Genomic DNA, 104,515 nt, shown 5'->3' on the forward strand with positions numbered 1-104,515 from the left:
CCCGACGGGAACCCTCCCGGCCGGAACGGTCCCGACGGGAACCCTCCCGGCCGGAACGGTCCCGACGGAAACCGTCCCGGCCGGGGCGATCTTGACGGGAACCGTCCCGGCCGGAACCGCCTCCGCCGGGACCGCCCCGGAGCAGGGCACCCGGCCCACGCCTCCCGCGCCGTCCCCCGAGCCCACCGCCGCACCGGCGACGGGATACGCGCTGGAGGCACGTGATCTGACCGTGCGCGACGGCGACGGGGTGGCGCGCCTGTCCGGGGTGTCCTTCGGCGTCCGGCCGGGTGAGATCGTGGGCGTCGCCGGAGTGGCGGGCAGCGGCCAGCGCGAGATGGTGGACGCGGTGACGGGCCTGCGGGTGGCGGACTCGGGCGCCGTCCACCTGCTCGGCACCGGCCTCGCCGGCGCCACGGTACGGCGACGCCGCGACCTCGGCATCGCCTACGTACCCGAGGACCGGCACGGGCGCGCGACCGCGGCGAGCATGTCCGTCGCCGAGAACCTCATCATGGGCGACCAGCGGCACGCGGACCTGCGCGGCAGGCTCGGACGTCTCGCCCCGGCGGTGGTCGAGGAGCGTGCCCGCGCGCTGACCGAACGGTTCTCCGTACGGACCGCCTCCGTGCGGACCCCCATCTCCGCGCTTTCCGGGGGCAACGCGCAGAAGACCGTGCTGGCCCGCGAGCTGTCCCGGCGCACCCCGGTGATCGTCGTCGAGGAGCCCACCCAGGGGGTCGACGTGGGCGCGCAGGAGTACATCCACTCCCTGCTCATCGAGGCCCGTGACCGGGGACAGGCGGTGCTGCTGGTGTCCAGCGAGCTGAGCGAGCTCCGCGCCCTGGCGGACCGCGTCCTGGTGGTCTACGCCGGGCGCGTGGTCGCCGAGTTCCCTCGTGAGCGCGCCACCGAGGAGGCCCTCGGCGCCGCCATGACCGGCTCCCCGCCCACCGTGACCGATCCTCCGCCCACCATGACGGGCTCTACGGCCGCCATGACCGGCTCTCCCCCCGCCGCGCCCGCGCCGGAGGGCGGCACGGCGTCCGGCGGGGCGACGGACGAGCGGGACGACCGGGCGGACGGAGATGCCCCATGACGCACGACCGCCGGCCGCAGGCCGTGGCCCGCTCCGTGCTGGTGCCCGCCATAACGTCCCCCGCCACGCTCGCCGTCGCCGGGGCACTGGTCCTGACCACGCTGGTCATGGCCGTCGTCGGCGTCGACCCTGCGCAGGCCTACCCCGCGCTGCTCAGAGGCGCCCTCGCCGACGGCAACCTGGAGTACACCATCGGGACCTTCGTCCCGACGCTGGGCATGGCGCTGGCGTTCGCGATCCCCTTCCGCACCGGCGAGTTCAACCTCGGCGGCGACGGCCAGATGGCGCTGGGCGCGGTGGCGGCCGCGGCGCTCGCCCTGGCCGTCCCCCTGCCGCCGGGCGTCGCCATCGTGGCGCCGCTGGCGCTGGCCGCACTGACCGGCGCCCTGGTGGCCGGGGTGTCCGCCCCCCTGCACACCCGGCTCGGCATCCCCGCCATCGTGACCACGCTCCTGCTCAGCACCCCGGCGGTGGCGCTCGCGTCGTACCTGGTGCGGTTCCCGCTCGCCGAGCCGAACACCGGGATAGCTCAGACGCCCATCCTGCCCGGCGCGGCCCACCTCCCCGCGATCGGCGACAGCGGGTACGTCACGATCGCCCTGCCGCTCATCCTGGCGCTGACCGTGGCCTGGCTGTACATCGACGGCGGCACGGTTCTCGGGTACGAGGGGCGGGCGACCGGGGCCAACCGCGAGTTCGCCCGGTACGGCGGGGTCCACGTCGACCGGCTGGCGATCGGGACCCTCGCCGGTGGCGGCGCGTTCGCCGGGCTGGTCGGCGGCCTCATCGTGCTGAGCCCGCCGTTCCGGTTCGTCGACGGCGCTCTCACCTCCCCCGGCTACACCTTCACCGGCGTGGCGGCGGTGCTGCTGGCGGCCGGACGCCCCGCGGGGGTGCCGTTAACGGTCGCGCTCATGACGATCCTGCAGGTGGGAGGCCAGGGCATGGAACGTGACGCCGGAGTGCCGAGCCAGCTCACCCAGGTCATCCAAGGGCTGATCATCGTGATCGTGGCGGTGATGGCGACGCTGCGTCACCGGCCCGGCGGCCGGTGGCGCCTGCCCGGCGGCCGCGCGCTCGCGGGCCGGAAGACGGCGGACCCGCACGCTGTTGCGGGAACCGAGACCGGGACCGAGGTGAAGGCGTGAACATCTTCGAGGTGACCTTCGTCGCGGCCGTGCTCACCGCCACGACGCCCGTCGTCCTCGCCGCCCTCGGCGGGATGCTGTGCTCGGTCTCCGGCGTGTTCAACATGGCCCTGGAGGGCCAGATGCTCTGGGGAGCCTTCACCGCCGTGGTCTTCAGCCACCTGACGGGCGACGTGTGGCTCGGGGTGCTCGGCGCGGTGACCTGCACCGTGCTGTACGCGGCGATCCTGTCGTTCTCGGCGGTGAGCGCGCGGGCCGATCCGGTGGTGATCGCCGTCGGCACGAACCTGCTCGCGCTGGGGCTCACCGCGTTCCTGATGCGGCTGGTCTTCGGCTCCGGCGGGACCTACTCCTCACCCGACCTGCGCGGCCTTCCCACCCTCGCCGGCCTCGGCCTCGGCGAGGTCCCCCTCGCCGGGCCGATTCTCGGGCCGCAGTCGCCGCTGGTGCCGCTCACGCTGGTCCTGGTCGTGGCGGTGGCGTGGTGGCTCAGCCGGACGCGGTCCGGGCTGCGCCTGAACGGCATCGGGCAGCACCAGGAGGCGGCCGAGTCGCTCGGGCTCAAGGTCGGCGCCTACCGGCACGCGGCCGTGCTGGGCGCCGGGGCGCTCTGCGGGCTGGCCGGGGCCCAGTTGGCCCTCGGCAACGTGACCCTGTTCAGTGAGGGGATGAGCGCCGGGCGCGGATGGGTCGCCGTCGTCGCCGTGATGCTCGGGCGGAACCGGGTGTACGGGGTCGTCGCCGCGTGCCTGCTGTTCGGCGTCGCCGAGGCCTACGGCTTCCGGCTGCAGGGCGCCGGGCTGCCGCAGCAGGCCGCCGACGCCGCTCCGTACGTCATCACGCTGATCGCGCTGGTCCTCGTCCAGCTACGGCGGCGCCGCCGGCGGGCCAGGCCCGGCGGCCTGGAATCCGACACAGTCCACGCGGAAGGAGCGGCCCGATGAGCGGCGACAGGAACGTGCCGGCACTGGCGGACTCGGTGCGGACGACCGCGGACGGGGTGGAGATCCTCGACCGCCGCGTCTATCCGTTCGAGCGCCGGTGGGTGCACTGCGCCACGATGGAGGACGTCGCGGTCGCCATCGAGCGGATGGTCACGCAGAGTTCCGGGCCGCTGTTCGCCACGACCGCCGGCATGATCCTCGCCTCCCGCGAGGCGAGAGGCGCCGGGCCGGGAGCCGCCGCCGACCGCCTGCGGGCCGCCGGCCACAGGCTGATCGCCACCCGGCCGACCAACAACCACATCCGCGACGCCGTGCACGCGATCCTTGCGGCCACCGTCGACGGCCCGCTCGCCGGCGCCTCCGGGGACGACCTGGTGGCGGCCGTGGAGAAGGCGGCCGCCGAGCACGACGAGGGCTACCGGGCGGGAAGCCGGGCCCTCGGCCGGTACGCCGCGGAGCTGCTGCCGGACGACGCGCGCGTGCTCACCCACTGCTGGGGCGACGCCTACCTCATCGGGGCCGTCCAGGCCGCCGAGGAGATGGGCAAGCGGCTCGAATTCGTGTGCACCGAGACCCGGCCCTACCTGCAGGGGGCCAGGCTCACCGCCGCGACGCTGGTGGAGATGGGTTACCGGCCCACCGTGATCACCGACGGCATGGTGCCGGCCGCGCTGGCGGACGGGCTGGCGGACGTGGCGATGGTCGCCTCCGACCGCGTCACCATGGACGGCCATGTGGTCAACAAGGTGGGCACGCTCGCGGTCGCGCTGGCCGCGCGAGCGTTCGGCGTGCCGTTCTACGTGCTCTCCCACGCCCCCGACCCGCTCTCGCCCGGTATCGAGGACGTCGAGATCGAGCACCGCGACGGCGAGGAGGTCCTGCATGTGCTCGGCACGCGCACCGCGGCCGAGGGCACGCGAGGCTACTACCCGGCGTTCGACGCCACCCCGCCCCATCTGGTGACCCGCATCGTGACCCGGCACGGCGCCTTCGAGCCCGCCCGCGTGGCCGATCACTTCACCTCCACCGCCACGACCGGCACCGGCTTCCACCACGAGGAGAACCCCGCACGATGAGCACCACCCGCCGCGTCGTCGTCGACACCGACACCGGGATCGACGACGCCCACACACTCCTCTACCTGGCCGGACGCCCGGACGCGGAGATCGTCGCCATCACCTCGGTGTTCGGGAACTGCGTGGAGGAGGACGCGGTCCGCAACATCGGGTACGTCAACCGGCTGCTCGGGCTCTCGGTGCCCGTGGCGCGCGGTGCGGCCGAGCCGCTGTCCGGCACCGCGCACATCGCCCGCCACGTGCACGGCAAGGACGGCCTGGGTGATCGCGGGTACGACCGTCCCATGCCCGCCGTGGTCGGCGAGACGGCCGCCGAACTGCTCGTGCGGCTGGCGAACGAGCAACCGGGCGAGCTCGATCTGCTGGCGCTGGGGCCGCTGACCAACCTGGGTCTGGCGCTGCGGCTCGATCCGGCGCTCTTTACAAAGTATCGTTCGGTCGTGCTGATGGGCGGCTCCGGGCCCTACGCCCATCCCGGCAGGCTGCTCATGATCGACGCCAACGTGAACAACGACCCGGTTGCGGCCCGGGCGGTGTTCTCCGCGCCGCGCAACGAGCTGGTCATGGTGGGGGTGAACGTCACCGCCGTGACGATCCTGTCGGAACCCGCCATCGCGGCCCTGCGCGCGACCGGCACCCCGATCGCACGGTTCGCCACCGAGATCCTCGATTCCTACCTGGACTTCTACCAGAAGGAATGGGGCCGCAGGATCATCCCGCTGCACGACCCGCTGGCCGCGGGCATCCTGCTCGACCCGGGCTTCGCCACCGGCGCCGCGCTCGGGCCGGTCAACGTCGTCGGCGACGGCTTCCTGTGGCGGGCCCGGCTGATGCGGACCGTCGAAGGGCTGCCGCCGTCCTTCCCGTACGAGCCGGCGCCGGACACGCGAGTGATCACCGAGGTCGACTCGGCCCGCTTCGTCAACGACTTCGTCGCGACCCTGACCCGGTCATGAGCCGCGACCTCTCCGGCGGGCCCGGCGCGCCTTCCGGGCCGGAAGGGCCGCAGGGCCGGTCGGGCGGCTACCCGGCCTATCCGCTGCTGTCACCCGAGGACGTTCCCGCGTACCTGGAGTCGCGCGGGCTGCTGCACCTGCTCGGCGGCCCCGCCGGGGCGCCGCTGTCGGTACGCGAGGTCAGCGACGGCAACCTGAACCGGATCTTCCTGGTCCGCCGCGATCCCGGCGTGCCCGGCCTCGCGGTCAAGCAGGCGCTGCCCTGGGTCCGGGTCCACGGGGAGTCCTGGCCGCTGACGCCGTACCGCGCGGCGGCCGAGGCCCGCGCCTACGAGCATCTGGCCAGGGTCGCGCCCGAGTTCGTCCCCGCCTACCACGGGTACGACCCGGCGGCCTTCACCCTGGTGATGGAGGATCTCGGCCGGCTCGACGTCCTGCGCACCGCCTCCATCGAGGGCCGCTCCCCCGGTGACACCGGCCGGCACATCGGCGTCTTCGTCGCCCGCCTGGCCTTCGCGACCTCCGACTTCGGCATGGGCTCCGCCGGCCGCAAGAAGCTGATCGCCGACTCGGTCAACCCGGAGCTGTGCGAGCTGACCGAGGACGTCGTCCTCAGCGAGCCCTACCTCGAGCACGAGCACAACCACCACGACCCCGGCATCGACGCCCTGGCCCGCGAGGTGCGCGCCGATCCCGAGGTGCGCCGCGAGGCGGCCCGGCTCAAGCACCTGTTCATGACCAAGGCCGAGGCGCTGCTGCACGGGGATCTGCATTCGGGCAGCGTCATGGTCGGGGACGGGCGGGTGGCGGTCATCGACCCGGAGTTCTCCTTCGTCGGGCCGGTGGGCTTCGACCTCGGGCTGTTCTGGGCGAACGCGCTGATCGCGGCCGTACGCGCCGACGTCCTCGGCTCGGCCGCCCTGGCGGAGGAGCACCTGGCACAGGTGGCGGAGAGCTGGGAGGGGTTCACCGGCGAGTTCCGGCGGCTGTGGCCCTCGCGGGTGGACGCCTTCTTCGACGACGCCTACCTCGGGGAGTTCCTCCTGGGCGTGTGGCAGGACGGCCTCGGCTTCGCCGGGAGCGAGGCCATGCGCCGCGCCATCGGCTACGCGCACGCCGCCGACCTCGAGACCCTGCCCGAGCCCAGGCGCGCGGCCGCCGCCGCACGTGTCGTGCGGCTCGCACGAGAGTTGATCACGCGGCGTGCCGGGTACGACGGACCGGACGCCCTGAGCAAGCTGATCGGAGAGAGGTGACGGACATGGCCGAGACGAAGCCCGCATGGATCGTTCTGGACATCGAGGGGACCACGAGCTCGACGAGCTCGGTGCACGTGGGGCTGTACGACTACGCGCGGCCCCGGCTCGCGGTGTGGATCGACACCCATCCCGACGATCCCGAAGTGCAGGACGCGGTCGCCCAGACGCGCGCGGAGGCCGGGCTGCCGGAGAGCGCCTCCACCGACGAGGTGGTCCAGGTGCTGCACGACTGGATGGACGGTGACGTCAAGGCCACGCCGCTGAAGTCCCTCCAGGGGCAGATCTGGGCCGCCGGGTTCGCCGAGGGCGATCTGATCGCCCACTTCTTCCCCGACGTCCCGCCCGCGCTGCGCTCCTGGCACTCCGGCGGGGTGCGGCTCGCGGTGTTCTCCTCCGGGTCGGTCAAGAGCCAGCAACCCTGGTTCCGCCACAGCGACGCCGGTGACCTCGCCATCCTCATCGAGCAGTACTTCGACACGGTCAACGCCGGTCCCAAGCGCGAGGCCGTCTCCTACCACCGGATCGCCGGGGCGCTGGGCTGCGCCGGCGACCGGCTGCTGTTCCTGTCCGACGTCCCGGCCGAGCTCGACGCCGCCTCCCAGGCGGGCTGGGGCACGACCGGCGTGCGACGGCCGGGCGAGCCCAGCCAGAACGCCGACTTCGGCGCCCATCCCACCGTCGCGTCCTTCGACGAACTGACCTTCAAGGAGTCCTGATGACCCAGCTCACCCCGGCCCGAGTGCTGGAGGCCGGTGGCAGGCTGGCCACGGAGTCGGCCCGGTTCGCCTCCTACGGCTGGATGCGCGGCACCTCCGGCAACCTCTCCGAAGTCGTGACCCGCGACCCGCTGCGCCTCGCCGTGACCGCGAGCGGGCTGGACAAGGGTGAGCTCACCCCCGCCGACGTCGCCGTGGTGGACCCCAAGGGCGAGCCGGTCACCGTCGAGGGCGTGGCACCGCTCCGGCCCTCCGCCGAGGCGGGGCTGCACGCCCGCGTGGCCGCGGTGACCGGAGCCGACGCCGTCGTGCACGTCCACGCGCTGAACTCGGTCCTGGCGGGTCACCGCTGGCCGGGGGGCGTCCACCTGCGCGACATCGAGACCCTCAAGGGCATCGGGCGCCTGGCCCACGACGACGAGGTCGTCTTCCCGGTGATCTCCAACAGCCAGGACATGGGCGAGCTGGGCGACCGGTTCGAGGCCGCCTACGACCCCCGGACCCCGGCGGTCATCGTCGCCAACCATGGCCTCTACACCTGGGGCACCGACCTGGTACACGCCCGCCACGTCACCGAGTGCGTGGAATGGCTACTCGCCTACGCTCTGGCCACGGCCTGATCAGGCCGAAGGCGCGTCCCTAGCCGGCCGTGGCGGTGAGGCGGCCGAACAGGTCGAGTGCGGCGCCGCGGACGTCGGCCGGGGTGACGCCGTCGAGGACCGCCCGGGCCTCGGGAAGGTCACGGGTGGTGGCGCAGGTGATGGCGACCGACGTGGCGGCGGCGTGGCTGAGAGATCCGGCCGGCGAGCCGTCCGCGATCTCCCGTGCGGTGGCGGCGAGATCGAGGTTGTCCAATTTCGGTGTGGTGCTCAAGGGCTTCTCCTCGCGGTAGCGGATCGGGCGTCTCGTGGTACTCCGGCCCTGGTAGGCACCGAGAGTGGCAAATCGTGCATCAGTCTGGCAACAGCTCAACACGTATGGAAGCCATCCTGCTCCTTGCGGCCCGCTCGTGCCACTCGCCGTCGCCTGGCGGCGCATTTTTGCGATAAGTCCGGGCCGGTGACCTCCCCTACCCGGCCGCCGGCCCCGGCGCGGGACGCCCGATGTCACCGGCCCGTCGCGCCCGCGAGCACGCCGCCCACGCGGTCGAACAGGGCGGCGACCCCGGAGGGCCGCGCCACCGCGGACGGGCCCTCCAGCAGCAGCAGCCGCGCGGCCGTCAGGACCCCGCGGGCGGCGCCGGCGCGCAGGTCCTCGGGCAGGGTCTCCATGTCGGAGACCTTGGCGAAGCCGATGATCCGGCGGGCCGCCTTGGCGCCGGCCGCCGCCACCGCGTCCCCGCGCACCTTGGCCAGGAACCGCTCGAGCACCGCGTCGCCGGACACCCGCGGATCGGCGCGCCCGGGCCACAGCTCCCTGAACTGCGTGTCGAACGCCCGCCAGGTCGCGTCCGCCTGCGCGAGCACCCAGGTGGCGTGCGTCTCGTCGCCCAGCGCCAGCGCCCGGGCCGCCGCCAGGGCGTAGTTGGCCCACAGCGCGCCCACGTCGAACCCGACCGGCCCGTAGAAGGCGAATTCGCTGTCGAACGCCCTGGTCGAGCGTGGCGTGCCCGGTTCCTCGGCCCGCACCAGCACCGAGCCGGTGTGCAGGTCGCCGTGGATGAGCGCCTCGGCGTGGGTCATGAACGTCAGCTTGGCGGCGCCGACCGCGGCGAGCACGTCCGGATCGCCGGCGTAGGCGGCCACGTCGGGCTCGTTCGCCGCCGGCACCCGGTTGTGCTCGTGCCGGATGTAGGGCTCGGTGAAGACCAGGTCCTCGGTGATCCGGCAGAGCTGGGCGTTCACCGAGGACGCGAGCGCGGCCTTCTGCTCCAGCGCGTCGAGCCCGAACACCGAGGTCCCGAAGGCCGCCCGCGCCACGTACCGGCCGAGGTCGGCCGCCGCGCCCTCGTGCCGCGCTCCCTCGTTGAGCGCGCCGCGCCACACCCGGTGGTCCGACAGGTCCTCGATGGCGATGACGTGCCGCCCGGGGTCCTCGTCGTAGATCGCGGGAACGTACGCCCCGGCCACGGCGCCGTGGGCGCGGAGTGCCCGCGCCTCGAACCCGTTGCGGTCGGGCGTCATGGGCCAGCTCGGGTCCGTCCTGACGTACGGGAGTGACTGCTTGAGCACCAGGCCCGGCACGCCCGCGGCCTCGACGACGAAGACCAGGTTCAGGTTGCCGTCCCCCACCTCCCGCACCCCGGTGACGAGCGCCGGGTCGAGCCGGCTCGCCAGGGCGGGCCGTCCGGCGAGGTAGGCGGGCACGGTCGCGGCCGTCAGCAGCTCGTACGGCCGCCCGGCGCCGGTCGCGGTGGTCATCGTCGTCTCCCTGGGGTCAGCGTGTAGCTCATGACGAGCGAGCCCACCAGCAGCGCGCCCTGCACGAAGGTCTGCGTGTAGTAGGGGGCGTTCAGCATGGTCAGGCCGCTGATCATGACGCCGACGAACACCGCGCCGACCAGGGTGCCGAGCGCGTTGGGCCGGTTGGCGCCCAGCACGGCGAACCCGATGAGGGCCGCCGCGACCGATTGCAGCAGGTAGGGGTCGCCCGCGCCCACGTCGCCCCGGCCGAGCCTGGCCGACAGCAGGATGCCGCCGACCGCGGCGCACAGACCGGACACCGCGTAGGCCAGGGCGCGGTAGCGGTCGACGCGGATGCCCGCCAGGCGCGAGGCCCGGGGGTTGCCGCCGATGGCGTACAGCGCGCGGCCCCAGCGGGTGTGGCCGAGGAACACGTACGCCGCGGCGGCCAGCACGAGCATCACGATGACGGGCACGGGAACCGACGCGATGGTGCCGGCGCCGAGCCACACGAACCCGCTGGTGAACCTGCCCGGGGCGGTCACGCCGTCGGCCGTCATGCCCGCGGACACCGACTGGCCGGAGGTGATGATGAGCGCCAGCCCCTGGAACAGGAACATGGTGCCGAGCGTGGCGACCAGGTCGGGGACCTTGGCCACCACGATGAGCAGCACGTTCACCCCGGCCACCAGGAGCCCGGCCAGCAGCCCGGCCACGATGGCGGTGGCGCCGGTGAGGTTGAAGCGGACCATCGCCGAGGCGGTGACCATGACGACGAAGCCGACGTTGGCCCCTGCCGACAGGTCGAACCCCCCGGCCGCCATGGAGACGGTCACGCCGAGCGCGACCACCGCGACGATCGCGACGGACTGCAGGACGATCAGGGCGTTGCCGAACGTGCCGAACGCGGGCCGGGCGAGGGAGAAGACGACGACCATCACGGCGAGGACGGCCAGCAGCCCGTACCGGTAGCCGATGGAGGCCGCCCGGTCGAGCGCCGCCACCGGCGCCGCCTCCCCGGCCGGGGACTTGGCCGTGGCGGTCATCGGCCCTCACCGGCCATGAGCGCGGCGAGCCGTTCGGCCGTGACCTCGCCGGTCCGCAGCTCTCCGGTCACGGTTCCCTCGTACAGGACCAGGACGCGGTCGGCCACCTGCAGCACCTCCTGGGGATCGGACGACGCGACCACCACGCCCGTCGTAGCGGAGATCTCGCGGAGCACGCGGGAGATGTCGGCCCGCGCGCCCACGTCCACGCCGCGGAACGGCTCGTCGAGCAGCATCAGGCGGAACTCCTCCTCCATCCAGCGGCCGACGACGACCTTCTGCTGGTTGCCCCCGGACAGGGCCTCGATACCGGCGTCGGGGCCGGGCCCGCGCACGCCGAAGCGTTCGATGACGCGCCGGGCCGAGGCGGTCTCGGCCGTTCGCGACAGCAGCCCCGACCGGCTGTGCGCGCGCAGCCGGGGAAGCGTGACGTGCGCCCGCACCGACCAGCCCGGCAGCGTGGCCTGTGCCGCGCGCTCCTCGGCGACGAACCCGACACCCGCCTTGATCGCCGCGCGCGGATCACGGGGACGGTAGGGCGAGCCGGCCAGCCTCAGCGCGCCGGACACCAGGGGCCGCTCACCGTAGATCTGTTCCAGAAGCTCGGTCTTGCCCGATCCGATCAGCCCGGTGACCCCGAGGACCTCGCCGGGCGACACCCGCAGGTCGAACGGCTCGGCACCGGGCCGCGTCCGTATCCCCTCGGCGGTCAGGATCGGGCCGGCGCCGTCCACCGGTCTCGCCCGGTGCGCCATCGCGGCGATCTCGTCGCCGAGCATGGCCCTCACCAGGCTCCGGCCGTCCACCGGCGTGGTGAAGACCTGCTGGATCGTGCCGTCGCGCAACACGGCGACCCGGTCGCACAGGTCCTGGATCTCGCTGAGCCGGTGGGAGACGAAGAGCACGGCGACCCCGCCCACCGCCATCCGCCGTACGGCCGCGAGCAGGGCGCCGGATTCGGTGGCGGACAGCGTGGAGGTGGGCTCGTCGAGGATGAGCAGGCGCGGGCTCCTGGACAGCGCCCGGGCGATGACGATCTGCTGGCGGGCGCTGGCCGGGAGCGTCTCGACGGGGGCGTCGAGCGGGACGCTGAGCCGCGCCGCCTCGGCGACGCCCCGGGCCGCCTCCCGTGTACGCGCCCGCGTGGTGAACCAGCCGGCGCCCCGGCGGGCCAGGGAGTCCAGCGTGAGGTTCTCGGCGACGGTGGTGCCGAACACCACGCCGTCGTCGATGTTCTGGTGCACCGTCTGCACGCCCGCGTCCTGGGCGTCCAGGGGCCCCGACAGCTCCACGGCGCGCCCGCGCATGCGGATCCCCCCCGACGTCGGCCGGGTCACGCCGGACAGCACGTTGATCAGCGTGGACTTCCCCGCGCCGTTGGTGCCGATGAGGCCGAAGATCTCGCCCGCCCGCAGCTCCAGCGAGACGTCGCGCAGCGCCCGCGTGGCGCCGTACCGCTTGGACACGCCGGAGACCGACACCACCGGTTCGGTGGCCTGGATCACGACGGCCCCGTCAGCCGGCGGACGGCGCGGCCCACGGCACCCGCGCCACGTCGGGTGTGGACAGGTCCGGGTTCGCCTGGACGAGCTGCTGGACGTTGGTGATGCCGCCCTGGCGCAACCGCTCCTGCGTGACCAGCGCCGGCGGCACCTTCAGCGCGTGGTCGACCTGCTCGCCCGCGACCAGCAGCGCGGCGGCCCGAACGGCGATGCGGCCCACGTTGGAGGGGTCGGTGGCCGCGGTGGCGACCCACGGGCTGCCCGCCTCGGTCATCACGCCGATGTCGGCGGTCGAGATGTCCGCCCCGTAGATCTTGATCTTGCTCTGCAGACCCAGCTCCTTGACCGCCAGGGCGGCGCCCTTGGCGAACTCGTCGTAGGGCGCGAAGATCGCCGTGATGTCGGGGTTGGCCTGGAGGGCGGCCTTGGCCTGGTCGGCGACCGCGGCGGCGGTCGAGCTGTTGACCACGCCGATCTGCGCGGCCTGCGTGATGCCGGGGTTGTCCTTCTTGAACTGGGTCCAGGTCTCGTTGCGCCGGTCGAGCGGGGCGAAGCCCGCGACGTACACGTAGAGGACCTTGGCCGTGCTGCCGGTGTCCTTCTTCAGCGCGCTCAGCGCCTGCTCGGCGATCTGGTGGTCGTCCTGGTCGATGGTGACGGCCTCGGTTGTGCCGGGGTCGACGTCGAAGGCGACCACGGGGATGTCGGCGTCGACGGCCTTCTTGATCGCCGGCTGGATCGTCTGGGCGAAGCCGTGGTCGACGATGACGGCGGAGGCCTTCTGGTTGATCGCCTGCTGCAGGTTGAGCGCCTGCTTGTCGTTGTTGCCCTCCCCGCTGGACACCTCCAGGGTGACGCCGACCGCCTTGGCCTCGGCCTGCGCCCCGGCCAGCCACTGCTCGAAGTAGTCACCGGAGGACAGCTGTCTTACCAGGGAGATGCGCACCTCGCCCTTGGCGAACGCGGAAGGCGTGGGCGCGGCGGCCGGAGCGGTGGCGGCCGGGGTCGCCGGCGCCGCGCTCGACGCGGCAGGGGCCGGGGATCCTTGCGAGCAGCCCGCGAGGAGCACGGTCGCGAAGGTCACGAGGCCCAGGATGGAGGGTGTGGAACGCAAGATGATCACGTCATTCGTATGAGAGCCGGAGGCGCGCGCGCTCGACGGCGGAAAGGTCGAGAGGGATGAGCTGTCGATCAGTCGGCGGCCGGTCGCGAGGGCGCGCCGGCCGTGCAGATGAGGCGGGTCACGCCGTCAACAGGATGCGCTGATCGCCCGCATGAGATCGACATGGCGGCGCGATACGAGGGGGCATCCGGAACTCACACCCGGATGCTATGCCGGACGATCAGGCATTGTCCACTTTTCATGTATAGAAAGCGTGATTTGCCGTTTCACGTCGAAGAGGCGGACAATCGGCTCATGACACAGCTTACGGTGTACACCGACGCGGAGAACCCGGAGACGCTGCTCGAGACCGAGGACGCCGAGGACATCACCGCGACGTTGAAGGAGATCGACGTCCGCCTGCGCCAGTGGGAGGTCATCGAGGCCCTGACCTCGGGCGGCTCGCAGGAGGAGATCCTCGCCGCCTACCGCGAGGAGGTGGCGCGCGTCGTCGCCGAGGAGGGGTACACCTTCGTCGACGTCGCCCAGCTCCACCCCGACGGCACCCCCGAGTGGGCCGAGAAGGCCCGCGGCGCCCGGGAGAAGTTCCTGAACGAGCACACGCACGACGACGACGAGGTCCGCTTCTTCGTCGGCGGATCGGGCATCTTCTACCTTCACGTCTCGGGCAAGGTGTACGCCGTGCTCTGCGAGCCCGGTGACCTGCTCAGCGTGCCCAAGAACACCACGCACTGGTTCGACATGGGCACCCGGCCGGACTTCACCGCGATCCGCTTCTTCCACGACGACGACGGCTGGGTCGGCGACTTCACCGGCGACCCCGTGTCCTCGCGCATCCCCGACTACGACAGCACCGTCGCCCGCCGCGCCGCGAGGCACCAGGGCTAGATCCAATGCCGGTGGGGGGTGTGGGGGCGGAGCCCCTGCCTTGGGGTTTGGGGCGGGAGCCCCAATGAGGCCGTCCGAGCGGAGCGAGGGCCGTTTCCGGCGGAGCCGCACGCATCACTTCGGGCCGCACCTCAGATCGGGTGCAGCCCGTAGTTCGATGGATCAGGCCTCGCCGATCGGGCAGGAGACGCCGGTGCCGCCGATGCCACAGTAGCCCCCGAAGCTCTCGGCACGTAATAGTGGGCTTCCGAGTGTCGCTGGGAACCCCAGTCAGGCAGCGGGAGCCCGGGGCGTCAGCCGGACCTCGACATCCGCGTTCAAGGCATGCGCCAGGCGCTCCAGAACCGGCAACATAAGAACGGTTACGCCCGCTTCGAACCGCGCCACTGACCGGCAGCGGAAGAGGTCGAGGGTGTTAAGCGTGACCTTGTCCTCGGCCTCGATCGCTGCCGCGTAGCGACACCGGAAGTCGTGGTGTAGCCGTCCAGCCAGCGCCTGCAGCGCTCATGGGATCGCCACGATTTTGATCACCCGGCGTCAGCGGTCTCGTTCCGGCAGCCGCAACCACAGGTCTGGCGGGCCAACGACGGCCCGAGCGTCAGGCAGTCGCAGCCCCGCCATGGCGCACAGATATGCCACGGCCTGGCCTTGGTAAAGGTATTCCGCGAGGATCTCGTCGGCCGTTAGGTGTCCGCCGGCGTCGCCGCCGCCGGGATTCGTATCGGAGTCCTCGATCACTCCGTCGCGGCTCACAAGCCCTTGGTCGCCGCTCTGGGGGTTGGCGAACAGGCTGTAGCAGACGGTTCCCTTGGACAGCGGCAAGGTCACTTCGGGGGTGGACGGGACGTATCCCCAGGGTTGGGTGACGACGCATCCGCCGGGGACGTCGGTGATTCCGACGATTCCCAGATGGGCGTCGGAGTCGGTCCAGGGGTCGGCCAGGACTGCCTTCATGGCGGTGTCGTCCACCGGCCGGGCTTGCAGGCGCCGCGCGGCCTCAGCCGCGGTGAGATCCGCCACGCACGCCACCCCCATGTAGTCGTCGATGTTCTCCAGCGCGGCGATCAGCCGTCGTGCCTCCGCGGCCGTCGCGGCCTCGTCGGGGGTCAGGCCGGGGTGCCCGGCGGGGATCGGGAACAGGTCGGGCGTCGGACCGGCGAGGGCGAGCCGCCCAGGGGACCATCCGGCCATCATGGGGCGCCATGGATCCGCTCCGGCGGCGACCAGGGCACGGGCGTTGTCCGGGCGGTGGGCGAACACGGCCGTCCACAGGGCGGTTCGGTCGTCGAATTCGGCATCGACGTCGGCGACGCGACGGGCCAGTTCGGTTATCGTCTCAGGCGTTCCCCATTCGGCCGCGAAGTGCAGTGGCCTTCCCTCGTAACCGCCGAAGGCATAGACGCCCGAGTCGGGATCGGCACCCGCTTCCAGCCTGGCGCGGATTGCCGCTAGATCAGCCCATCCAGGCCCGTCGACACCAGCCCACCCTGCCAGCTGAGGATCGGTCACGACGCTCCCTGGGATCGGCATTTCACGGACGGGACGATCATCCCATATCAGACCTGGCCGCCGATCCGCCTCGGCCCTCCGCCGAATGGGCGGAGGGCCGAGTTCAGGTTCAGCTCCTGGTTCTCACGTAGAACGGGTCCGCGTCGGCGAGCCTAGTCCTCGAGTAAAAGGTTCTGAGCCAGGTCCATCCGTGGTTCCTGTTCTGCACGCCATTGATGGGCTTGACCGAATAATCGTTTCCCGCTTTTCCTTGGTACGTGCTGGCGAAGGGGAACTCATCACATTGCAGGCCGGCCTGGGTGTAGTGTTGAACCCCTTTCAGCGCAGGGTTCAGCGCCCAGTAGTACAGGTCGCATTCGCCCTTCGTCAGATGGCCGTCCACCCGCCTTTCCCAGTTGAACTTCTTCCGATTCTCATCAGCGTTCGCCTTGCCCAGGAGCCGGGTCAGCGGATTCGACCCTGGGACGTCGGCGTTGCCCGGGATGTTCTTGACCTGGCGGACGTTGTTCACCAGCTTGTAGGGCCAAGTGTTCTTGTTGTCCGGTGTCTTCAGGGCTTCGGCGATATGGTCGATGACCGCATCCATCGGTTTTCCGGCCGCCGTCGCCGCGCTTTTCGACATCGTGAAGACGGGGGTGATGGTGAATATGCAGGCACCGGTGTGCACGCCATAGGTACTGTCCGCCGCCGCCCTCAGAGTGGTCGGGGGGTCCTCATCCTCTCGGCCGAGTGTGCGTTCGTCACAGCGGACGGTCGGGGCGTAGGCGTGGCTGGGGCCACTGCAGACGCGCGTGGTTCCGATGATCTTGCCTGCGTCCAGGCCCATATCGTCGAAACAGCCGGTGTTCCACAGCGGGATCGCCTGCTTGTCCCAGGTTTCGTCGACCTCGCCGTCATCGTCCCACTCGTCCAAGGTGTTGTACAGCCGGGGACGGAGCGTACAGGTGCTGAGCAAATCGCTGTCGGTATTGGAGAAGAAGCGGAAGACGGTGTCACCGCTGGCCTTGAACTTTGCGATGCTGTCACGGTACGTGTAGACGCCGTCCGCGTACTCCTGCCAGCCCTTGGCCTTCATCTCGCTGAGGACGGCGGGGGTGAGGTTGCAACTGGAGCCGCTTTCGCCCTTCGAGCTGATCACCAGGCCGATCCGGTACTCGTCGAGCTTGTCGGCCGGGATCTCTTTGCTGTCGAGGTAGGCCACGATGTTGCCCAGGCGGGTCCACAGCGAGATCGTCTGCGGCGTCACGCCGGTCCCGCCGACCACGCCCCTGCCGTCGGCATTCCCCAAGTAAGTGTGGTAGACGGTCGTGGCCTCCACCAAATACCCGTCCTCCACCACAGGCCGGACGTACTCTCCCTTCTTGATGTAGTCGCCGACGCCGATGAGCTTGCTCCAGCAGGCGTTGTATCGGCTGGACTTCTGCCAGCCGAAGCTGGCGTTCGGCTGCGGCGAACTCCGGCGCCCGGCCGAGCACGTTTCGAGGGACATGTGCTCATAGTTGAAGTCGGCGTTCTGGACGGCGGTGGCTTTCGCCTTCCCCGAGCTGCCCGCCTGGCCATCGTCGCCTAGATCGATCCTGACCGTCTGCCAGTCCGTCCACGGCGACACCGCGGCGGCCGAGGTGGCACGGGCACGCCAGCGCACCTGCCATCCGTCCTTCAGCTTCCCGTCGGGCACGTTAGTGATTCCCACGGACCCAGCGGAAACCTTTGCGGTTCCGGACCAGATTTCGCCCTCGCCCTGCGAGGGTGCGCCCGGATCGTGCTCGACTTCGACTTCGATGGTGGAGTGCCGCGTCAACCGGCCGGACACCTTGGCCATGAGCTCAGGAGTCGTGGTCGGTACGACGGTGGCGCCGTCCTCTGCCTTCAGGGAGCGGGTCCACAGCTTGTCGATGGACAACTGGGTCTTGGCCGGCGCACGCAGTTGCTGCTGCCGCGCTTCCGCCGAGCCGGCCAGGAACGTCCACCAGTAGGGCTCTTTGATCGCGTTGCCCGCGGCGTCCACGGCCTCGGTGATCTCAGCCCAGTAGTAGAAGTCCAACGGCGCGTCCGGCGTGAACGTCAGTACTGTGCCGCCGGCGCTCATCGTAACGCTGCCGGGAACCTCCTCGGCGAAGATGTCGGTCAGGACGAAGTTCACGTTGGTCACCGGCTCGCTGAAGGTGATCTTCACCTTGGCGTCGGCGGGCACGTTCTCGGCTCCGTCGGCAGGTTCCACGCTGAGGATCGTCGGCGGTGTCGTGTCCGGAGCGGGTGGAGTCGTCGTGGGGGTCGGGCCGGAAGTGCCGTCGTCGGTGTACGTCACCTTCAACGTCGGCGGATGACCCTCCGTCTCCTCGGTTTCCGATGCGTGGAAGCCACGGTCGTACTGGGGGGCGTTGGCGGATTCGTTCACGCCTCGCAGCATCAAGCCATGGTTCTGGCTCGATGCCCAGCCTCGCACGATGTCGGTGACTGGCCAGGTCCACGTGGCATCGCTCGGCGGCGAGCCGCTGGTGCATCCGCCTGGGTCCTTGGCGACGACCTCGCCGGTGCTGGTGGTCGACGGCTGATTGCCCCAACGCAGGGTCTGGGCGTTCCAGGCCGTGGTGACCTGCTGCGCCTTGATACCTGAGTTGACACCGCCACAACCGTAGGAGGCCGCGTTCCACAGCTCAAGTTTGGCGTCGGTGATAGTTTTGCCCGCCAGCGTCGAGGTGTCGAATCTCAGGTAGGTCCGCTCGATGATCCTCGGAGCGCTGCTGCCGTATGCACCCGCCCACACGGTGGGGTCATCAAGACCGATCGTCCCCTGGTCATCGAGCCAGAGGTCGGTCCGGGCCGGCAGCGAGATCGTCTTCGGAACCGATGGTGCCCGTCTCGTCGTGAAGGACCAGACGTGCGGTGCGGCCATGACGTTGCCCGCGGCGTCCTTGGCTTTGCCGGCTTCGGCGGTGTACGTCGCGCTGTGCGCCAGCGCCTGCTGCGGAGTGAAGGTCAGCACCCTGTTGGCGCTGTCCATCGTCGCGGCACCGGCGATCGCGACACCCTGGGCGTCCTTAAGAGTGATCTCCGCTTCGGACACCGCCTCGTTGAAGGTCACCCGCACAGGCGTGTCCACCGGCACATCGGCGGCGTCCTTGGCCGGATCGGTCTCGCTCACCGTCGGCGGGGTCGTGTCGGGTCCCGTTGTGGTGAAGGACCAGGAATGCGGGGACATGACGTTGTCCCACAGGTCGCTCGCGCCGCTGACGGTCGCGGTGTAAACAGTGCTGGACCTCAGCGGCTGACCGGGTGTGAAGGTGCGGGTGGCGCTGCCGTACTCCCCTGCTTCGCCGGGAGTAGCGGTCACGACGCCGCCATCGGGGTCCTTCAGGACGAGGCTCGCACCGGTTACGTCCTCGCTGAAGGTGACGGTGACGCTGGTGTCGGTCGGTACGTCGCCCGCGCCGTCAGCCGGCGTCGTCCCGATGACGGACGGCGGGGTGGAGTCACCGACGTCCGGGTTGCCAGGGGGCTCGTCACTCTCCCCCTCCAAGGGCAGCAGGTTGGGGATGGTGGTGTCGGATTCCGCGTAACGCTGGCTTTCGATCGCTCTCAGTTGTTCGGTGCTGAGGACACTGTTGTCGGGGGTGGCGAGCAGAACCTCCTCCATCGCCGTCGCCTCGTCGTAGGTGGGGAAGGACGTGAGATCTCCGCCGGTGTTGAACACCACCCTGACGCGATCCGCGGGCGTGTAGTCGATGAACAGCACCGGGCCGCGTCCGTCCGCGCCGGCGTACTGGTCGGAGCGGTATTGGCGCCAGTTGGCGCCGGCCGCACCCTCGGTGGCGGCCCGGATCATCAGCCCGTGGTCCGCCGTCCCGTCAGCCCACTGCTGCACGATGTCCTGGATCGAGTAGTACAGCTCACCGCTGCCCGAGCAGCCCGCCAGCGTGGCGCTGTAGCCGCCGGTGTTGACCACCGCGTTGGTGCCGGTGCTGGAGGGCTGATTGGCCCATGTCAAGGTGGAGTAGTCATAGGCTGAGGTGAGCCGGCGCGCGACGATTCCCACACCCACGGTGGCGCCGCACCCGTTGGCGTGGTAGTTCCACAACCGCAGGTCGGCGTCGTGGATGGTGGCGTAGTCCAGGTGGGTGCCGTTGATCACGTATCGCAGGTAGGTGCGCCACAGCTCTCCGTCGGCCGACTTTCCTGCCCGCAGCCATGTGAACAGGGTCCCCGAGTTGGGGTACTGCACGCTGGAGACGAAGGTGTCGGAGGAGTCCCCCGCGCCGATCCATTCACCGCTCATCGGCACGATCACCGGGTAGGTCACCGACGGATCCGCCAAGAAGGCCGCGTCAGGGGCCAGCACCAGCGAGGTGTTGCCGGAGGCGTCGGTGGTCACCGAGGTGTCCACCTTGCCGATCCTGCCCTGGTCGGGCGACTCGATGGCCCTGGCGTCGACGGCCTGCGCCGTCAGCGGCTTGGTCTCCGCCGCGCCCTGGGTTGACATCAGCTGTGGCTTGCCGTCGCGAGCCCTGCCGTACGCTTTGCCCTTGGGCAGGGTGACGGGCAGGCTGATCTTGATCGGGCTCTGCGGACGGGTACGCAGCACCACGTCTTGGGCGAACCCGTTCGGAAGGGCGGTGAGCACCAGGTCGGCGCCCTTGGCCACCGTATCCCGGTAAGTGATCTTGTTGTCTTCCACGGTCGGCTCGGGGAGCTTGCGGCCCCAGCCGATGGCGACGGTTCCGTCCTTGTCCTTGGCGGTGACCAGGGTTGTGTCACCCTCGCCGCCGAAGGTCAGTGGGGTCTTCACGAGCTTGGCCGTCAGCGTGCCATCAGCCTTGGCCACGATCGACGTGTCGACCGGCTGCCAAGACTTCTTGCCGTCCTCGCCGGACACTTTGAGTTGCACCGGTTCGGTGTTCAGCTCGGCGTGCAGCGTCTTGCCGTCGGTGTTGGCCCACACCTTCATGGTTTCGGTGTAATGCGAGGGTATGGCCACCCGTTCGCCGGTCTTGGCGGCTTTCGCCTTGGCCGCCACCACCTTCTCGTCCACCACAGGTTCGCCACCCTGCGGCTTCGAAGGCGCCGGACTCAGTGCAGGCGTAGGTGCCGGTTCGGTTGCCTGTTCAGCCCAGGACGGACCTGCGGCCAAACTCACGACCATCGTCGCAGTCAGGGCAGCGGCAGCGGCCCTCACCAACCGCCTCCTCCGATGCCTGGGACCGGGTAAGAGCGGTGCAGGTTCCCCACTTCGCACCCTCGGCGTCATGTACCACTCCTCTGCGTACAGCAGAGTGGCCACGCCAGGGCGTGGCCACTCGAACGGATGTTCCAAAGCAGATTATCAACGAGATCAACACAAAATAAGATCTTGAATAAAGGCCCTTTTTGTGGTCTGTTGGCTGTCCAGGGGGCAGGGCCGAGGGGTTCTCCGAGGCTTTGAGACTGCATGAGCGTGCGGGTGCCGAATGTTGTGTGTCCTCATTCGACCTGGGCGGCAGGAGGCCGCAGGAGCCGGCCTCAGCGGGAGACATTGAGTGCGGCGTGAACTGCGGAATGCATGACGCAGCTTGCACTAGTTGCAACATCACCCCGCGCATGTCCCGCACTGCCAGATTCGAAAACGAAGCGGCGGGCATGACCGCCTGCTTGCAACGGGCGCCGGTCGAAAGGTGGAACGGTCTTCCCCCTGGTCAAGCCGCAGATTCGGGCCGGTGGCGTGTGCTCATTTGCTGTCTTCCGCTGCTGTACAGCAGTGGGCGGCGCGCACCGCATGCGCTGGCAGGTCAACTCCGAAAGCCTCTCTACATCGACCCGTGGCTCGACATCCGGGTCACGGATGTCGAGCTGTCCGCGGCAGGCATCTGGACCACCGGCCGATCCGCACCGCGCCCAGAGCCGGAGCTGTGGTCATCGACGAACGGCGCCGGGTCTAGTGATCTAGCGGCACCGCTTCATCACCGACTCCTGGGATGGGAGATCCCCATCGGAAAGATCGAAGACGGAGAGGAACCGGCGGGCGCCGCAGCGTGCGAAGTCGAGGAGGAGACCGGCTGGCGGCCCGGCCCGATGCGCCCACTGGTGAAAGTCCAGCCGACCAACGGCATCTTCGACTCCGTCCACCACATCTTCCACGCCGACAGCGCCACCTACATCGGCCCACCCACCGAAGGCTGGGAGGCCGAACGCCTCGAATGGGCACCGCTAAGCGACGTCCCCCGGCTGATCGGCAAGGGCGAACTCGTGAGCGGCACCAGCATGGCCGCCCTCCTCTACGCCCTCACGAGATATAGCGACCGACCGAAGTCTGAACAGAGCCGACAAGACCGGCGATCAGCGGATCATGGCCAGGCAGCAGGACGGCTCACGCCCAGGAGTCGAGCGCGAGCCGTACAGCGGGATCTATGGAGCTACTCCTCTGTTGGGACCAGGCCCGTCTGGCAGGCGGCCCACTCGGATGGGTCACCTAGCTTGACGTTGGTGCCGCCGAGGCCGCAGTAGCCGTTCGAACAGATACTGCTGGTGGTAGCTCTTTGCCTTGGGACTCTTCGCGCTTGAGCCGATCCGGCGAGAAGCCGAGTGTCAACGACGGCTGAGTCCAGTTTTCACGCGCCGTCGACACCGAGAACCAAACCGTTCCCATCGGCATCTAACTCTTCATGATCAACGTGACACTCTCCTTGCTGCTGGCGCTGTCCCCGGCGACCGCGATCGAGATCCCGAAGAACTTCCTGATTTACGAGCACGACGCGCGCAGGCACCTGAGCTCCCATGAAGCAGAAGAACAGGGCTATCAGATCAGCGACAAGCTCACAGAGCCGTTGGAGCTGAACCCGTGCTGGCACCGGCGTGCCGTCGATCGCGATCGGGCGGCGGTCCGTACGATTACGCATTGGACCAGCGCACCTAGTGGCTCCTCCGAACAGCTCGTCATCTACAAGAGCCCCCGTGCCGCCCATACCTCGTTCACCCGTCTTCGCGCCGAGGTCAAGCGGTGCGCGCGCAAGGGTAACCCGTCGGAACCCAAACTCAAGATCCGTTGGCGGACGACTAAGGCCAAGGCGGGAGACGAGTCCATAGGCATGGGTTTCCAGACCTGGCAGGACGGCAGCCTGAACGCGACGATCAGCGGCATCATCGCGCGCAGGGGCAGCGCACTGATGATCTACACGACCACCGAGGGAATCTACGACCCCGGCCAGTTGACCAGAAACGTCAGGAAGATGGCCACCAAGGTGTGTAAGTTGTCCGGCGTCTGCTAGCTCCAACGCCGTGTAGTTAGGCTTTGGGACCGGTTGTCAGGGGTGTGGTGTGTCGGTGGCGGCGTAGCACGGGCAGGGCGCGGCGGTTCTTGACCCGGACCAGGAGCTGCGCGCCGGTGGCGAGGATCTGGGCCACCAGACCGCGTCCAGGACCGCGCGGGTGCCACAGGACACCAGCACCAGCAGCCGGATCGCCGGATACGCTGAGCCGCCGTTGTTGCAGCGATGCTTGGTGAACTCGGCCAGATTCGCCGGGCTGTCGGGCACCGCCATGGTGGTGCCGTCGATCGCGCAGACCAGCCCCGCCACCACACCCCTGGGACGCCGATCCCCGCGTCCGGGCCACGCAGCAGATCGAACAGCCACCGCAACGGCTCCACCCCCACCCGCCTGCGAGCCTGCGACAACCCACCACCTGTCGGATCGGCGACCGTCAAACCCGCCAAGCCGGCCGTCAACCGCTGCCACACCTGCCGCCGGCCCAACTCCGGGAACAAACACCCAGCCAGTTGCAGATACACCACCACACGCGAGGGCAGATCCCGGACCCGGGCCTGCACCCTGCCGGTCAAGGCCAGCGCCTCGACCATCTCAAACGGCACCAGCCGGGTCAGTTCCCCCAGATGACCCGGCGCGAACGCCCCTTGAGCAACGACAACCTCACGAGAAATGACAACTGGGCATCCAACGGAGCTCCCGCCGAACAGTGATCTTGGTCGACACGGTTCTAGCAGGAGGTCCGTTGTCACTTCAGGCGATTGACACACTCGCCCCACGCCTAACTACACGGCGTTGGGGCTAGATCCGCGTGGCACCGGCGGGTCTCCGGTCCCACAGGCCCCGGGAGGGCAGCGCCCTACCCGGGAAAGCGGATGCAGGACGGTGGGACGTGGTCCACCAGCCATACCCCGTTGGCGCTGACGCGGAACTCGTGCCCGGCCGCGCGCGTCGCCGCGGCGTCCACGGCCAGCACCACCGGCACCCCGCGCCTGGCCCCCACCCGCGCGGCCGTCTCCCGGTCGGGCGACAGGTGGACGTGGTGGCGGCTCATGGGGCGCAGCCCCTCGGATCGGATCGCCGCCAGGCTCCCGCGCACCGTGCCGTGGTAGAGGAACGCGGGCGGTTCCGCCACCGGGAGGTCCAGGTCGACGGCCACCGTGTGACCCTGGCTCGCCCGGATGCGGTTCCCCTCGATGGCGTACCGCCGCTTGTCGTTGGAGGCGACCACATGTTCGAGCTCCTCGCGGCCGATCGGGAACCCGTGCGCGGCCGCGGCCTGGAGCAGGACCTCGATCTCGATCCAGCCACGCGGGTCCAGCTCGATGCCGATGCGGTGCGGCTCGTGCCGGAGATGCCTGGCGAGATATTTGGAGATCCGTACCATCCGGCGGTCGTCCATCGTCCCTCCTTCTCCGTCCCCGCAGGGGATGCCGGCCGCGAGACGGCCCCATGGTGGGGCTAGCACTACCGTGCACCGGCGTGGTGCCTGGATACCGCGGGAGGCGGCGAACCCGACAGGCTTGGACCAGCCACCGCCAACCCACGTCAACGCCATTTCCGGCGACTTCCTCCGGTTGGCGGGGCATCGTTCACCAGGTGAGGAGACCCGTGAGCTCATCCACGATCGACGCCGCGGACCAGGAGACGCGCGGAAGCGACTTCGCCCGGCTGTCCCGCAGGATAACCGAGGCAGGGCTGCTCGACAGGCGCCCGGTGTACTACGCGTTGAGGCTCGGCCTGGTCGCCGTCCTGTACGCCGCCGGCTGGGCCGCGTTCGTCGTGGTGGGTGACTCCTGGTACCAGCTGCTGATCGGCGCGTTCCTCGCGGTGATCTTCGCCCAGGTCGCGCTCGTCGCCCACGACCTGGCCCACCGGCAGGTCTTCCGCTCCCGGCGGACCAGCGAGATCGCGGGGTGGCTGGCAGGCAACCTGGGCGTCGGCATGAGCTATGGGTGGTGGATGGACAAGCACACCCGGCACCACGCCAACCCCAACCACGAGGACCACGACCCCGACGTCTCCCCCAACGTCCTGGTCTGGTCGACCAAGCAGGCCGCCGCCAGCCGCGGCGTCGCGCGCTACATCGGCCGGTGGCAGGCGTTCCTGTTCTTCCCGCTGCTGACCCTGGAGGGGCTGAACCTCCACGTGTCCAGCTTCCGGGCGCTGGGCAAGCCCTCGCTCAAGCACCGGGGCCTGGAGGCCACGCTGCTGGTCGCGCACTTCGTGTTGTACTTCGCGGCGGTGTTCGCGGTGCTGCCGCTGGGCAAGGGCCTGCTGTTCGTCGCCCTGCACCAGGCGATCTTCGGGGTGTACCTGGGCTGCACGTTCGCGCCCAACCACAAGGGCATGCCGATGCTGACGGGCGACCAGCGCCCCGACTTCCTGCGCCGCCAGGTGCTCACCTCCCGCGACGTGAAGGGCGGCCTGGTGGTGGACATCGCCCTGGGCGGTCTCAACTACCAGATCGAGCACCACCTGTTCCCGAGCATGCCGACCCCGAACCTGCGCCGGGCCCAGCCGATCGTCAGGGCCTACTGTGCCGAGCTGGAGATCCCCTACCACGAGACCGGCCTGTACGACTCCTACGCGCAGGCCCTGCGTCACATGCACGCCGCCGGCGCGCCGCTCCGCGTGCGGGGGGCGTCCGTCACCCCCGCCCAGTAGGTGGCGAATACTGGTCGGAGGGACCAGCGACGGGGGCAACGCATGATCACCACAGAGACGATCGGCCGGATCATCCGGTACAACGGGGGCGATCTGCCCGTGGTCTCCTTGTACGCCGGCGTGGGGCAGGACGGCCCCACCGCCCTGCGCACCCAGATCAACAGCCTGCTCCACGAGATCCGCCCGCTCGGGGAGGACGACTCGCTCGGACGCAGGGCGCGTCTGTCGATACGCGGCGACATCGAGCGCATCGAGAACCTGGAGGGTCTCGAACGGGTGGAGACCGGCGCGGTGGCCGTCATCTCCTGCAGCGAGGACGACTTCTTCGAGCAGGTCATCCTGCCGCGCACCGTCAGAGACCGGGTCATGGTCGGCACGACGCCGTGGGTACGCCCGATGCTGGCGGTGCTCGACGAGTTCCACCGCTGCTGCGTCCTGGTGGTCGACCGGCGGTCGGCGCGGGCCTTCGAGCTGTACCAGGACGAGATGCGGGAGATCGACGAGGTTCAGGACTCCGCCTTGCGCAAGCCGAACTACGCCGGCTGGTACGGGCTGGCCGAGCCCCAGGTGCGCAACCGCGCCGACGACCTCGCCAAGCGTCACTTCCGCAACGTCGTCCGGGTGCTCGACGAGCTGTTCCGCACCGGCCGCTACGAGCTGCTGATCGTCGGCGGTCACCCCGAGGAGGTGCCGAACTTCCTGGAGTTCCTCCCCCACGATCTGCGGCCCAAGGTCGCCGGGACCTTCACGATCGATCCCCGGACGGCCACAACGGCCGACATCCGGCGCGACGCCGGGCGCGTCGCCGAGCGGTACGAGCGCGACGAGGAGCGCCGGTGGGTCGCCGAGGTCATGGAGCGGGCGGCGACGCGTAGACCGGCCGCGCTCGGCCTGGACGACTGTCTGTGGGCCGCGTCCGTCGCCGCGGTGGGGAGGCTTCTGGTCCAGGAGGGCGCGACGGCCCCGGGCGTGGTGTGCGACGAGTCGGGCTGGCTGGCGACCGCGGGAGACACCTGCCCGCTGTGCGGCCGGGCCACCCGGAGATCCCCCGACGTCATCGACGAGCTGGCCCAGGCCGTGATCACTGAGAGCGGGTCGGTCGAGCACGTGCTCGCCGACACCGAGCTCAAGGACCACGTCGTGGCCGCCTCGCTGCGCTTTCCGCTCCCCCCGCGACCGCCGCTGGACGGGCCCGCCTGAAGGTCCCGCCCTCCGGTCTCCTCCGGATCGTCAAGCGGCGGTGGCGATGGAGACGTTCAGCCGAGGCCGGGCTTGAGCGTGACCTTGGTCCATCCGGGCTCACGCTTGTCGAAGTGCGCGTAGGCGTCCGGCGCCTCCCGCAGCGGCAGTTCGTGCGACAGGATGTACGACGGTTCGGCCTTGCCGGTGTGGATCAGGTTGCGCAGGTAGCGGTCGTAGCGCTTGACGGGGCACTGGCCGCTGCCGATCGTCTGGCCCTTGAACCAATGCAGGCCGTACTCCAGCGGCACCCGCCCTTGCTTCGCGAGATCGTCGGGCCCTCCCGGGTCCTCCGGTATGAAGACTCCCACGACGCCGATGCCGCCGGTGAAGCGCACCGACTCGACCAGCTTGTTGAGGGTGTCGTCGGGATGCTCGTGCCCCTGGGGGTCGTGTGCCTGGTACCCCACGCACTCGCAGCCCCGGTCGGCCCCCTCTCCGCCGGTGAGCTCCAGCACCCGCTCGACCGGCGAGACCTTCGAGTCGTCGATCGGGATCGCGCCGATCTGCTCGGCGAGGGCGAGCCGATCCGGATGGCGGTCGACCACCATGATCTTGCTGGCGTTCTTCACCACCGCGGAGAGCGCGGCCATGAGCCCGACCGGGCCGGCGCCCATGATGACGACCGACTCGCCGGGGCGCAGCCCGGCCATCTCGGTGGCGTGGTAGCCGGTGGGGAAGATGTCCGCGCACATGACGTAGTCGTTCTGCTTCTCGCGGCCGTCCTCGGGCATCTTGCAGCAGTTGAAGTCGGCCCAGGGCACCCGGAGGAACTCCGCCTGACCGCCCTCCCACGGCCCCATGTCGGCGAAGCCGTACGCCCCGCCGGCGAGCCTCGGATAGTCGTTGGCCCTGATGCAGTAGTTGGTGAGTCCCGCGTTGCAGTTCTTGCAGGTACCGCAGGCGACGTTGAACGGCACGGAGACGATGTCCCCGACCTGGATGCGCTCCACGGCGTCGCCGGTCTCGATGACCTCGCCGAAGTTCTCGTGCCCGAGGATCCTGCCCGGCTCCATGTCCGTGCGGCCCTCGTACATATGGAGGTCCGACCCGCAGATGTTCGTCGTGATGATCTTGACTATGGCGTCGCGCGGGGTCTCGATCCTCGGATCGGGTACCTCGTCCACGCTGACGTCGCGAGGGCCGTGGTAAACCAGTGCTTTCATTGTCCGTCCTCCTGAAGTCCGGCGCGGGGAAGACCATGCCTCTGCGCCACCTGGGGGTGGCCGGCCGGATCACGACCTGGGCCACCCGGCCGCCGGGTCTCCCCGCCTCCCTACAAGCGCCGGTGCCGGTGGCCGCAAGGTGGTCGGAACTCCGCGGCCTCGAGTCTCCGTTCGACCATGTCCCGGGCTGACGGCAGGCCACATCCCCCATCCGGGTAGCGGCCTCCGGGCAGGGCGGGCGAGGGTCAGGCCGGCGGCAGGGTGAGCACCATCAGCGGCTGGTCGGACGGCTGGGCGGATCCGCCCGCGGGCTCGATCGTGACCCCCACCTTGGTGGCGTCGCCGGGTGCCCCGAGGACCACCGGAGGCGTGCGCCCCGAGGAGTCGGGCCGGGTCAGCCTGTCGGGGATCGCCCCGGCGGGGCCGATCCGCCAGAGCTGGTAGGTCTCGTTCTCGGGCAGGGCGGCGAGCCCGGTCGAGAAGAACACCATCTTGCCCTGCGACCGCGACATCACGACCCTGCCGGTGACGCCCCCGCCGGCCCGGCCCGTGACGGTGCGGGCGTCGGGGGCGGCCAGCACCGCGGCGATCTGCTGGTTGCCCTGCCGCTCGCGGGCGAGCAGGTCCTGCGTGTGATAGGCCACGACACCCAGCCCTGCGGTGGTGGCCAGGCACGCGGCGACCAGGCCGGTCGCCAACCGGGGCCACCACGACCGCCGGGAGCGCCGGGACCGCCGGGACCCCGCCCGCGGCTCGGGGGCGGCGACCGGAGCAGGGATCGGGGGAAGCTGCCTGACCAGGCCGATCTCGGCCATGACGCGCCCGCGAAGCGCGGGAGGGGGCTCCTGGGCCACGGCGGCGCCGAGACGGGCGGTGGTCTCGCGCAGTCCCCGCATCTCCTCCTCGCAATCGGCGCACCGGCTCAGATGGTCTTCGAAACTCATGCGGTCTCGGGCGTCGTCGAGGGCGTAGAGCGCGTACGCTCCGGCCAGCGTGTGCGGATCGCGGCTCATCGCTCCACCCCCAGGCAGTCGCGCATGCGGATGAGGCCGTCGCGCATCCGGGTCTTCACCGTGCCGAGCGGCACCTTCAGCAACTCGGCGACCTCTCGGTAGGTATATCCACCGTAATAAGCGTATGTAACCGATTCGCGCTGCAGCTGGGTCAGCCCGTACAGGCAGCGGCGCAGCCGTTCCCATTCGAGCGACGTCTCGACCGACTCGACGACCTCGTCATAGGGACGGCGCACCTCCAGGCGTGCGACCCGGTCCTCGCGGTCGGTCGCCGCCTGCGCGGCGCGGACCCGGTCGACGGCGCGATGATGGGCGATCGTCATCACCCACGACATGCCCGAGCCGCGCGCGGCCTCGAAGCGCGCGGCGCTGCGCCACACCTCGACCAGCACCTCCTGGGTGACCTCCTCGGCCTGCGCCGGGTCGCGGAGCACCCGCAGCACCACGCCGTACGCGGCGGGCGCCACCATATCGTACACTTGTTCGAACGATAGCCGGTCGCCGCGAGCGACCCGTTCCAGCAGCTGATCCAGCCCGGGCCGGTCATGCTGGCCGTCATCCAGGGGCACGGCCCGTCTAGGCCTCATGCACTCCCCCAACCATCGGCGTAGAAGTGGACACACCTACTTCGGCCCGCGACGGCCCCTGGATTGGCGCACGGCCGGTTTTCTGGGATCCGGTCCCGTTTCCGCCACAGGAAACCGGTCCAGGGCCGCCCGAGTTGGAAGACGGGCCCATGGTGGCGGCATCATGGCATCCAGCACCGACGACCGAGGAGAGGCACGTGACCAAGCGTCCCCTGGTACTGCTGGACGTGGACGGGGTGCTCAACCCCGTCCGGCGGCATTCGCTGTGGCTCCGTCACCACGAGTGCGTCCTCGACGGTCAGACGTACCGGATCCTGCTGAACGCCCGTCACGGCAGGAAGCTGGCCGCGCTGGCCCGTCACACCGGGGCCGAGCTCGCCTGGGCGACCACCTGGGAGCAGCACGCCAACGTCGAGATCGGCCCGCGCATCGGCCTGCCGCAGCTTCCCGTCATCAAGGTGAACAGCGACCCCGGCAGCCGGGCGGGCGAGCACTTCAAGACCCGGCACGTGGCCGAGTACGTCGCCCGCCGCCCGTTCGTATGGTTCGACGACAACCTCGCCGCCCCCGACTGGCAGTACCTCCAGGACCATCCCGGGGTCGACGAGTTCCTGCTGGTCGACGTGGATCCCCGGACCGGCCTCACGGACGCCCATCTCGCCCAGGCGCGCGCGTGGCTCGCCGACCGGGCCCGTCCCGGTCTCGACGGCGCCGGCGCGCCGTCGGGGTGACCGCACCCCGGCGGGGTGCCGGCATGTGCGACATGACACTCCGGGGCATATGAGTCGTTGATCGTTAACTGCTTCGCCACCCCGGGTACAGCTCGTGAGACTAGCGTGCCCCGCGAGACCAGAGAGTGGGGTGCCTGAATGCTGAAGAAGACACTGACCGGAGCGCTGGCCGTCCTCGCCGGAGGAGTACTGATCACCGCCCTCCAGCCCGCGAGCGCGACCACCGCAGGCCACGGGAACGACGATCGAGGGCCGATCGTCATCGGACACCGCGGCGCGAGCGCCATCCGTCCCGAGCACACGCTTCTGGCCTACGAGGCCGCGGCCAAGCTCGGGGCCGACTACATCGAGCCCGACCTCGTGTCGACCAAGGACCACGTGCTGGTCGCCCGGCACGAGAACGAGATCTCCGCGACGACCGACGTCGAGAACCACCCCGAGTTCGCCGCCCGCAGGACGACCAAGACCATCGACGGGGCGCAGGTGACCGGGTGGTTCACCGAGGACTTCACGCTGGCCGAACTGCGCACGCTGCGGGCCGAGGAGCGGATCCCCGACCTGCGGCCCGACAACACGGCCTTCAACGGCCTGGCCACGATTCCGACCTTCGACGAGGTCATCGAGCTGGCCCAGAAGTACGGTGTGGGCGTCTACCCCGAGACCAAGCACCCGACGTATTTCGACTCCATCGGGCTGTCGCTGGAGGAGCCGATCCTCGAGACGCTCAAGCGGCACGGCTGGGACGACGTGCGGTCCCCGGTCTTCATCCAGTCCTTCGAGACCACGAACCTCAAGGAACTGCGCTCGGCCACGCGCCTGCGGCTCATCCAGCTCATCAACGCCACCGGCGCCCCCTATGACCTGGTGGCGGCCGGCGACCCGCGCACCTACAGCGACCTGGTCACCCCCGAGGGCCTGCGGGCGATCTCCCGGTACGCCGACGGCGTCGGCGTGGCGACCTCACGCATCGTGCCGGTCGGCGCTGATGGCAGGCTGCAGCCGCCCACGACCCTCGTGAGGGACGCGCACCGCGTGCGCCTGCAGGTGCACACCTGGACGGTACGCCCGGAGAACTCCCAGCTTCCCGTGGACTACCGGCTCGGCAACCCTGCCGCCCCGGCCTACCCGCGTGCCACCGGCGACGTGATGGGCTGGCTGGAGCGGCTGTTCACGCTCAAGGTGGACGGCGTGTTCTCCGATGACCCGGGCATCGCCCGCGCCACGCGCGACCGCTGGCTGGACCAGGGCTGAGGTCGCCGCGCGATACGCGGGCGAGGCCGACTTCCCGTTTTGGGTAGATCGCGTCGTATGAGTCGATCGTCCCCTTTGGGCTTCATGTGGCTTAGTGACGGGTACGAGATGCTTAGCACAACCCGCCGCGGTGATCGGGAACTCGGAGGTCCGCCGCTCAGCCCATCTCACCCGTCGTCCATCCCACCTGGCCGTACGAGCCGGCCGCCACGCTCGGCCGCCACGCGCCCACCGGGTCCTCAGCCGATGGCGTGACCGCAATGTGGTCATTCGCCCGATCGCCCGCCCGGCGGCGGGGCGATCCACGGCTCATCCAAAACCGCCGTCCCGCCATGCCCCTGTGCCCTGTGAACGGGAGGTCTCCACAGCTCTGCCGACCGTAAGCACCTCAGCGTAGGAGGGTCCATGATCGGTACGGAGAACGGCGACGCGACGGTCCGCGGGCTGGCGGACGTGGAGGGATTCGCACAGCGGTGCTTCCGCGGCACCCCGGGCGACGCGGTCGGCATCGAGCTGGAGTTCCTGGTCTTCGACCGTGCCGATCCGTCCCGGCAGGTCCCGGTCGACCAGATCTCCGAGGCCCTTCCCCTGCTGCCCGGCGGCAGCGCGGTGACCTTCGAACCCGGTGGCCAGCTCGAGCTCTCCGGCCCGCCGGAAGACCTTCCTGCGGCCATCTCCCATCTCCTCGCCGACGTCGAGACCGCGCGGCGGGCCCTGCACGACGAGGACCTGGTGCTCGGCGGGATGGGGCTGGATCCCCTGCGCCCGCCCCTGCGCCAGCTACGGCAACCGCGATACGACGCGATGGCGGAGCTGCTTGGCGTGCCGTACGGGCCGATGATGATGTGCCTGACCGCCTCCATCCAGGTGAACGTGGACTTCGGCACGCGACCGGTCATCCGCTGGGAGCGCGCGAACCGGCTCGGCCCCGTCCTCAGCGCCGCGTTCGCCAACTCCCCGATCGTCGGCTCCCGCCCGTGCGGGTGGATGTCGGGCCGCCAGGCCGTATGGCTGCACCTCGACCCCACACGCACCCACCCGGTCGTGTGGGACGGTGATCCGGCCGCCGCCTGGGCCAGGTACCTGATGGACGCCCGCCTGATGCTGATCGGAGGCAGGACCCCGCGCCGCCACACCCCGCCGAGCCGCGCCACCCTCGGCGACTGGATGAGGACGCCGGACCTGGCCGGTCACGCCCCCACGACCGGCGACCTGGCCTACCACGCGACCACGGTCTTCCCTCCGGTACGGCCACGGGGGTGGCTGGAGATCCGCTACCTCGACGCGCTGCACCCGAGGTCATGGCCGGTGTGCGTGGCGGTGACCTCGGCCCTCATGCTCGACGACCACGCCGCCGACACCGCGCTCGCCTCCGCCGAGCCCTTCGCCGACCGCTGGTGGCAGGCGGCGCACGTGGGCCTAGAGGACGAACGCGTGCGGCGGGCCGCCGAGGACTGCTTCCGCGCCGCCCTCGACGCGCTTCCCCGGCTGGGCGCCGGCCCCGGCCTGATCGCGGACGTGGACGCCTTCGCCGACCGCCACGTGAGCACCGGCCGCTCCCCCGCCGCCGACCTGCTCGCGCGCGCACGAGACACCGGCCCGCCCCTGCCCGCCTGGCTCGGTGAGGAGGTCCCGGCATGACGGGCCTCAAGGAACGGATCGCCACCGAACTGGAGGAGGGACGGAGCCGGTCCCTCGCCTACACCGACGCCGACGACGAGGTGCTGGTGCGCCAGCACTCCACGCTCATGTCGCCTCTGGTGTGGGACCTGGCCCACGTCGGCAACTACGAGGAGCTGTGGGTACTGCGGGAGGTCGGCGGCCTCATTCCGCTGCGCCCGGAGATCGACAAGCTTTACGACGCGTTCGCGCATCCGCGCAGGGACCGCCCGAGCCTGCCCCTGCTCGGCCCGGCCGAGGCCCGCCGTTACATCGCCGGCGTGCGCGGCCGAGTCCTGGACGTGCTGGACACCGTGGACCTGCGCGACCCCGACCCGCTGCGATCGGACGGCTTCGTGTTCGGGCTCGTCCTGCAGCACGAGCACCAGCACGACGAGACGATGCTGGCGACCCTGCAGCTGTCGAGGCGTCCGGGCCTGGTGCGCGACGGAAGGCTGCCCCCGGGACGGCCGGGGGGCGCGGGCGAGGTGCTCGTCCCTGCCGGGCCGTTCCGCGCGGGGACCGCCACCCTGCCCTGGGCCTACGACAACGAGAGGCCCGCCCACCAGGTCGACCTGCCCGCCTACTGGATCGACCGGTTCCCGGTGAGCAACGGCGACTACGCCGCCTTCATCGAGGACGGGGGGTACGCCGACCCCCGCTGGTGGGACCCGGACGGCTGGCGCTGGCGTGAGGAGAAGGCCGTGCCGGCACCGTTGTTCTGGACCCTGGAGGCCGGCACGTGGTGGCGTACCCGCTTCGGGCGCGCGGAGCCGGTGCCCATGGCCGAGCCGGTACAGCACGTGAGCTGGTACGAGGCGGACGCCTATGCGCGCTGGGCGGGCAGGAGGCTGCCCAGCGAGGCCGAATGGGAGAAGGCCTGCGGCTGGGACCTCGCGGCCGGCCGGGCGCGCGGCTACCCGTGGGGAGACGCGCCGCCCTCGCCCGAGCACGCGAACCTGGGGCACCTGGCGTCGCGGCCCGCGCCGGTCGGCGCCTTCCCCGCCGGAGCGAGCCCCTGCGGCGCCGAGCAGATGATCGGCGACGTGTGGGAGTGGACCGGCTCGTGGTTCCTTCCCTATCCGGGCTTCCGCGCCTTCCCCTACCGGGAGTACAGCGAGGTCTTCTTCGGCGAGACCTACCGGGTGCTGCGCGGCGGATCGTGGGCCACGCACCCGACGGCCGTCCGGACGACGTTTCGCAACTGGGACTTTCCGACCCGCCGGCAGATCTTCGCGGGGTTCCGCTGCGCGCGCACGGCGACCGCGGAGGAGGCCTAGGTGTGCCGGCACGCGGCGTGGCTGGGCGTTCCCCGCACGCTCGCGTCGCTGGTCCTGGAACCGGGGAACGGCCTGCTCGCGCAGTCCTACGCCCCGCGCCTGCAGCGGTGCGGCGCCGTCAACGCCGACGGCTTCGGCGTCGGCTGGTACGACGAGCGGTGGGAGCGGCCGGTGCGCTACCGCCGGACCATCCCGATCTGGACGGACGCGAACCTGCCCGGGCTCGCCGCCGCCGCCCGGTCGGCCTGCCTGATGGCCGCAGTGCGCTCCGCGAGCCCCGGCATGCCGATCGAGGAGACCGCCACCGCGCCCTTCACCGACGGTCCCTGGCTGTTCAGCCACAACGGCCGGGTGGCGCGCGAGGCGGTCCGGCCGCTCGCCGAGGGCCGTGAGCCCGAGAGCTCGTGCGACTCGGCGTGGCTGGCGGCGGCGGTGTTCGCGCGGCTCGGCGCTGGCACCGCACCGCCCGACGCGGTCGCGGAGGTGGTGACGGCCTCGGCGCGAGAGGACCCCGGCGCCCGGCTCAACGTGCTCCTCACCGACGGGGAGACGGTGGCCGCCACCGCCTGGAACGAGACCCTGTTCCTGCGCCTCGGCGAGGGCGTGCTCCTCGCCAGCGAGCCCCTGGACGACGGGCCGGGGTGGGGCGCCGTGCCCGACCGGCACCTGGTGCTGGCCACTCCGGACGGCGTCCTCGTCCAGCCACTCTGACCCGCTCCACCGCCACCGGCGCCGCTCACCGCTCCACCGCTCCACCAGCACCCAACCGCCACCGCCGGCACTCCACCGTCACCGCCAGCACTCCACCGTCACCGGCGGCACTCCACCGTCACCGCCGGCACTCCACCGCTTCCCGCTCCACCGCTTCCCGCTCCACCGCTTCCCGCACCACCGCCCACCGCTTCCCGCTCCACCGCTTCCCGCACCACCGCCCACCGCTTCACGGCCCTCCGCCTCCAGCCACCGCCCACCGTCACCGTTCCACCGTCACACCAGGAGGCCCGCGTGTCCGTCACACAGATTCCGCTGCCGTTCCTGTACACGGTCAACCACCTCGGCCCCGACTACCTGCGCAGGGCCCTCGCCGGCGACGTCCGTACCGGCCTCACCTCGACGCCCAAATGGCTGCCGCCGAAGTGGTTCTACGACGCCGCGGGAAGCGAGCTCTTCACGGAGATCACCCGGCTTCCCGAGTACTACCCCACGCGCCGCGAGCTCGCCATCCTGCGCGAGCACGCCGCCGAGATCGCCGAGCTCTCCGGCTCGGAGACACTGGTGGAGCTGGGCTCGGGCACCAGCGAGAAGACCGTCCTGCTCCTGGACGCGCTCGCCGCGGCGGGGACGCTCAAGACCTACTCCCCGGTCGACGTGGACGCGACCACCCTGGACGCGGCGGCTCACCGGATCGCCCTGGCCTATCCCGGCCTGGCCATCTGGGCGGTCTGCGCCGACTTCGAGCGGCACCTGTCCCGGTTGCCCCGCGTCGGAAAGCGGCTGGTCGCGTTCCTCGGCGGCACCGTCGGCAACCTCGACCATGATGCCCGGGCGTCCTTCTTGGAGGAACTGCGGGCGACCCTGTCCCCCGGGGACGGCCTGCTGCTCGGGGCCGACCTGGTGAAGGACACCGGGCGGCTGGTCGCGGCGTACGACGACTCCGCGGGCGTGACCGCCGCGTTCAACCGCAATGTGCTGAACGTCATGAACCGTGAACTCGGCGCGGACTTCACGCCTCAGGCCTTCGACCATGTGGCGCTGTACGACGGGAAGCTGCACCGGATCGAGATGCGGCTGCGGGCCAGCCGCCCTATGCGGGTCCACTTCCGCGAGCTCGGCATGGCCGTCTCCTTCAAGGCCGGCGAGGAGATGCGCACGGAGATCAGCACCAAGTTCTACCGGTACCGCCTGGAGGGCGAGCTGATCCGGACCGGCTTCGCGCTCAGCCGCTGGTACACCGACCCCGCCCAGGACTTCGCCCTGGTCCTGGCGTTCGTACCGGAAAAGCGGCGTCACGACGGCGGGCAGGCCGGCGAACCGCGCCGTCCGCGCCGAGGCGGACGGGGCAAGGCCTCCGGCCCGGCCGCTCCGCCCGAGGCCGTATAGCGGCGGCACGCGGCCGGATCGGCCGTGAATCGTTCATGCCGAATGAGCGCCCGCACCAGCCGCGAATTCGGACTGACTCGGCCAAATCCGCTAAATACTCCAAATAGGCATACTTGGCGCGAACCCACCTGTTAACCCACCCCGGCCGCCGGTCGCGTCCCGGGGCACCGCCAGGGCGCGAGCAGCCCGTGGGCCGCCCTGGGACGCGGGTGCCCCTCGCCTACACCCGGACGCCGAGGCCGGTGCCCCGTGTCCACGCCCGGACGTCGAGGCCGGCGCCCGCATCACGCCCGGACGTCGGCGCCGGTGCCCCGCGTCACGCCCGGCCGATCACCGCTGTCCCGCAGACGCATAACCAGGAGAGAAATATCCGGTTATTGCCGTTGAAGCCTATTCATCCGGACGTTTCCCGGTCGCGCGCCGGTCACTTTCCGGGCATCGTGAAAGCGTGAGAAGCTCCTTCCGCCCCTCGTGAACGCACGCTCCCGGCAGTGGCCCCATGAACCTCGGTACCTGCCCGAGATATATGCTTTGGAGATCAATATGGCTTTTGCCGTAGCTATCCCCTCGCATGCGTGAACCGCAGCACTGACGGAGGAGGTTTCCAGAGTGTCGGCGCAGGAAAGACGGCTCTCGGCGATCGGAGAGGCCGCGGCAGGTGTCCTCCGCCACACCGACTACCACCTCGTCCGGGCCGAGGACGTCGCCGCGGCCGTGCGGCTGTCCCGGGAGGGCCAGAGCGGGCGGCGCAGCGCGGTCTGGCTCTACAACGAGGTCAAGAGCCGCAGGGTCCTGGTCGCTCTCGCGCTCCACCACGCCTTCGTCGAGTTCGCCGACCGCAACGGCCCGCCCGAGCGGCCGGTGACCCCCGGCAGCCTCGTGGAGGCACGCGACCTCGTCACCCAGTCACTGCTGCTCGTGGCCCGGTTCCACCGGGCGGAGGCGTTCCTCACCCAGCAGGTGCAGCTCGGCATCGGCGACATCGCGACGTCGGAGAAACGCCAGTCCGCTCCCCAGGGGGCGCCGAGCTGGCCCGACAGCGCCATGGGGCGCGCCGCCGCCGCGGGCTGGGCGGGCCGCGTCGTCGCCTACGCCGACCACCTCAGGCCGGTGATCGCCGCCGCCGCGCACGCCGTGTGCCTGCCGCCCGCCGGGTGGGCGCGGGCCTGCGCGGAGAAGCTCTCCGACCTCGCCTTCGACGCGCTGACGGACGACGCGGACGGGCCCGTCGACCGGCAGGCCGCCGCGCTGAGCGCCCACTGGTACGAGCGGCACCTCATCCCGCTCGCCGGCACCTGGATCAACGACCTCGACGTGGCCGAACGCACCCGGGACGTGGCCCGGCGTGCCGGAGTCGGCACGCGCGCCGAGGCCGACGCCCAGGTGAGCGTGCTGCGCTCGATCCTGGACACCGGCATTCTGCTCGAACGCGCCTCGCGCGAGGCCGCGGAGCTGTCACGGCTGCTCTCGCCGCCCGAGGCCGGCACCGAGACCGACCTGCGCGCACGGTGTGACGTGGAAAGCCGGCGGGGCCTGGCGCTGCTGCGGTACGGCGACCTGGAAGGCGCCCAGGCCGGGTTCCGGTCCTCCTTGGACCTCGCCGAGAACGAGGTCAAGGCGTACGACCGGGAGGCCGCGGCCTTGTACGCCGCCCGGGCGCGCCACAACCTCGGTGAGGTGCTGGTCGAGCGGGGCCGTCCGGTCGAGGGCGCGGAGCTGATCGGGCAGGCCCATGCGGCGCGTGCGGAAGGAGCGGGGGAGTCGGCCGGGGTGTCGCCCTCCTGGCGGCGCTTCACCCTGACCGCCCAGGCCGCCGCCCGCGCGGCCGTCCGCGCCGGCAAGGTGGTCGACGGCCTGATCAAGGCCGAGGCCGTGGTGGCCGACCGGCATGCCCGTCTCGGCGACCCCGGTGACATCAACGTGGTGGCGGCGCGCGTGTCCCTCGGCGAGGCTCTGCTGGAGGCGGGCCAGCCCATCGAGGCGCGCCACGTGCTCCAGGAGGCCGGGCGGCAGCGCGCGGACCTCCTGCAACCCACCGCCTACTGGCCCAACCACGACACGGTGCGGATGGCGCAGGTCGAGCTCACGCTGGGAGATCCGAGCGCCGTCCTCCGGCTGCTCGAACGCGCGCCGGTCCTGGACGACTGGTTCGCCGCCCACGTCTCGTTCCGCCTGTGGGCGGAGGCCCGGACGGCCCACGCGCTGGCGATGGCCCTCGGGGACGACGTCGGCACCGCGCTGAGCGGGCTGCGGGAGCTGGCGGACCTCCTGGCGCCGGCACCGGCCGACGGGCTGGTCCTGTCCGTCGCCCGCGCCCTCGCGGAGGTCCAGCTCTGGAGCGGCGATCCGGCGGCGGCCCCCGCCACCCTGAAGCGGGTCCGCGCGGCCGAGACCGAACCCGGCGACCCCCCCGGACGGGCGCGGACGCTGCTGCTGGCCGCCCGCTGCGAGGACGCGCGCGGCGATGACAAGGCCGCCGAGCGCCACCGCGCCGCGCTGGAGGCACTGAAGGACAGCGGGGTCGACGCCCAGCACCCGCTCCTGCTCGAAGGGCGGTACGACGCGGCCGCCCATCGGTTCGAGACCGGGCGGTTCGACGGGCTGGACGAGCTTCTGGCCCCCCTGCTCAAGCGTGCGCCCCTCGCCCACGGCCGGCCACCGCTCGGGGACGGGCACCCCCTGCTGCTCAAGGCCGTCACGCTGGCCGACAGGAGCGGCGCCGTCCACCTTCCCCGGGCGCCCCGCCAGGTCCTGTGGGAGGACGCGTGACCGGCTCAGGGCGCGCCGTTCTCCGAGAGGGTGCTGCGTAGGCCGCGTACGGCGCAGTTGACGCGTTCCAGCGTCTCCTCGTCGGCGAGTTCGGGGTGGTGCCGCATCGGGCTCCCCGCGCGGACGCCGTCGGCGATGTCGTCCAGCGAGCTCGCCGCTGCCCGCACCGCCTCCTTCGAGGGCGCCCGCGCGCCATGGTCGGTACGGGCGACGGTGGCGGCGGTCGCGTCGGCCACGTGCTCCAGCGCGGTCATCGCGGGCAGCCAGGTGGTGACGCGCCTGCTCACCACGGAGGGCTCGGTCACCGCCCGCTGGAACACCGTGCGCAGGTCGGCCAGCGCGTCGAACACCTTGCGGTGCAGCAGCGCGCGTTGCGGATCATCCCGGTCGAAGGCGTGCCTGAGGTAGCTCGCCGTGGCCGACACCGCGTCGGCGAAGCGCGGCCCCACCGGCGCGTGCCAGCTCGCCGGCCAGGGCAGGTAGCCGAAGACCAGCACGATGGCGCAACCGACGAGGGTGTCCACCAGGCGGATCTCCGCCAGCTTCGGACCCGCGCCGGTCAGCAGGTCGACCAGCAGCACGACCAGCGGCACCTGGAAGGTCGACATCAGGCCCCAGTTGCGCTGCTGCCCGTATGGCAGGAGGGCGGCGAAGATCGCTACGGGAATCAGGATCGCGGGCCCGTAGGGGACCGCGTAGAGGACCACGGTGCCGATCACCGCGCCGACGACGGTGCCGAGCCCGCGCTGCAGGGCCCGCGCGAAGACCGATCCGAAGTCGGGTTTGAGCACCAGGGCGACGGTGAGCATCGTCCAGTAGGACCGCTGCATCCAGTGCAACTCGCTGAGCACCGCCGCGGCTCCCATGCAGAGCCCCAGCCTGATCGTGTAGTCCCGGATGAGGTGGCCCGACCGCATCTGCGCCCAGACCCCCATCAGCCGGGCACCGTATCCGACGGGCTCGTAGGGCGGCCGCTCGGTGGTGACCTCGCGTCCGGACACCAGTTCCACGGCCGCCTGCGCCGCCGAGCACAGGGCCCGCAGGGCGGGTGAGCCGGCCTCGCACCGCAGGGGCGCGGAAGGCGGGTCGCCGCCGGCGAGGACGTTCTCCACCGCACGCGCGGCCTCCGCGATCTCCGGGGGCGGTTCGCGGCCCTCCTGCTCCACCGAGATCAGGGCGTTGCGCATCTGGGCGGCCTGGTTCAGCAGGGCTATCAGCCGGGTCCGCTCGGTGTCCTGCCCGGCCGCGGCCGAGCGGGCGCCGAGCACGGTGTCGTAGGCGATCTTCAGCGCGCCGTCGAACGCCGCCAGGCGGGCGGCCCTGTCGGTGCCGAACTCCTCGACGAGGTGGCCGAGTTCGCGGTAGACCTGCGCGACCGCGGCCTCCTCAGGGGCTCGGGGACGCAGCGGCCAGCCGGCGAGGGAGAGGACGAGCGCCCATGACGCCCCCGACAGGTAGGCGAGGGCGCCGGTGAGCGGCGTCTCGGGGTACGGGACCCCCAGGCTGATCACCGTCATCACCAGGAGTTGCAGCGCGCCCTGCGAGCCCGCGGCCCCTGCGGTGCTGATCAGGGCGGAGATCACCGAGACGGCGACCACGACCAGGACCGTCCACCAGCCGAGCCCGCGTGCCGCGTGGCCGACCACGTATCCCACCGCGCCGCCGATCCCGGCCGAGGCGCCGCGGATGATCCGGGACCGGTACGACCCGCCCCGGTCGGCCAGCGACGCGGCCATGGCGCCCATGGACGGCAGCAGGCCGATGGTGATCCGCCCGGCGGCCAGGCCGACGATCAGGGGGGTGGTGACGGCGGCGGTGACGCGCAGCATCGCCCCCCAGCGGGGACTGGCCTGAACCGGCCGCAGTGTCTCCACCAGCCAGCCGGGGGCCACGTCGGCCAGCCGGTCGGCGGGACGCCGGAACAGTCCGCGCATGCGTGCGGCGCTCAGCGCACCAGCTTGTCCAGGCGGATTGGCAGATCCCGGATCCGGATGCCGGTGGCGTGGTGGACGGCGTTGGCCACGGCGGCGGCGGTGCCCACGATGCCGATCTCGCCGATGCCCTTGGCGCCCATGGGGTTGAGGTGGGGGTCCTCCTCCTCCAGCCACACCGCCTCGATGTCCCGCACGTCGGCGTTGGCCGCGATGTGGTACTGGGCGAGGTCGCGGTTGAGGTAGTCGCCGAACTCGCGGTCCATGATGCTTTCCTCCAGAAGGGCCATCGACAGCCCCATGGTCATCCCTCCGATGAACTGCGAGCGCGCGGTCTTCGGATTGAGGATCCGGCCCGCCGCGAACACGCCCAGCAGCCGCAGCACCCGCGTCTCCCCCGTGTCCGGGTCCACGCCGACCTCGGCGAACTGCGCCCCGTAGGCATGGCGCGCGAACTTCGCCTCCTCGCGGACCTCCTTGGTGGTGTCGGCGCTCGACTCCACTCCCGTGGGCGGCACGACGCCGCCCCTGCGCTCCAGCTCCTCCATCAGCGCCTCGCAGGCCCGGACCACGGCCGTGCCCCACGAGGCGCTGCCCATCGACCCGCCCGCCACGGGGGCCTTGGGCAGCGCGCTGTCGCCGATCTCCATCCTGACCAGTTCGGGCGAGGTGCGCAGGGCGTCGGCGGCGATCTGGGTCAGGATCGTCCGTGACCCGGTGCCGATGTCGGCGGCGGCGATCCGCACGGTGAACCAGCCGTCCGGCTCGGCTCGCGCGGACGCCGACGACGGGGCGCGGTAGACCGGATAGGTGGACGCCGCCACCCCGGTCCCCACCAGCAGCCTCCCGCGCCGCCTGGTCCCCGGCTCCGGGTCTCGGGCGGCCCAGCCGAAGCGCCGGGCGCCCTCGCGCAGGCAGGCGACCAGGTTCCTTGAGCTGAACGGCAGGCCGGTGTCGGGGTCGGTCGCGGGCTCGTTGCGCACGCGCAGCTCCACCGGGTCGACGCCGCAGGCGATCGCCAGCTCGTCCATCGCCGACTCCAGCGCGAACATGCCCGGAGCCTCGCCGGGCGCCCGCATGTACGTGGGCGTGGGGACGTCGAGACGCACGAGCCGGTGGGTGGTGCGCCGGTGCGGGGCCGCGTACATCGTCCGTGACGCCGCGGCCGCCTGCTCGGCGAACTCCGCGAGGGTGGAGCTCTGCTCGTACGCGTCGTGCGTGATCGCGATCAGCCGCCCGTCGCGCTCGGCGCCGAGCCGCACACGCTGGACGGTCGGGGTGCGGTAGCCCGTGACGGCGAACATCTGCCTGCGGGTCACCGCGAGCTTGACCGGACGGCCGACCTGCTTGGCGGCGAGCGCGGCGAGGACGACGTGAGGGTGGACGTCGATCTTCGATCCGAAGCCGCCGCCGACATAGGGGGAGATCACCCGCACCTGGGCGGGCGGCATGCCGAACAGCGGCGCGACGACCCTGCGCAGCGCCGAGGCGCCCTGGGTCGAGTCGTGGAGCGTCAGCCCCTCGCTGTCCCAGACGGCGACCGTGGCGTGCGGCTCGATGGGATTGTGGTGCTCCGCCGGCGTGCTGTACGTCGCGTCCACGTGCACCGGGGCCGTGGCCAGTGCGGTGTCGGGGTCACCGCGCTCGGTGTCGGCCCGAAGGTCGGGGTTGACGTGGTCGGGCCGGTACATGCGGGGATGGTCGGGGCGCAGGACGACGTCGTGCTCCTCCTGCGCGTACTCGACGCGCAGCAGCCCGGCCGCCTCCCTGGCGTCCTCGTAGGTCTCGGCGACCACGACCGCGATGTACTGACCGCGGTAGGCCACCCGCCGGGACTGCAGGAGTGCGAGCTCGGCGTCGTCGCAGGGCGCGAGCCGGGGCGCGTTGGCGTGCCAGATCGCGGCGATCACCCCGGGCTGCTTGAGCACGGCGTCGACGGCGACGTCGACGATCTCCCCCCGGGCGATCGTCGCCTGGACCGGGACGGCGTAGACCAGGTCACGGGGGCTGTACTCGTAGGCGTATCTGGCCTGGCCGGTGACCTTCTCCAGCGAGTCCACCCGGTCGAGCGCCGAGCCGACATACCTCGTACCGGTGGTGGTGGTCATCGTGTCTCCACGAGGTCGGCGAGCACGCGAATCATGACATTTCGCGCAAGTGGCACCTTGAACCGGTTGAGTGGCAGTGGCCGGGCGCCCGCCAGTTCGGCGCCGGCCGCGCGCGCGAACTCGGCCTCCGTCGCCGGTGAGCCGCGCAGGGCGGCCTCGGCCGCCTCGGCCCGCCACGGCACGTGCGCCACCGCACCGAGGGCGATGCGGCAGTCGCGCACCACCCCGCCGGCGATGTCCAGCGCCGCCGCCACCGACACCACCGCGAACGAGAACGAGGCCCTGTCCTTCACCTTCAGGTACCGGGAACGGGCCGCGAAAGGCAGCGAGGGCAGCTCCACCGCCGTGATCAGATCGCCGGGCGCGAGCACGGTGTCGCGTTCGGGCTCCGCACCGGGCAGCCGGTGCAGCCCGGGCATCGGCACCCGGCGCGGGCCCTGCGGCCCTTCGACGTGGACCACCGCGCCGAGCGCGGCCAGCGCCACCGCCATGTCGGATGGGTGGGTCGCCACGCAGCTGTCGGAATGGCCGAGGATCGCCAGGTTGCGATGGTCGCCCGTACGGGCGGGACAGCCCGAGCCGGGGACGCGCTTGTTACACGGCTTGGTGATGTCCTGGAAGTAGGAGCAGCGGGTGCGCTGGAGCAGGTTGCCGCCCACCGTCGCCATGTTGCGGAGCTGGCCCGAGGCCCCGGACAGGACGGCCTCGGCGAGCATCGGGTAGCGCCGCCGCACGAGCGGATGCGCGGCGAGGTCGCCGTTGCGCATCTCCGCGCCGATGAGCAGGCCGCCCTCGGGGGTCTCGTGGATCGTGCCATCGGAGATGCGGGTGACGTCCACCAGCATGTCGGGCGAGACGACGCCCAGCCGCATGAGGTCGACGAGGTTCGTGCCGCCGCCGAGGTACACGGCGTTGGCGCTCCGGCCCGCCGCCGTCACCGCCGACCGGGCGGTGGAGGCTCGTTCGTAGGCGAAGGGCCTCACCGCGCCACCTGCTCGATGGCCGCGACGATGTTGGGATAGGCCCCGCAACGGCACAGATTCCCGCTCATCCTCTCGCGGATCTCCTCCTCGTCCAGTGCCGCGGGGCGCGTCCCGGCACCGAGTCCGGGGGTGACCACGCTCGGCCATCCGTCCGCCGCCTCGGCCAGCATGCCGGCCGCCGAACAGAGCTGCCCGGGCGTGCAGTAACCGCACTGGAAGGCGTCGTGCTCGATGAACGCCTTCTGCAGGGGGTGCAGGGCACCGTCTCGGGCGAGCCCTTCGACGGTCGTGATGTCCCGGTCGTCCACGGTGACCGTGAGCGTGAGGCAGGACTTGACCCGCCTGCCGTCCACCAGCACCGTGCACGCGCCGCACTGCCCGTGGTCGCAGCCCTTCTTGGATCCGGTGAGGTCGAGACGTTCCCGCAGCGTGTCGAGGAGTGTTTCGCGGGTGTCCACCATGACGGGATATCGCTCACCATTGATGGAAAGCTGGAGGTCGACGGTGATAGGAGCAGAGGAGCCGTCATCCTGAGTGTTCGGTTCGCCCTTCACCCGCCCTTCCCTACCCCACCTCGCGTCAGGCGTATCCCAACCGGTGGTCATGATCCCGCGATGCCGGGGTCAGGACCGCGGAGCGCCCGCGGAGGAGAACGCAGGTTGGCACGTGGGCGGCGCCTGTTGTCAAATATGTTTGGTCGAAACCAGAGCGCGGCTTGAACAAGGAGGTCTTCCGGTGGGCACCTCCGAACGCCAGGGCCGCGACGACCACGACGAGCGCGACCGCCAGGACGCCGTCGGCGCCCGCATGCGCCGGTTCCGCAAGGAGCGAGGCCTGACCCTGCGCGGCCTCTCCACCCGGTCCGGGCTCTCGATCGGGTTCCTCTCGCAGGTGGAGCGGGGCATCTCCTCCATCGGCCTGACCGCGCTGAACGGCGTGGCGGCGGCGCTCGACCGCAGCGTGGCCGACTTCTTCGACGACGACCAGGAGGCCGGCGACGGTCGCGCGACGATCGCCCGGCTGCCGTCCCACTTCACGCTCACCCGGGCCTCCACGGCGGCCACCGAGTACGTCTCGGGCCAGCAGACCTACCGCATGCTGTCCGCCCGGGGGCCGAACCTCCTGCTGGAGCCCCTGCTCGTGCACATCGCCCCCGGCGGGCGGCGCGAGGACGCCTACGGGCACGCGGGCGAGGAGTTCGCCTTCGTGCTCGAGGGCGAGCTTCTCTATGAGGTCGACGGCGTCGAGCACCGGCTCTATCCCGGCGACAGCGTCCACCTGCGTTCCACGGTGCCCCACACCATGTACAACGACACCGACCGCGTCACGACGGTCGTGTCGGTGGTGACCCCCCGGCTGTTCTGACCCCACCGGCGCCCGAACGCCGCTTTGTAACGTGGGGCAGAACACCGATGAACATCGGTCACATCGCCGTGCGGGCCGACCACAGCTCGGGAAAGACGTCCCGGCGCAGGCTGCGCTCGAGCCAGCTCAGCCCGCTGGATCCGCCGGAGCCGGGCTTGGCCCCCATCGACCGGCGCACCGCCATCAGATGCCGGTAGCGCCAGTCGGAGAAGCGCTCGGACAGGTCGGTGAGCGTCTCGGCGAGAGTCCACAGCTCGTCGCCGGGCCCGCGCTCGGCGTAGATCGTGATCCAGGCCTGCTCGACCAGCGGGCTCGGGACGTACTCCGCCGCGGGATCGCGCACGGCGGGGATCTCGAAGCCCCGCCGGGCCAGCATCGCGAGCACGCTGTCGTACAGGCTGGGCCGCCCGAGGGCCCGCGTCAGCTCCTGGTAGACCGCCGGGTTGCGCCGATGGGGCCGGGTGAGCGGCTCGGACTTGTTCCCCAGCAGGAACTCAAGGTGCCGGTACATGGCCGACTGGAAACCCGACGCCTCACCGAGCGCGTCGCGGAAGGAGTTGAACTGGGCCGGCGTCAGCCAGCCGAGCGCGCCCCAGGCCGCGTTGAGCCCCTCGAAGTACCGCACGCTCCGTGCGAGCACCGCGGTCGCCTCGACCACCTCGTCGGCGTCGAGCATCCGCTGCGCCAGCCACCACTCCGAGCGGATCAGCCCGAAATAGAGCTCCATGATCTGGGTCGTCACGAGGAACGCCCGTTCCTCGGGTATGTCGGTGAACGTGCGCTGGAGCCCGTGCAGGACCTCCGCGGCCACGTAGTCGTCATATGGGGTGCCGGACGCGAAGTCCAGCGTGGGCGAGCCGTGATCGGCCGCCACCCGGGAGGCACGCTGCCGCACGCCCGCCGGTCGTACCCGGGCACCACCGGCCCGCCGCCTGCTCGTCATCTCATCTCCCTAGTTCACCTCCATGTTCACTTAGATAGAATTTTAGTGAAATGATGAGGCAGTGGCGATCCGGCCGTTTCGCTTTCGGAACGGAAGGTGCATGACGGTTTCGGTTTGCGAATGACGGAGCGTGACCGTGGACGCGATGGACTGGGCCCTGCTGGCCGAGCTGCAGGCGGACGCCAGGCTGTCCTACAGCGAGCTGTCCCGGCGGGTGCACCTGTCGGCGCCGGCCGTGGCCGAGCGGGTGCGGCGGCTGGAGGAGACCGGCGTGATCTCCGGATACCACGCCCGCGTGGATCTGGCCCGGGCCGGCCGCAAGGTCAGCGCGCTGATCCGCATGTCGTGCTACGGCGTGCGCTGCGTGCTGCGGGACGAGCAGGCCCTGGCCTGGCCGGAGATCGTGGAGGTGCACCGCGTCACGGGCGACACCTGCTGCCTGCTGCGCGTGGCCGCCTCCTCCATGGGGGCCTTCGAGGAGCTCATCGACCGTCTCGCCCCCTACGGCCAGCCCTCCAGCATGATGATGCTCTCCAGCCCCATCCCCTGGCGCGCCCTGGCCCCGATCGAGGAGTGAGCGCGCCGGGGGCACTCCCCGGCGCGCTGCGGTGGAAGGCGCCCGCTCAGGACGTCACCCGCGACGCCCAGGACTCCAGCTCGCGTGCGGTGGCCTTCCAGATGGGGGCGGCCGGGTCGATGACCGCGAAGTGGTCGCCCGGCCGTTCCAGGTAGACGGCCTCGTCCGCCGCCGCCCGGGCGTACCGGCGGCTCATGTCCACCAGGTCCAGATCGTCATCGGTGCCCTGGACGACGAGCTGCGGCACGCCCATCGGGAGCCGGTCGAACGGGCTGGAGGCGGCGTACACCTCGGGCATCTGCCGCACGGTGCCTCCCAGCGCGTCCTTGACCGCGTCCGAGCCGATGCGCCGTCGGTCGCCCTCCACCAGGTCGAGCACCCCGGCCAGCGAGACGGCGAGCGCCACCCGTCCCGTGTCCGCCGCCGCGCGGAGCGCGAGCTGTGCACCCGCCGAATGGCCGATCACCACGACCCGGCCCAGGTCGAGGGGGGCCTCCAGCGTTTCCAGCGCCTCGATGCCGGCCGCCACGTCGTCGGTGGTCGCGTCCCAGCCGTGCAGGTCGGGCCGGCGGTACTCGAGGTTCCATGAGGCGTAGCCACGGTCGGCCAGGTCGATCGCCAGCCCGTCCATGAGGTCGGCGCCCCAGATGGACCGCCAGTACCCCCCGTGGATCAGCACCGCCGCCCGCAGGGGGGAGCCGCCCGCCGAGGGCGGCAGCCGCAGCTCTCCCCACTGGTCGGCGTACGCGCCGTAGGAGACCCGGCGGGCGGGGCGGCGCGACCGGTGCACCGCATGGCGGATCGCCCAGACCAGTCCCACGCAGCCACGGCCCTGAAGGTGCGTGGCGCCCGCCGCCACCGTGAGCGTGCCTTCTCGCGCCAGGTCGAGCCAGACCACGCGGGACGAGGAGGGGGACTCGGCACCGGCGAGCCGCCTGGTGGCGGGACACGGCCCCGGCAGGGCGACGACGGCGCATCCGTCGCCCGCGCCGCCGAGCTCGGCCTGGAACGTCGTGACGTCCGCCGCGGCCACGAAGCGGCCCTCGACCCCGAGCGCGGCGAACTCGGCGGCCGCCACCTCCTGGAGCAGCCCCACATCGGCCACCAGATCCCGGCCGGTCACGACGAGCACCCGCATCTCGACTTCCTCCCCTGTTGCGAACTTCGGCGGCAGAAGGCGTTCACCCTGCCCGTGATCGTGTACTCAACGCCCTGAAGGCGGCCACGTCACCCTACGGCCCGGGCCTCCGGCCGGCCGCCGCCCGGTCGAGCATGGGCAGGACCGCGCTGCCGAGCAGGTCCACGCCGCGGTCGTCGTCCAGCCCGTGCGGGGTGCCGAACTCCACCCGGCGCACGCCGGCGTCGAGCAGCGCCTGCGCCTGAGCGGCCACCTGATCGGGGGTACCCGAGAAGGCGAACAGGTCGAGCAGGTCGTCGGGGATCAGCTCACCGGCCGCCCGGTGTCCCCCCTCGTCGACCAGCCCTTTCACCCTAGCGAGCAGGTCGGACGGGACGTGCGCGGTGGGGTCCAGCTCCGCCACCACGGCGAGGTACATGGCGACCTCCGTGCGTGCCCTGGCGCGCGCGGCCACGCCGTCGGTGTCGACGACGGTCACCGCGCCCAGCACGATGCCGACGTCGCCGGGGTCGCGCCCCGCCTCCAGGGCACCGGCGCGTACCCGCTCTCGGATCAGCGGCACCATCGCGGGGTTGGCGCTGCCGCCCACCTTGATCTCCTCGGCGACGCGGCCGGCCAGCGCCGCGCCCTTCGGTCCCCACGCGCCCAGGAGCAGCGGCGGACGCGGCCGGTGCACGGCGTAGCGCAGCCGCGTACCGGGTTCGAGGCGGAAGACCTCGCCCTCGAACCCGTCCGTGTCGCCGCCGAGTAGCCGGTAGACCACCTCCACCGCCTCCGCGAGCGCGGTCGGCGGCCGGGGCTGGGCGATGCCTACCGCTCCGAGCCAGGTGCCACGGGCCAGGCCGAGGTAGGCCCGGCCGTTGGAGGCGAGATCCAGGGCCGCGACCTGCCCGGCGATCTCGTACGGCGCCAGCGAGTAGGGGTTGAGGCAGGCCGCCCCGAGCCGTACGCGCTCGGTGGCGGCCGCCATCTCCAGCAGCGGGAAGATCGGCGGCTGGTACATCAGGTCACCGAACACGCTCAGGACGTCGAAGCCGTGGCGCTCGGCCCGGCGCGCGAGCCGCGCGTAGTCGCCCGGCCGCTTGTCGCTCTGCAGGCCGAGCCCGATCTCGGCGACGGTCAACGGGAACTCCTCGGTTCGGATCGGCCGGGGTCCACCACGTGAACTCCTTCAGGGTCGGGTCGCCGTCACAACGGGCACTCCGCGACATGCTCCCGCGAAGCTCACGACGGCGGGGTCGTCAGGTCAGCTCGGCGGAGTCCATCCGGCGGCGGCGGGTGCGCTCCACGCGCATCACCAGCCGCTCCTCCGGGTCGGGGCAGGCGAACAGGCAGTCCCTGGCGAGCCAGTCGCCCGCGGACAGGTCACGTTGCTTGGCCGCAAGGAAGGGCAGCACGGCGGCGAGCGCGTACACGCAGAAGTGCTTGCCGTCGGGCAGCCGCAGGTGCGCGCTCCGCTCCAGCTCGAAGCGGTCGCCGACCGCCATGCCGCAGACCGACCGCCCTTCGATGCGATCGACCACGACCCGCAGGTCGTACAGCTCCATGTCGCCCTCTTCCGGAGATTCTCCCGGCCCTCCGGTCCGCTCGGTCGTGCGGGCTTGCGGGTCCTCCACGGTGGTGCTCCCCTCCTGGTGCTCCGGTCCGCGATCGCGGCCGTGCTCCGGGTGCGTGCCCGTCACGCCTCCGGCCGTCCGGCGAGGTCGTCGCGGACCACCTCGCCGCCCTTCATCACCCACCGGACGGACCGGAAGGCCGAGGTGTCGGCCAGCGGGTCGGCGTCCATCGCGATCAGATCGGCGTACCTGCCGGTCTCGACGGTGCCGAGGTCGGCCTCGGCGCCGAGCCAGCGCGCCGGGCCGAGCGTCCCCGCGTGCAGGGCGCCGGCCGGGCCGAGCCCCGCCTGCGACATGTGCTCCAACTCCCGCACGGTCGCGTTGGTCCCCTCGAAGAGCCAGAAAGGCGGCATGTCGCTGCCGAGCAGCACAGGGACCCCGGCGGCCAGCGCCATGGCGTAGCTCTCCAGGTGACGGGGACCGGCGCCGAGCGAGCGGCGCTGCATCCACTCGGGGACGCCGAGTTCGTCGAAGAACGCCTTGCACCGCGTGACCAGCAGGGTTGGCACCAGGGCGGTGCCCCGCTCGGCCATGGCCGCCGCGACCTCGGGAGTGAGCTCGTAGCCGTGCTCGACGCAGTCGAGGCCCAGCCTCACCGCCTCGGCGATCACCGCGGCCGGTCCGGCGTGCGCGGTCACCTTGCGGCCCCACGCGTGCGCCGTGGCCAGCACCGCCGCCATCTCGTCGGTGAAGAGCTGGGGGGTGTCGATGCGCTCGTGCTCGCCGGCGATGCCGCCCGAGATCATGACCTTGATGAGGTCGGCGCCCGCCTTGATCTGGCCGCGCACGCCCCGGCGGAACTCGTCGGGTCCGTCGCATTCGAGGGTGTCGGTGCCGTCGTGCCCGTGGCCGCCGGTGCAGACCAGGGCGCGACCGGCCGTGAAGATGCGCGGCCCTGCCGCGCGCCCGGACTCGATGGCACGGCGCAGCGCGAAGTCCGCGTGGTCCTTCTCGGCCACGCACCTGACCGTGGTGACCCCGCACCGGAGCGTGCGGCGGGCGCCGTCGGCCATGTACAGCGCGAGGTCGTGGGGTCCCATGCCCTTGACGCCCTCCCCTGCCGGTCCGGGCAGCGACAGGGACAGGTGGGTGTGCATGTTGACCAGGCCCGGCGTGAGGTGGGCACCGCCGAGGTCGAGACGCCTGGTGTCGCCCGCCTGTGCGAGGACGTCCTCACTGGGTCCCACGGCGGCGATGCGCTCGCCCCGTACGAGCACCGCCGCGTCGCGGATCGGGCCCACGCCATCGGCCGCCCTGCCGTCGACCACCGTGCAGTTGACGATGACCATGTCGCCCATCGGCCGGCCTCGATCCATGAGAAAATCCGGGGTTCATGAACAAGAGCGCGGCTTGTTCACCCGTAATATAGCCGCCCGTCCCGGATATCCTGCGCCGACCTCAGCGCAACATCACCCTTGTTCACGAAATTTCACACCATGGGCCGTTTCTCACGCGCCGGTGAGTGGACCGCCGGCTCAGCCGCAGCCCTCGAACTGCGGGACGGTGAAGCTGAGGGCCAGACCCGACTTGGCGAACCACTTCTGCAGCAGCCGCTTGGCCGTGCCGTCCTGGTACATCTCGGTGATGGCCTTGTTGACCGCCTCGCAGCCGTCGATGTCGCCGGTGCGGATGCCCACCCCGTACCTCTCGTCGCTGAACGGCGCATTGACGATCTTGGTGCCGGACGTGGCGAACCCGGCCAGGATCAGGTCGTCGGTCGAGACGGCGTCCACCTTGCCCTCCGCCAGGCCGGAGACGCACTCGCTGTAGGACCCCGCCGGGACCAGCGCGACGGGGATCTTCCGCTCCTCCTTGACCCGGCGCCAGGAGTTCGACCCGGTCACCTGACAGAGCCTGCGATCGCGCAGGTCACGCACATTGGTCACGCCGCTCTCCCCCGCGCGCACCAGCGTGTCCTGGTGGGCCACGTAGTACGGCCCGCCGAAGGAGACCTTCGTCTTGCGCTCGGCGGTGATGGAGTAGGTCGCGACGACCAGGTCGACCGAGCCGCCCATGAGCATCTTCTCGCGCTGGGACGACGGCGCCGCGATGAACCTGACGGGTTTGTCGAGCTTGCGGGCGATGTAGGAGGCGACGTCGACGTCGAAGCCGGTGAACTTGCCGTTCGCCTCCTTCATCCCGAGGCCGGGCTGGTCCGGCTTGACCCCGATGACCAGGGAATCCTTGTCGACGATCGACGTGCCTGCGGCGCAGGACGCGGCGAGCGGGAGCAGCGTCGCCGCGACCAGCGCCACGGCGGCGGCACGGCGGATACGTCCGCCGCGCCCCGAGCGGCACATCCGAGTGAGCGTGACCATCACGACGTTCCCTTCAGCGGTACTCGGCGAGCCGGGGCCGGACACCGATGAGGATCAGCAGGATGGCGGCGAGCGCGGCGGCCGGCGGCACCACGTTCCACCCGCCGAGCGCGTCGTCGCCCTCGCGGACCGCGGAGTCGAACGCCTTGCGGTGCAGGGCGGTCAGGTCCACCAGGGCCTCGTCGTAGGCGCCGAAGGCGGGGCCCATGACCTGCCGCACGGCGTCGCGCTGCCGCCCGCTCGTGGCGAAGCGCCGTATCTGCCGGTCGTTCTGCTGGAACGACCGGTAGAGGCCGAGCACCTTGGTGATGGCGTCGCGCTGCCCCGGCAGGGTGATGTGGGAGGCCTCCGAGCCGTAGAAGCCGAGGAAGTCCGCCTTGCCGGGGAAGGCCGCGACCCCGGCGTCCACGGCGGCGTAGTACTTGTCGAGGTTGCCGCCGGGGAGGTACAGCACGGCCTGCGACTTGTCGAGGTACACCTGCTCGTAGGTGTCGGCCCGCTGCGGGTCGAGCAGGTATCTGCTCTCGTCGCCGTGCAGCGTGTTGCCGATGGCACGGGCGCGCGACAGCGCGAGGACGGAGTTGAACCCGTCCTCCTTGGCCTCGGTGAGGACGTTCCCCTCGTGCTGGAGGACCACCACCCCGGCGACGGTGAGCCCCGCCACCACGATCGTGGCCACCAGCAGCGGCACGTTGAGTATCCGGCGGAACCCGCGGGTCAGGAAGATCTGCAGCGCCAGGAGCACCAGGATCGCGAGCGCCCCGGTGAGCCCGACCCAGACGCGCCCCGCCTGGACGGCGGACAACTCGGCGAGATAGGAGTGCCGGACGATGGTGCCGCTGTCGAGGGTCAGGTTGTACGCCTTGGGCAGCAGGTCGAGCCGCATCAGGTCGGTGGCCTGGCGGTAGACGTCCAGGACCTCCTGCGGGGGCGCGCCCGCGGCGTGGCCCGCCTGCTCGTCGAGGACCAGCGCGCGGGACGCCAGCCGCTCGTACCGGCCGAGCCCGTCGAGCAGCGCCCGTACGGTCGTCTGCTCGGTGGCGTCGTCGCTGGCCAGGTCGGCGGCCTGCAACACCGCGCGGTCGGCCTGCGAGCGGGCTTCGTCGTAGCGGTCGAGCATGGCCTGACGGCCCGGCCCGAGCCCGCTGTCGGTGCCGGTGAGCAGCAGGTTGGCGATCTGCCCGTCCATGTCGCTCAGCGCGAAGTAGAGATCGGCGGTCGCCACGACCTGCGGGCCGGCCGTGTGCCCGATGGAGGTCAGGCCGTCCCTCGCGTGACCGATGGCGATGCTCACCGTCGTGAACAGCAGCAGGACCGCGGCCACGGCGAGGCCGACGAGGATGCGGATCCGCCCGGGAACGGTGCGCGTCCTTTTGACCCGGCGCTGCGGCGAGGGGCTCTCGGCCGGCGCCGGAACCGTGGCGGGGGCCGGCGACACGGGGGCGGGGGCGGGAAGTGTCATCTCAGCCCTTCCGCACCGTGATGACGGTCCACGCGCCGACGTGCACGCGGTCGCCGTCGGCGAGGGGAACGGGCACGTTGACCTCCACGGTCTTGCCGTTCACGAGTGTGCCGTTGGCCGAGCCCGGGTCGACGAGCCGCCAGGTGTCCCCCGGCTGGGCGAGCAGCACGGCGTGCAGGTGGGAGACGCCGGGATCCTCCGGCGGTTCCGCCAGATCGATCTCGGGCACCATGGGCCGCGAATGCCTGCGCCGCCCGATCCGTATCTCGGACCCGGAGAGCCGCACCTGGCGCTCGGGGCAGTAGGGCGGGAACGCCACCCGCGCCGCGTCGGGACCGCCCATCGCGATCATCGACTCGTAGTAGGGGCGATCGGCCGCGATCACCGCGACCCAGCCGCCTGCCGGCGCCTGCCCCTGTGCCGTGCTCCCGGAGGCGGCCGTCGCTCCCCCCGGCTGCGCGGACGGGGCCGGCTGGGCCGGCTGCCAGGACTGGGAAGGCTGGGCGGGCTGCCAGGACTGGGAAGGCTGGGAGGGCTGGACCGGCTGGGCCGGCTGCCAGGACTGGGAGGGCTGGGAGGGCTGGGAGGGCTGGACCGGCTGGGCCGGCTGCCAGGACTGGGAGGGCTGGGAGGGCTGGACCGGCTGGGCGGGCCGCCACGACTGGGACGGCGAGGCGGTCTGGGCTGAATGTCCGGAGGGCGTTGAGGGCTGCGGAGCGGCGGGCGGCGCCGTGCGGCTCCCGCCGCCGAGCACGAAGTCGAATCCGCAGTTCTCGCAGAACCGGCCGGTGGGCGGCGCCCCGCAGTCAGGGCACGCGTCGGGCGGCTCGCCGCCGGCCGGAGTCCCGGAGGCCGCGGCGGAGCCGGCGGACGGCCCCGCCGCGCCCTGAGCCGGGGTGCCCGGCATCAGCGCACCGCAGGTGTCGCAGTACTCCTCGTCGGAGGAGTCGTGCCCTACTGGGCAGATGGCCATCCTCAGGCCTCCGGGTCCTTGCGCATGCGGACGGTGCGGACGGAGCGGGTGTCGAGCGCGATCTCGTCCGCCTTGTCAACGACGCGCTTGAGGCGTGCGGTTCCCGTCGCGGGGTCGACGTCGACGACCTTGTCGAGCAGCTTGGCGGTCTCCTCGTTACCGGCGCGCTCGGCGATGCCGCGCGCCTTGCCGAGCCGGGCGGTCGCGGTCTCAAGGTCGCCGTCGTTGCGTGCCTGCAGGCCCTCCTGGATGAGCGAGGCGAGCTCCTGCTGGCCGGTGTAGTGCGCGACCCTGGGGTTGATGCGGGTGGACTGGACCGGATCGTCGCTCCACTGCGCGAGGATGTTGCCGCTGGCCAGCACCTCGCCCGTGTCGGGCAGCACCAGCTTGACCAGGCCCGCCCGCATCTCCTGCCCGACGTTGCCCGAGGGCACCCGCACGCTGACGTGGTACTCCCTGGACTCCCCGCCCCACGAGCCGGTCGGGTAGTCGCCGGTCAGCGCGTCGACCTCCGTGCGGCGGGCCGTGAGGTCCTCCAGCGACGGGGACACCTGCTTGACGAAGTTGAGCGTCGCGGCCCGGGGCGTCCACACGCGCAGCGCGACGTCGGCGACCGTCTTGCCCATCGCCGCCTCGGTCATCGCCCGGAAGTCGGCCTCCAGCTCCTCGGGCCTGCGGACGTCCATCACGCTGCCGAGCAGGGTGGAGCCGATCCTGCGCACCTCGGCGACCACCCAGTCGGTGCCCACGCCGCGGCAGTCGCAGACGAACTTGCCCGAGCAGTACGTCAGGTTCGCGTCGAACTCCGGAGCGGGCTCGTGCTCGTTCTTGCCGTCGGTCAGCAGGATGGCGTGCCTGATCGCGCCGGGGTGGGTGACCTGGTGGGCGCTGAACAGGTCGGCGGCGCGGCGCAGCCACCGGCCCATGGCGGTGCCGCCCTCGGCCCTGAGCCGGGAGATGGCCTCCTTGGCGGCGTGCCGGTTCTGCGCGTTCACCGGGGCGAGCTGTCCCGTGCCGGGGAAGATGACCTCGGCCTGGTGGTTGCCGGAGATGACCGCGAAGTAGACCCCGTCGCGCAGCGTGTCGACGGCGGCCTGCGCGGCCTTGCGGGCGTCGGCGATCTTGCCGTACGACATGGAGCCCGAGGTGTCGACGATGATCACCTCGGCGGCCTCGGCCACGGCGGCGCGTTCGACCGGGCCGCTCGCCTCGACCGTGATGATGCCGTGGACCTCCTGGCTCCCCGCGGGCAGGTACTTGTTCTGGTCCACGCGAATGGTGAAGTCAGTCACTTCTCTCCTTCGGGAATGCCACCGTGGTCTCGGCCCGCTCCCCCTGTCCGAACGGGATGACAGCGACGGTGATGTTGTCGTGGCCCCCCGCCTCGTTCGCGAGGCGCACGAGCCGGCGCGCCGCCGCGAGAGGGGGATGGTGCAACGCCGTGGCGGCCAGCGCCTCCGGCTCCGGGTAGTAGTTCCACAGGCCGTCGCTGCACAGCAGTACCACGCCTGGGCCGTCACTGGTGAACGTCGTGACGTGCGGCACGACCTCGCCCGCGTCGGCCCCCAGCCAGGCGGTCAGCATGTGGGTGCCGGGGGTGGCGTCGTCGACGGTCAGCATCGAGCAGTGGGTGCCGAGCCAGTACGCCCTGCTGTCGCCCACCCAGCCCACCGTGACCTGGCGCCCCGCGACCACCGCGGACACGTAGGTGCAGGCGGGCGAGTCCTCGCCGGGGCGGGCCGAGGCGGCGACGGTGCCGGCGGCCACCTGTACGGCCTCACGGGTCGCCGTCTCGGCGTCGTCCCCCTCGGCGAGCCGCTTGGCGATGGTGACGGCGGCGATGTCGGCGGCCGCCTGGGACGCCTCCTCCGGGCGGGGCGAGGTGGACACCCCGTCGCAGACCACCGCGACGATCGTCCCCGGCCCGGCCGGGAGCAGGGCCACGGCGTCCTCGTTGCGGCTGTGCCGCAGCCCCCGGTCGCTCACCCCGGCGGAGGTCTCCACCTCGACCTCGACGTGGTCCCGTCCCGACGGCTGGAGCATGCCGCAGTTCTCGCAGTACCCGTCGGCTCCCACGCTCGGCGACCCGCAGGCCGTGCAGGGACCGGCGGCGGCCGAGGACAGGTCGTGGCCGCATCCCTCGCAGAACGCCTCGCCGGTCAGGATGTGCGTGCCGCACACCGGGCAGGATCGGCTCACCACAAGGTCCTCGGGCGCACGGCGTTGGCCCGGCCGATGAGGGCGTGCCGGTCCTCGGTGGAGCCGGCCGACCTGGCCAGCGCCCGGTAGACCCTCTCCAGCTCGCCGCGCACTCCCTGCTCGTCGAGCGGCGTGCCGAGCAGCGTGCCGCCTCCCGGCGCGGACTGGCCGGTGACGAACCGGGCGAGCGCGCTCTCCAGCACCTCCGAGGCGAGCCCGTCGCGATCGCGCGAGTCGAGCTTCAGCGAGCGCAGCCGCTCGCCGGCCGCGACCAGCTCGGGCTCGGCCGGCGCCTGGCCCCGTACGGTCACCGCCACCGCCGCCACCTGGGCGGCGGTGCGCTGGATGGAGGTCGGGGGCACCTCGTCGAGCACGCGGGTGGCCCCCGCCCTGTCCCCCTGGGCGAGCCGGATCCGGGCGAGGCCGAAGCACGCGCTCACGTAGGACCGGTCGGTCTGCCAGATGGCCGCGTAGTGGCGGGCGGCCTCGGCCCCGGCCCCGGCGGCCTCGAGGGCGAACGCGAGGGCGAGCCGGGGCGCCGTCTCGCCGGGGAACCAGGAGTAGAGCCCGTCGAAGAACCGCACCGCCATACCGGCGTCGCCCGAGGCGAGCTCGGCGACCCCCCGGTACCACCAGAGCCGCCAGTCCCCCGGCAGATCGCTGGCGGCCGCCGCGTACAACGCCTCGGAGACCGGACGGCCGAGCTCGCTCAGCACCCTGATCAGCGCCAGCGAGGTCTCGGGGGTGGGCGGCGCGGACTCCAGCACGGCGATCAGCTCGTCGGGGTTGCCCGAGGTGAGGCCCGCGAGGAAACCCGCGGCCGGGTCCAGCGGGTCGACCAGCGGGACGGGCAGCGCGGACACGGCGTCGAGACGGTCGAGCGCGCCGAAGACCTGCCCCGTGGTGGCCGGCGCCAGCTCGGTGCCCACGGCCATGCGTTCGGGGCCGAACACGCCCGACTGCGCGGCGTGCGGAACGCCCTCCTCGGCGGCCCTGATCTCCCTGAGCACGCCGACGAGCTGGTCGGACATCTCGCCCGCGTTCTGGAAGCGCCTGCCGGGGTCGGCGTCGGTCGCCCGCTGCAGGAACCGCTGGTAGGACTCGTACTGGGGTCCCATGTCGGGCAGCGGCGTGGGGTTGCCGCCGCTCGCGGGGCTGAACGGGAAGCTCAGCACGGCCAGGGTGCGGCCCACGGTGTACAGGTCGGAGGCGACGGAGGGGCCGCGGGAGGCGATCTCCGGCGCCTGGTAGCCGATGGTGCCGTAGATCGCGCTGTCGGGGTCGTCGATGCGGCGCACGGCTCCGAGGTCGATGAGCTTGAGCTGCTCCTCCACCTGGATGACGTTGGCGGGCTTGAGGTCGCAGTAGAGCATGCCCCGGTCGTGCAGGTAGCCGAAGGCCCGCAGGATCTCCAGCCCGTAGGCGATGACCTGGGACAGCGGGAGCGCCTGGCGGTTGTCGGTCTCCCTGAGCCGCTTGCGCAGCAGGTCCTGCAGGGGCTCGCCGCCGACGTACTCCATGACGATGTAACCGACCATCGTCCCGGTGCCGGGGTCGGGATGGTTCACGAAGTTGAAGATCTTGACGATGTTCGGGTGGTCCATCGCCGTGAGGTAGCGCCGCTCGGCCTCCGCTGCGGCGAGCGCCTCCAGGTCGCCGGTGTCGAGCAGGCCCTTCATGACGACCCAGCGTCCGTCGAGGTTGCGGTCGGCCGCCAGGTAGATCCAGCCCAGGCCGCCGTGGGCCAGGCAGCCCTTGACCTCGTACTGCCCGGCCACGAAGTCACCCTCGCGGAGCTTGGGCGTGAACGAGAAGCGCTGGCCGCAGTGCGGGCAGAACCCCTCGGGACGTCCCGGCTGACCGTCCCTTCGCCGGCCCACCGGCTTGCCGCAGTCGGGGTTGCCGCAGAAGCGCCGGTCCTCCGGTACCACGGGGTTGACCAGGACCACCGCCGAGGGGTCCCTGTAGGGAACCGGGGGCACCTCGACGAGCCCCATGCCGAGCATGCCCCTGCGGGACCGGGTGCTGGTGCGGCGGGAGCCGGCGCTGAAGCTGGTCGAGGGCGTGCCGGTGGAGCCGGTGACGGCCGTGCCGTGGCCCCCGATGGAAGGCCTGGTCAGCGACCCGGAGGGCGGCGCGGCACCGGACGGCGCCGAGGGCACGGGACCGGCCTGCGGGGAGGCGGACGGCCAGGCCGCGTGACGGCCCGGGACCGGCGTTCCCTGCGGCGGTACCCCGGGGCCGCCCGCGGGAGGTGGCGGGGATCCCGCGGGCATCGACGGCCACGCGGTACGGCCGGAGGCGCCGACGCCGGGAGGGCCGAGCGGCGGCGCGCTCTGCGGCCACCCCTGCCCGCCCTGTCCCTGCCCGCCCGGTGCCTGCCCGCCCTGCGGCCAGGGGCCGCGGGGTGGTGGCGCGCCCTGGGGCCAGGGGTTTCCCGGTCCGCCGGACGGCGGCGCGCCCGCCTGTCCCGAGGGCGCGCGCGCGGCCTCGGGAACGGGCGCCATGCCGCAGGTGTCGCAGTAACCGTCCACCACCGTCCCGGCGCATCCGGGCTGCGTGCACTTGGTCATCCGGCCGCTCCGATTCGAGTGATGGCCCGCTGGTACTCCGCGACGGCGACGGTCGCCCGCCGCAGATCGCACGGGGCCGTCCAGAGAATGTCGCGCGCCGCGCCGTACAGCCCGGCGAGCGTGATGTCCTCCGCACGGCCAAGGCGGACCGCCTTGGCCTGGTAGGCCGACAGCCGCCCGCGAAGCTCGTCACGGCGGCCGATGAGGCCGCCGATCGACTCGGCGGACCTGCGGGCCTGCGCCAGCGCCTCCTCGACGCCGCGTTCGAGGCCGGTCAGGCGCTCGACCAGCTCCAGCCAGCGTCCGCCGACGGTGTCGAGCGCGCCGAGCCGGTCGCGCAGCGCCGGCGCCTGGTCGGGAAGCGGGGGCAGGTCCGGTGAGGCGATCTTGACGATGACCAGGTCGCGGATCCGGCGCGCCTCGTCCTCGGCGACGGCCACCGCCTCGATGCGCTCGGCCAGGAGGCGGGCGCGCTCGGCGTACTCCTCGCGTACCTTCGCGGCCTGCTCCAGCGCGCCGCGGCGTGCGGCGACGGCGGCGGCCGTCGCCGCAAGCTCGCCGCGGAGCGAGACCGAGCCCAGCGGGTCCGCGGTGACGGCCTTACGCAGCCGGGTGGCCTCGGCGTCCAGGCGGTCGAGCGCGGGGTCGGGCGTGCCGAGGTCACGTGCCAGGTCCCTCGCGGCGCGACGGCCGGCGTCGGTCTCGTCGAGCATGGGGAGCAGCTCGGTCCAGGCGGCGTCCACGGCCGCCATCGTCTCCGCGACCTCGCGGTACGCCTCGTCCATGCGGGCGAGGACGACGTCGAGGGTGAGCCACTCGCCGACGGCCCGGAGCAGGGAGCGCTTCTCGACGGGAACCGCGTCGGGCTTGAGCTCGACCGAGGGGCCGCTGAGCAGCGCGGTGAGCAGGGCGAGGTCGGGCCGGCCGGCGGCCCTGACCTCCTGCGCGTGGTCGAGCACCCGGCGGTAGGCGTCGAAGAGCCACCACAAGGTCACCAACCGGACCTGCGCCTGCTCCCAGCGGCGCCCGGTCTCCCCGGTGGGCGTCATGCCCTTCAGCAGCTCGTGGCTCGGGTGGCCGTCGAGGTCGAGCAGGTCACCGGAGACGCGGTCGCGTTCCTCCGTGCGCCGGCGCAGGGCGTGGTCGATCCCCTCGAGGCTCATCGGCGGGCCGGCGGCCCCACGCATGCCCAAGGCTCCGTGCCTCCCCCCGGTATGGGACGGACTAGTCCATCTACATACACATTCTTTCCATAATTCGGGGGTGCGCGTGCGTCCAGCAGCGACCGTGCAGGCGCGTATTCGATCACATACCGGTCACATAGCCGTCACGAAAGGGAAGCCGATACAGAGCCGGGGGCATCGTCGCACGTCGGGGGCGCGCCAACGGCCCTCACAGGGGGGCGAGGCGCCGGGGGTCACCGTCCCACGAGCCAGTTCCAGATGCTCCTGACGACGTCGAAGCCCACGTCGGCGACGACGCCGAGCTCGCGCGTGACGGCCTGCTTGACGAGGTGCTCGATGGCGGCCTCGTCGCGGTACTGGACGGCGTCGTCGAGCCGCGTGAGGTATTCGGCGTCCTCGCGGCGCCGCGCCTCCACCGCGTGGAGGAGTTCGTCATCGTCGATCATGGTGGTTCCTTGTGTCCGGCGGGAGGGCGGTTCCGGCGGGACGCACGTGAGGGGTCACAGCGGGGAACGCGACAGGTCGGACAGCCTGACGCCGCGCACGCCGTCCCAGACCACGAAGTTGCCGTACTCTCGCACCACGGCCACGGGCACCTCCGCGAGCTCGTCGGCGTCGTCGAGCACGCGCTGGAACCGGAAGACGGCCGTGGGCCCCAGCTTGTTCACCACGTTCACCATCAGCGGCGCGAGGTTGAAGCGGAAAAGCGCCGAGCAGGGCAGGACCCGGTGGTTGTCGCGCAGCCGGGAGAAGACCCCGGCGTGCTCGGGGTACGCGGCCACGTACGCCCCGCGCACCTCCTCGGAGAAATGCCCGTCGTAGTGAACGGCGTGCCGGTCGAAGCTCAGCCTCTCGTCCGACACGGCGAACTCCCCGGTGTTGTAGGTGCTCGCGCGCAGCACCTCACCCCAGGGCTCGATGAGCGCCTTCTCGAAGTGGGCGGCCTTCTGGTCCAGCCGGGCGGCGAGCGGGGCGCTCGGCAGGAACGAGCCGCGCCTGCCGCGCATGTCGAAGATCCACGGTGGCGGCGCCAGCATGTCGGCCTTGGTCATGACGAAGGTGAGCTTCGCGACGACCTGACGCCGCAGGTCGGGGCCGGCGTCCTCCAGGAGCCGGTTCAGGCAGCGGGTCTCGGCGGTGGTCGCCCGGCTGTCGGCGTGAACGGCCCAGATGACGACGTCGGCCTCCGCCAGCCGTGCGACGTACATCGCCAAATATGACGCGTCCGCCGCTTCCGATTCCCCAATTCCAGGCATATCCCAAAATGTCAAAAGATGGCCAGTATTGCCGGGAACGGAGATGGCGTGCGGTTTGCCGGTGACCGGCTTCAGGTCGCCGACAGGCAGCTGGGTTCCGAACAGGACATTGAGCAATGACGACTTACCAACACCTGTTTGACCCATTATCGCTACGCTTAAAGCCTTGTTAGCCTCGGCGTCACGTTCACGGCGCACGCCTTGTCTGACCTCTTCGAGCTGATGCGCGTCGAGTGCGTCGACCGAAATCTGGCCGATCCTTGCCACGGGCTCACCTCGCGTCATAGCGTTAACAATGTTTACGGCTGTTTTTGCCACCGGCCCCATCGTGGCCACTGATCCTTGCGATGACCTTGCGGGGAGGCCCGACGATTGAGAATCGCAAACCGATCCCGGCGGTGAACGTGGCGAGATTCGACATCAGGCTGCTCGGTGACGTCTCGATCCTGGTCGACGGAGCGTCGAGGAAGCTCCTCCCGCAGACGGCGAAGGCCCTGGCCATGCTCGTCTCCGCCAGGAATCCGATTCCGCAGAACAGGCTGGCCGCCGCGCTCGGGCAGGGCCCAGAATCACCGGTTCCCGATGTGGCGCCCCCGCTGTCGCGGCTGCGGCAGGCACTGGCGGGCAGCCTGCTCGACATCCCTCCCGCCAAGTGGTCCCACGCCTACGAGCTGGTGGAGAAGGAGCCGGGCTATCTCGCGGCGACATTGGACGCCGCCCGTTTCGAGGCCCACCTGCGCCGCGGGCGCGAGCTGTTCGACAGGGGCGATCCCACCTCGGCCCTGGCGAGCCTGCGGGCCGCGGCGGACGAGTGGCGGGGCGCGCCCTTCGCCTCGCTGGCCGCCGGATGGAGCCTGCCGCGGGTCTGCGAGACCTACCGCGCCAAGCTGGAGGAGTGGCGCACGGAGCTGGTGCGGCTCGTCGCCCGGACCGCGCTGCAACTCGGACGCTACGAGGACGCGCGCTTCCTGACCGATGGTCCCGTGGGAGAGGGGCATGAGCACACCACGGCGGTGTGGCTGCTCCGCTTCCTCACCACCCTGCGGGAGGACGGGGGCGCGGCGGCCAGGCAGATGCTCGAGCGGCGCCGCCCGCACGCCCCCCACGACGAGGCGCTGCGCCGCGCCTGCGACCTGCTGGCCCTGCACGAGCACGGCTTCGACGTCCGGACGCCGCTCGGCACTGAGGTGGACCCCGCCGACCGCGGCAGCCCCGCGGTCCTGGTGGGCCGCCGGCAGGAGGTCTCGCAGCTCGCGCGCCTGCTCGACCGGCTGGCCGGCGGCGACGCGGGGGCGCTCGCCCTGTGCGGCGTGGGCGGCGTCGGCAAGAGCCGGCTGCTGAGGGAGACCACGCGTCTGGCCGCCCGCGTGCGGGTGCGCGTGGTGACGGTCATGTGCCAGGACCTCGACGGCCTGCAACCGTGGCGCGACCTGTCCGGCGCGGTGTGGGGGCACCTGCGGCGCGATCTGGCCGGCCCGCCCGAGCCGCTCAGCGCCCAGGAGCGGGACACGCTCGAGAAGCTCATGTCGGCCGGCGTGCTCGACTCCCCCGCCGGTCCGGGCCACGAGCGCGATCCGCGGGAGCTGACGTTCCTGCTGACCACCCTGCTGCGCCGGGCCGCCGGCACCGGCCTGCTGGTCGCGTTCGACAATGCCCACCTGCTGAGCTCGTACGCCAAGGAGCTGCTCCAGCACGTCAGAAGGGGGCTCGGCCCCGTCCCCGTGGGTTTCCTGCTCGCCGGCCGGTCGCGGGCCGCGCACTGGGAGGAGGCCATGGACACGCTCACCGTCTTGCCGCTCACCGTGGACGAGGTGGGTCAGTGGCTCGGCCAGGTGTGGGGGCGGGCACCGACGGCCGACGAGAGCAAGGAGGCCACGCGCGTCACCGACGGCCTGCCCCTGGAGCTGTGCAATCTGACCGAATCCGGCGAGCGCCGCCCGGGCCCCGACCCGGCCGCCGCCGGGACCGGCCCGGCGTTCCGCTGGCTCGCGGCCGCCGCGATCACCGCCGTCGGCCTGGAGATCGACACCGCGCTGGTGGCGCGCATGCTCGCGCTTGCGCCCGAGGAGGCCGATCGCGACCAGGCCCTGGCCGCGGCGGGCAACGCCATCACGGGGCACGACCGGGTGCGCTTCCCGCACGACCGCGCGCGCGAGAGCGTGCTGGACGACCTGAACCGCGACCCCGCCCTGGCCAGGGATCTACACCGCAGGGCCTTCGAGGCCCTGGCCAGGCACCTGACCACCACCGGCTGGGTCGATCCCGCCCTTCCGGTGCGCATCGCCCAGCACGCCCGGGCCGCCGGGGCCGACGTCCCGCAGGAGCTGGCGGCGGCCGCGTGCCTGGACGCGGCGCGCGCCGAGCAGCGCGGGTTCGGCGTCGAGAGCGCGGTGAGGTGGGCACAGGCCGGCCTGGCCCTGCGGTGCGACGCCGCCACCCGCGCCGGGCTGCTGATCACGCTTGGAGACGCGCTCAGCGACGCCGGCGACATGGACGAGGCCGGACGCCGCTACCTGTCCGCCTACCAGACGGCGGAAGGGCTGCCGAGGCTCGCGGCCACCGCGGCGATCCGGCTGGCCCGTAGATGGTCGGCCCCCGGGCAGATCGACCAGCAGCTCATCCACACCCTCCGCAGCGCGCTCAAGGCGCTGGACGGCGTGGACGAGGAGGCCGTGGTGCTGCGCCTGCAGCTCCAGGCCCACCTCGCCAAGAAGCAGACGATGGCGGTCAGCCAGAGCGCCGGTCCCCTGCCCGACGTGCCGCCCGCCGGGGTCGAGCTGGCCCGCGCCACGCTGAGGGAGCTCCCGGCCGACGGCAGCGCCCTGGTGCGGTGCGAGGTGCTCAACGAGTGCCGCTGGGCGCTGTACGACCACGCGCACCCAGGTGAGCTCCACGGCATCTCCGTCCAGCTCCACGAGGCGGGGATCCAGGCCGGGTCGGCGTACTTCCAGAGCGAGGGCCTGGTGGCGCTCGCCATCGACCAGCTCAGGCTGGGCCTGCTCAGCGAGGCGCTGGGCACCGTGGACAACCACCGCAGGCACGTCGCGCGCAGCCCCCGCGCGCTCGGCCCCTGGCTGCAGAGCACCCTGGACACGGTGATGGACCTGTGGAACGGCGACTTCCGGCGGGCCGAGGAGCGGCTCATGGGCGAGTCCCGGCGCATGGTCGACGAGCTGACGGCGGGCCAGTCCATGCCCGCCGAGACCCTGACCCAGACCTGGATGGGGCAGTACTTCTGGCTCCAGCACGAGCGGGGGACGATGGAGGTGCTGTTCGGCACCGGGCTCGCCCGGCAGATCGAGCAGCACGGCTACTTCCCGATCTGGCGGGCCGCGCACGTGCTCGCGCTCTGCGAGACCGGGCGGTACGACGAGGCCGCCGACCGGCTCGCGGCCATCGTGCGCGAGACCGCCGGCCTGGCCGCGCTGCCACCGCATGGCTGGGCCGTGCCGACGCTCGCGGTCCTGGCCGAGGCGTGCGCCATGATCGCCGAGGCGGGCGTCGAGGGCGCCGAACTCGACGGCCACGTGCCGCTCCTGCGCCACCGCCTGGACGCCTACCCCGAGGAGATCGCGCTCGCCGGATGGCCGACCGTGCTGGTGGGGCCGACCGCGCGGTTCCGCGGGCTGCTGGCCATGGCCGCCGGGGACGCGGCCGAGGCGCTGCGCTGTCTCGACGAGGCCAAGCGCATGGTGTCGGCCGCGCCGCCGCACATGGCCCGCATCCAGCTCGACCGTGCCAAGGCGCTGCGGCTGCTCGACCCCTCCGACGCCTCCGGTGAGGCGACCCGCCTGCTGCACAGGTCACTTCGCCTGGCCGACCGTCTGGGCATGACCGGCGTCGCCGCGGCGGCCCGCGCCCTCCTCGCGGCGGACTGACCGTGCCGCGCCGCATCACCGATCGCCCTGCCGGACGGCCGCGCGCCACCTCAGCGGTCGTGTTCCACGCGGGCCGTACTGCGTGGTGTGGCCCATAATGGGCACATGTCCACGCCGTTGCCGAGCCGCTACGCCGACATCGCCGCACGCGTGCCCCGGTCCCTGTCCGACCTGCGCGGCCCCTCGACCGGGGAGGTGCCGTTGCCCCTGCGTCTGTGCTGGTCGGGGATGCGCGCGTTCGACGTCGGCGACCCGGCGATCCGGCTCGGCATGTACCAGATCGTGATCGCCGAGGGCATGCTCGACGATGTCGAGAGCTACCTCGACGCGCGCCTTCTCGCCGAGATCTGGCCGAGGCTGCGGCGCCTGATCCACTCGGCCGCCCGCGTCGAGTGGGAGACCCGGTTCCCCGCTCTGGCCGCCACGGCGAGCGCCCGCGAGGCCGAGGTGCGCGCCGAGCTCCTCCTCGCCCGTGAGGCCATCCGCGCCAGGGCGGTCTCCTGATGGAGATGCCCCCGTTCCACCAGCGCATCCTGTCCGCCGCCCTCGGCGTCTGCGACGCCCACGGCCTGGTGCTCGCCGGCGGGTACGCCATGCGCGCGCACGGGCTGGTCGAGCGGCCGAGCCAGGACCTGGACTTCGCGACCGTCGCCTTCACGCCGCTCGAGGAGATCACCGAGGACCTGGCGAAGGCGCTCGAACGCGACGGGCTGCGGGTCGAGCACCAGCGCGACAGCCCGCGCCTGGCCAGGCTGACGGTCAGCGATCCGGTCACCGAGCAGACCGCCGCGGTCGACCTGATGAAGGAGCCGCTCCAGCGCCCGGCGGTCGACATGGAGATCTGCCCGGTCGCCGGCATCGACGACGTCGTGGGCATGAAGGTCGGCGCCCTCTGCGGCCGGGCCCTGCCGCGAGACTTCATCGACGTGGTCTCCGTCGCCGACAGATACGGGTTCCCCGATCTGGAGCGGCTCGGCGCGCTGTTCGAGGAGGGCTTCTCCCTGGAGAACCTCGCCTTCAAACTGGAGAGCGGCCTCACCCTCGACGACGCGCTGTTCGCCCAGTACGGGCTCGGCGAGGAGGAGATCTTCCGGGTCAAGAGCTTCATCCTGTCCTGGTACGAGGACGTCTCCCTGCGCCTGGCCGAGACCGACGTCGACCCCGACCTGTGACCTACGGCCGCCGGGATCCCGGGTGGGCCGCGTAGCCGGCGGCGGTCAGCGTGACGGCGAGGGCGAGCCCCAGGAGCACCCCCGCGACGCCGGCGCCTCTCAGCGCCAGGGCGCCGAGGCCGGCCCCGGTCAGCAGGCACAGCACGGAGGCGATCCGGCGGACGGCTCCGGCGTTGGTGCCCCCGGCCAGGCTCGACTCGGACGCGAGGCCGGTGAGGGTGCGGGTGAGGACGGTGGTGGTCATGTCCGGCACGGCCAGAAGCCGCACGGTGCCGTTCTGCAGTCCCATGGCGACGGCGACCAGCGCGATCACCGCATAGCGCCCGGAGAGGGTGGGCGGGCCGAGCACGGCCGCGGCCGCCGCCGCGAGGGTCAGGACGGTGGCCTGCACCGCCAGGGTGGTCAGGATCCGCAGCCGGCGTGAGCGCAGGTGGACGTCGAGGCGACCGGCCACGACGGCCCCGGCGAGGAAGGCGAGGAGCGAGATCAGGGACGCGGTGGCCGAGAACCCGGGGGTGCCCACGGCGGCGAAGCCGAGGATGACGACGTTGCCGGTCATGTTGGCCGTGAAGACGTGGCCCAGTCCCAGGTAGCTGACCGCGTCGACCGAACCGCTCAGCACGGTCAGCACGAGGAGCGCCATGGGCAGCGGATCTGGTCCGGCACGGCGGGTGAGCGTCATGATCGTCTTTCTGGTCGTCCACGCGTCCTGCGCGTGACGGTAACGCAGCGGCGGGCCGCATCCGCGCAGGCACCGGTCACTGATGGTGACGAGCCGCATGGATACTGCCACGGCGCGCGGGATCGCGGCCCCGATTCCCCCTCAAGTTGGGGGATAACGGAGCGACGGCGACGGCGAAGGATAAGAGGCGGACATCCCTGAACACGCACCCATGCCATTCGCACGCCCGTAGGAGGCGCGATGATCGGTATCGACATTCCTCTCTGGGCCGCGCGGTTGCGAGCGTTGCGGCGAGGCAGGCTGTGGAGCCGTGAGGACCTCGGGGGCCGGCTCGCCGACGCCGCCGACGAGGACACCCGTGATCGGCTGCCGGCCGGGGACGATCTCACCGGCACCATCCGTTCGTGGGAGACCGGCGAGCGGCGGCCGGGCGAACGGCACACCGAGCTGCTGTGCGACGTGTACGGCGTCCAGGAGGGCGAGCTGTTCAGCGAGAGGAGCGGGGAGGCCGCCGGTACGGCGCTGTGGCACCACCTGACGGGGGTGCCGCTGCTGCCGGGCCGGTTCACCGCCGAGGAGGAGGAGCGCACCGGCCGGGCGATCGAGGACCCCCGGCGCGCCGACGAGCAGACCGTCGCCTATCTCGAGGCCCTGCTGGACGCCTACACCCGGCCCGACCGCCGGCCGGCCGACCTGGCCGGCGCCCTGTCCCCGGTCTTCGCCGTGATCCAGGGGTTCCGGTCCGAGGCGCGGCCCGCCGTCCGCCGTGCCCTGATCATGCTGTCCTCAGAGGACGCCGAGGCGATCAGCCGCATGCGGTACGAGGCGGGCGACCTCGACGACGCGCTGCGGTGGTCGGACCGCGCCCGCCGCGCCGCGGGGCAGTCGGAGGACGAAGGGCTGGTGGCGTACACGCTGGCCAGCCGGGCGGGGCTCACCGGTCCGCGAAGCGATCCCGGCGAGGTGATCGAGATCGCCATGGCCGCCCGCGAGCGCCCGATCCGAGAGCACGCCGCCCTCTCGCCGCGACTCGACGCGGTGACCCGGCTGCGCGAGGCGCGGGCCCATGCGATGGCCGGGCACGAGGACATGTGCCACCGCCGCCTGGAGGAGTCCGCCGAGCCGCTGGAGGCCGAGCAGGAGGAGCGCCCGAGGTGCACCTTCGACTACTCCTCCTCCCTGCACGACGTGCTGGCGGCGGAGTGCTTGCTGGACCTCGGGCATCTCGACGAGGCGATCGAGATCCTGGAACGCGAGCTGGCCGCGGCGGGACGGAGTCCTGCCACGGCCTACGATCTGGCCTGCCTGGCCCACGCGTACGCCGACGCCCACGAGAGGGAACGCTCCGCGCAGGTCGCGCGCCGCGCTCTCGATCTGGCCAGGCAGACCGGCGCGGCGCGCGCCCTGCGGGAGCTCCGCCTCACGCGAAGCGGTCTGGTCCCCGGCCCCCGGGGCCGCCGGACGGGCGGTGGACGGCGGGGGGCGCCGGAGGGACCGCGCTGGGCGACATGAGCGCTCCCGCGGCGGAGGCGGTTCAGGCGGGCATCGAGGCTCCGAGCTCCAGGGTGGAGGGCAGCTCGGCGCGGCTGGTGATGTCCAGCTTGCGGTAGGTGCGGGTGAGGTGCTGTTCCACGGTGCTCACGGTGACGTAGAGCTTGTCGGCGATCTCGCGGTTGGTGTAGCCGGCGGCGGCCAGTACCGCGACCCGCCGCTCGGCGTCGCTCAGGATGGCCGCGACGTCCGCCGCTTCGGTGGCGGAGCCCGGCGCCACCAGGCCGTTCGCCTCACCGTCCCTGGCGAGGGACCTGCTCAGCGGAGCGGCGTGGCACTCCTGGGCGACCGCGCGGGCCCGGCCGCCGATCATTCCGGCCCGCCGGTACTCGCCCAGCGTGTGGAAGGCCTCGGTCAGGTCGGCCAGCACGCGCGCCAGCTCGTACCGGTCTCCCCCGGTCTGCAGGAGGTCACCGGCCTGGCGCAGCAGCATGGGACGGTGCCGCGGCTCGCTGGTGGCGGCCAGCAGCCGCATGGCGATGCCGTGCACGCGGGGCGCGCCCGTGCCGCACCGCCTGATCTGCTCCTCCACGAGGCGGCGGGCCTGGTCGGGCCTTCCCAGCCGCAGGCAGGACTCCGCCGCCTCGGTGCGCCAGGGGATGAGCCAGGGGACGTCCAGGTCCCACCGGCCCATCAGCTCCCCGCAGCGCTGGAAGTCCCTCAGCGCGAGCTGCGGGTGGTCGGTCGCCAGGCTGTAGCGGCCCCTGGCGTGCAGGTAGTGCAGGCCCCAGCGGGTCTGGAACATGGCGTCCGGCACGGGCTGGTCGAGCAGCTCGTTGACGGTGTCGTAGTTCCCCATCGCGGTGGAGGCGATCACCATGCAGGACAGCGGCCCGCCGACGGCGACGCCCCAGCTGGTCAGCGGGATGGTGTCCAGGGCCAGCCGGCCGTGGAACTCGGCGCCGAGCATGTCGCCCTGGCGGAGCGCGATCTCGGCCCGGATCGCCGACAGCCGTGCCTGCCTGCTCGGGGAGTGCCTGGTCGAGGCCTCGTCGATGAACAGGTCGCACCACGGGGCCGCCTTGTCGGGCCGTCCTCCGTAGGTCAGGGCGAGCAGGGCGCTCTCCACGGTGTCCATCGACATCTCGTCGAGGCGGGAGCTGCGCAGGATGCGCTCCACCACGGCCACGATCTCCTCGCGCGGCCCACGGGTGAGCACGGCGGCGAGCGTGATGGCCGACTCCAGACGGCGGTACGAGGCCACCGACAGGATGGCGGCGCGGGACTGCTCGCTGGTCACCTGGGGCAGGTGGGAGAGGAACGTGGTGTGCGAGCACCGCAGCCACGGACGGGTGACGACGAGCTCGGTGACCGTGTCCGGGTCGAGCTTCTCCTCCGACTCGCTGAGGCGCTTCAGCACGTCCTGCGCGTCGTCGAACCGGCCGTGCCACAGCAGGGCCTTGGCCAGCACGACCGCGTCGCTGCCGCGAAGGTTGCCCCGGTGCAGCGCGTCGGTCAGCTCGGTGAAGTGGCCGGTGGGGGTGCTGGGGTTGATCCGCCACTCCGCTCGCATGAGCGCGGTGGTGATCCTGACCCGCTGCTGTTCGTCGGTGCAGATCCGGCAGGCCAGGCGCAGGTACTCCACCGCGGGCTCGACCCGGCCCTCGCGCAGCGCGTGCCGCGCGGCGTCCTCCAGGACGTCGACGGCCCAGTGCTCGTCGACGTTCCCGGCGTGCAGGAGGTGCTCGGCGATCACCGTCGAGGAGCTGCCGCTGTCGTAGGCGAGTTCGGCCGCGCGGCGGTGCAGCCTGCCACGCTCGGCGGCGCCCAGCTCGGCCAGTACGGCCGCGCGGGCCGACTCGTGCCGGAATCGCCCCATGGTGAGCAGCCCGGCGACGGCCAGTGAGTGAAGCTCGCGGGTGACGTACTCGGCGCTCACCCCGAGCAGCTGGTCGAGGGAGTCGGACCGGCCGAGGATGCCGAGCCCCCACGCCACTTGGAGCATCTTCGGGTCGGCGCGGTGGAGGCAGGAAAGGACCGCCTGGCCGTACGCGTCACCGGGGACCAGCTCGTCCGGGGGCTCTCCGGCGGCCCGCGTCGCCGCCTGGTAGTCCTCCACCAGGCCGGCGGTCACGAGCGGGTTCCCGCCACTGAGCGCGTACCACTCACCGGGGAACCGTTCGGCCGCCTGGGGTCCGAGCTCGTCGGCCACCATGCTCATCACGCCCGCCTGGGACAGCGGGGCGAGCTGGACGCGGCGGCAGTGGGGCTGCCGGAGCAGCTCGGTCGGGAAGGAGGTCTCGGCGTACCGCCCGTGGGTCGAGTGGCTGAACACCGCCATGATCGAGGCGAACCTCACTCTGCGCGACAGGTAGGCCAGGCAGAGCAGGGAGGCGCGGTCGGCATGGTGCACGTCGTCCACGACGATCATCAGGGGATAACGCTCGGACAGTTCGAGCAGGACGGTGCACAACGCGTGGACGATCTGCGCGTCCACCTGCTTCAGGGTCTCGGGCTCGGGATCGGACGAGGTCACGGTGCGGGCCCCCTCCTGTAGGAGGGCCATCGCCCGCTCACGCTCTTCGAGGACCAGCGGGGCGTCCTGGATGAGCTGACCGAGGACACCGAGAGGCAGATCCCTCTCGGCGAGGGAACCCATCGCGGTGATGGGCAGCGCGCCGAGCTCGGCCGCCTGCTCTGCGAAGGTGTGCAGCAGTTCGCTCTTGCCGGCCGCGACGGGGCCGCTCACCAGGGCGACCCGGCCCTTCCCCATGATGGCGCTGGCGAGCAGGCCCTCCAATGAGGCCAGGGCTTCCTGTCGTTCGATCAGGCTCATGGCGAGCCTCCCTTGTTCCCGACGAAGATCACATGTCGCCGCGGATCAGAAGCGCAGCTTTCGGCCGGACGGTGTGCGCAGGTCCACTGAGGATGAGTCGCGTACCGTCGCCGGCCTCTTGGTGAGCTGTACTCGCCGCATGATCGTGGCGCCTTTCAATTGGCGGTGCTTGTCCCTTTTTGCTGGTAATGACCACGCTAGGCACACGCGCCTTTCACCCCCTATCGCCCGGCCATCGCCGGCCGGCCGTCCCCGGGCGCGGCGGGACGCGGGGCGCGGATGTCGATGACCTCCGCCTCCCCCACCTGCGGCGACGCGCCGCCGGCCCCGCGCTGCCGCGTGACGGGCGCCGCCTCCAGTCGTGCGCGGGTCACGGCGGAGCGCACGGCGGACAGCGAGGCCGTCTCCACGTCGCGGTCCGCGCCCGCGCCCCAGATCGTCCTGCCGTTCACCCGGCATTCCGCGTAGACCACCGCACGGGCGTCCTCGTCGCGGGCCGCGATGTGCGCGCCCGTGGTGCGGTGCACGGCCCGGACGTCGACGTCCCACCGCGCCAGCGCGCCGCGCACCCTGCGCATCGATTCCGATCGCGCGCCGCCGACGTCGAACCGCTCGCCGTCGATGTGCAGGTCGACCGTCACCCGGTCGCCGGTGAAGACGAGCGGGATCGGCAGCAGGGCGTACTCGACGTACTCGCGGTCGAAGAGCGCCCTGATCCGGTCCGCCGTGATCTCCCCGCCCTCGGCGTCGGCCCGCTCCTGGACCACGCGCACGAAGTCGATCTGCAACTCGCGCGGCAGGTGCATCCCGTGCCAGGCGCTCATGATGTACGCGACGCCGCCCTTGCCCGACTGGCTGTTGATGCGGACCACCGCCTCGTAGGTGCGGCCGACGTCGCGCGGGTCGAGCGGGAGGTAGGGCATCTCCCAGGGGAGGTCACCGGCGGGGATCCCCGCCTCGCCGGCCGCGTGCTCGAGCGCGTCGAAGCCCTTCTTGATGGCGTCCTGGTGGGAGCCGGAGAAGGCGGTGTAGACCAGGTCCCCGCCGTACGGGTGGCGAGGGTGGACCGTCAGCTCGTTGCAGTACTCCACCGTTCGGCGCACCCCGTCCAGGTCGGAGAAGTCGATGCCCGGATCGACGCCGTGGGTGAGCATGTTGAGCCCCAGGGTCACCAGGCAGACGTTGCCGGCGCGCTCCCCGTTGCCGAACAGGCAGCCCTCGACGCGCTGCGCTCCCGCCAGCAGGCCCATCTCCGCGGAGGCGACGCCCGTGCCCCGGTCGTTGTGGGGGTGGATCGACAGGCAGACGTGCCGCCTGCGCGAGAGGTGGCGGTTCAGCCACTCGATCTGGTCGGCGAACACGTTGGGCAGCGAGCGCTCGACGGTCGTGGGGAAGTTGAGGATGATCTCGCGTCCGGCCGCGGGCCGCCAGACGTCCATGACGGCCTCGCAGACCTCCAGCGAGAATTCGAGCTCGGTGTCGTTGAAGAGCTCCGGTGAGTACTCGAAGCCGAGGTCGCAGCCGCCCAGCAGCTTGTCCGCGTACTTCATGACCAGGCGGGTCCCCTGCACCGCGAGGTCCTTGCACTCGTCGCGGTTCATCCCGAACACCACCCGCCGGAACAGCGGCGAGGTCGCGTTGTACAGGTGGATCGTGGCGCGCGGGGCGCCTTCGAGGCTCTCGACCGTGCGCCTGATCAGTTCGTCCCTGGCCTGTACGAGAACGGAGATCCGCACGTCGTCGGGGATCAGATCCCCTTCGATGAGCCTGCGCACGAACGCGAAGTCGTCCTGGCTGGCCACCGGGAAGCCGACCTCGATCTCCCGGTACCCCATGCGCACCAGGAGGTCGAACATCGCCATCTTGCGATCGGGGGTCATGGGGTTGGCCAGCGACTGGTTCCCGTCGCGCAGATCGGTCGAGAGCCAGCGCGGGGCCGAGGTGATGGCGTTGTCCGGCCAGAGGCGGCGCCCGAGCGCTACGGACGGGACCGGGTGGTACCGGGCCGCCGGGGAACCGGCCGACTCCGGTCGACCGGCGAGATGCACTGCGTTGCCGAAGTTCACGGTTGTCACTGTCGGGTCCCTTCTCCGTCTGGACCGCCCCGGGCGCCGCCTCGCTCGGGACGACGGAGGCCGGACCGGCCACAAGCGCGAATACCGTCGATCAGGCGATCCTGAAATGCGTGGAATAGGAATATGGGGACAGCATTACCTGGATCTGATAAGCGTCGGTATCGTCCTGCATCCGGAAGGTCACGATTATCTCGGGATAAGCCGCGTTGAGCCCGAGCCCGACGAAGTAGTAGTCACTGTCGAATCTGATGCGATAAAGGCCGCGCTCGAGTCTCTTGTCGCGCCACTCGCTGATGCAGCCGTCGCTGTCGGTCTCGGCGTCGGCGAGATCCAGCCAGCCGCCGTTGCCGTCGCGCTCCAGACGTGCCCGCACACCGGCGGCCGATCGACCGTAAACGCCGTCCAGCGCTTGCGCCGTAATACTCATGTCCAAACACCTATCTGCCGGGCCCGCCGAGACGGACATCTCGAGCATCGTCGCGATCGCGCCACGGTCGCCGCCTGCGCGATACGTACGCGAAGAACCGTGGGGCATGGGTCTCGCATCCGGTTCCACCTCTCCTCGCGGCGCGTGCGCATCCGGGGAGGGGAAGATGCCGGTGGGCACCGGCCTTGTCCCGGCCTGCGCGTCAGAGTGCCGAACCCCGCTATCGATCCTCTTTCGTCCGGCTATTCGTGGCCGCCACCTCACCCGGCACGGAGATGTCCCGCCGCAGGTCAGACCGCTTTTCGCGGGCTTCCGCCACCGCGGCGGCCCTCGCTCGGCGCGTTAATCCGGGCAAAGGACGATAAATACCGCTATTTACCGCCTGAACTGGATCAATGCCAGGCGAGAAGCGATCCGATAAGGACCGAATGGTGACGCTTTCTACGTTTGCGGTGTTCCAGCCAATCGGCTGAGAAAGACAACGCCGGGACCAAAGAGGTCAGCGAAATGAATGCTCGCACCAGCGGCCAGGCCTTCCGATTCAACGCCACCCCCGCCCATGGCGCCCGTGCCCTCTCGGGGAGCGCCCCGGCCGCCGCGTGTTCCCCCTCTTTCACGGTGTTTCCGCTGGGCACGGGCACCTCAGCGCCCCCTGTGATCGCGGCCGGCGGCAACACCCCCTGGGGCTGAGCCGCGCGCGGCGGGTCAAGGGTGCTGTCCACATCCGGCCGCTCACGGCCCGTCCGTGCTCGGCCTACCTGGCCATTAGACCTCTAGCACTTACACGAACACCCCCAAACTGGGGCATATCTCCGCGTTGGATGATGGTGTCAAACCGGTGAATGGTTGCAGCAGCAAATAAGTATATGATGCTGCAAACTATTCATAGCCTGCCTATAGCTGCGAACCACGTATAGTAGTACGATTCAGACATAAGTGACATCGCCATAAGTGACCGGATCGCGCCCGACAGTATCCATACGCACAAGCGTTAGGGAACGGTCAGTGCCGATGTTCATACGGGGCGTATCTCCAGGACACGTGCACCTGCACCTCTCGCGTCGGAGGGTGAAGAACTTCCGGATGGACCGCAGAGCTTACGTGCGAGGAGATGCAGGTGGAATTCGGGATTCTGGGATCTCTCGAAGCTTCTCAAGATGATCGCCGTTTGGATCTCGGAGGGATCAGGCAGCAGATCGTGCTCGCCGTCCTCCTGCTGGACGCCAACAGGGTCGTCACCATCGGCCGCCTCATGGAGGCCATATACGGCGACGACCCGCCCACCACCGCCCGCGCCCAGGTGCAGATCTGTATTTCCTCACTGCGCCGCCTGTTCGCCGCCAACGGAGTCCCGGACCTCATCTCCACCCAGTCACTGGGATACGCCATCCGGGTCGCCGCCGACCAGATCGACGCCCAGCGCTTCGAAAGCCTCGTACAGCGCGCCCGGAGCGCCCGCGAGGCCCGCAACGTCAACGAGGCGATAAAGCACTATCGTGAGTCGCTGGCCCTGTGGCGCGGGCCCGCCCTCGACGGCATCGACAGCAGGCTCGTGCAGTCGGCCGCGAGCAGGCTCACCGAGAACCGCGTCACCGCCAACGAGGACTGCATCCAGCTGGAGCTCGACCTCGGCCGCCACCACGAGCTGGTCGGCGAGCTCACCGAGCTCACCGAGGAATACCCTCTGCGTGAGCGCCTCCGCGGGCAGCTCATGACCGCGCTCTACCGCTCAGGGCGGCAGGCCGAGGCGTTGCAGGTCTACCGCAACGCCCGCCGCACCATGATCGAGGAGCTGGGCATCGAGCCCAACGAGCGGCTGCAACAGCTCGAGCACGCGATCCTCACCTCTGATGAGAGCCTCGACCCGCCCCCGCCTCCCCAGGAGAAGGTGGAGATCCAGCCGCCGCAGACGGTCCCGACCATCCCGGGGATGCTGCCGACCGACATCGCCGACTTCACCGGCCGCACCAAGCAGATCGAGGACATCCGGCAGCGCCTGATGCTCGCCACCGAGGACCGCTCGCGGTACGCCGTGCCCATCATCGTCATCGTCGGCAAGCCCGGGGTCGGCAAGACCACCGTCGCGGTGCACGCCTCCCATAGCGTCGGCGACCGCTTCCCCTACGGCCAGCTCTTCGCCGACCTGCACGGCGCGGCGTCGCGTCCCACCAGCCCGATGCAGGTCCTGGAACGGTTCCTGCGCGTGCTCGGCGTCTCCGGCACCGCGATCCCTGACGGCCTGGAGGAGCGGGCGGAGATGTACCGCGCGATGCTCGCCGACCGGAGCATGCTGATCGTGCTCGACGACGCGGGCAGCGAGAGCCAGGTGCTGCCGCTGCTGCCCGGCAATCCCTCCTCCGCCGTCATCATCACCAGCCGCAGCCGGCTCGCCGGGCTGGCCGGCGCCGTCCACGTCGACATCGAGACCTTCGACTCCGACCAGTCGGTCAACCTGCTCTCCCGCATCGCCGGGATCGAGCGGGTCCAGTCGGAGATCGAGGCGGCCGAGGCGCTGGCCGATCTGTGCGGCCACCTGCCGCTCGCGCTGCGCATCGCCGGGGCCCGGCTGTCCGCACGCCCGCACTGGAGCATCGAGCAGCTCGTGAGCCGCCTGGAGGACGAGACCCGCCGGCTCGACGAGCTCAAGCACGGCGACATGGGGATCCGCGCCAGCATCTCGCTGACCTACGACAGCGTCAGCCCGGACGGCCGGCGGCTGTTCCGCCTCCTGACGCTGCTGGACTCGCAGATCTTCTCCGCGTGGGTGAGCGCGGCCCTGCTCAACCAGCCGCTGGCCACCGCGCAGGACCTTCTCGACGATCTGGCCGACGCCCAGCTCATCGAGACCACCGGCGTCGGCTACGGCGTGCACAGCCAGTACCGCTTTCACGACCTCATCCGTGTCTTCGCCCGGGAGCGCCTGGCCGCCGAGGAGACCCCCGCCGAGCGCAACGCGGCCCTGTCACGCGTGCTCGGCAGCCTGCTGTTCCTGGCCGAGGCGGCCCACCGCCGGGAGTACGGCGGGGACTACGTCCAGATCCACAGCGACGCCCCCCGCTGGCCGCTTCCCCCCAAACTGGTCGACCAACTGGTGGCCTCACCCCTCCAGTGGTACGAGCGCGAGCGCTCGATGCTGGTCTCGGGCATACGGCAGGCGGCGCAGGCGGGGTTCATCGAGCTGTGCTGGGATCTGGCCATCAGCTCGGTGACGCTGTTCGAGTCGCGTGTCTACCTCGACGACTGGCGCGAGACCCACCAGATCGCGCTCACCGCCGCCCGGCAGGCCAAGGACAACCGCGGGCAGGCGGCGATGCTGTACTCACGGGGCTCGCTCTACATCACCGAGCAGCGGTTCGGGGACGCGCGATGCGACTTCGAGGCCGCGGTACAGCTCTTCGAGGAGGTAGGGGACCGCCAGGGCACGGCGCTGGTCATCCGCAACATCGGGTTCCTCGACCGGTTGAGCGGGCAGTTCTCCGACGCGGAGGCGCACTACAAACGTGCTCTGGAGATCTTCCGCAACACCGGGGACCAGGTCGCCTCGGCCTACGTGCTGCACAATCTCGCCCAGCTTCGTCTGGAGTTCGACGACCTCCACGGCGCGCAGCGGCTCCTGTCCGAAGCGCTGGAGCTCAGCCGCAGCAGCGGCAGCAGGAGGGTCGAGGCGCAGGTACTGCACCGCATCGGCCATACCTACCTCCAGTCGGACCAGCCCGCGCTGGCGGTCGAGGTGTTCGAGGAGGCGCTCAGCGTGGTCCGCAACATCGGCGACCCCACGGGAGAGGCGTACGCCCTGCACGGGCTGGGCATCGCCCGGCTGCAACGACGGGAGCTTCCCGAGGCGGAGAGCGCGCTGCAGCGCTCGCTCATGCTGGCGAGCACCTCCAGCGAGCACCTGGTGCAGGCCCGGGTCCAGCTCGGGCTGGGCGAGCTGGCCACCATCCGGGAGGACTCCCCGCAGGCGGTCCTCCATCTGGAGCAGGCCCTCAGCCTCTTCCGGCAGATGCACATGCCGCTCCAGGAGGCACGCACGCTGATCAAGCTGAGCGACGCGCAGCGGGCCGCCGGGGACGGCGAGGCGGCGCAGGACTCGTTGATGCAGGCGCTTGCGTTGACCGACAAGATGGACGCCCCGATGGCCCAGCAGATGCGCACGCATCTCACCGAGCGAATCGGCGATCAGGCGTACAAGAACTGAAATCCCCCGGGGGCGCACGCGCGACCGCGTTCGCTTACGTGAAACTTACAGAACACACGCATGCTCGGTCGGCATCCGTTGCGCGGGGTGGCAAGAAAGCGACACCGCCGGGAGCATCCGCCAGACACCGCCGGTCCCGGCGGCGGGCTACAGCGCCGCCACGGCGAGCGCCCGCGCCCGGACCGGAGCGGTGGACCCCCGGACGACGAGCTCGGGCTCGAACAGCAGCTCCTCCGCGGTCACCGACGCACCCTCGATCTGGCCGGCCAGCAGCGTCACCGCGGCCCGGCCCACCGCCTCGATGGGCTGCCGCACCGTGGTGAGCGGAGGGTTCGTGCAGTTCATGAACGCCGAGTCGTCGAAGCCGACGATGGAGACGTCGTGCGGGACCGACATGCCGAGGCGGCGCACGGCGCGGATGGCGCCGAGGGCCAGAGGGTCGCTCGCGCAGATGATGCCGGTGACCCCGGCGCGGACCAGGCGGGTGGCCACGGCCTGGCCGCCTTCGAGGGAGAACAGGCTGCGCTCGACCACCTCGGGGCCGAGATCGAGCCCGGCCGCGCGCGCCGCGGCGGTGAAGGCCTTGAGCTTGCGCCGTGAGGGGACGTGGTCTTCCGGGCCGAGCACCAGGCCGACGCGCTCGTGCCCGAGCGAGGTCAGGTGGCCGAACGCCTGCTCGACCGCCACCTCGTCGTCGGTCGCCACGCAGGGAAAGCCCAGCGCCTGGCTCGCCGCGTTGACCAGCACGACCGGCAGCCCCAGGCCGAGGAGCTTCTGGTAGTGCTCGTGGGGCGCGTCGGCCTCGGCGTAGTGGCCGCCCGCGAACACCACGCCGGAGACCTGCTGCTCCAGCAGCATGTCGACGTAGTCGGCCTCCGACAGCCCTCCCGCCGTGCGCGTGCACAGGACGGGGGTGAAGCCGCGCTGCGCCAGCGCGCCTCCGAGGACCTCCGCCAGGGCGGGGAAGATGGGGTTGCCCAGATCGGGGACGACCAGGCCCACCAGCCGGGCCCGCTCGCCTCTCAGCTGCGTCGGCCGCTCGTATCCCAGCACGTCGAGGGCGGTCAGCACGGCCGCGCGCGTGGACTCGGACACCCCGGGCTTGCTGTTCAGCACCCGGCTGACCGTGGCCTCGCTGACCCCGACCTTCTTCGCAACTTCCGCAAGTCGACGTGTCACGGCGCAAGCATACGGTAAAAAACAACGCAAGCAGCTGACACCATCACGATCGGGTATAGGACCGCCGCGGGGGCCGCGCGAGAGGGCTCGCACGCCGGGCCGTTCGCGTGCCCGTCGTATCACCACAGCTCGCGTCCCTCTCCCGCGCCGCGGAGGGCGCGAAGCCCGGCCCCATAAGGGATCCGGTGCCGGGCTCCCTCTCCCGGACCGCTTGTCGGAGCGGCGATTTACCCGCCGGAAATATTACGCAATACCGTCGATTTATTGCGCGTGGCGCGTGGGGTCGGCCGTCTCAGTCCTTCGGTTGCTCGGACCGCCGCGTCAGCGGGCCAAGGCGGTTGAGGCGCAGCGCGAGCTGGATCTCCAGGGCGCGCTCGGGGGCCTGCCAGCCGTCGCCGAGCAGCCGTCCGACGCGGTCGAGCCGCTGGGTCACGGTGTTGACGTGGATGTGCAGGCGCTCGGCGGTCCGGGAGAGGCTGGCCCCGGTGCCGAAGTAGGTGTCCAGGGTATGGACGAGCGCGGTGCCCCGGCGCCGGTCGTAGGCGAGGACGGGACCGAGCGCCGACTCGAGGAACCCGGCGACGTCCCGGTCCTGGCCGATGAGCAGGCCCACGAAACCCAGTTCGTCGCAGCTCGCCCCCTCCCCCGCGCGCCCGAGCGAGAGCAGGGCCTCCGCGCAGCGGCGGGCCTCGCGGTAGGCGCCTGCCACGGCGGCCGGCCCCTGGACCGGGCCCGCGGCGCCCGCCGTGACCGCCGTCCCGAGCGACGCGCCGAGTTCCTTGGCGACCCGCTGGGCCGCCGCTCCTGGATGGACGCCCGGCAGCAGCAGGATCGTCTCCTCGCCACGTGCGGCCACGAGCCCGTGCCGCGAGGCGGCGTCGGAGGAGGCCCAGAACGCCGTGCGCCGGCGGGAGGCCGGGTCCCCCGCCCGGTGCCGGGCGACCACCAGGACGTGCGGCGCGTCGAGGTCGACCCCGAGCAGCCGCGCCCGGCCGTACAGGGCGTCGGAGTGGGTGATCCTGCCGGTGAGCAGGTCGTCCAGAAGCTCGCCGCGCACCCTGCCCTCCGCCGCGGCGGCGGTGCGGCGGAACAGCAGGAGCAGGGCCGTGACCAGTGCCGCGCGCTCCAGGATCCGCTGGTCGGTGCCGGACACCTCATCGGGGGCGCGCAGGACCAGCGTGCCGAGGATCTCCTGCCCCGAGGCGACCGAGGCCACCCACAGGTCGCCGCGCCGCACGGTGCGGCCGAGCCCCCGGGAGGCGGCGGCGGCCCCGGCCACCTCGGCGTCGTCCAGGTCGCCGACGGAGCCGACGGCGGCCAGCGCCCGGCCGTCGGCGTCCAGCACGATGAGGGCGCCACCGAGGATGTCGGTGACGACGGCGGCGACGTCCTCGACCCCGCCGCCGCGCACGACCAGGCCGGTCATGCGGTCGTGCGCCTGCGCCGCCCGCTCGACGGCCGCGCTGCGCGCCTGGATGAGCTGGTTGGCCGAGCTGAGCTCGCCGAGCGCCGTGCGGGTCTCCTCCAGCAGGCGGGCGTTGTCCAGCGCGACGGCGGCGTGCGCGCCGAGCGAGGCCAGCAACGCCACCTCCTCCTGCGCGAAGGGACGGGCGCTGCGGTTGGCCGCGAACAGCACGCCGATGGTCTGGGCGCCCAGCCTCATCGGCACGCCCAGGATGGCGACCAGCGCCTCCTCCTTGACCGCCACGTCGATGTGGGTCCGATGCCGGAACCGCTCGTCGGCGAAGTAGTCCGGGCTGGCGTACGGCGTGCCCGTCTGGGCGACCAGCCCGCCGAGCCCGGCCCCCATCGGCAGCCGCAGGGCCCGGAAGGCGGCCGACACCGATCCGTCGGTGACCCGCATGTAGGTGTCGCCCCGGTCGGCGTCGTGCAGCGTCATGTACGAGACGTCGGCGTGGAGCAGCCTGCGTGCGCGCCGCACGATGGCCTCGAGCACGGCGCCCACGTCACGCAGCCCGGCCAGGTCGCCCGCCGTCTCGAACAGCGCCGACAGCTCGGCCTCGCGGCGGGCGCGGTGCTCCAGCAGGGCGCGCACGCGCAGGGCGGCGAGCTTGGCCCGGTCGAGCTCGGCGAGCAGCTCCGGAGCCACGCCTGCGGCACGCGCTTCGACCAGCGGGGCCTCGAACTCGACAGGAGGAGCCTCCCGGGCGAGCAGTTCGAGAAAGACGGTGCAGCTCATGGGGTCCATTGTCCCCTTGATCACGATATATCCCCCGATATGGTCTCCCGGACTAGTGTGCGGTCCAGCCGCCGTCGATGGTGAGGGACGCCCCGGTGATCATCGATGACTGGGGCGAGCAGAGGTAGGCGACCGCCTCCGCGACCTCGTCCGGCTCGATCAGGCGCCGTATGGCGGCGGGGGCCAGCATGATCTGCTCCACGACCTGCTCAGGATCCAGGTCGTGGACGCGGGCCTGGTCGGCGATCTGCTCCTCCACCAGCGGCGTGCGGACGTAGGCGGGGTTCACGCAGTTGGAGGTGACGCCATGCTCGGCCCCCTCCAGGGCGATCACCTTGGACAGCCCTTCCAGCGCGTGCTTGGCCGTGACGTAGGCCACCTTGTACGGCGAGGCGCGCAGCCCGTGGACGGACGAGATGTTGATCACCCGGCCCCAGCCGCGCTCGTACATCCCCGGCAGCGTGCGCCGGGCGAGGCGGAAGGGGGCCTCCACCATGATCTTCATGATCGCGGAGAAGACCTCCGGAGGGAAGTCGGTGATCGGAGCGACATGCTGGAAGCCGGCGTTGTTGACCAGGATGTCCACGTCGCCGCAGTCGAGCGCCTCCACGGCCGCCAGGTCGGTCAGGTCCGCGGTCAGCGCCACCCCGCCGATCTCGCCGGCGGCCTCGCGCGCCGACTGCTCGCGAACGTCCAGGATCACGACCTGCGCACCCGCCCTGGCGAGGCGCCTGGCACAGGCCCGGCCGATGCCACTTGCGCCACCCGTCACCAGGGCACGCCGGCCGGTGAGATCCGCCCCGGCCATCTTCCCGGTGGTCACGCTCGTTGAAACCACAGCAATTGCTCCTAGATGTACGGGAATCAGGCGAGCTACCTCTTGAAAGGGACGCGCGGCTACACCGGTGACCCGACCCCGCGCGACGAGGCGGGCGTGCCGTCCGGCGAGCCGCCGGTTCCCGCATCACCTGACCGGCGAGCGGAACGCGACTCCACAAGGTGGCGGGCCGTACCCCAGATTCCCCGGCGGAACACGAGCACGATGATCACGAAGATCGTGCCGGTGACGATGCCGATGCCCTCGAAGCCGGCCGTGACCAGGTAGTCGTTGAGCAACACCACCAGGGCCGCGCCGATGGCGCCTCCCCACAGCGTACCGATGCCGCCGAGGACGACCATCATCACGACCTGCCCGGAGGTGGTCCAGTAGACGCTCTCCAGCGAGGCGAACCCATGACCGATGGCGAAGAGCCCGCCGGCCAGCCCGGACAACGCGGCCGAGAGGACGAAGGCCAGAAGCTTGTAGCGCTCGACCGGATAGCCGAGTGCCTGCGCCCGGGCGGGATTGTCCCTGATCGACACCAGGACCCGGCCGAACGGCGAGCGGACGATCCGCCACACCGCGACGAACCCGATGAGGATCAGCGGCAGGCCCGCGTAGTAGAGGAGGAACGAGTCGGACAGGTCCAGGCCGAACAGCTCGCGCGGGACCCCCTGCAGCCCGTTCTCCCCGCCCGTCAGGTCGCGCCACTGGTTGATGACGAAGTACACCATCTGCGCGAACGCCAGGGTGACCATCGCGAAGTAGATGCCGCGCAGCCGTACGGACAGGTACCCGATGGGGAGGGCGAGCACGGCCGCGAACGCCGCGCCGCCCAGCACCGCGACGGGGAAGGGCAGCCCGCTGTGCACCGCGATGAGGCCCGCGACGTACGCGGAGCCGCCCCAGAACGCGGCGTGCCCGAAGGACAGCAGCCCGGTGAAGCCCAGAAGCAGGTCGAGGGCGGCGGCGAACAGCGCCCAGCAGGCGATGTCCAGGGCGATGGGCGGGTAGATCATCCACGGCAGCGCCAGGGCGACGAACAGCCCGGCGACGAGCAGGAGCGGCCTCGCGGCCAGCCGGGAAAGGATCACGACAGCGCCTCCTCGCGCCCGAACAGCCCGGCCGGCCGCCACAGCAGCACGGCGGCCATCAGGATGAACACCAACGTCTGTGACAGGGCGGGCACGTACAGGTTTCCGAGCGCGGAGATCAGGCCTATGGCGAAGCCGGCCGCCACCGATCCGAAGATCGAGCCGAGGCCGCCGATGACCACGACGGCGAAGACCGTGATGATCAGATCTCCGCCCATCAGCGGGTTGACCGCGCGCATCGGGGCGGCGAGCACTCCCGCCAGCCCGGCCAGCGCGATGCCGAAACCGAACACCGGGGTGACCCAGCGGCCGACGTCGATGCCCAGCGCCCGCGTCAGCTCGGGCCGCTCGGTCGCGGCCCGCACGATCATGCCCACGCGCGTACGGGTCAGCACCACCCAGACCGCCGCGCAGACGACGATGGAGACCGCCAGCACGAACACCTGGTAGGCCGGGTAGCCGAACAGTCCGAGGTCGACCGTGCCGGAGAGAAGCTCGGGCCGGGGGTAGGGCTGCGACTGCACGCCGTACTCCCGCTTGACCAGGTCCTGCAGGATCAGCGCGAGGCCGAAGGTGAACAAGAAGTTGTACAGCGGGTCGAGCGGCGCCAGCCTGCGGATGAACAGCCGCTCGATGACGATCCCCGCCAGGCCGAGCGCGACCGGCACCACGACCAGCGCGAGCCAGAAGTTCACCCCGAACGAGTCCAGCAGCACGTACGAGCCGAACGCGCCGAGCATGTAGAAGGCACCGTGGGCGAAGTTGACGACGCCCAGCATGCCGAAGATGACGGCGAGGCCGAGGGCGAGCAGGGCGTAGAAGGCGCCACCCACCAGGCCGTTGAACGCCTGTTGAAGCACGGTGACCTCCAAGGGGACGGGGCGGGGGCGTGCGCCCCCGCCGTGGGCGTGCGGCCGGGGCGCGCGACGCCCCGGGACGGGCTCGGGTCCCGGCCCGGGCGGCCGCCCGGCCCGGAACGCTCAGAGCTTGCAGGCGGGGCTGGCCGGCTGGAACGCCTGGCCGGCGGGGATGGTGCTGAGGATCTTCTCGTAGTCCCAGGGCTCCTTGACCTCGCTCGCCGGCTTCACCTGCGCCAGGGAGACGTCGTGGAGCAGCAGGTGGTCCTCGGCGCGGATCGTCGCGTTGCGCGCGAACACGTCCTCGAACTTGAAGCCTTCGAGCTGCTTGATGACCGCGTCCGCGTTGTCGGTGCCGCCGCGCTGCACCGCCTCCAGGTACTGGGTGGCGGCGGAGTAGTTGGCCGCGTTGGGGAAGCTCGGCCGCTTGTTCACCTTGGCCTGGAACTTGTCCGCCCAGGCACGGTTCTCGGGGTTGGCGTTCCAGTACCACGCGTCGGTGAACTTGGTGCCGGCGAGCGCGTCCGGGCCGAGCGAGTGGATGTCGGTGATGAACATCAGCCCGACCGCCAGGCCGATGCCCTTGTCCCGGAGCTTGTACTCGTTGTACTGCTTCACCAGGTTGACCAGGTCACCGCCTGCCTGCATGGTGCCGAGCACCTCGGGCTTGGGGTCGAGACCGGGGGCCTTCAGCAGGAAGGTCGAGAAGTTGTCGTTGGGGAACGGCGCGGGATCGCTCTGGATGACCTTGCCGCCCGCGCCCTCCACGGCCGCGGTGAAGTTCTTCTGCATGTCCTGCCCGAAGGCGTAGTCCGGGTAGACGATGTACCAGTTCTTCGACCCGTCCTTGGTGACGGTGTCCCCGGTGCCGTGGGCGAGCATGTAAGTGTTGTAGCCATAGTGGAAGGTGTACTTGTTGCACTGGGCGCCTTCGAGCTCGGTGGTGGCGGCGCCGATGTCCATGAACAGCTTCTTCTTCGCCTTGGCGACGCCGGCCACCGCCAGCGCGGCCGCCGACGAGGGAACGTCGAGGATGATGTCGGCGCGCTGCCGGTCGTACAGCTCCTGGGCCTTGGAGTTGGCGACCTCCGGCTTGTTCTGGTGGTCGGCGGACAGCACCTCGACGTCCTTGACGACCGCCTTGTCGCCGTACTTCGCCTGGTAGTCGGCGACCGCCATCTTCACGGCCTCGACGCTGCTCTTGCCCGAGAGGTCGGCGTAGATCGCCGACTGGTCGTTCAGGACGGCGAGCACGACCTTGCCGTCACTGATCTTCTCCCCGCTCCCCCCGCTGCCGGGTCCACCGGCGCAACCGGCGAGCGTGGCTCCGGCCACCACAACGGCGGCCGCTCGGCCTAGAGCTTTCATGTACGTCTCCTGTCGGGTTCTACGGGTGAATCAGGGGGGTGTCGCCGCGCAGTGCGCGGCGGGTCAGATGCCGAGATAGTCGAGCAGCTCGTGCTCGCGGGCCCGCATCTCCTCGTTGTCCAGGGACTCGACGATCCGGCCCTCGGCGAGCAGGTAGTGCCGGTCGGCGACGGTCGCGGCGAAGTGGACGTTCTGCTCGATCAGCAGGACGGTGGTGCCCTGCCGCTTCACCTCGCGCAGGATCTCGCCGATCTGCTGGACGATCAGCGGGGACAGTCCCTCGGTGGGCTCGTCGCACAGCAGCAGCCGCGCGCCCATGCGCAGCACCCGGGCGAGGGCCAGCATCTGCTGCTCCCCGCCGGAGAGCTTCGTGCCGGGAAAGGACCGCCGTTCCCCCAGCCGGGGGAAGGTCTCGTACACCCGGGCCAGGGACCAGGGGTCGGGGCCGACGGACGGCGGCAGTGTCAGGTTCTCCTCGACCGTCAAAGTGGAGTAGACGCCGCGGTCGTCGGGGACGTACCCGAGGCCCTGGCGCGCCCGGCGGTGCGCGGGCATCCGGGTGATGTCCGACCCGAGGAAGGCGATGGTGCCGGAGTAGCGGCCCTGCAGGCCCATCAGGCAGCGGAGCAGCGTCGTCTTGCCGGCGCCGTTGCGGCCGACCAGCGTGACGATCTCGCCCTGCCGCACCTGCAGGGACACCTCCCGCAGGACCTGCGCCTCGCCGTACCAGGCCGACAGGTCGCCGACGCTGAGGATGGGGCCGGTTTCAGTGCTCGGCATTGGCGTCTCCCAGGTAGGCGCTGATGACCCGCGGGTCGTGGCGGATCTCGGCGTAGGGGCCCTCGACGAGCACCTTGCCGCTCTGCAGGACCGTCACCCGGTCGGCCAGGCTGGAGACGACGCTCATGTTGTGCTCGACCATCACGACCGTGCGCCCCGCCCGGACCTTCCTCACCAGCTCCACGGTGCGGTCGACGTCCTCGACGCCCATGCCGGCCGTCGGCTCGTCCAGCAGCAGCACGCGGGGGTCCAGCGCGAGCGCGAGGGCCAGTTCCAGGGCGCGCTTGTGGCCGTAGGCCAGGGTGCCCGCCGGGATGCCGGCATGCGTGGCCAGCCCGACCTGGTCGAGCAGCGACATGGCCCGGTCGCCGAACCGGTCGAGCAGCCGGTGCGAGCGCCAGAACCGCCAGGTGAGGCCGGTGGCGCCCGCCAGCGCCAGCTCCAGGTGCTCGCGCGGGGTCATCTGCGGGAACAGGCTGGTGATCTGGAACGACCGGGCCACGCCGAGGCGGGCCACCTGCTCCGGCCGCTTGCCCGTCAGGTCCAGTTCACCGAGCAGGATGCGGCCCGCGCTCGGCTTGAGGAAACCGGTCAGCAGGTTGAACAGCGTGGTCTTGCCCGCGCCGTTGGGGCCGACCAGCGCATGGACGCTGCCCTCGGCGATGTCCAGGTCCACGCCGTCGACGGCGCGGAAGCCCCGGAACTCCTTGGCCAGGTTCTGCGCTCGCAGGACGGGACCGTCCATATGGCCTCCTCGTCGCCTCGTCCGGTGATTTCGTCCAGATCACCTTGGCGTTAACGGACGAAGTCGTTGTGACGCGGAACACTAGGTGAGGAGGTGGCGGTGTTCCATGTGGCCGGAGCACACATTCCCCCGCCCGCAGGCAGGGGTCGCCCACATGACCCCCAGGTCAGAGGGGGTGCCACGTCTGCCGGCCGAGCTTATGTGGTCCGGCCACGTAGGTACGGCCACGCCTGGGCACCGGCCCTCGGAGCGGTCCAAGCCCTCCGCGGGCCCCTGTCATGGCCGCGGACGACATATCCAGGCGGCGAATTGTGGGCGGCGGGGACGTGGTCCACGTCATGGTCCGTGAGCACCATTGCGGTCACTCGCTCGACAGCGCGTCGCCCGCCCCCCATGAGGAGTCCCCATGCGATCCATCCGACATCGACCGGGCCGGCTACTGGGCCTGGCCACGGCCACCGTGCTCGGAGTGTCCCTGATCGGCCCCGTCTCCGCCGCCGGCGCCGCGGCCGGCCCCTGCGCCGGCGTCGAGCGGGTCAAGGTGCCCGGAGCCGAGAAGCAGATCTCCGCGTGCCTGGACGACCTGACCACGGCGGGCACCGTCGCCTCCGGGCACTCGATCGCGGCCGAGTGGGCCGGCCTCACCCCCGCGGGCGCCACCAACCCGAGCGGCGTGCCGGGCGCCCAGATCGACGGCTACTTCCCCGACACCTCGACGTCCAACACCGACCACGGATGGAACCACGACAGCCAGTTCGTGATCCGGCTCCCCGAGCGCTGGAACGGCGGCCTGGTCGTCACGGGAACGCCCGGCGTCCGCAGGCAGTACGCCAACGACTTCGCGATCTCCGACTGGGTGCTCGCCCAGGGCTACGCGTTCGCCGCCACCGACAAGGGCAACAGCGGCGCGCAGTTCTACCAGGACGGCGTGAAGCCGGGTGACGCCATCGTGGAGTGGAACCACCGGGTCACCCAGCTCACCCGGGCCGCCAAGGCGGTCGTGGCGCAGCGGTACGGCCGGGCGCCGCGCCGGACGTACGCCGCGGGGATCTCCAACGGCGGCTACCTGGTGCGCTGGCAGCTGGAGAACCATCCCGAGCTCTACAGCGGCGGCGTCGACTGGGAGGGGACCCTCTGGCGGAAGAACGGGCCCAACCTGCTGACCTCGCTTCCCGCCACGCTGCGCGAGTACCCGAAGTACGCCGCCACGGGCGACGCGGCCGCGCACGACGCGATCATCGCCGCGGGCTTCGCGCCCGGTTCCGAGCCGCTGTGGGACTACCACTACAAGGTCTACTGGGATCTCACCCAGCGGATCTACCGTGAGGAGCTCGACCCGGGGTACGACGGGGCCACCGAGGCGGGCACGCCGTTCTGCGCGCCGGGGACCCCGGCCTGTGACGCCGACTACGACTACGCCACCCGGCCACGTGCCGTGAAGGACGCCGTCGGGCGGATCGCCCTCACCGGCCGCATCGGGCGACCACTCATCACCCTGCACGGCACGCTGGACACGCTGCTGCCCATCACCGAGGACTCCGACGTCTACGAGAAGCTGATCACGTCGCGCGGCCGCGACAAGCTGCACCGGTACTACCGCATCGAGGGCGGCAACCACGTCGACGGGCTCTACGACGCCTACCCGGCCCTGCTGCGCCCGATCCTGCCGTGCTTCCGCAGCGCGTTCACCGCCCTGGAGGGCTGGACCACCCGTGGCGACGCGCCGCCCGCCGACGCCACCCTCCCCCGTCCCGCCTCAGGGAACCTGGCCGACACCTGCTCGCTGACCGCCGGGTGACTCCGGCCTGAGCACCACGAGACCCTCCCCGAATCGGGGCGAAGGCCCCGGTAAGGAAACGCCCCGCCTGATCGGTTGGAATGCCAGCTGACCAGGCAGGGCGCGCCGCGACGACCGATGCCCTTCCCTTGCCGAGACTTTGCGTGGTCATTACCTGACCCTACGTGTTCGTCTCACAGGAGGACATCGTGTCAGTCATCGATCGGCGGGGGTTCGCCAAGCTGGCCGGGCTCGGCGCCGTGGGTACCGTCGTCGGCGCGGCCCCCGCCGGGACCGCGCAGGCGGCTCCCGCCCGTACGACGCGCGCGCCGCACAGCGGCGCCCGCTGGGACACCTGCATGGAGGTGGCCCGTGATCTCCTGCTCGTCGGCGAGAACGGGGCCGACCTGAAGCTGCGGTACCTGCGGGTGCTCATCGACAGCGGGCTGCCGAGGGCCCGCTCCCCCAAGAAGGTGCTGATCGTCGGGGCGGGGATCTCCGGTCTGGCGGCGGCCACCCTGCTGAAGCGGGCCGGCCACGAGGTCACCGTGATCGAGGGGAACGGCAACCGGGTCGGCGGCCGCATCAAGACCTTCCAGACCGGGTTCGCCGACCCGCTGCAGTACGCCGAGGCGGGGGCGATGCGCATCCCCGACTTCCACCCGCTCACCCTCGCGCTGATCGACAAGCTCGGGATCCCGCGCCGCCCCTTCTACAACGTGGACGTACGGCCGGGGGCGACGCCGAACGGGCCGGTCCCGCCCGTCGTCTACCGGTCACGCGGCGGTCAGGTCTGGCGTTCCGGCCCCGTCAAGGGGAGGTTCGAGGCGCCCGAACGGCTCAACCACACGTGGATCAGGGTCAACGGCATCTCCCAGCGGCGGGACGAGTACGCCGCCGCCCCGGGCCGGATCAACGCGTCCTTCGGCCTCAGGGACCGCCGGACCGCCGCGATGATCCTGGACCAGGCGCTCGACCCGGTGCGCGACCACATCTCCGTCGCCCGGCCGTCGGGCCGGGTCGACAAGCCGCTTCCCGAGCTCATCAAGGGCTGGGCACGCGTGCTGTACGAGTTCGACGGCTACTCCATGAACCGCTTCCTCACCGAGCACGCCCGGCTGAGCGACGCGGCGATCGACGCCATCGGCACGCTGGAGAACCTCACCTCGCGGCTGCCGCTGGCCTTCATGCACACGTTCCTGACCAGGAGCCTGGTGAACCCCGCCGCCACCTACTGGGAGATGGCCGGGGGCAGCCGTCAGCTGCCGTACAGGCTGGAGTCCGATCTTCGTGACAACATCCGCATGGACCGGCGGGCCATGCGCATCGACACCTCCGGCCAGGGTGTCCGCATCGACACGGTCAGCGAGAAGGGGAGCGACGAGTCGACCTGGGCGTCACGGAAACGCACCGAGACCTTCCACGGCGACGTCGCGATCATCACCATCCCCTTCCCCGCGCTGCGGCACGTGGAGATCACCCCGGCGATGTCCTACGCGAAGCGCCGCGCCGTCACCGAACTGCACTACGACTCGGCCACCAAGGTGCTGCTGGAGTTCCGCAGGCGCTGGTGGGAGTTCGGCGAGGACGACTGGAAGCGGGAGCTCGGCGCCCGCTACCGGCCCGGCCGCGCCACCCACGTCGCGGGCGGCGGCTCGCTGGCCGACAACGCCAACCGGTTCATGTACTACCCCTCCCACCGGATCCCGGGCAGTGAAGGAGGGGTGGTGCTGGCCAGTTACGTGTGGGCCGACGACGCCTCACGCTGGGACTCGATGGACGATGCGGAGCGTTACGGGTACGCGCTGCGCGGCCTGCAGGAGGTTCACGGCGACCGGATCTCCGAGTTCTTCACCGGCCGCGGCCAGACCCAGAGCTGGCTGCGCAACCGCTACGCGTTCGGCGAGGCGGCCGTCTTCACACCCGGGCAGATGACCGAGATCCATCCGGCCATCGCCAAGCCCGAGGGCCCCCTGCACTTCGCCGGGGAGCACACCTCGCTGAAGCACGCCTGGATCGAAGGCGCCCTGGAGTCCGCCGTCCGGGCCGCCCTCGAGGTCAACGCCTGACGGCCTGGCCGCCACCCCCCCCGCCTGGTAGCGGCCCCATTGACGCGTCACAGGTGAGAGGCGCGGACATCGGGACCGCTACCAGGCGCGCATCTCGGTCCGCCTTCGGCCACGCGTCCCAATCGTGATCGATCACCGGGATTGCGGCCCAGGGCCACGGGCAGTTGATCGACTTCAACCGAATACACGACATGAGGATGACCCCATGACCACCATTCAGCTCATCCTGCTCATCGCCGCGTTCGTCGCGTTCCTTCTCGCGGCCATCAACGCCAACGTCCCGCGGGTGAACCTCATCGGGCTCGGGCTGGCGCTGTACGTGCTCACCGAGCTCATCCCGGTGATCGAGAAGCTCTGAGCCGCCGGCCTCACGCGCCCAGGTCCCGGCACGCCCGGTCCTGGGCCCGTGAGCGCCGCCGCCCCGTACTCGCCGGGGCTCGCCGGTCAGGGTTGAGTCCTCTATTGGGTATTCGTTACGGGTCGGGTATACCTCACTCGGGTGAGGATTGCCCAAAAAACCATAGTTGATCTTTAAACGGCCCTACCCACGTGCTAACTTGAGTCTTTCCAGATAAGTACGACACACCTGGCCGCCGACCTGGCACATCGCGGTCAGGAATGGCACGCCCCGGATCACCGGGGCTCGGCCAGACGGCCCGCGGGGACACCTGCCACTCCCCGGCTCCACCTCTGGACCACGTCCATGAGCAGCCGCCCGGCCTCCGGTTCTCTAGATCGACTTGCGGACGATGGGTAGGGAAAGCGCTATCCGACGTAACCGACAAATGCCGTTGGGAAGATAATGATGTTCGGTGGGGAAGGCATACGTACCGCGTATCGGCCTCCTACGCGCCGGCGGCTGGGCCTCCGGTCCATACGGGGCCGTGTCACCGCACTCGTCAGCCTCCTCGCGGTCCTTCTCCTCGTACTTTCGGGAGTACTGGCCGGGGTGGTCGCACATCAGTCGGTGGCCGACACCGAATGGCTCGAGGCCCGGCAGGAGGCGACGCTCGTCGCCGCCGCCGATCGTCTCGGACGCCTGCCGGAGCCCATCCAATCCGAGGTCCCGGGCATGAACCTCATCCAGATCGTCGCGCCGGACCGCCATGTGATCGCGTCCTCCGCCGACGCCCGGGGGCTGCCGCCCCTGAGCGACTCGTGGCCGGAACCGGCCGATCCGCAGGAGGACGTGGAGACCTGCGCGCAGCACCTGGTCGGCTGTGTCCGCCTGTCCGCCCTCCGGATCACCGGCGCGGCGGACTCGCCCGTCGTCTACGCGGGCCGGCACGCACCGGCCGAGAGCGCCACGGGACCCATCAACACCATCTTCGCCATCCAGGGGATCGTGCTGATCATCCTGGCCGTCGGGATGACCTGGAAGATCACCGGTCGCACGCTGCGTCCGGTGGAGGCCATCAGCGCCGAGCTGGCCTCGATCAACGACAACGACCTGAGCACCCGGGTGCCCGAACCCCCGGGCGACGACGAGATCGCCCGGCTGGCCCGGACCATCAACGGCACACTCGAGCGGCTGGAGCGGGCCAAGGCTGGGATGGAGCAGGCGCTGACCCAGCAACGGCAGTTCGCCGCCGACGCCTCCCACGAGCTGCGCACGCCCGTCGCGGGCCTTCGCGCGCAACTGGAAGAGGCGCAGCTGCACCCCGACGAGACCAACCTGCGCCAGTTGCTCGCCCATTCGCTGCGGGACGTCGACCGGCTGCAGTCGATCATCACCGACCTGCTGCTGCTGGAGCGGGTCCGGGCCGGCGCGCCCAAGCCCCCGGTGAAGGTGGACCTGGCGGCGATCGTCCGCACGGAGGTGGCGCGGCGGCCGGACCCGTCGAAGGTGCAGCTCCGGCTCACTCCAGGCGTGGACGTCGAGGCCGTTCACACCCAGATCGGCCGCGTCATCACCAACCTGCTCGACAACGCCGAACGGCACGCCAGATGCTCGGTGTCCGTCGAGGTGCACAAGACCGACCACAACGCCGAGCTGGTCGTGGAGGACGACGGAGAGGGCATCGCGGCCGCGGACAGAGAGCGGATCTTCGAACGGTTCACCCGGCTCGACGCCGCCCGCAGCCGCGACCGGGGAGGCACGGGCCTCGGCCTGGCCATCGCCCGCGACATCGTCCGGGCCCATGGGGGGACGATCACGGTGGGCACGTCGCCCTCCGGGGGGGCGCGCTTCGTCGTCTCCCTGCCGCTGTTGGAGACGCGCCGCTCGCCCGCGCTCCCCCTGCAGAACTCGGTGTAGCCGCCGGCAGGTCTCGCTCGCGGAACCGCCCCTCACCCGAACACAGGTGCGAGGAGGGCCATGGGTGAGGGATGTTCCCGATCGAGCGACGGCGTCGCGTTTCGACCGGTTGGGCGACGTCGCTATCCCAGGTCGGGATGGGGAAGGTAGCGGTCCAGCCGGACCAGGCCGGGCTCGGTCGTCATGAAGGTGTCCAGGTCGTCGATCTCCCAGCCGGCCTCCAGCAACCGGGGCAGGAGCGGGTGCACGCCCGGTACCGCCACCTGGACCTCGTCGGCACCTGGATGAGCGCCGGCCGCCGCGAACACCGCGTCGGCGCAGTCCTGCGGGGTGTCGCCGCCCACCGGCCCCACCTCGAGATCCTCGTCGATCATCCGGGCGAACGCGTACCCACCGCCGGTGACGTGCAGGGTCACGCCCGGTAGGCCCGCGTACCAGGACAGGGACCCGGCCCGGTCGCCACCCGAGACCCGGCCGTCCAGCATCACGGCCTCCCGTATGCCAGGCGGCTCCCCCGAATCCGCCCTGGGCCCGTCCACCGTTCCCCGTGCCTGGAACCCGCGCGGCAGGGAAGCCTCCGATGGAGAGCCGGTCAGGTAGAGCAGCGGGCACACAGGACGCATCCCCTGCCTGATGTACAGCCCGAGGGCCCTGGAGTCGTCCGACGCGAAGGTCACCCGCGGCGTGTCGGACGGCAGCAACCGGCTCAGGATCGTCCGCCCGATCCCCGAGGACTGGTGCTCGGGCAGGACGTACAGGTCCCCCAGGTGCGAGACCTGCCCCCGGCGCAGCACCCCGCCGAATCCCACGATCCGCCCATCGACCTCTCCCACGACCAGCGACCCGAACGCACGCTCGGCGTCGAGGAAGTCGGGCATGCCCGCCCAGTCGTCCAGAATCTCGAAGTGCGAGGCCACCTCCCGTACGCCCGGCATGTCCGCGTCCACCGCGACCCGCACGCTGGATTCCCCCATCGACGCTCCTCACCTGCGAACTCCCGCATCATCCGCTTACTTGCGACTCCTCCACCCGGCTTCCTTCCCCGGCCGCCCACCTTCACCTACGCCGGATATCCGCGCCGCCGACCCGGTCGAGATCGTGTACCGGCCCAGGCGAGCGTGTAGGGGGACCTCCTCTCCGGGCGGCGTCAAGCTCCGGTGACGGGATCCGTGTCCAGGCCGGCCAGGCGGAGGCACAGGGCCTTCACCTCGGTGGCGGCGTAGGAGTCCTTCTCCAGGGGGTCGCTGCAGAGCATGATCGGGGCGTCGCAGGGGTCGGAGGGCAGGCGGCCGTGGCTGCCACGCACGGGAGCGGGGTCCAGGGGGACGACCGGCATCGTGTACCGGAAGCCCAGGGCCTTGCGGGCCAGCGCCAGCCCGGCCTTGGCCTTCACCAGGGGATCCTCGGGGTTGAGGAACAGCTCGGCCGGGTCGTAGCCGGGTTTGCGGTGGATGTCGACCATCCGGGCGAAGTCCGGGGCCAGGTCGTCGTCGAGCCAGTAGTAGTAGGTGAACCAGGAGTCCGGCGCCGCGACCGCCACCAGTTCACCGGCCCGCGCGTGGTCGAGCCCGTACGCCGCCTTGCCGCCCTCGTCCAGCACCTCGTCCACCCCCGGGAGCGCGGACAGGATGGACCGTACCTTGGCCACGTCGGCGGGGTCCTTCACGTACACATGGGCGAGCTGGTGGTCGGCGACGGCGAACGCGCGGGAGGTCCACGGGTCGAGGTACTCCATCCCGGCCTGCCGGTAGACCGAAAGCAGGCCCTCCTGGCGCAGTGCCCGGTTCACGTCGACGGGGCGGGAGACGTCGGTGATGCCGTACTCGGAGAGGACCACGGTGACCGCGCCCATGGCCGCCGCGTCGTCGAGCAACGGCTTGAGCGCGTCGTCGACCTGCCTGGCCGCGGCCACGGCCTCCGGCCCCGACGGGCCGTACCGCTGGAGGTCGTAGTCCAGGTGCGGGACGTAGACGAGGGTCAGGTCGGGATTCTCCCGGGCGAGCATCAGGCGGGCGGCCTCGACGATCCACCGGCTGGAGGCGATCCCCGCCTTCGGGCCCCAGTAGGAGAACAGCGGGAAGCGGCCCAGTTCCCGGGTCAGGTCGACGCGCAGCGACGCGGGGGTCGTGTAGCAGTCAGGGGATTTGCGGCCGTCGGCGTGGTAGATCGGCCGGGGGGTCACCGTGAAGTCGGTGGCCGCGCCCATGGCGTACCACCAGCAGATGTTGGCGACCCGGTAACCGGGATGGACCCGGCGGGCGTCGTCCCAGATCTTCGGGCCTTGGACCAGGCCGTTGTGCTGCCGCCACAGCATGATCTCTCCCAGGTCGCGGAAGTACCAGCCGTTGCCGACGATCCCGTGGTCCCTCGGGAGGGCGCCGGTGAGCAGGGTCGACTGCACCGAGCAGGTCACGGCCGGGAGCACCGTCCCCAGCGGGACGGGACGGCCGAGCCTCGCCAGGTTCGGCATGGACGACAGCAGCCGGGGCGTCAGCCCCGCCACATCGATGACCACCAGCGGCCTCACAGCACCCACTCCTCCGACCATCACCATCTCCCTTGCCTACGACCACGACATTCGTCACCCATCGTCACCGAGCCCCTCACCCGGCGCCTACCACCGGAGCCCCACCCACTTGGGCGCTGGTCAGGGGGTTTCCTCCTTCAGGCCGAGGTCGATGAGGCGCTCGCGGATCCAGGCGAGCTCCAGGGCGATCCCCTCGACCAGTTCCTCGTCGGCCCCCGGGCGGCGGTCACGGGGCAGTGCCTGCCAGGTGTAGGTCTCCACCTCGACGTGACGGGTCAGCGCCACCGGCCCGGCGAGCAGTACGCGCAGGGTCTCCTCCAGCACCCCTTGGGTGGAGGTGAGGGGCGGAGCCGGCGTCGCGTGCAGCGGGACGTGGAAGTGAACCCGCCACGGCGAGTTCCCTGGTAGCCCTCCGTCAAGGGCCTCGCCGAGATCGTCCACCGCCCGCAACCCGCCATCGTGAACCGCCCCGGCCGTGTCCGGAGAGCCGCCGGGAGCCTCCGCCAGGTGGATCACGTCCTTGGTATTCCGTTCGCGGGTCTGGTGCAGGAAGCGCGGCTCGGCGAAGGCCGTGAGCGCTTCCCTGGTGAACGGGTCGGCGGGACGATCGACCTGGAGGGCGCATGACGCCTGGAGTTTGACCACCGGCAACCCCGCCACCGCGAGCCGCTTCACCGCCTCACCAGGGTCCTCGAACTGGACGGCCAGGTGGCAGGCGTCCAGGCACACCCCCAGGTGGTCGTGGTCGACCGCCGCCAGGTGGTGGGCCGCCTGCGTGGTGTTCTCCACGATGCAGCCGGGCTCGGGCTCGAATCCGACCCGGATCCTGCGCCCTGTCTCGGCCGCCACCTCCGCGAGCCCTGCCGACAGCCGGTCGAGCATTCCCATCGCCGTCGCGGAGCGCTCGGGCGTCCACGGGGTGCGCCAGGCGAGCGGAAGGGTCGAGATGCTCCCCCACCGGACGTCGCCTGGCAGCAGGCCGGCCAGGACGCGTGCCAGGTCCAGGGTGTAGTCCAGCCGCTCCTCCGTGGTCCAGTCAGGGTGATAGACCCGCAGCTTGGGTGCCCCGGGTACGGCGGACCCGGCGTCACTTTCGCCTTCGTAGTCGTGGAAGCCCTGGTAGGGAAAGCCGTTCAGGGTGACGACCTCGAGCCCGTGCTCCGCCAGCGCGTCGCGCAGCCGTACGACCTCACCGGGCTCGGCCAGGAGCGTGTCGCAGACCGGCCGTGACAGCCACAGCCCGAGCCCCAGCCTGGGGACGCCCAGCCGCTCGCGTATCGGGCCCGCGTAGCGGCGCAACTGGCCGAGCACCCCGGCCAGGTCCTCGGCCGGATGAACGTTGGTGCAGTAGGCCACGTGGACGACGGACCCGTCCGGATGACGGAACCTCATGACGACACTCCTCTCCCGGACCCTGTCCGGTGTCCCTTCCCCCGTTCGGCACGCCCGTCATGACCGATCACCGCTCCCCCACCACGAACGGCGCCGCCCCCACCGCACCCCATCCCGCTGCGGCAACCCGCCCTGAGCCGGAGGTGAGGGCTGTCAGGCACGGGGGGCGCCGCGGAGGATGGTGTTGCCGGCGTAGTTGGGATCGGGGGTGAGGTCCGAGAGGTCCAGGCGGCCGCTCTGGCCGTAGAAGGCGACGGGGTTGTCCCACAGGACCGTCTCGACCTCGGCCTCGGAGAAACCCGCGGCGAGCATGGCGTCGCCCACGGCGCGGGTCTTCAGCGGGTCGCTCCGCCCCCAGTCCGCGGCCGAGTTGACCAGGGTCCGCGCCGGTCCGTACTCCTTGAGGATGGCGACCATCCGGTCCTCGTCCATCTTGGTGTCGGGGTAGACCGAGAAGCCCATCCAGCAGCCGCTCTCCTCGACCATGCCGACCGTCATCTCGTTGAGGTGGTCGACCAGCACCCGCTCGGGCGGCAGCCCCGACTCTCGTACGACGTCCAGGGTGCGGCGGGTGCCGGCGGCCTTGTCCCGGTGCGGGGTGTGGACCAGCACCGGCAGGTCGTGCTCCGCGGCCAGCGCGAGCTGGCGGGCCAGTGCCTCGTCCTCGGCCGGGGTGATGTCGTCGTAGCCCACCTCGCCGACCGCCACCACCCGGTCCTTGGCGAGGTAACGCGGCAACAGGTCCAGTACGGGCGTGAGGCGGGGGTCGTTGGCCTCCTTGGGGTTCAGCGCGATCGTGCAGTGGTGGACGATCCCGAACTGCGCGGCGCGGTAGGGCTCCCAGCCGAGCAGGCCGTCGAAGTAGTCGGCGAAGGTGCTGGGGGAGGTACGTGGCTGGCCGAGCCAGAAGGCCGGCTCGACCACGGCGCGCACCCCGGCCGCGTACATGCGCTCGTAGTCGTCGGTGGTGCGGGAGGTCATGTGGATGTGGGGGTCGAAGATGCGCATGGGCGTTCCTCTCCAATCACGCCGGGGCGTCCCGGCGACCTCCTGTGACGTCCGGGTGCGGCGGGACGGGCGGGGGATTCGTGGCCGGGGGTGGGTGGGGTGTGGTGGGTGGGGGGTTCGGCTCGGTGGCGGGGCGGGATGTTTCGGCCAGGAGGGCGTGGATCCGGGTCAGGTGGGCGGGGTGGCCTTCCACTAGAGGCCAGACATCAGGCGGCACCGCGCGGCCCGCCAGCAGGCGTTCCTCCGCGTAGCCGGCCATCATCCGGGCCAGCTCCTCGTCCGCGCGCCGGTCCAGGCCGGCCACCGCCCTCAGCGGCACCCCGATGAACACGCACTTCAGAACCGCCTGCCGGTAGGCGTGATCAGGAAGATGTTCCGCCGCGTACGACCCCAGGGCGGCCTCGACGAGACGGGCGTCGTTGGTGCGCAGCGCGTCTCGTACGATCGGCAGGCCCGCGTCGCCGAGCCCACTGTGCGCGGCGAGCGCCGGCAAGGACTTGAGCACCGCGAGCCGCTCGGCGGCGTCCCCGTGGGCGTACAGCTCGAACAGGATCTCCCCGAGCCGTGCCCCGGTGTGGGGCAGGGCGCGTAACAGCTCGGCCCGGACCACCTGGTCGACGGTCCAGCCAGGCTCGCCGGGGACCGGTGCCCGGCCGCAGGCACGTCCGGCCGCGGGGAAGAGCCGGTCGAGCGCCCCCTCGTCCGAACGGACCCGTTCCACCGAGGACTTCAGCCATCGGGCGCCTTCCTCGCTGAGGGTGCACCCGGGTACGTACGACGTGGTCATCGTCCCCTCCCTGCTGTCGCCGTTCCGGCCGCTCTCGCCGCTCTGACCGCTCTCGCCGCCGGCTTCCGCCGCCGGTCCGCGCTCACCTCGCGGCTCCGTCGCCGTGGACGCGGGTGTCGCCGAGTGAGTCCAGCTCGCGGAGGAAGCGCAGGGACTGGGCCGCGACGACGGGGGCCGCGTGGCTGTGCCGGGGCAGTTCGACGCTCACCAGGCCCTTGTAGCCGATCTCGTCCAGCGCCGACAGGACGGGGGGAAAGTCGATCTCCCCCTCCCCGAACTCCAGATGCTCGTGCACCCCCCGTCGCATGTCCTCGATCTGGACGTTGACCAGGTGTGCTCCGGCACGCCGGACGCAGTCGGGCACCGGATCGGGTTCCAGGCAGCGGCAGTGACCGATGTCGAGGGTCAGGCCGAGCCGTTCGGGCCGTCCTGTCAGCTCGTACAGCCGCTCGAAGGCGGCGAGGGTGTCGACCAGCATGCCCGGCTCGGGTTCGAAACCGAGTGTCACCTCCCGCGCGTCGGCCTCCTCCAGCACGGCCGTGACCCCGATGGCCAGGTTCCGCCAGGCCTCCTCTTCGTCCATCTCCGGAGGACGGATCCCGCTCCAGAAGGAGACGGCCTCCGCGCCGAGGTCCGCGGCGATGCTCACGGCACACCGCAACAGGTCGATCCGCAGTGCCGCCGTCTCGGGCGGGTGGAGCAGCGTCGGGTAGTGCTTGCGGAGCGGGTCGAGGACGTAGCGCCCGCCCGTCTCGATCACTACCGCGAGGCCGAGCTCGCTGAGCCGTTTCCCGACCCGCTCGACCTGACGGCCGATGTCGGGCGCGCAGGGATCCAGGTGCCCGGCGTCCAGGGTCAGCGCGACGCCGTCGTACCCCATGTCGGCCAGGACCGAGAACGCCTCGTCGAGACGGTGGTTGGCGAAACCGTTGGTGCCGTAACCGAATCTCACGTCGGAGAGACCTTTCGTGAAAGCTTCCTGGCGAGGGGATGGGCGGCGGTCAGCGCCGCCGCCATGGCGAGGTGGCCGCGACCGGCGGTCAGGGCGGCCTGCAGGGGCAGCACCCCGAGGATGCTCTGGCCCACCGCCGCCCTGGTCCGTCCCGCGTCGTGATCACGGGCGGCGGCGAGCTGGGCGCGGCCGACCAGCCCCGCGTACGCCGCCACCAGCCCGAACCCGGCCAGCTTGCGTGCGGGCGCGCCGGCGCCGGAGATGTGCGTCGCGGCGAGCCCGGCCGCCAGGGCGGTGGCACCGAGGGCCGTGGCGGATCGGGCCGTCGATCCCCCTCCGACCTCGCCCCGGCTCAGCACCGTCACCCCGTACGTGTGCGCGGCCACCGCACCGGCCGCGAGCAGCCGTCCCTTCCCCTCGGCGGCAACCGCACCGGCCGCGTGCAGCCGTCCCTTCCCCTCGGCGGGAACCGCACCGGCCGCGTGCAGGCCTCCCTTCCCCCCGCCGGGGACGGTGCCCGCGGGGGTCAGGGACGCGCCGCCGAGCGCCACGTCCAGCCCTCGTGCCGCGGCCATCGCGAGGGGCCCCGCCGCCGTGTCCTTGAGGGCGAGGTCGTACGCCCACACGACGGCGGCCAGTCCCGTCGCGACGCCGAGGGCTTGGCGCCCGCCTGCCAGGGCGGCGGCGGCGAGACCGGCGGCGGTCAGTCCGGCGGCGAGGCCGAGCGCCTGGCCAGGACGTACGCGCCCTGAGGGGATGGGCCGTTCGGGCCGCTCCTCGGCGTCGAGGTGACGGTCGGCGTAGTCGTTCAGCGCCATACCGGCCCAGTAGAGGCACACCGACGACAGCGCGAGGCCCGGCCTGACCGCACCCCCGGCGGCGGTGTCACCGGGCACGGTGAGCGCGGCGGGCGCCCGGACCAGCTCCGCCAGCGTCGCCAGGTCCATGGTCATCCGGGAACCCCCGCCCAGGTCGGGAACGGGTCGTGCCGGCGGTGCCGGGACGAGCGCGCCGGGGTCATGAGCAGTTCGCCACCCAGGGGGTTCACGAGAGGCTCGCCGCCCAGGTTCGTAGCAGGTCGTACTGGGTCTGGAGGCGGTGCTCGTCCAGGGCGATGGGGTCCTTGAAGAAGAAGCCGAGTTCCCTGACCGCCCCGTGGTGGCCCCGTTCGTGCGCGCGGGCCAGGAGCCTGACCAGGTCGAGCACCAGCGGCGCGGCGAGCGCCGAGTCGCAGCCCTGCCAGGTGAACTGCAGTGACATGCGCACGCCGAGGAAGCCTTCGAAGGTGATGTGGTCCCAGGCGGTCTTCCAGTCGCCGAGGTGCGGCACGTGGTCGATGTGCGTCCGCCCCTCCACGGAGTGGCCGAGTATCCCCGGCAGCGCCCTGTCCTTGGAGATCCGCTTGCTCTCCCCCGCGGCCGGGTCGGCGAGCGTGGCGCCGTCGCCCCCGCCGAGCAGGTTCGTCCCCGACCAGGACCGCACGGCGAGGGCACGGGCGGCGAACATGGGGGCGAGGGCGGTCTTCACCAGGGTCTCCCCCGTCTTGGCGTCCCGGCCGGCGTACGGAACCCCCCGCGCGCGGGCCAACTGGTCCAGCGCGGGGAGGGACACGCCGGTGGACGGGGTGAAGTCGACGTAGGGACAGCCGGCGCTGAGCGCCGCGAAGGCGTACAGCGAGCTGGGCGGCAGCACCTCGCCGGGGAGCTCCATGGCGCCGGTCAGGGCCTCCAGGTCCTGGTGGGCCGGGTGCGGCACGGCGGGCGGCTCGGTGGAGGCGACATGGATCACGATCACGCGTTCGAGCCCCCGCCGCTCGCGGAAGCCGTTGAGATCGCGGATCAGCCGCCGCGCCATGGCGGCCTGGGTCTCCGCCTCCACTCCGGCCACCTCGCCGATCCCCGTGCCGAGGGTGGCGCCCGTTGTGCTCGGAGGGACCGGCCAGGTGCCGGGGGTGGGTGCGACGCCGGGGCGGACCTCCGCGTCCGCGGCCTCAAGCTCGTGGCGGACGAGATCGGCCAGCGGCGGGGGGATGACCCCCGCCCGGGTGAGCTCCTCGGCCCTCTTGGGCAGTGGCGTGCTGGCGATGTCGTGCCCGCCGAAGACGAGCCTGTCCAGTGACGGCAGGCCCGCCCCGGTGAAGTCCGGGCTTTCTGTCACGCAGCCGATGGGCGCCGCGAGCCCGGCACGTAACGCCGCCGCGCCGGTGATGACCGTGGTGGCCACCGATCCTCGTGCCCCGACCAGCCAGACCCCGACGTCCATCAGCTTCTCCTTTCACGAGCCGGCCGCCGACTGGCCGGCCTCTTGCGACAACCGTGGTGTCCGCACCATCGCGGACGCCCGGAACACCACATACGGGATGTTCCGGGCGGAACGCATCACTTGGTGAGGGTGAGGGTGTCCACGTCGAACAGCGAACCGGAGCCACCGGTGAACACCAGGAACAGCGCCCCCGACGCCGAGCCGCTCAGCGTGGTCGTGACGTCTCGGAAGGTGTCCCAGCTTCCGGTCGAGGGAACCGCCACCGACCCCAGCAACGTGCCCGTCGCCGAACCCGACCGGATCTGGATCGTCCCGCCCGGCCCACCAGAGGAGACCCGCGCCGTGAACCTGGTCGCACCCGACGTGCTCACCGACGAGTACCCCGCCCAGTCACCGTTGTCGATGTAACCGACCGTCCTGCCGCCGCTGGCGGCCGCATGGCTCGCGACCTGCACACCGGACTGCGACGTGAACGCCTCGCCCTCCACCGGGGTGGGTGCGGTGGTCTTGGTGAGGGTGAAGGTGTCCACGTCGAACAGCGAACCGGAGCCACCGGTGAACACCAGGAACAGCGCCCCCGACGCCGAGCCGCTCAGCGTGGTCGTGACGTCTCGGAAGGTGTCCCAGCTTCCGGTCGAGGGAACCGCCACCGACCCCAGCAACGTGCCCGTTGCCGAACCCGACCGGATCTGGATCGTCCCGCCCGGCCCACCAGAGGAGACCCGCGCCGAGAATCCGGTCGCACCCGACGTGCTCACCGACGAGTACCCCGCCCAGTCACCGTTGTCGATGTAACCGACCGTCGTGCCGCCGCTGGCACCCGCGTGCCCCGCGGGCTGCACGCCCGACTGGGACGAGTACGACTCCGCCTCGACCGTGCCGCCCGCCGGAGGGTTGCCGGTCGGTGCGCAGTTGGCCTGGACCATGCCGGCCGTGTACCTGATTCCGCCGAGCAGCAGCGCGCGGTAGGCCGGGTCGGCGTAGGACTCGATCGTGTGCCCGAGGCCGGTGTAGAAGGACCGTCCGGAGACCTGCGGATGGCACCAGGTGATCGGGTGGTCCCCGCTCATCTCGCCGCCGCTGTAGCTGCTCTCGTCCAGGCTCTGCAGCACGCGGACGGTGGAGCGGGGGTTGGTGCGGTAGTTGTACCACTCGTCGGTCCGCGTCCACGTCGCCGCGAGGCCGGAGGTGGCGGGGTGCGTGCGGTCCTCGTTCCTGACCGTCGCCTGCTGGATCGCCGGGTGGCTCTTGAACCAGGCGCCGACGAGCTGCCCGTAGTACGGCCAGTTGTACTCGGTGTCGGCGGCGGCGTGGACACCGACGTACCCGCCGCCGCCGTTCACGTACGAGGAGAAGGCGGTCTGCTGGGCGTCGTTGAGCACGTCCCCGGTGGTGCTGAGGAAGACCACCGTCTTGAACTGGGCGAGGTTGGCCGTCGTGAAGGCGTTCGCGTCCTCGGTGGCGGTGACGGTGAAGTTGTTCGCGGCGCCGAGATCGCGGATGGCCTGGATCCCGGCCGGGATGGAGTCGTGCCGGAAGCCGGCCGTCTTGGAGAAGACCAGCACCTGGTAGGCGGGGTCGGCCGCCTGCGCGGCGGCGGGCATGAACTGGGTCGCTATCAGGGCGGCGGCGACCAGCGCCAGGCCGCGGCGCATGACCTTGAGCATGGCTGTCCTTTCGTCTGTGACGCGCCCGGAGATGGGGAGGCCTCATCCCCGGGCTCGCCGGGTCCGGCGCGGCGCGAGCCCCTT

82 protein-coding genes and 1 pseudogene are annotated in these 104,515 nt (G+C 71.4%); 31 read left to right on the plus strand and 52 right to left on the minus strand.

The window, feature by feature from the left end:
* The 8 genes from ABD810_RS40120 to mtnB all read left to right on the plus strand — a co-directional run.
* Positions 1-1,099, plus strand: a 1,099-nt coding sequence (locus ABD810_RS40120) for an ATP-binding cassette domain-containing protein (protein WP_344953505.1), incomplete at its 5' end; no start/stop codon positions are given.
* The gene (locus ABD810_RS40125; RefSeq protein WP_344953508.1) at positions 1,096-2,247 is read left to right on the plus strand and encodes an ABC transporter permease; all 1,152 of its coding nucleotides are present in this window, start codon (positions 1,096-1,098) and stop codon (positions 2,245-2,247) included. The genes ABD810_RS40120 and ABD810_RS40125, both read left to right, overlap by 4 nt.
* The gene (locus ABD810_RS40130; RefSeq protein ID WP_344953513.1) at positions 2,244-3,191 is read left to right on the plus strand and encodes an ABC transporter permease; all 948 of its coding nucleotides are present in this window, start codon (positions 2,244-2,246) and stop codon (positions 3,189-3,191) included. The genes ABD810_RS40125 and ABD810_RS40130 overlap by 4 nt, the downstream gene beginning before the upstream one ends.
* Entirely contained in the window at positions 3,188-4,267 is a 1,080-nt protein-coding gene (locus tag ABD810_RS40135; RefSeq protein ID WP_344953516.1) for a translation initiation factor eIF-2B alpha/beta/delta subunit family protein, read from the plus strand. Before ABD810_RS40130 ends, ABD810_RS40135 begins: the two co-directional genes overlap by 4 nt.
* Positions 4,264-5,223, plus strand: coding sequence for a nucleoside hydrolase (locus tag ABD810_RS40140; RefSeq protein ID WP_344953519.1), 960 nt, complete (start codon positions 4,264-4,266; stop codon positions 5,221-5,223). The genes ABD810_RS40135 and ABD810_RS40140 overlap by 4 nt, the downstream gene beginning before the upstream one ends.
* Positions 5,220-6,479: an S-methyl-5-thioribose kinase gene (mtnK, locus tag ABD810_RS40145; protein WP_344953521.1), complete on the plus strand. Its 1,260-nt coding sequence runs from the start codon at positions 5,220-5,222 to the stop codon at positions 6,477-6,479. Before ABD810_RS40140 ends, mtnK (ABD810_RS40145) begins: the two co-directional genes overlap by 4 nt.
* A 5-nt stretch (positions 6,480-6,484) precedes the next feature.
* On the plus strand, positions 6,485-7,198 hold the full coding sequence (gene mtnC, locus ABD810_RS40150; RefSeq protein ID WP_344953524.1) for an acireductone synthase: 714 nt from the start codon (positions 6,485-6,487) through the stop codon (positions 7,196-7,198).
* Positions 7,198-7,818 carry a methylthioribulose 1-phosphate dehydratase gene (gene mtnB / locus ABD810_RS40155; RefSeq protein WP_344953527.1) on the plus strand — a complete coding sequence of 207 codons (621 nt, stop codon included), beginning with the start codon at positions 7,198-7,200 and terminating at the stop codon, positions 7,816-7,818. The genes mtnC and mtnB overlap by 1 nt, the downstream gene beginning before the upstream one ends.
* A 19-nt stretch (positions 7,819-7,837) precedes the next feature.
* On the opposite strand, the gene ABD810_RS40160 is transcribed toward mtnB, so the two are convergent.
* The 5 genes from ABD810_RS40160 to ABD810_RS40180 form a co-directional block, all read right to left on the minus strand.
* Positions 7,838-8,071: a hypothetical protein gene (locus ABD810_RS40160; RefSeq protein WP_344953529.1), complete on the minus strand. Its 234-nt coding sequence runs from the start codon at positions 8,069-8,071 to the stop codon at positions 7,838-7,840.
* A gap of 233 nt (positions 8,072-8,304) precedes the next feature.
* A complete protein-coding gene (mtnK, locus tag ABD810_RS40165; protein WP_344953531.1) occupies positions 8,305-9,558 on the minus strand; it encodes an S-methyl-5-thioribose kinase in 1,254 nt (417 codons plus the stop codon).
* Positions 9,555-10,586, minus strand: coding sequence for an ABC transporter permease (locus tag ABD810_RS40170; protein ID WP_344953534.1), 1,032 nt, complete (start codon positions 10,584-10,586; stop codon positions 9,555-9,557). The genes mtnK (ABD810_RS40165) and ABD810_RS40170 overlap by 4 nt, the downstream gene beginning before the upstream one ends.
* Entirely contained in the window at positions 10,583-12,091 is a 1,509-nt protein-coding gene (locus ABD810_RS40175; RefSeq protein ID WP_344953537.1) for a sugar ABC transporter ATP-binding protein, read from the minus strand. The genes ABD810_RS40170 and ABD810_RS40175 overlap by 4 nt, the downstream gene beginning before the upstream one ends.
* Positions 12,092-12,101: 10 nt before the next feature.
* Entirely contained in the window at positions 12,102-13,202 is a 1,101-nt protein-coding gene (locus ABD810_RS40180) for a substrate-binding domain-containing protein (RefSeq protein ID WP_344953540.1), read from the minus strand.
* Between the two features lie 303 nt (positions 13,203-13,505).
* On the opposite strand from ABD810_RS40180, the gene ABD810_RS40185 reads away from it, so the two are divergent.
* The gene (locus ABD810_RS40185; protein ID WP_344953543.1) at positions 13,506-14,099 is read left to right on the plus strand and encodes a 1,2-dihydroxy-3-keto-5-methylthiopentene dioxygenase; all 594 of its coding nucleotides are present in this window, start codon (positions 13,506-13,508) and stop codon (positions 14,097-14,099) included.
* 537 nt (positions 14,100-14,636) lie between these two features.
* Here the strand turns inward: ABD810_RS40185 and ABD810_RS40190 are convergent.
* Both ABD810_RS40190 and ABD810_RS40195 read right to left on the minus strand, forming a co-directional pair.
* On the minus strand, positions 14,637-15,608 hold the full coding sequence (locus tag ABD810_RS40190; protein WP_344953546.1) for an ankyrin repeat domain-containing protein: 972 nt from the start codon (positions 15,606-15,608) through the stop codon (positions 14,637-14,639).
* A 109-nt stretch (positions 15,609-15,717) separates the two neighbouring features.
* Entirely contained in the window at positions 15,718-20,637 is a 4,920-nt protein-coding gene (locus ABD810_RS40195; protein ID WP_344953549.1) for an Ig-like domain-containing protein, read from the minus strand.
* 584 nt (positions 20,638-21,221) lie between these two features.
* Between ABD810_RS40195 and ABD810_RS40200 the strand changes: the two genes are divergently transcribed.
* Positions 21,222-22,085: an NUDIX hydrolase gene (locus tag ABD810_RS40200; protein ID WP_344953552.1), complete on the plus strand. Its 864-nt coding sequence runs from the start codon at positions 21,222-21,224 to the stop codon at positions 22,083-22,085.
* A 158-nt stretch (positions 22,086-22,243) separates the two neighbouring features.
* Positions 22,244-22,846 carry a hypothetical protein gene (locus ABD810_RS40205; protein WP_344953555.1) on the plus strand — a complete coding sequence of 201 codons (603 nt, stop codon included), beginning with the start codon at positions 22,244-22,246 and terminating at the stop codon, positions 22,844-22,846.
* Between the two features lie 36 nt (positions 22,847-22,882).
* Here the strand turns inward: ABD810_RS40205 and ABD810_RS40210 are convergent, their stop codons facing one another.
* The 3 genes and pseudogenes from ABD810_RS40210 to ABD810_RS40215 all read right to left on the minus strand — a co-directional run bounded on the left by ABD810_RS40210 (position 22,883) and on the right by ABD810_RS40215 (position 24,245).
* Positions 22,883-23,155 carry a hypothetical protein gene (locus tag ABD810_RS40210; protein WP_344953558.1) on the minus strand — a complete coding sequence of 91 codons (273 nt, stop codon included), beginning with the start codon at positions 23,153-23,155 and terminating at the stop codon, positions 22,883-22,885.
* Positions 23,156-23,211: 56 nt separating this feature from the next.
* Positions 23,212-23,622 (minus strand): annotated as a pseudogene (locus ABD810_RS41275) (transposase domain-containing protein); the annotation flags it as partial.
* An 80-nt stretch (positions 23,623-23,702) separates the two neighbouring features.
* Entirely contained in the window at positions 23,703-24,245 is a 543-nt protein-coding gene (locus ABD810_RS40215; RefSeq protein WP_344953561.1) for an RNA 2'-phosphotransferase, read from the minus strand.
* 209 nt (positions 24,246-24,454) lie between these two features.
* Between ABD810_RS40215 and ABD810_RS40220 the strand changes: the two genes are divergently transcribed.
* Together ABD810_RS40220 and ABD810_RS40225 are read left to right on the plus strand one after the other, a co-directional pair.
* On the plus strand, positions 24,455-25,510 hold the full coding sequence (locus ABD810_RS40220; protein WP_344953564.1) for a fatty acid desaturase family protein: 1,056 nt from the start codon (positions 24,455-24,457) through the stop codon (positions 25,508-25,510).
* Positions 25,511-25,552: 42 nt separating this feature from the next.
* Positions 25,553-26,710, plus strand: a complete 1,158-nt coding sequence (locus ABD810_RS40225; protein ID WP_344953567.1) for a baeRF10 domain-containing protein — start codon at positions 25,553-25,555, stop codon at positions 26,708-26,710.
* Between the two features lie 56 nt (positions 26,711-26,766).
* Here the strand turns inward: ABD810_RS40225 and ABD810_RS40230 are convergent, their stop codons facing one another.
* The 3 genes from ABD810_RS40230 to sigK all read right to left on the minus strand — a co-directional run bounded on the left by ABD810_RS40230 (position 26,767) and on the right by sigK (position 29,515).
* Positions 26,767-27,915 carry a glutathione-independent formaldehyde dehydrogenase gene (locus ABD810_RS40230; RefSeq protein ID WP_344953570.1) on the minus strand — a complete coding sequence of 383 codons (1,149 nt, stop codon included), beginning with the start codon at positions 27,913-27,915 and terminating at the stop codon, positions 26,767-26,769.
* 245 nt (positions 27,916-28,160) lie between these two features.
* Complete coding sequence (locus ABD810_RS40235; protein WP_344953574.1) at positions 28,161-28,928, minus strand: anti-sigma factor; 768 nt, start codon at positions 28,926-28,928, stop codon at positions 28,161-28,163.
* A complete protein-coding gene (sigK, locus tag ABD810_RS40240; protein WP_425567054.1) occupies positions 28,925-29,515 on the minus strand; it encodes an ECF RNA polymerase sigma factor SigK in 591 nt (196 codons plus the stop codon). Before sigK ends, ABD810_RS40235 begins: the two co-directional genes overlap by 4 nt.
* A 197-nt stretch (positions 29,516-29,712) precedes the next feature.
* Here sigK and ABD810_RS40245 point away from each other — a divergent pair, with 197 nt between their 5' ends.
* From ABD810_RS40245 to ABD810_RS40275, 7 genes are all read left to right on the plus strand, one after another.
* Positions 29,713-30,246: an HAD domain-containing protein gene (locus tag ABD810_RS40245; RefSeq protein WP_344953581.1), complete on the plus strand. Its 534-nt coding sequence runs from the start codon at positions 29,713-29,715 to the stop codon at positions 30,244-30,246.
* Between the two features lie 138 nt (positions 30,247-30,384).
* Positions 30,385-31,497: a glycerophosphodiester phosphodiesterase gene (locus ABD810_RS40250; RefSeq protein ID WP_344953584.1), complete on the plus strand. Its 1,113-nt coding sequence runs from the start codon at positions 30,385-30,387 to the stop codon at positions 31,495-31,497.
* Between the two features lie 405 nt (positions 31,498-31,902).
* A complete protein-coding gene (locus tag ABD810_RS40255; protein ID WP_344953587.1) occupies positions 31,903-33,138 on the plus strand; it encodes a glutamate-cysteine ligase family protein in 1,236 nt (411 codons plus the stop codon).
* Positions 33,135-34,436: an ergothioneine biosynthesis protein EgtB gene (gene egtB, locus ABD810_RS40260; RefSeq protein ID WP_344953591.1), complete on the plus strand. Its 1,302-nt coding sequence runs from the start codon at positions 33,135-33,137 to the stop codon at positions 34,434-34,436. Before ABD810_RS40255 ends, egtB begins: the two co-directional genes overlap by 4 nt.
* Positions 34,437-35,147, plus strand: coding sequence for an ergothioneine biosynthesis protein EgtC (gene egtC / locus ABD810_RS40265; protein WP_344953594.1), 711 nt, complete (start codon positions 34,437-34,439; stop codon positions 35,145-35,147).
* A 294-nt stretch (positions 35,148-35,441) separates the two neighbouring features.
* Positions 35,442-36,536 carry an L-histidine N(alpha)-methyltransferase gene (gene egtD, locus ABD810_RS40270; protein ID WP_425567055.1) on the plus strand — a complete coding sequence of 365 codons (1,095 nt, stop codon included), beginning with the start codon at positions 35,442-35,444 and terminating at the stop codon, positions 36,534-36,536.
* Positions 36,537-37,145: 609 nt separating this feature from the next.
* A complete protein-coding gene (locus ABD810_RS40275) occupies positions 37,146-39,305 on the plus strand; it encodes a hypothetical protein (RefSeq protein WP_344953597.1) in 2,160 nt (719 codons plus the stop codon).
* A 5-nt stretch (positions 39,306-39,310) separates the two neighbouring features.
* Here ABD810_RS40275 and ABD810_RS40280 read toward each other — a convergent pair whose 3' ends face one another.
* Genes ABD810_RS40280 through ABD810_RS40295 form a run of 4 tightly spaced genes read right to left on the minus strand, consistent with a single transcriptional unit; the run spans position 39,311 to position 44,836 of the window.
* Positions 39,311-41,239 (minus strand): FUSC family protein, encoded by a 1,929-nt coding sequence (locus ABD810_RS40280; protein WP_344953600.1) that lies wholly within the window; start codon positions 41,237-41,239, stop codon positions 39,311-39,313.
* An 11-nt stretch (positions 41,240-41,250) separates the two neighbouring features.
* Positions 41,251-43,344: a xanthine dehydrogenase family protein molybdopterin-binding subunit gene (locus ABD810_RS40285; protein ID WP_344953603.1), complete on the minus strand. Its 2,094-nt coding sequence runs from the start codon at positions 43,342-43,344 to the stop codon at positions 41,251-41,253.
* On the minus strand, positions 43,341-44,327 hold the full coding sequence (locus tag ABD810_RS40290) for an FAD binding domain-containing protein (RefSeq protein WP_344953606.1): 987 nt from the start codon (positions 44,325-44,327) through the stop codon (positions 43,341-43,343). The genes ABD810_RS40285 and ABD810_RS40290 overlap by 4 nt, the downstream gene beginning before the upstream one ends.
* On the minus strand, positions 44,324-44,836 hold the full coding sequence (locus ABD810_RS40295; protein ID WP_344953808.1) for a (2Fe-2S)-binding protein: 513 nt from the start codon (positions 44,834-44,836) through the stop codon (positions 44,324-44,326). The genes ABD810_RS40290 and ABD810_RS40295 overlap by 4 nt, the downstream gene beginning before the upstream one ends.
* A gap of 226 nt (positions 44,837-45,062) precedes the next feature.
* On the opposite strand from ABD810_RS40295, the gene ABD810_RS40300 reads away from it, so the two are divergent.
* Positions 45,063-45,692, plus strand: a complete 630-nt coding sequence (locus ABD810_RS40300; protein ID WP_344953609.1) for a helix-turn-helix domain-containing protein — start codon at positions 45,063-45,065, stop codon at positions 45,690-45,692.
* A gap of 58 nt (positions 45,693-45,750) precedes the next feature.
* On the opposite strand, the gene ABD810_RS40305 is transcribed toward ABD810_RS40300, so the two are convergent.
* Positions 45,751-46,635 carry a tryptophan 2,3-dioxygenase gene (locus tag ABD810_RS40305; RefSeq protein WP_344953612.1) on the minus strand — a complete coding sequence of 295 codons (885 nt, stop codon included), beginning with the start codon at positions 46,633-46,635 and terminating at the stop codon, positions 45,751-45,753.
* A 145-nt stretch (positions 46,636-46,780) separates the two neighbouring features.
* On the opposite strand from ABD810_RS40305, the gene ABD810_RS40310 reads away from it, so the two are divergent.
* A complete protein-coding gene (locus ABD810_RS40310) occupies positions 46,781-47,212 on the plus strand; it encodes an Lrp/AsnC family transcriptional regulator (RefSeq protein WP_344953811.1) in 432 nt (143 codons plus the stop codon).
* A gap of 46 nt (positions 47,213-47,258) precedes the next feature.
* On the opposite strand, the gene ABD810_RS40315 is transcribed toward ABD810_RS40310, so the two are convergent.
* From ABD810_RS40315 to ABD810_RS40375, 13 genes are all read right to left on the minus strand, one after another.
* A complete protein-coding gene (locus tag ABD810_RS40315) occupies positions 47,259-48,350 on the minus strand; it encodes an alpha/beta hydrolase family protein (protein WP_344953615.1) in 1,092 nt (363 codons plus the stop codon).
* A gap of 94 nt (positions 48,351-48,444) precedes the next feature.
* On the minus strand, positions 48,445-49,473 hold the full coding sequence (locus tag ABD810_RS40320) for an LLM class flavin-dependent oxidoreductase (protein WP_344953618.1): 1,029 nt from the start codon (positions 49,471-49,473) through the stop codon (positions 48,445-48,447).
* 118 nt (positions 49,474-49,591) lie between these two features.
* Complete coding sequence (locus ABD810_RS40325; protein ID WP_344953621.1) at positions 49,592-49,966, minus strand: TIGR04076 family protein; 375 nt, start codon at positions 49,964-49,966, stop codon at positions 49,592-49,594.
* A gap of 62 nt (positions 49,967-50,028) precedes the next feature.
* Positions 50,029-51,264, minus strand: a complete 1,236-nt coding sequence (locus tag ABD810_RS40330) for an amidohydrolase family protein (RefSeq protein WP_344953624.1) — start codon at positions 51,262-51,264, stop codon at positions 50,029-50,031.
* 177 nt (positions 51,265-51,441) lie between these two features.
* Positions 51,442-52,284: a glutamate ABC transporter substrate-binding protein gene (locus tag ABD810_RS40335; RefSeq protein WP_344953627.1), complete on the minus strand. Its 843-nt coding sequence runs from the start codon at positions 52,282-52,284 to the stop codon at positions 51,442-51,444.
* 13 nt (positions 52,285-52,297) lie between these two features.
* Positions 52,298-53,746, minus strand: coding sequence for a CHASE3 domain-containing protein (locus tag ABD810_RS40340; RefSeq protein WP_344953630.1), 1,449 nt, complete (start codon positions 53,744-53,746; stop codon positions 52,298-52,300).
* A gap of 1 nt (position 53,747) precedes the next feature.
* Positions 53,748-54,719 carry an FHA domain-containing protein gene (locus tag ABD810_RS40345; RefSeq protein WP_344953633.1) on the minus strand — a complete coding sequence of 324 codons (972 nt, stop codon included), beginning with the start codon at positions 54,717-54,719 and terminating at the stop codon, positions 53,748-53,750.
* 2 nt (positions 54,720-54,721) lie between these two features.
* The gene (locus ABD810_RS40350) at positions 54,722-56,011 is read right to left on the minus strand and encodes a vWA domain-containing protein (protein ID WP_344953637.1); all 1,290 of its coding nucleotides are present in this window, start codon (positions 56,009-56,011) and stop codon (positions 54,722-54,724) included.
* Positions 56,004-56,918 carry a protein phosphatase 2C domain-containing protein gene (locus tag ABD810_RS40355; protein ID WP_344953639.1) on the minus strand — a complete coding sequence of 305 codons (915 nt, stop codon included), beginning with the start codon at positions 56,916-56,918 and terminating at the stop codon, positions 56,004-56,006. Before ABD810_RS40355 ends, ABD810_RS40350 begins: the two co-directional genes overlap by 8 nt.
* Complete coding sequence (locus tag ABD810_RS40360) at positions 56,915-59,491, minus strand: serine/threonine-protein kinase (protein ID WP_344953642.1); 2,577 nt, start codon at positions 59,489-59,491, stop codon at positions 56,915-56,917. Before ABD810_RS40360 ends, ABD810_RS40355 begins: the two co-directional genes overlap by 4 nt.
* On the minus strand, positions 59,488-60,678 hold the full coding sequence (locus tag ABD810_RS40365; RefSeq protein ID WP_344953645.1) for a coiled-coil domain-containing protein: 1,191 nt from the start codon (positions 60,676-60,678) through the stop codon (positions 59,488-59,490). Before ABD810_RS40365 ends, ABD810_RS40360 begins: the two co-directional genes overlap by 4 nt.
* Positions 60,679-60,908: 230 nt before the next feature.
* Entirely contained in the window at positions 60,909-61,121 is a 213-nt protein-coding gene (locus ABD810_RS40370; RefSeq protein WP_344953648.1) for a hypothetical protein, read from the minus strand.
* 54 nt (positions 61,122-61,175) lie between these two features.
* Positions 61,176-62,258, minus strand: a complete 1,083-nt coding sequence (locus ABD810_RS40375) for a GTPase family protein (RefSeq protein ID WP_344953814.1) — start codon at positions 62,256-62,258, stop codon at positions 61,176-61,178.
* A 71-nt stretch (positions 62,259-62,329) separates the two neighbouring features.
* On the opposite strand from ABD810_RS40375, the gene ABD810_RS40380 reads away from it, so the two are divergent.
* The 3 genes from ABD810_RS40380 (at position 62,330) to ABD810_RS40390 (ending at position 66,981) form a co-directional block, all read left to right on the plus strand.
* A complete protein-coding gene (locus tag ABD810_RS40380; RefSeq protein ID WP_344953651.1) occupies positions 62,330-65,809 on the plus strand; it encodes an AAA family ATPase in 3,480 nt (1,159 codons plus the stop codon).
* A 105-nt stretch (positions 65,810-65,914) separates the two neighbouring features.
* Positions 65,915-66,313 (plus strand): hypothetical protein, encoded by a 399-nt coding sequence (locus ABD810_RS40385; RefSeq protein ID WP_344953654.1) that lies wholly within the window; start codon positions 65,915-65,917, stop codon positions 66,311-66,313.
* Positions 66,313-66,981 carry a nucleotidyl transferase AbiEii/AbiGii toxin family protein gene (locus ABD810_RS40390; protein ID WP_344953657.1) on the plus strand — a complete coding sequence of 223 codons (669 nt, stop codon included), beginning with the start codon at positions 66,313-66,315 and terminating at the stop codon, positions 66,979-66,981. Before ABD810_RS40385 ends, ABD810_RS40390 begins: the two co-directional genes overlap by 1 nt.
* 1 nt (position 66,982) lies before the next feature.
* Here the strand turns inward: ABD810_RS40390 and ABD810_RS40395 are convergent, their stop codons facing one another.
* On the minus strand, positions 66,983-67,762 hold the full coding sequence (locus ABD810_RS40395; RefSeq protein WP_344953661.1) for a YoaK family protein: 780 nt from the start codon (positions 67,760-67,762) through the stop codon (positions 66,983-66,985).
* Between the two features lie 141 nt (positions 67,763-67,903).
* On the opposite strand from ABD810_RS40395, the gene ABD810_RS40400 reads away from it, so the two are divergent.
* A complete protein-coding gene (locus ABD810_RS40400) occupies positions 67,904-69,175 on the plus strand; it encodes an NsdA family TPR-like regulatory protein (RefSeq protein ID WP_344953664.1) in 1,272 nt (423 codons plus the stop codon).
* A 22-nt stretch (positions 69,176-69,197) separates the two neighbouring features.
* Here ABD810_RS40400 and ABD810_RS40405 read toward each other — a convergent pair whose 3' ends face one another.
* The 3 genes from ABD810_RS40405 to ABD810_RS40415 all read right to left on the minus strand — a co-directional run bounded on the left by ABD810_RS40405 (position 69,198) and on the right by ABD810_RS40415 (position 74,672).
* Positions 69,198-71,990: a helix-turn-helix transcriptional regulator gene (locus ABD810_RS40405; RefSeq protein WP_344953667.1), complete on the minus strand. Its 2,793-nt coding sequence runs from the start codon at positions 71,988-71,990 to the stop codon at positions 69,198-69,200.
* A 221-nt stretch (positions 71,991-72,211) separates the two neighbouring features.
* Positions 72,212-74,056: a 2-isopropylmalate synthase gene (leuA, locus tag ABD810_RS40410; RefSeq protein WP_425567058.1), complete on the minus strand. Its 1,845-nt coding sequence runs from the start codon at positions 74,054-74,056 to the stop codon at positions 72,212-72,214.
* A 100-nt stretch (positions 74,057-74,156) separates the two neighbouring features.
* A complete protein-coding gene (locus ABD810_RS40415) occupies positions 74,157-74,672 on the minus strand; it encodes a hydroxyisourate hydrolase (protein ID WP_344953673.1) in 516 nt (171 codons plus the stop codon).
* Between the two features lie 988 nt (positions 74,673-75,660).
* On the opposite strand from ABD810_RS40415, the gene ABD810_RS40420 reads away from it, so the two are divergent.
* Positions 75,661-78,690 (plus strand): AfsR/SARP family transcriptional regulator, encoded by a 3,030-nt coding sequence (locus tag ABD810_RS40420; protein ID WP_344953676.1) that lies wholly within the window; start codon positions 75,661-75,663, stop codon positions 78,688-78,690.
* A 147-nt stretch (positions 78,691-78,837) separates the two neighbouring features.
* Here the strand turns inward: ABD810_RS40420 and ABD810_RS40425 are convergent, their stop codons facing one another.
* The 8 genes from ABD810_RS40425 to ABD810_RS40460 form a co-directional block, all read right to left on the minus strand.
* Entirely contained in the window at positions 78,838-79,869 is a 1,032-nt protein-coding gene (locus ABD810_RS40425; RefSeq protein WP_344953679.1) for a LacI family DNA-binding transcriptional regulator, read from the minus strand.
* A gap of 292 nt (positions 79,870-80,161) precedes the next feature.
* Positions 80,162-82,093, minus strand: a complete 1,932-nt coding sequence (locus tag ABD810_RS40430; protein WP_344953682.1) for a helix-turn-helix domain-containing protein — start codon at positions 82,091-82,093, stop codon at positions 80,162-80,164.
* A gap of 28 nt (positions 82,094-82,121) precedes the next feature.
* The gene (locus tag ABD810_RS40435) at positions 82,122-82,877 is read right to left on the minus strand and encodes a 3-hydroxybutyrate dehydrogenase (protein ID WP_344953816.1); all 756 of its coding nucleotides are present in this window, start codon (positions 82,875-82,877) and stop codon (positions 82,122-82,124) included.
* An 89-nt stretch (positions 82,878-82,966) separates the two neighbouring features.
* The gene (locus ABD810_RS40440; RefSeq protein WP_344953686.1) at positions 82,967-83,983 is read right to left on the minus strand and encodes a branched-chain amino acid ABC transporter permease; all 1,017 of its coding nucleotides are present in this window, start codon (positions 83,981-83,983) and stop codon (positions 82,967-82,969) included.
* Entirely contained in the window at positions 83,980-84,843 is an 864-nt protein-coding gene (locus ABD810_RS40445) for a branched-chain amino acid ABC transporter permease (RefSeq protein ID WP_344953689.1), read from the minus strand. The genes ABD810_RS40440 and ABD810_RS40445 overlap by 4 nt, the downstream gene beginning before the upstream one ends.
* A 120-nt stretch (positions 84,844-84,963) precedes the next feature.
* Entirely contained in the window at positions 84,964-86,208 is a 1,245-nt protein-coding gene (locus ABD810_RS40450) for an ABC transporter substrate-binding protein (RefSeq protein WP_344953692.1), read from the minus strand.
* Between the two features lie 63 nt (positions 86,209-86,271).
* Positions 86,272-86,988 (minus strand): ABC transporter ATP-binding protein, encoded by a 717-nt coding sequence (locus ABD810_RS40455; protein ID WP_344953695.1) that lies wholly within the window; start codon positions 86,986-86,988, stop codon positions 86,272-86,274.
* Positions 86,975-87,733, minus strand: a complete 759-nt coding sequence (locus ABD810_RS40460) for an ABC transporter ATP-binding protein (protein ID WP_344953699.1) — start codon at positions 87,731-87,733, stop codon at positions 86,975-86,977. Before ABD810_RS40460 ends, ABD810_RS40455 begins: the two co-directional genes overlap by 14 nt.
* Before the next feature lie 406 nt (positions 87,734-88,139).
* Here ABD810_RS40460 and ABD810_RS40465 point away from each other — a divergent pair, with 406 nt between their 5' ends.
* From ABD810_RS40465 to ABD810_RS40480, 4 genes are all read left to right on the plus strand, one after another.
* Positions 88,140-89,531, plus strand: coding sequence for an alpha/beta hydrolase family protein (locus ABD810_RS40465; RefSeq protein ID WP_344953702.1), 1,392 nt, complete (start codon positions 88,140-88,142; stop codon positions 89,529-89,531).
* A 188-nt stretch (positions 89,532-89,719) separates the two neighbouring features.
* Entirely contained in the window at positions 89,720-91,579 is a 1,860-nt protein-coding gene (locus ABD810_RS40470) for a flavin monoamine oxidase family protein (RefSeq protein WP_344953706.1), read from the plus strand.
* 205 nt (positions 91,580-91,784) lie between these two features.
* Complete coding sequence (locus tag ABD810_RS40475) at positions 91,785-91,937, plus strand: hypothetical protein (protein ID WP_344953709.1); 153 nt, start codon at positions 91,785-91,787, stop codon at positions 91,935-91,937.
* Positions 91,938-92,528: 591 nt separating this feature from the next.
* The gene (locus tag ABD810_RS40480) at positions 92,529-93,836 is read left to right on the plus strand and encodes a sensor histidine kinase (protein ID WP_344953712.1); all 1,308 of its coding nucleotides are present in this window, start codon (positions 92,529-92,531) and stop codon (positions 93,834-93,836) included.
* A 122-nt stretch (positions 93,837-93,958) separates the two neighbouring features.
* Here ABD810_RS40480 and ABD810_RS40485 read toward each other — a convergent pair whose 3' ends face one another.
* The 9 genes from ABD810_RS40485 to ABD810_RS40525 all read right to left on the minus strand — a co-directional run bounded on the left by ABD810_RS40485 (position 93,959) and on the right by ABD810_RS40525 (position 104,431).
* Complete coding sequence (locus ABD810_RS40485) at positions 93,959-94,810, minus strand: GNAT family N-acetyltransferase (RefSeq protein WP_344953715.1); 852 nt, start codon at positions 94,808-94,810, stop codon at positions 93,959-93,961.
* A gap of 173 nt (positions 94,811-94,983) precedes the next feature.
* Positions 94,984-96,372 carry an alkaline phosphatase family protein gene (locus tag ABD810_RS40490; protein WP_344953718.1) on the minus strand — a complete coding sequence of 463 codons (1,389 nt, stop codon included), beginning with the start codon at positions 96,370-96,372 and terminating at the stop codon, positions 94,984-94,986.
* A gap of 111 nt (positions 96,373-96,483) precedes the next feature.
* Entirely contained in the window at positions 96,484-97,755 is a 1,272-nt protein-coding gene (gene eboE / locus ABD810_RS40495) for a metabolite traffic protein EboE (RefSeq protein WP_344953722.1), read from the minus strand.
* A 153-nt stretch (positions 97,756-97,908) separates the two neighbouring features.
* Entirely contained in the window at positions 97,909-98,763 is an 855-nt protein-coding gene (locus ABD810_RS40500; protein WP_344953725.1) for a TatD family hydrolase, read from the minus strand.
* A 16-nt stretch (positions 98,764-98,779) separates the two neighbouring features.
* Positions 98,780-99,550: an EboA domain-containing protein gene (locus ABD810_RS40505; RefSeq protein ID WP_344953730.1), complete on the minus strand. Its 771-nt coding sequence runs from the start codon at positions 99,548-99,550 to the stop codon at positions 98,780-98,782.
* A gap of 82 nt (positions 99,551-99,632) precedes the next feature.
* Complete coding sequence (locus ABD810_RS40510; RefSeq protein ID WP_344953733.1) at positions 99,633-100,502, minus strand: sugar phosphate isomerase/epimerase family protein; 870 nt, start codon at positions 100,500-100,502, stop codon at positions 99,633-99,635.
* Positions 100,499-101,455 carry an SCO3242 family prenyltransferase gene (locus tag ABD810_RS40515; protein ID WP_344953736.1) on the minus strand — a complete coding sequence of 319 codons (957 nt, stop codon included), beginning with the start codon at positions 101,453-101,455 and terminating at the stop codon, positions 100,499-100,501. Before ABD810_RS40515 ends, ABD810_RS40510 begins: the two co-directional genes overlap by 4 nt.
* Before the next feature lie 91 nt (positions 101,456-101,546).
* Positions 101,547-102,764: an inositol-3-phosphate synthase gene (locus tag ABD810_RS40520; RefSeq protein ID WP_344953739.1), complete on the minus strand. Its 1,218-nt coding sequence runs from the start codon at positions 102,762-102,764 to the stop codon at positions 101,547-101,549.
* Between the two features lie 116 nt (positions 102,765-102,880).
* The gene (locus tag ABD810_RS40525) at positions 102,881-104,431 is read right to left on the minus strand and encodes a ThuA domain-containing protein (protein ID WP_344953742.1); all 1,551 of its coding nucleotides are present in this window, start codon (positions 104,429-104,431) and stop codon (positions 102,881-102,883) included.
* Positions 104,432-104,515 lie beyond the last annotated feature (84 nt).

Origin of the sequence: Sphaerisporangium flaviroseum, assembly GCF_039537005.1 — a bacterium.
Taxonomy (GTDB): Bacteria; Actinomycetota; Actinomycetes; order Streptosporangiales; family Streptosporangiaceae; genus Sphaerisporangium; species Sphaerisporangium flaviroseum.

What these genes read in the sequence shown, in the direction of transcription:
- ABD810_RS40125 (WP_344953508.1), top strand. Translation starts at nt 1,096, where the DNA reads ATGACGCACGACCGCCGGCCGCAGGCCGTGGCCCGCTCCGTGCTGGTG.
- ABD810_RS40135 (WP_344953516.1), top strand. Translation starts at nt 3,188, where the DNA reads ATGAGCGGCGACAGGAACGTGCCGGCACTGGCGGACTCGGTGCGGACG.
- ABD810_RS40140 (WP_344953519.1), top strand. Translation starts at nt 4,264, where the DNA reads ATGAGCACCACCCGCCGCGTCGTCGTCGACACCGACACCGGGATCGAC.
- mtnK (WP_344953521.1), top strand. Translation starts at nt 5,220, where the DNA reads ATGAGCCGCGACCTCTCCGGCGGGCCCGGCGCGCCTTCCGGGCCGGAA.
- mtnC (WP_344953524.1), top strand. Translation starts at nt 6,485, where the DNA reads ATGGCCGAGACGAAGCCCGCATGGATCGTTCTGGACATCGAGGGGACC.
- mtnB (WP_344953527.1), top strand. Translation starts at nt 7,198, where the DNA reads ATGACCCAGCTCACCCCGGCCCGAGTGCTGGAGGCCGGTGGCAGGCTG.
- mtnK (WP_344953531.1), bottom strand. Translation starts at nt 9,558, where the DNA reads ATGACCACCGCGACCGGCGCCGGGCGGCCGTACGAGCTGCTGACGGCC.
- ABD810_RS40170 (WP_344953534.1), bottom strand. Translation starts at nt 10,586, where the DNA reads ATGACCGCCACGGCCAAGTCCCCGGCCGGGGAGGCGGCGCCGGTGGCG.
- ABD810_RS40185 (WP_344953543.1), top strand. Translation starts at nt 13,506, where the DNA reads ATGACACAGCTTACGGTGTACACCGACGCGGAGAACCCGGAGACGCTG.
- ABD810_RS40200 (WP_344953552.1), top strand. Translation starts at nt 21,222, where the DNA reads ATGACCGCCTGCTTGCAACGGGCGCCGGTCGAAAGGTGGAACGGTCTT.
- ABD810_RS40205 (WP_344953555.1), top strand. Translation starts at nt 22,244, where the DNA reads ATGATCAACGTGACACTCTCCTTGCTGCTGGCGCTGTCCCCGGCGACC.
- ABD810_RS40215 (WP_344953561.1), bottom strand. Translation starts at nt 24,245, where the DNA reads ATGGACGACCGCCGGATGGTACGGATCTCCAAATATCTCGCCAGGCAT.
- ABD810_RS40225 (WP_344953567.1), top strand. Translation starts at nt 25,553, where the DNA reads ATGATCACCACAGAGACGATCGGCCGGATCATCCGGTACAACGGGGGC.
- ABD810_RS40230 (WP_344953570.1), bottom strand. Translation starts at nt 27,915, where the DNA reads ATGAAAGCACTGGTTTACCACGGCCCTCGCGACGTCAGCGTGGACGAG.
- ABD810_RS40235 (WP_344953574.1), bottom strand. Translation starts at nt 28,928, where the DNA reads ATGAGCCGCGATCCGCACACGCTGGCCGGAGCGTACGCGCTCTACGCC.
- sigK (WP_425567054.1), bottom strand. Translation starts at nt 29,515, where the DNA reads ATGAGGCCTAGACGGGCCGTGCCCCTGGATGACGGCCAGCATGACCGG.
- ABD810_RS40250 (WP_344953584.1), top strand. Translation starts at nt 30,385, where the DNA reads ATGCTGAAGAAGACACTGACCGGAGCGCTGGCCGTCCTCGCCGGAGGA.
- ABD810_RS40255 (WP_344953587.1), top strand. Translation starts at nt 31,903, where the DNA reads ATGATCGGTACGGAGAACGGCGACGCGACGGTCCGCGGGCTGGCGGAC.
- egtB (WP_344953591.1), top strand. Translation starts at nt 33,135, where the DNA reads ATGACGGGCCTCAAGGAACGGATCGCCACCGAACTGGAGGAGGGACGG.
- ABD810_RS40280 (WP_344953600.1), bottom strand. Translation starts at nt 41,239, where the DNA reads ATGCGCGGACTGTTCCGGCGTCCCGCCGACCGGCTGGCCGACGTGGCC.
- ABD810_RS40285 (WP_344953603.1), bottom strand. Translation starts at nt 43,344, where the DNA reads ATGACCACCACCACCGGTACGAGGTATGTCGGCTCGGCGCTCGACCGG.
- ABD810_RS40305 (WP_344953612.1), bottom strand. Translation starts at nt 46,635, where the DNA reads ATGACGAGCAGGCGGCGGGCCGGTGGTGCCCGGGTACGACCGGCGGGC.
- ABD810_RS40310 (WP_344953811.1), top strand. Translation starts at nt 46,781, where the DNA reads ATGGACTGGGCCCTGCTGGCCGAGCTGCAGGCGGACGCCAGGCTGTCC.
- ABD810_RS40315 (WP_344953615.1), bottom strand. Translation starts at nt 48,350, where the DNA reads ATGCGGGTGCTCGTCGTGACCGGCCGGGATCTGGTGGCCGATGTGGGG.
- ABD810_RS40330 (WP_344953624.1), bottom strand. Translation starts at nt 51,264, where the DNA reads ATGGGCGACATGGTCATCGTCAACTGCACGGTGGTCGACGGCAGGGCG.
- ABD810_RS40335 (WP_344953627.1), bottom strand. Translation starts at nt 52,284, where the DNA reads ATGGTCACGCTCACTCGGATGTGCCGCTCGGGGCGCGGCGGACGTATC.
- ABD810_RS40340 (WP_344953630.1), bottom strand. Translation starts at nt 53,746, where the DNA reads ATGACACTTCCCGCCCCCGCCCCCGTGTCGCCGGCCCCCGCCACGGTT.
- ABD810_RS40345 (WP_344953633.1), bottom strand. Translation starts at nt 54,719, where the DNA reads ATGGCCATCTGCCCAGTAGGGCACGACTCCTCCGACGAGGAGTACTGC.
- ABD810_RS40360 (WP_344953642.1), bottom strand. Translation starts at nt 59,491, where the DNA reads ATGACCAAGTGCACGCAGCCCGGATGCGCCGGGACGGTGGTGGACGGT.
- ABD810_RS40365 (WP_344953645.1), bottom strand. Translation starts at nt 60,678, where the DNA reads ATGCGTGGGGCCGCCGGCCCGCCGATGAGCCTCGAGGGGATCGACCAC.
- ABD810_RS40370 (WP_344953648.1), bottom strand. Translation starts at nt 61,121, where the DNA reads ATGATCGACGATGACGAACTCCTCCACGCGGTGGAGGCGCGGCGCCGC.
- ABD810_RS40375 (WP_344953814.1), bottom strand. Translation starts at nt 62,258, where the DNA reads ATGGGGCCGGTGGCAAAAACAGCCGTAAACATTGTTAACGCTATGACG.
- ABD810_RS40385 (WP_344953654.1), top strand. Translation starts at nt 65,915, where the DNA reads ATGTCCACGCCGTTGCCGAGCCGCTACGCCGACATCGCCGCACGCGTG.
- ABD810_RS40390 (WP_344953657.1), top strand. Translation starts at nt 66,313, where the DNA reads ATGGAGATGCCCCCGTTCCACCAGCGCATCCTGTCCGCCGCCCTCGGC.
- ABD810_RS40395 (WP_344953661.1), bottom strand. Translation starts at nt 67,762, where the DNA reads ATGCGGCTCGTCACCATCAGTGACCGGTGCCTGCGCGGATGCGGCCCG.
- ABD810_RS40400 (WP_344953664.1), top strand. Translation starts at nt 67,904, where the DNA reads ATGATCGGTATCGACATTCCTCTCTGGGCCGCGCGGTTGCGAGCGTTG.
- ABD810_RS40405 (WP_344953667.1), bottom strand. Translation starts at nt 71,990, where the DNA reads ATGAGCCTGATCGAACGACAGGAAGCCCTGGCCTCATTGGAGGGCCTG.
- ABD810_RS40435 (WP_344953816.1), bottom strand. Translation starts at nt 82,877, where the DNA reads ATGGCCGGGGCGGATCTCACCGGCCGGCGTGCCCTGGTGACGGGTGGC.
- ABD810_RS40450 (WP_344953692.1), bottom strand. Translation starts at nt 86,208, where the DNA reads ATGAAAGCTCTAGGCCGAGCGGCCGCCGTTGTGGTGGCCGGAGCCACG.
- ABD810_RS40455 (WP_344953695.1), bottom strand. Translation starts at nt 86,988, where the DNA reads ATGCCGAGCACTGAAACCGGCCCCATCCTCAGCGTCGGCGACCTGTCG.
- ABD810_RS40460 (WP_344953699.1), bottom strand. Translation starts at nt 87,733, where the DNA reads ATGGACGGTCCCGTCCTGCGAGCGCAGAACCTGGCCAAGGAGTTCCGG.
- ABD810_RS40465 (WP_344953702.1), top strand. Translation starts at nt 88,140, where the DNA reads ATGCGATCCATCCGACATCGACCGGGCCGGCTACTGGGCCTGGCCACG.
- ABD810_RS40475 (WP_344953709.1), top strand. Translation starts at nt 91,785, where the DNA reads ATGACCACCATTCAGCTCATCCTGCTCATCGCCGCGTTCGTCGCGTTC.
- ABD810_RS40485 (WP_344953715.1), bottom strand. Translation starts at nt 94,810, where the DNA reads ATGGGGGAATCCAGCGTGCGGGTCGCGGTGGACGCGGACATGCCGGGC.
- eboE (WP_344953722.1), bottom strand. Translation starts at nt 97,755, where the DNA reads ATGAGGTTCCGTCATCCGGACGGGTCCGTCGTCCACGTGGCCTACTGC.
- ABD810_RS40500 (WP_344953725.1), bottom strand. Translation starts at nt 98,763, where the DNA reads ATGCGCATCTTCGACCCCCACATCCACATGACCTCCCGCACCACCGAC.
- ABD810_RS40505 (WP_344953730.1), bottom strand. Translation starts at nt 99,550, where the DNA reads ATGACCACGTCGTACGTACCCGGGTGCACCCTCAGCGAGGAAGGCGCC.
- ABD810_RS40515 (WP_344953736.1), bottom strand. Translation starts at nt 101,455, where the DNA reads ATGACCATGGACCTGGCGACGCTGGCGGAGCTGGTCCGGGCGCCCGCC.
- ABD810_RS40520 (WP_344953739.1), bottom strand. Translation starts at nt 102,764, where the DNA reads ATGGACGTCGGGGTCTGGCTGGTCGGGGCACGAGGATCGGTGGCCACC.
- ABD810_RS40525 (WP_344953742.1), bottom strand. Translation starts at nt 104,431, where the DNA reads ATGCTCAAGGTCATGCGCCGCGGCCTGGCGCTGGTCGCCGCCGCCCTG.